The organism is Rhizobium sp. LjRoot258 (assembly GCF_964254185.1).
Taxonomy (GTDB): Bacteria; Pseudomonadota; Alphaproteobacteria; order Rhizobiales; family Rhizobiaceae; genus Rhizobium.
The window spans coordinates 3,131,439-3,245,950 of record NZ_CAXUST020000001.1; the positions used below are offsets into that span (position 1 = coordinate 3,131,439).

At 61.2% G+C, this 114,512-nt stretch carries 104 protein-coding genes, 1 tRNA gene and 1 pseudogene (2 of these 106 cut by a window edge); 53 read left to right on the forward strand and 53 right to left on the reverse strand.

The genetic code is table 11. From position 1 onward, the window contains the following. Together ACSQ9D_RS15415 and ACSQ9D_RS15420 are read left to right on the forward strand one after the other, a co-directional pair. Positions 1–517: the final stretch of an aminodeoxychorismate synthase component I gene (locus ACSQ9D_RS15415; protein ID WP_436282927.1), read on the forward strand. It extends 641 nt beyond the left edge of the window; only the last 517 of its 1,158 coding nucleotides appear in the window; the start codon falls outside the window, past its left edge; it ends in the stop codon at positions 515–517. Continuing rightward, positions 517–1,143 carry an aminotransferase class IV family protein gene (locus ACSQ9D_RS15420; protein WP_436282928.1) on the forward strand — a complete coding sequence of 209 codons (627 nt, stop codon included), beginning with the start codon at positions 517–519 and terminating at the stop codon, positions 1,141–1,143. The genes ACSQ9D_RS15415 and ACSQ9D_RS15420 overlap by 1 nt, the downstream gene beginning before the upstream one ends. Here the strand turns inward: ACSQ9D_RS15420 and ACSQ9D_RS15425 are convergent. Further along, positions 1,140–2,048 carry a diguanylate cyclase domain-containing protein gene (locus ACSQ9D_RS15425; protein WP_436282929.1) on the reverse strand — a complete coding sequence of 303 codons (909 nt, stop codon included), beginning with the start codon at positions 2,046–2,048 and terminating at the stop codon, positions 1,140–1,142. The two genes, ACSQ9D_RS15420 and ACSQ9D_RS15425, sit on opposite strands and share 4 nt — an antisense overlap. 132 nt (positions 2,049–2,180) lie before the next feature. Here ACSQ9D_RS15425 and ACSQ9D_RS15430 point away from each other — a divergent pair, with 132 nt between their 5' ends. From ACSQ9D_RS15430 to hemH, 7 genes are all read left to right on the forward strand, one after another. Next, positions 2,181–2,465 carry a YciI family protein gene (locus ACSQ9D_RS15430; RefSeq protein ID WP_436282930.1) on the forward strand — a complete coding sequence of 95 codons (285 nt, stop codon included), beginning with the start codon at positions 2,181–2,183 and terminating at the stop codon, positions 2,463–2,465. 21 nt (positions 2,466–2,486) lie between these two features. Further along, positions 2,487–2,855 (forward strand): DUF4440 domain-containing protein, encoded by a 369-nt coding sequence (locus tag ACSQ9D_RS15435; RefSeq protein ID WP_436282931.1) that lies wholly within the window; start codon positions 2,487–2,489, stop codon positions 2,853–2,855. A 9-nt stretch (positions 2,856–2,864) separates the two neighbouring features. Then, positions 2,865–3,740, forward strand: a complete 876-nt coding sequence (locus tag ACSQ9D_RS15440) for a heme-dependent oxidative N-demethylase family protein (protein WP_436282932.1) — start codon at positions 2,865–2,867, stop codon at positions 3,738–3,740. 136 nt (positions 3,741–3,876) lie between these two features. Beyond that, complete coding sequence (locus ACSQ9D_RS15445; RefSeq protein ID WP_436282933.1) at positions 3,877–5,328, forward strand: homospermidine synthase; 1,452 nt, start codon at positions 3,877–3,879, stop codon at positions 5,326–5,328. A gap of 169 nt (positions 5,329–5,497) precedes the next feature. Next, positions 5,498–5,866, forward strand: a complete 369-nt coding sequence (omp10, locus tag ACSQ9D_RS15450) for an outer membrane lipoprotein Omp10 (protein WP_436282934.1) — start codon at positions 5,498–5,500, stop codon at positions 5,864–5,866. A gap of 188 nt (positions 5,867–6,054) precedes the next feature. Then, entirely contained in the window at positions 6,055–7,950 is a 1,896-nt protein-coding gene (locus ACSQ9D_RS15455) for a 5'-nucleotidase C-terminal domain-containing protein (RefSeq protein WP_436282935.1), read from the forward strand. A gap of 124 nt (positions 7,951–8,074) precedes the next feature. Further along, positions 8,075–9,109: a ferrochelatase gene (gene hemH / locus ACSQ9D_RS15460; protein ID WP_436282936.1), complete on the forward strand. Its 1,035-nt coding sequence runs from the start codon at positions 8,075–8,077 to the stop codon at positions 9,107–9,109. A gap of 3 nt (positions 9,110–9,112) precedes the next feature. On the opposite strand, the gene queE is transcribed toward hemH, so the two are convergent. From queE to queC, 3 genes are read right to left on the reverse strand one after another with little or no spacing between them, the layout of a single operon-like run. Next, on the reverse strand, positions 9,113–9,850 hold the full coding sequence (gene queE, locus ACSQ9D_RS15465; RefSeq protein WP_436282937.1) for a 7-carboxy-7-deazaguanine synthase QueE: 738 nt from the start codon (positions 9,848–9,850) through the stop codon (positions 9,113–9,115). Continuing rightward, positions 9,847–10,203: a 6-carboxytetrahydropterin synthase QueD gene (gene queD, locus ACSQ9D_RS15470; RefSeq protein ID WP_024318207.1), complete on the reverse strand. Its 357-nt coding sequence runs from the start codon at positions 10,201–10,203 to the stop codon at positions 9,847–9,849. The genes queE and queD overlap by 4 nt, the downstream gene beginning before the upstream one ends. Continuing rightward, positions 10,203–10,913: a 7-cyano-7-deazaguanine synthase QueC gene (gene queC, locus ACSQ9D_RS15475; protein WP_436282938.1), complete on the reverse strand. Its 711-nt coding sequence runs from the start codon at positions 10,911–10,913 to the stop codon at positions 10,203–10,205. The genes queD and queC overlap by 1 nt, the downstream gene beginning before the upstream one ends. Positions 10,914–11,115: 202 nt before the next feature. Here queC and ACSQ9D_RS15480 point away from each other — a divergent pair, with 202 nt between their 5' ends. Together ACSQ9D_RS15480 and ACSQ9D_RS15485 are read left to right on the forward strand one after the other, a co-directional pair. Beyond that, positions 11,116–12,114 (forward strand): SPFH domain-containing protein, encoded by a 999-nt coding sequence (locus ACSQ9D_RS15480; protein WP_436282939.1) that lies wholly within the window; start codon positions 11,116–11,118, stop codon positions 12,112–12,114. 3 nt (positions 12,115–12,117) lie between these two features. Continuing rightward, positions 12,118–12,573 (forward strand): NfeD family protein, encoded by a 456-nt coding sequence (locus ACSQ9D_RS15485; protein ID WP_436282940.1) that lies wholly within the window; start codon positions 12,118–12,120, stop codon positions 12,571–12,573. Here ACSQ9D_RS15485 and ACSQ9D_RS15490 read toward each other — a convergent pair whose 3' ends face one another. Both ACSQ9D_RS15490 and ACSQ9D_RS15495 read right to left on the reverse strand, forming a co-directional pair. Next, positions 12,574–13,569: a KpsF/GutQ family sugar-phosphate isomerase gene (locus ACSQ9D_RS15490; protein ID WP_436282941.1), complete on the reverse strand. Its 996-nt coding sequence runs from the start codon at positions 13,567–13,569 to the stop codon at positions 12,574–12,576. 406 nt (positions 13,570–13,975) lie between these two features. Next, positions 13,976–14,566 carry an ester cyclase gene (locus ACSQ9D_RS15495; RefSeq protein ID WP_436282942.1) on the reverse strand — a complete coding sequence of 197 codons (591 nt, stop codon included), beginning with the start codon at positions 14,564–14,566 and terminating at the stop codon, positions 13,976–13,978. 348 nt (positions 14,567–14,914) lie between these two features. On the opposite strand from ACSQ9D_RS15495, the gene ACSQ9D_RS15500 reads away from it, so the two are divergent. Further along, positions 14,915–16,435 (forward strand): outer membrane beta-barrel protein, encoded by a 1,521-nt coding sequence (locus tag ACSQ9D_RS15500; RefSeq protein WP_436282943.1) that lies wholly within the window; start codon positions 14,915–14,917, stop codon positions 16,433–16,435. Positions 16,436–16,501: 66 nt separating this feature from the next. Here ACSQ9D_RS15500 and galU read toward each other — a convergent pair whose 3' ends face one another. Continuing rightward, positions 16,502–17,389, reverse strand: a complete 888-nt coding sequence (gene galU, locus ACSQ9D_RS15505; protein ID WP_436282944.1) for a UTP--glucose-1-phosphate uridylyltransferase GalU — start codon at positions 17,387–17,389, stop codon at positions 16,502–16,504. 200 nt (positions 17,390–17,589) lie between these two features. Between galU and ACSQ9D_RS15510 the strand changes: the two genes are divergently transcribed. Further along, positions 17,590–18,813 (forward strand): lytic murein transglycosylase, encoded by a 1,224-nt coding sequence (locus ACSQ9D_RS15510; protein ID WP_436282945.1) that lies wholly within the window; start codon positions 17,590–17,592, stop codon positions 18,811–18,813. 61 nt (positions 18,814–18,874) lie between these two features. Further along, positions 18,875–20,104, forward strand: a complete 1,230-nt coding sequence (locus ACSQ9D_RS15515; RefSeq protein ID WP_436283847.1) for an SGNH/GDSL hydrolase family protein — start codon at positions 18,875–18,877, stop codon at positions 20,102–20,104. An 81-nt stretch (positions 20,105–20,185) separates the two neighbouring features. On the opposite strand, the gene ACSQ9D_RS15520 is transcribed toward ACSQ9D_RS15515, so the two are convergent. After that, positions 20,186–21,640 (reverse strand): glutamate synthase subunit beta, encoded by a 1,455-nt coding sequence (locus tag ACSQ9D_RS15520; protein ID WP_436282946.1) that lies wholly within the window; start codon positions 21,638–21,640, stop codon positions 20,186–20,188. A gap of 222 nt (positions 21,641–21,862) precedes the next feature. Further along, entirely contained in the window at positions 21,863–26,587 is a 4,725-nt protein-coding gene (gene gltB, locus ACSQ9D_RS15525; RefSeq protein ID WP_436282947.1) for a glutamate synthase large subunit, read from the reverse strand. Between the two features lie 536 nt (positions 26,588–27,123). Between gltB and ACSQ9D_RS15530 the strand changes: the two genes are divergently transcribed. Continuing rightward, entirely contained in the window at positions 27,124–28,173 is a 1,050-nt protein-coding gene (locus ACSQ9D_RS15530) for a threonine aldolase family protein (protein ID WP_436282948.1), read from the forward strand. Between the two features lie 10 nt (positions 28,174–28,183). Here ACSQ9D_RS15530 and ACSQ9D_RS15535 read toward each other — a convergent pair whose 3' ends face one another. Continuing rightward, positions 28,184–28,312: a hypothetical protein gene (locus ACSQ9D_RS15535; protein WP_259128832.1), complete on the reverse strand. Its 129-nt coding sequence runs from the start codon at positions 28,310–28,312 to the stop codon at positions 28,184–28,186. Positions 28,313–28,584: 272 nt separating this feature from the next. Here ACSQ9D_RS15535 and ACSQ9D_RS15540 point away from each other — a divergent pair, with 272 nt between their 5' ends. Beyond that, positions 28,585–29,082, forward strand: coding sequence for a GNAT family N-acetyltransferase (locus tag ACSQ9D_RS15540; RefSeq protein ID WP_436282949.1), 498 nt, complete (start codon positions 28,585–28,587; stop codon positions 29,080–29,082). 96 nt (positions 29,083–29,178) lie between these two features. On the opposite strand, the gene ACSQ9D_RS15545 is transcribed toward ACSQ9D_RS15540, so the two are convergent. Continuing rightward, on the reverse strand, positions 29,179–30,036 hold the full coding sequence (locus tag ACSQ9D_RS15545) for a LysR family transcriptional regulator (RefSeq protein WP_436282950.1): 858 nt from the start codon (positions 30,034–30,036) through the stop codon (positions 29,179–29,181). 93 nt (positions 30,037–30,129) lie between these two features. On the opposite strand from ACSQ9D_RS15545, the gene ACSQ9D_RS15550 reads away from it, so the two are divergent. Then, positions 30,130–31,134: a bile acid:sodium symporter family protein gene (locus ACSQ9D_RS15550; protein ID WP_436282951.1), complete on the forward strand. Its 1,005-nt coding sequence runs from the start codon at positions 30,130–30,132 to the stop codon at positions 31,132–31,134. A gap of 65 nt (positions 31,135–31,199) precedes the next feature. Here the strand turns inward: ACSQ9D_RS15550 and ACSQ9D_RS15555 are convergent, their stop codons facing one another. Next, positions 31,200–31,667 carry an Hsp20 family protein gene (locus ACSQ9D_RS15555; protein ID WP_072380238.1) on the reverse strand — a complete coding sequence of 156 codons (468 nt, stop codon included), beginning with the start codon at positions 31,665–31,667 and terminating at the stop codon, positions 31,200–31,202. Positions 31,668–32,037: 370 nt separating this feature from the next. After that, the gene (locus tag ACSQ9D_RS15560) at positions 32,038–32,925 is read right to left on the reverse strand and encodes a Hint domain-containing protein (RefSeq protein WP_436282952.1); all 888 of its coding nucleotides are present in this window, start codon (positions 32,923–32,925) and stop codon (positions 32,038–32,040) included. Positions 32,926–33,194: 269 nt separating this feature from the next. On the opposite strand from ACSQ9D_RS15560, the gene ACSQ9D_RS15565 reads away from it, so the two are divergent. Beyond that, on the forward strand, positions 33,195–34,169 hold the full coding sequence (locus tag ACSQ9D_RS15565; RefSeq protein ID WP_436282953.1) for an alpha/beta fold hydrolase: 975 nt from the start codon (positions 33,195–33,197) through the stop codon (positions 34,167–34,169). 42 nt (positions 34,170–34,211) lie between these two features. Here the strand turns inward: ACSQ9D_RS15565 and hisN are convergent, their stop codons facing one another. Next, positions 34,212–34,985: a histidinol-phosphatase gene (hisN, locus tag ACSQ9D_RS15570; protein WP_436282954.1), complete on the reverse strand. Its 774-nt coding sequence runs from the start codon at positions 34,983–34,985 to the stop codon at positions 34,212–34,214. Between the two features lie 244 nt (positions 34,986–35,229). Beyond that, the gene (locus tag ACSQ9D_RS15575; RefSeq protein ID WP_436282955.1) at positions 35,230–36,111 is read right to left on the reverse strand and encodes an N-formylglutamate amidohydrolase; all 882 of its coding nucleotides are present in this window, start codon (positions 36,109–36,111) and stop codon (positions 35,230–35,232) included. 187 nt (positions 36,112–36,298) lie between these two features. On the opposite strand from ACSQ9D_RS15575, the gene cpdR1 reads away from it, so the two are divergent. The 4 genes from cpdR1 to ACSQ9D_RS15595 all read left to right on the forward strand — a co-directional run bounded on the left by cpdR1 (position 36,299) and on the right by ACSQ9D_RS15595 (position 38,583). Continuing rightward, complete coding sequence (cpdR1, locus tag ACSQ9D_RS15580; RefSeq protein ID WP_007527565.1) at positions 36,299–36,661, forward strand: response regulator CpdR1; 363 nt, start codon at positions 36,299–36,301, stop codon at positions 36,659–36,661. Between the two features lie 83 nt (positions 36,662–36,744). Continuing rightward, positions 36,745–36,819, forward strand: a tRNA-Val gene (locus ACSQ9D_RS15585). Between the two features lie 200 nt (positions 36,820–37,019). Continuing rightward, a complete protein-coding gene (locus tag ACSQ9D_RS15590; protein ID WP_436282956.1) occupies positions 37,020–38,246 on the forward strand; it encodes an SLC13 family permease in 1,227 nt (408 codons plus the stop codon). A gap of 205 nt (positions 38,247–38,451) precedes the next feature. Next, entirely contained in the window at positions 38,452–38,583 is a 132-nt protein-coding gene (locus tag ACSQ9D_RS15595; protein ID WP_436282957.1) for a hypothetical protein, read from the forward strand. Between the two features lie 108 nt (positions 38,584–38,691). On the opposite strand, the gene ACSQ9D_RS15600 is transcribed toward ACSQ9D_RS15595, so the two are convergent. Then, positions 38,692–39,012 (reverse strand): hypothetical protein, encoded by a 321-nt coding sequence (locus ACSQ9D_RS15600; protein ID WP_436282958.1) that lies wholly within the window; start codon positions 39,010–39,012, stop codon positions 38,692–38,694. A gap of 201 nt (positions 39,013–39,213) precedes the next feature. Next, complete coding sequence (locus tag ACSQ9D_RS15605; RefSeq protein ID WP_024315900.1) at positions 39,214–39,435, reverse strand: hypothetical protein; 222 nt, start codon at positions 39,433–39,435, stop codon at positions 39,214–39,216. Positions 39,436–39,683: 248 nt separating this feature from the next. Here ACSQ9D_RS15605 and ACSQ9D_RS15610 point away from each other — a divergent pair, with 248 nt between their 5' ends. Next, the gene (locus ACSQ9D_RS15610; protein WP_024315899.1) at positions 39,684–40,163 is read left to right on the forward strand and encodes a hypothetical protein; all 480 of its coding nucleotides are present in this window, start codon (positions 39,684–39,686) and stop codon (positions 40,161–40,163) included. Between the two features lie 27 nt (positions 40,164–40,190). Here the strand turns inward: ACSQ9D_RS15610 and ACSQ9D_RS15615 are convergent, their stop codons facing one another. Continuing rightward, positions 40,191–40,889, reverse strand: coding sequence for a hypothetical protein (locus tag ACSQ9D_RS15615; protein WP_436282959.1), 699 nt, complete (start codon positions 40,887–40,889; stop codon positions 40,191–40,193). 512 nt (positions 40,890–41,401) lie between these two features. Continuing rightward, entirely contained in the window at positions 41,402–41,644 is a 243-nt protein-coding gene (locus tag ACSQ9D_RS15620) for a hypothetical protein (RefSeq protein WP_436282960.1), read from the reverse strand. Positions 41,645–42,006: 362 nt separating this feature from the next. Between ACSQ9D_RS15620 and ACSQ9D_RS15625 the strand changes: the two genes are divergently transcribed. Beyond that, complete coding sequence (locus ACSQ9D_RS15625; protein WP_436282961.1) at positions 42,007–43,098, forward strand: DUF475 domain-containing protein; 1,092 nt, start codon at positions 42,007–42,009, stop codon at positions 43,096–43,098. Positions 43,099–43,229: 131 nt separating this feature from the next. Here ACSQ9D_RS15625 and ACSQ9D_RS15630 read toward each other — a convergent pair whose 3' ends face one another. The 4 genes from ACSQ9D_RS15630 to ACSQ9D_RS15645 form a co-directional block, all read right to left on the reverse strand. Beyond that, positions 43,230–43,397 carry a hypothetical protein gene (locus ACSQ9D_RS15630; RefSeq protein ID WP_093041484.1) on the reverse strand — a complete coding sequence of 56 codons (168 nt, stop codon included), beginning with the start codon at positions 43,395–43,397 and terminating at the stop codon, positions 43,230–43,232. Between the two features lie 235 nt (positions 43,398–43,632). Next, positions 43,633–45,150 (reverse strand): tripartite tricarboxylate transporter permease, encoded by a 1,518-nt coding sequence (locus ACSQ9D_RS15635; RefSeq protein ID WP_436282962.1) that lies wholly within the window; start codon positions 45,148–45,150, stop codon positions 43,633–43,635. Positions 45,151–45,161: 11 nt separating this feature from the next. After that, positions 45,162–45,653 (reverse strand): tripartite tricarboxylate transporter TctB family protein, encoded by a 492-nt coding sequence (locus ACSQ9D_RS15640; RefSeq protein WP_024315893.1) that lies wholly within the window; start codon positions 45,651–45,653, stop codon positions 45,162–45,164. Beyond that, positions 45,650–46,594, reverse strand: coding sequence for a Bug family tripartite tricarboxylate transporter substrate binding protein (locus ACSQ9D_RS15645; RefSeq protein ID WP_436282963.1), 945 nt, complete (start codon positions 46,592–46,594; stop codon positions 45,650–45,652). Before ACSQ9D_RS15645 ends, ACSQ9D_RS15640 begins: the two co-directional genes overlap by 4 nt. Before the next feature lie 316 nt (positions 46,595–46,910). On the opposite strand from ACSQ9D_RS15645, the gene ACSQ9D_RS15650 reads away from it, so the two are divergent. Beyond that, complete coding sequence (locus ACSQ9D_RS15650; protein WP_024315891.1) at positions 46,911–47,099, forward strand: hypothetical protein; 189 nt, start codon at positions 46,911–46,913, stop codon at positions 47,097–47,099. Between the two features lie 20 nt (positions 47,100–47,119). Here the strand turns inward: ACSQ9D_RS15650 and ACSQ9D_RS15655 are convergent, their stop codons facing one another. Together ACSQ9D_RS15655 and ACSQ9D_RS15660 are read right to left on the reverse strand one after the other, a co-directional pair. Continuing rightward, complete coding sequence (locus ACSQ9D_RS15655) at positions 47,120–48,187, reverse strand: ABC transporter substrate-binding protein (protein WP_436282964.1); 1,068 nt, start codon at positions 48,185–48,187, stop codon at positions 47,120–47,122. A 50-nt stretch (positions 48,188–48,237) separates the two neighbouring features. After that, positions 48,238–49,323, reverse strand: coding sequence for a MerR family transcriptional regulator (locus ACSQ9D_RS15660; RefSeq protein ID WP_436282965.1), 1,086 nt, complete (start codon positions 49,321–49,323; stop codon positions 48,238–48,240). A gap of 137 nt (positions 49,324–49,460) precedes the next feature. On the opposite strand from ACSQ9D_RS15660, the gene ACSQ9D_RS15665 reads away from it, so the two are divergent. The 13 genes from ACSQ9D_RS15665 to ACSQ9D_RS15725 all read left to right on the forward strand — a co-directional run bounded on the left by ACSQ9D_RS15665 (position 49,461) and on the right by ACSQ9D_RS15725 (position 71,526). Continuing rightward, entirely contained in the window at positions 49,461–50,138 is a 678-nt protein-coding gene (locus ACSQ9D_RS15665; protein WP_037119510.1) for a response regulator, read from the forward strand. Continuing rightward, positions 50,135–51,517: a sensor histidine kinase gene (locus ACSQ9D_RS15670; protein WP_436282966.1), complete on the forward strand. Its 1,383-nt coding sequence runs from the start codon at positions 50,135–50,137 to the stop codon at positions 51,515–51,517. The genes ACSQ9D_RS15665 and ACSQ9D_RS15670 overlap by 4 nt, the downstream gene beginning before the upstream one ends. 110 nt (positions 51,518–51,627) lie before the next feature. Further along, positions 51,628–54,948 (forward strand): DUF2126 domain-containing protein, encoded by a 3,321-nt coding sequence (locus ACSQ9D_RS15675; RefSeq protein WP_436282967.1) that lies wholly within the window; start codon positions 51,628–51,630, stop codon positions 54,946–54,948. Between the two features lie 13 nt (positions 54,949–54,961). Continuing rightward, on the forward strand, positions 54,962–57,379 hold the full coding sequence (locus ACSQ9D_RS15680; RefSeq protein ID WP_436282968.1) for a circularly permuted type 2 ATP-grasp protein: 2,418 nt from the start codon (positions 54,962–54,964) through the stop codon (positions 57,377–57,379). Next, positions 57,376–58,263, forward strand: coding sequence for a transglutaminase family protein (locus tag ACSQ9D_RS15685; RefSeq protein ID WP_436282969.1), 888 nt, complete (start codon positions 57,376–57,378; stop codon positions 58,261–58,263). The genes ACSQ9D_RS15680 and ACSQ9D_RS15685 overlap by 4 nt, the downstream gene beginning before the upstream one ends. Positions 58,264–58,435: 172 nt before the next feature. Continuing rightward, positions 58,436–59,668 carry a pilus assembly protein TadG-related protein gene (locus ACSQ9D_RS15690; RefSeq protein ID WP_436282970.1) on the forward strand — a complete coding sequence of 411 codons (1,233 nt, stop codon included), beginning with the start codon at positions 58,436–58,438 and terminating at the stop codon, positions 59,666–59,668. Between the two features lie 270 nt (positions 59,669–59,938). Further along, positions 59,939–62,401 (forward strand): glycogen/starch/alpha-glucan phosphorylase, encoded by a 2,463-nt coding sequence (locus ACSQ9D_RS15695; protein ID WP_436282971.1) that lies wholly within the window; start codon positions 59,939–59,941, stop codon positions 62,399–62,401. Further along, entirely contained in the window at positions 62,398–64,605 is a 2,208-nt protein-coding gene (glgB, locus tag ACSQ9D_RS15700; RefSeq protein WP_436282972.1) for a 1,4-alpha-glucan branching protein GlgB, read from the forward strand. The genes ACSQ9D_RS15695 and glgB overlap by 4 nt, the downstream gene beginning before the upstream one ends. A gap of 20 nt (positions 64,606–64,625) precedes the next feature. Beyond that, entirely contained in the window at positions 64,626–65,888 is a 1,263-nt protein-coding gene (gene glgC / locus ACSQ9D_RS15705) for a glucose-1-phosphate adenylyltransferase (protein ID WP_436282973.1), read from the forward strand. A 3-nt stretch (positions 65,889–65,891) separates the two neighbouring features. Continuing rightward, entirely contained in the window at positions 65,892–67,334 is a 1,443-nt protein-coding gene (glgA, locus tag ACSQ9D_RS15710) for a glycogen synthase GlgA (protein WP_436282974.1), read from the forward strand. 6 nt (positions 67,335–67,340) lie between these two features. After that, complete coding sequence (locus ACSQ9D_RS15715) at positions 67,341–68,975, forward strand: alpha-D-glucose phosphate-specific phosphoglucomutase (RefSeq protein ID WP_037119530.1); 1,635 nt, start codon at positions 67,341–67,343, stop codon at positions 68,973–68,975. 10 nt (positions 68,976–68,985) lie between these two features. Then, entirely contained in the window at positions 68,986–70,953 is a 1,968-nt protein-coding gene (gene glgX / locus ACSQ9D_RS15720; RefSeq protein ID WP_436282975.1) for a glycogen debranching protein GlgX, read from the forward strand. 87 nt (positions 70,954–71,040) lie between these two features. Beyond that, entirely contained in the window at positions 71,041–71,526 is a 486-nt protein-coding gene (locus tag ACSQ9D_RS15725) for a MaoC family dehydratase (protein WP_436282976.1), read from the forward strand. Here the strand turns inward: ACSQ9D_RS15725 and ACSQ9D_RS15730 are convergent. The 6 genes from ACSQ9D_RS15730 to ACSQ9D_RS15755 all read right to left on the reverse strand — a co-directional run bounded on the left by ACSQ9D_RS15730 (position 71,523) and on the right by ACSQ9D_RS15755 (position 78,450). Beyond that, positions 71,523–72,656, reverse strand: coding sequence for a zinc-dependent alcohol dehydrogenase family protein (locus ACSQ9D_RS15730; RefSeq protein WP_436282977.1), 1,134 nt, complete (start codon positions 72,654–72,656; stop codon positions 71,523–71,525). The two genes, ACSQ9D_RS15725 and ACSQ9D_RS15730, sit on opposite strands and share 4 nt — an antisense overlap. A 105-nt stretch (positions 72,657–72,761) precedes the next feature. Further along, positions 72,762–73,157 (reverse strand): VOC family protein, encoded by a 396-nt coding sequence (locus ACSQ9D_RS15735; protein WP_368515174.1) that lies wholly within the window; start codon positions 73,155–73,157, stop codon positions 72,762–72,764. A gap of 154 nt (positions 73,158–73,311) precedes the next feature. After that, positions 73,312–73,860 (reverse strand): sarcosine oxidase subunit gamma, encoded by a 549-nt coding sequence (locus tag ACSQ9D_RS15740; protein WP_436282978.1) that lies wholly within the window; start codon positions 73,858–73,860, stop codon positions 73,312–73,314. Further along, on the reverse strand, positions 73,853–76,846 hold the full coding sequence (locus tag ACSQ9D_RS15745) for a sarcosine oxidase subunit alpha (RefSeq protein WP_436282979.1): 2,994 nt from the start codon (positions 76,844–76,846) through the stop codon (positions 73,853–73,855). The genes ACSQ9D_RS15740 and ACSQ9D_RS15745 overlap by 8 nt, the downstream gene beginning before the upstream one ends. After that, positions 76,843–77,184 carry a sarcosine oxidase subunit delta gene (locus ACSQ9D_RS15750; protein WP_436282980.1) on the reverse strand — a complete coding sequence of 114 codons (342 nt, stop codon included), beginning with the start codon at positions 77,182–77,184 and terminating at the stop codon, positions 76,843–76,845. Before ACSQ9D_RS15750 ends, ACSQ9D_RS15745 begins: the two co-directional genes overlap by 4 nt. Before the next feature lie 12 nt (positions 77,185–77,196). Next, complete coding sequence (locus tag ACSQ9D_RS15755; protein WP_436282981.1) at positions 77,197–78,450, reverse strand: sarcosine oxidase subunit beta family protein; 1,254 nt, start codon at positions 78,448–78,450, stop codon at positions 77,197–77,199. A 369-nt stretch (positions 78,451–78,819) separates the two neighbouring features. Between ACSQ9D_RS15755 and ACSQ9D_RS15760 the strand changes: the two are divergent. Then, positions 78,820–79,576, forward strand: a pseudogene (locus ACSQ9D_RS15760) (DUF1254 domain-containing protein); the annotation flags it as partial. Positions 79,577–79,686: 110 nt separating this feature from the next. Here the strand turns inward: ACSQ9D_RS15760 and ACSQ9D_RS15765 are convergent. The 3 genes from ACSQ9D_RS15765 to ACSQ9D_RS15775 all read right to left on the reverse strand — a co-directional run bounded on the left by ACSQ9D_RS15765 (position 79,687) and on the right by ACSQ9D_RS15775 (position 80,861). Beyond that, complete coding sequence (locus ACSQ9D_RS15765) at positions 79,687–79,914, reverse strand: hypothetical protein (protein WP_037119553.1); 228 nt, start codon at positions 79,912–79,914, stop codon at positions 79,687–79,689. Between the two features lie 41 nt (positions 79,915–79,955). Continuing rightward, on the reverse strand, positions 79,956–80,195 hold the full coding sequence (gene rpsU, locus ACSQ9D_RS15770) for a 30S ribosomal protein S21 (protein WP_007527643.1): 240 nt from the start codon (positions 80,193–80,195) through the stop codon (positions 79,956–79,958). Between the two features lie 456 nt (positions 80,196–80,651). Further along, entirely contained in the window at positions 80,652–80,861 is a 210-nt protein-coding gene (locus ACSQ9D_RS15775) for a cold-shock protein (RefSeq protein WP_037119557.1), read from the reverse strand. Between the two features lie 446 nt (positions 80,862–81,307). On the opposite strand from ACSQ9D_RS15775, the gene rpsU (ACSQ9D_RS15780) reads away from it, so the two are divergent. From rpsU (ACSQ9D_RS15780) to ACSQ9D_RS15800, 5 genes are all read left to right on the forward strand, one after another. Further along, the gene (gene rpsU, locus ACSQ9D_RS15780) at positions 81,308–81,520 is read left to right on the forward strand and encodes a 30S ribosomal protein S21 (protein ID WP_003585885.1); all 213 of its coding nucleotides are present in this window, start codon (positions 81,308–81,310) and stop codon (positions 81,518–81,520) included. A 136-nt stretch (positions 81,521–81,656) separates the two neighbouring features. Then, a complete protein-coding gene (locus tag ACSQ9D_RS15785; RefSeq protein WP_436282982.1) occupies positions 81,657–82,520 on the forward strand; it encodes a tetratricopeptide repeat protein in 864 nt (287 codons plus the stop codon). 24 nt (positions 82,521–82,544) lie between these two features. Then, positions 82,545–83,609, forward strand: a complete 1,065-nt coding sequence (locus tag ACSQ9D_RS15790; RefSeq protein ID WP_436282983.1) for an NAD(P)/FAD-dependent oxidoreductase — start codon at positions 82,545–82,547, stop codon at positions 83,607–83,609. A gap of 222 nt (positions 83,610–83,831) precedes the next feature. After that, positions 83,832–85,490, forward strand: coding sequence for a sensor histidine kinase (locus ACSQ9D_RS15795; RefSeq protein ID WP_436282984.1), 1,659 nt, complete (start codon positions 83,832–83,834; stop codon positions 85,488–85,490). 59 nt (positions 85,491–85,549) lie between these two features. Beyond that, positions 85,550–86,032 carry a DUF992 domain-containing protein gene (locus tag ACSQ9D_RS15800; RefSeq protein ID WP_436282985.1) on the forward strand — a complete coding sequence of 161 codons (483 nt, stop codon included), beginning with the start codon at positions 85,550–85,552 and terminating at the stop codon, positions 86,030–86,032. Between the two features lie 158 nt (positions 86,033–86,190). Here ACSQ9D_RS15800 and ACSQ9D_RS15805 read toward each other — a convergent pair whose 3' ends face one another. The 6 genes from ACSQ9D_RS15805 to ACSQ9D_RS15830 all read right to left on the reverse strand — a co-directional run bounded on the left by ACSQ9D_RS15805 (position 86,191) and on the right by ACSQ9D_RS15830 (position 92,848). After that, the gene (locus tag ACSQ9D_RS15805) at positions 86,191–87,585 is read right to left on the reverse strand and encodes an NAD(P)(+) transhydrogenase (Re/Si-specific) subunit beta (protein WP_436282986.1); all 1,395 of its coding nucleotides are present in this window, start codon (positions 87,583–87,585) and stop codon (positions 86,191–86,193) included. A gap of 7 nt (positions 87,586–87,592) precedes the next feature. Then, entirely contained in the window at positions 87,593–87,991 is a 399-nt protein-coding gene (locus ACSQ9D_RS15810) for a proton-translocating transhydrogenase family protein (RefSeq protein WP_024315862.1), read from the reverse strand. After that, positions 87,991–89,139 (reverse strand): Re/Si-specific NAD(P)(+) transhydrogenase subunit alpha, encoded by a 1,149-nt coding sequence (locus tag ACSQ9D_RS15815; RefSeq protein ID WP_436282987.1) that lies wholly within the window; start codon positions 89,137–89,139, stop codon positions 87,991–87,993. Before ACSQ9D_RS15815 ends, ACSQ9D_RS15810 begins: the two co-directional genes overlap by 1 nt. Positions 89,140–89,236: 97 nt before the next feature. Further along, a complete protein-coding gene (locus ACSQ9D_RS15820) occupies positions 89,237–89,461 on the reverse strand; it encodes an aa3-type cytochrome c oxidase subunit IV (RefSeq protein WP_436282988.1) in 225 nt (74 codons plus the stop codon). 180 nt (positions 89,462–89,641) lie between these two features. Then, positions 89,642–90,340, reverse strand: coding sequence for an N-acyl amino acid synthase FeeM domain-containing protein (locus ACSQ9D_RS15825; protein ID WP_436282989.1), 699 nt, complete (start codon positions 90,338–90,340; stop codon positions 89,642–89,644). Between the two features lie 204 nt (positions 90,341–90,544). Further along, the gene (locus tag ACSQ9D_RS15830; protein ID WP_436282990.1) at positions 90,545–92,848 is read right to left on the reverse strand and encodes a putative bifunctional diguanylate cyclase/phosphodiesterase; all 2,304 of its coding nucleotides are present in this window, start codon (positions 92,846–92,848) and stop codon (positions 90,545–90,547) included. Positions 92,849–93,178: 330 nt separating this feature from the next. Here ACSQ9D_RS15830 and ACSQ9D_RS15835 point away from each other — a divergent pair, with 330 nt between their 5' ends. Both ACSQ9D_RS15835 and ACSQ9D_RS15840 read left to right on the forward strand, forming a co-directional pair. Then, complete coding sequence (locus tag ACSQ9D_RS15835) at positions 93,179–93,718, forward strand: TRAP transporter small permease subunit (RefSeq protein ID WP_436282991.1); 540 nt, start codon at positions 93,179–93,181, stop codon at positions 93,716–93,718. Positions 93,719–93,739: 21 nt separating this feature from the next. Beyond that, positions 93,740–95,287 (forward strand): TRAP transporter large permease, encoded by a 1,548-nt coding sequence (locus tag ACSQ9D_RS15840; protein ID WP_436282992.1) that lies wholly within the window; start codon positions 93,740–93,742, stop codon positions 95,285–95,287. Positions 95,288–95,341: 54 nt separating this feature from the next. Here ACSQ9D_RS15840 and ACSQ9D_RS15845 read toward each other — a convergent pair whose 3' ends face one another. Next, on the reverse strand, positions 95,342–96,451 hold the full coding sequence (locus ACSQ9D_RS15845) for a TRAP transporter substrate-binding protein (RefSeq protein WP_037119584.1): 1,110 nt from the start codon (positions 96,449–96,451) through the stop codon (positions 95,342–95,344). Positions 96,452–96,747: 296 nt separating this feature from the next. Between ACSQ9D_RS15845 and ACSQ9D_RS15850 the strand changes: the two genes are divergently transcribed. After that, a complete protein-coding gene (locus ACSQ9D_RS15850) occupies positions 96,748–97,527 on the forward strand; it encodes a gamma-glutamyl-gamma-aminobutyrate hydrolase family protein (RefSeq protein ID WP_436282993.1) in 780 nt (259 codons plus the stop codon). A 564-nt stretch (positions 97,528–98,091) separates the two neighbouring features. Here the strand turns inward: ACSQ9D_RS15850 and ACSQ9D_RS15855 are convergent. The 3 genes from ACSQ9D_RS15855 to ACSQ9D_RS15865 all read right to left on the reverse strand — a co-directional run bounded on the left by ACSQ9D_RS15855 (position 98,092) and on the right by ACSQ9D_RS15865 (position 100,404). Then, positions 98,092–99,132: a fatty acid desaturase gene (locus ACSQ9D_RS15855; RefSeq protein ID WP_436282994.1), complete on the reverse strand. Its 1,041-nt coding sequence runs from the start codon at positions 99,130–99,132 to the stop codon at positions 98,092–98,094. Next, on the reverse strand, positions 99,129–99,266 hold the full coding sequence (locus tag ACSQ9D_RS15860) for a hypothetical protein (protein WP_436282995.1): 138 nt from the start codon (positions 99,264–99,266) through the stop codon (positions 99,129–99,131). The genes ACSQ9D_RS15855 and ACSQ9D_RS15860 overlap by 4 nt, the downstream gene beginning before the upstream one ends. Before the next feature lie 232 nt (positions 99,267–99,498). Beyond that, complete coding sequence (locus ACSQ9D_RS15865; protein ID WP_436282996.1) at positions 99,499–100,404, reverse strand: adenylate/guanylate cyclase domain-containing protein; 906 nt, start codon at positions 100,402–100,404, stop codon at positions 99,499–99,501. A gap of 259 nt (positions 100,405–100,663) precedes the next feature. On the opposite strand from ACSQ9D_RS15865, the gene ACSQ9D_RS15870 reads away from it, so the two are divergent. After that, positions 100,664–101,035, forward strand: coding sequence for a COG4315 family predicted lipoprotein (locus ACSQ9D_RS15870; RefSeq protein ID WP_037119589.1), 372 nt, complete (start codon positions 100,664–100,666; stop codon positions 101,033–101,035). Positions 101,036–101,092: 57 nt separating this feature from the next. Here ACSQ9D_RS15870 and ACSQ9D_RS15875 read toward each other — a convergent pair whose 3' ends face one another. From ACSQ9D_RS15875 to ACSQ9D_RS15885, 3 genes are all read right to left on the reverse strand, one after another. Further along, entirely contained in the window at positions 101,093–102,040 is a 948-nt protein-coding gene (locus ACSQ9D_RS15875; protein ID WP_436282997.1) for a 2-hydroxyacid dehydrogenase, read from the reverse strand. A 20-nt stretch (positions 102,041–102,060) separates the two neighbouring features. Then, positions 102,061–103,083, reverse strand: a complete 1,023-nt coding sequence (locus ACSQ9D_RS15880; protein WP_072375338.1) for a LacI family DNA-binding transcriptional regulator — start codon at positions 103,081–103,083, stop codon at positions 102,061–102,063. A gap of 119 nt (positions 103,084–103,202) precedes the next feature. Further along, positions 103,203–103,715, reverse strand: a complete 513-nt coding sequence (locus ACSQ9D_RS15885) for a MarR family winged helix-turn-helix transcriptional regulator (protein WP_436282998.1) — start codon at positions 103,713–103,715, stop codon at positions 103,203–103,205. 174 nt (positions 103,716–103,889) lie between these two features. Between ACSQ9D_RS15885 and ACSQ9D_RS15890 the strand changes: the two genes are divergently transcribed. From ACSQ9D_RS15890 to ACSQ9D_RS15900, 3 genes are all read left to right on the forward strand, one after another. Beyond that, positions 103,890–104,681, forward strand: a complete 792-nt coding sequence (locus ACSQ9D_RS15890) for a creatininase family protein (RefSeq protein WP_436282999.1) — start codon at positions 103,890–103,892, stop codon at positions 104,679–104,681. Positions 104,682–104,805: 124 nt separating this feature from the next. Continuing rightward, positions 104,806–105,912, forward strand: coding sequence for a CobW family GTP-binding protein (locus ACSQ9D_RS15895; protein WP_436283000.1), 1,107 nt, complete (start codon positions 104,806–104,808; stop codon positions 105,910–105,912). Continuing rightward, entirely contained in the window at positions 105,912–106,901 is a 990-nt protein-coding gene (locus tag ACSQ9D_RS15900; RefSeq protein WP_024315846.1) for a WD40 repeat domain-containing protein, read from the forward strand. The genes ACSQ9D_RS15895 and ACSQ9D_RS15900 overlap by 1 nt, the downstream gene beginning before the upstream one ends. Positions 106,902–107,005: 104 nt before the next feature. Here ACSQ9D_RS15900 and ACSQ9D_RS15905 read toward each other — a convergent pair whose 3' ends face one another. The 6 genes from ACSQ9D_RS15905 to ACSQ9D_RS15930 form a co-directional block, all read right to left on the reverse strand. Further along, a complete protein-coding gene (locus tag ACSQ9D_RS15905) occupies positions 107,006–108,163 on the reverse strand; it encodes a GGDEF domain-containing protein (protein ID WP_436283001.1) in 1,158 nt (385 codons plus the stop codon). 100 nt (positions 108,164–108,263) lie between these two features. Further along, entirely contained in the window at positions 108,264–109,277 is a 1,014-nt protein-coding gene (locus ACSQ9D_RS15910; RefSeq protein ID WP_436283002.1) for a serine hydrolase domain-containing protein, read from the reverse strand. A gap of 86 nt (positions 109,278–109,363) precedes the next feature. Further along, positions 109,364–109,594 carry a DUF6719 family protein gene (locus ACSQ9D_RS15915; protein ID WP_436283003.1) on the reverse strand — a complete coding sequence of 77 codons (231 nt, stop codon included), beginning with the start codon at positions 109,592–109,594 and terminating at the stop codon, positions 109,364–109,366. An 893-nt stretch (positions 109,595–110,487) separates the two neighbouring features. Next, positions 110,488–111,078: a GNAT family N-acetyltransferase gene (locus ACSQ9D_RS15920; RefSeq protein WP_436283004.1), complete on the reverse strand. Its 591-nt coding sequence runs from the start codon at positions 111,076–111,078 to the stop codon at positions 110,488–110,490. Positions 111,079–111,221: 143 nt separating this feature from the next. Next, positions 111,222–112,355 carry an ornithine/lysine decarboxylase gene (odc2, locus tag ACSQ9D_RS15925; RefSeq protein ID WP_024315842.1) on the reverse strand — a complete coding sequence of 378 codons (1,134 nt, stop codon included), beginning with the start codon at positions 112,353–112,355 and terminating at the stop codon, positions 111,222–111,224. A gap of 412 nt (positions 112,356–112,767) precedes the next feature. Further along, positions 112,768–112,926, reverse strand: coding sequence for a hypothetical protein (locus tag ACSQ9D_RS15930; protein ID WP_436283005.1), 159 nt, complete (start codon positions 112,924–112,926; stop codon positions 112,768–112,770). On the opposite strand from ACSQ9D_RS15930, the gene ACSQ9D_RS15935 reads away from it, so the two are divergent. After that, positions 112,925–113,818 carry a LysR family transcriptional regulator gene (locus ACSQ9D_RS15935; protein WP_072375361.1) on the forward strand — a complete coding sequence of 298 codons (894 nt, stop codon included), beginning with the start codon at positions 112,925–112,927 and terminating at the stop codon, positions 113,816–113,818. The two genes, ACSQ9D_RS15930 and ACSQ9D_RS15935, sit on opposite strands and share 2 nt — an antisense overlap. An 88-nt stretch (positions 113,819–113,906) precedes the next feature. Then, positions 113,907–114,512, forward strand: the 5' portion of a protein-coding gene (locus ACSQ9D_RS15940; protein WP_037119613.1) for a DUF1007 family protein. The gene runs 36 nt beyond the window's last position; only the first 606 of its 642 coding nucleotides appear in the window; it begins with the start codon at positions 113,907–113,909; its stop codon lies off the right edge, out of view.

Consider the following 114,512-nt stretch of genomic DNA (forward strand, 5'->3'; position numbering starts at 1 on the left):
CGAGGACGCCGCGATCATTGCCGCGATGCGCGAGGATATCAAAACCCAGGCCGAAAACCGCATGATCGTCGACCTCTTGCGCAACGACATCTCGCGCATCACGCAAGTCGGCACGCTCGACGTTCCCAAGCTCTTCGACATCGAGACCTACCCAACCGTGCACCAGATGGTCAGCCACGTGCAGGCGAGACTTCTTCCTGATCTCGAAATCCGCGATATCTTCGCCGCGCTCTTTCCCTGCGGATCGATCACCGGTGCCCCGAAACTCCGCGCCATGCAGATCCTGCACCAGTTGGAAGACGTGCCGCGCGACGCCTATTGCGGCGCGATCGGCATGATTTCGCCAAGCGGCGCCATGCGCTTCTCCGTCGCGATCCGCACCATCAGCCTGTTTGCCGGCGGCAAGGCCGTCTTCAATGTCGGCGGCGGCATCGTCTTCGATTCGACTGCCGAGGCTGAGTACGAGGAGTGCCTGCTGAAGGCGCGCTTCGCCATCGGTGATCAGGAGATCGCGTGATGACCGATTTCTCGCTGATCGAAACGCTGCGCTGGGAACCGGAAGCCGGCTTCGTACGGCTGCGCCTGCATCTTGCCCGCCTTTCCCGCTCCGCCCGTCGCATCGGCTTTCCCGACACCACGAATGCTGGTGCGAAATTGGAGGAGGCCGTTGCCGGCGCCACGACGGCTCTGCGCGTGCGGCTGACGCTTGATCGCTTGGGGCGCATCGACGTGACCTCGGCTCCCTTCGTGCCGGCCCCGGCAGGCACCGAATGGAAGATTAGGATCGCCGACACCCGTCTCGATTCCACTGACAGATTGCTGCGGCTGAAGACCACGCGCCGTGGTGTCTACGAGGCCGCACGCGCCGAATGCGCGACCTGCGAAGCCGACGAGATGTTGCTTCTGAACGAACGTGGCGAAGTCTGCGAAGGCACGATCACCTCCGTCTTCCTCGACGACGGATCCGGCACGCTACGCACGCCTCCAATTTCTTGCGGCCTGCTGGCCGGCGTGCTGCGCACAGAACTGATCTGCCAGCGCAAGGCACGCGTTGGACGCCTCTCTGTGGAAGATCTGACAGCTGGAAAACTCTATGTGGGCAATTCGTTGCGTGGACTGATCCTGGCCCGGCTCGTCGGCTAGGCCACGATCTTCAGCCGATCGCGGCCGCTCTGCTTGGCGTTATACAAGGCCTCGTCGGCGCGGGCATAGACTTCGCGCGCCGTCTCGCCGGGCCGCAACTCCGCCAGTCCCGCCGAGCATGTGTAACTGAAGGAAGGTACCGTCGGTATGGGGCGGGCGCCGCGCACCATCCTGACAATGCGGTCGACGATCAGCTCAGCCTGCGCCAGCGTGGTATCCGGCAGGATCAGCATGAATTCCTCGCCACCGATCCGCCCGAAGCTGTCGCGTCGGCGGATGACCGGCTGCAGGCGGCGCGAGAAATCGATCAGCACATCATCACCGAACTGGTGGCCATAGATGTCATTGATGCGCTTGAAGAAGTCGAGATCGATGATGCAGATGCAGCCGATGACGCCTGCATTGGCCGAGTCTTGACGTGCTATCAGGCTTTCCAACGCCGCCATCATGAAACGACGGTTGGAAATGCTCGTCAGTTCATCCGTCTGCGAGGCCCGCAGCGCAAAATCACGGTCCTGCCGCACGTCGCGCCCGCTTTGCTTCAGATGCGTAATGTCGCTGGCGATGCAGAGCATCCAGCCGTCCTTCTGCACCGTCTCGGTCATCCAGAACCAGCGGCCGTCGACGACGTCGGTTTCGAATGCCCGGAACGGCAGCTTGCCGCGGCGCGATTGTGCGGAAACGAGCCATGTCTCGAAATCGGCTGTGCGAATGATCGTGCCCTTGCCCGCTCGCGTGTTGCGGCGCATGAGTTCCGACCACAACGGCGTCTCGTCAGGTTCTAAGGCGTAAGTCGAACGAAAGGCCGCGTTTGCATAGCGCAACCGGTCTTCCTCATCGTACACGGCGATCAGGACGGCGCTGTCTTCCTGCAATTCGGCAAGCCGCTCAGATATCTGGTTCATCCGATTGTTCCGGGCGTGCTGAAATTAACGGTTCGCAGTTTGGAGCAGAATTCTAAAAAGAATATGGATGGCTGCACGCCAATTGAATATTCACATGCGTCAGAACGCAACACCCTGAAAGGAAATTCTGCGATGTTCATCCTCGCCCTGACCTATGTGAAGCCGACCGAGGAAGCCGACAAATACATGGAGCGCCATCTGGCCTGGGTGAAGCAAGGTTACGCAAAGGGGTGGTTTCTTGGCTCTGGCCGCAAGGTGCCGCGCACCGGCGGTGTTATCCTTTCGCTCGGTCAGCGCGCCGAAATCGAGGCCTATGTTGCAGAAGACCCCTTCACCATCCATGGCGTAGCCGAATACGATATCACCGAGGTCGCCATCACCACGACGGCGGCGGGATTGGATATTTTGAAAGACTGAACGCACCAACGTGGGAGTGGCATGAGCGACCTCAGCGAACATCTTCAATCTCTGGAACAACGGCTGTTCGAGCCTGAGGTGCTCAATTCGCGTACTGCGCTCGAATCTCTTCTCTCGCCCGACTTTCGGGAGATCGGCGCTTCCGGCGGCCTGTATCTCTATGAGGACATCATCGCCACCCTGCTCACCGAGCCGCCGGATGGTACAACGCGCACGTTGACCGATCTCGAGATGCAATTGCTCTCTCCCGACCTGGCGCTCGTCACCTATAGGGCGGCGCGGTCCACCACGAGCGGTCCACCCGTCAGATCGCTGCGCAGCTCCATCTGGCACCATGATGCCGACGGTCAGTGGCGGATGGTCTTCCATCAGGGGACGTTGACGGCATAGAGTGCGGTCATGACGCTTGCGACCTACACGCCCTATGACGGCTCCGCGCGCCCGTTCACCATCGGCTTGATGCCACTCGATCTTGCCCGCTGGATCGAACCGGATGGCGATTGGGGTCGCTATACCGGTGAAAAGCGACGACTGATCGAGACCCATCGCGACGAGATCTTCGTTGCCGAGGAGGAGACCGCGGAGGCGCAACAGGAGGTCTTCGATCTCCTGCAGGTTCACCTTTCAAAATGCCATCCGGAGCTCGCCCACAGCATTGCCGATGCCGCCGACCAGGACGCCCCTCCCTTGCTGCGCGCCGGTCTGCTGGTGCAGGACGATCTCGTCATCATGCGTCGCGAGGAAGACGGTTGGCATCTCGTCGCCGGCTTCGTTGCCTTCCCGTCTTCCTGGTCGCTTAAGGAAAAGTTCGGCCGCCCGATACAGGCAATCCATGCCGATGTGCCGGGTTTCGGCGAAGGGACGCGCAACGCGGCGCTCATCACCCGCATCTTCGACAATCTGCAGGTCTCGCAGCCGGTCGAGCGGCTGAACTGGTCCGTCAACGTCACCGACGATCTCTTCCTGCCGCTTTCCAAGCACCGTCGCCCGCCGTCTGCCGAACCGTTCACGCTTGCCGAGCGCTTCGCGCGTGTCGAGCGTCAGACACTGCGCAGGCTGCCGGCGTCGGGCGATATCCTCTTCACCATCCGCGTCTATGTCGATCCCATCACGGCCATCGCCCATCATCCGAATGCCGGCAAACTCGCCGCAAGTTTCGCCGCGCAACTGGATGGCCTCGATGAGCAGCAGGCGGCCTACAAGGGCCTGACCTTGCAGAAGGCAGAGCTCGCCGCCAAGCTTCGGGCGCTCGCAGACGCCCTCTTTCCTGCCTGATATTTGTGTTCCCGGCCCGAACGCTCTTTATTGTGACGCGGTTTTATGGTTAGAGCCGGTCACTTTGCATTATCTGCGCCATTTCAGATGAATTCTTAGGGCTCATCGCCTTCGTCGCCTTCCACAGGAGAAAAGAATGACGGAACAGACCCACCCGGTATATGCCGAAATTACCGGCCCGATCGTGATGATCGGCTTTGGCTCCATCGGCCGCGGCACGCTGCCGCTGATCGAGCGCCACTTCAAGTTCGACAAGAGCCGGATGGTAGTCATCGACCCGCGCGACGATGCAGATCACACCGAAATCATGGCAAAGCACGGCGTCAGGCACATCAAGTCGCATGTCACCAAGGACAACTACAAGGAGCTGCTGAAGCCGCTTCTGACCGAAGGCGGCGGCCAAGGCTTCTGCGTCAATCTTTCCGTCGATACCGGGTCAGTCGACCTGATGAAGCTCTGCCGCAAGCTCGGCGCTCTCTACATCGACACCGTCGTCGAACCCTGGCTCGGCTTCTATTTCGACAAGAGCATGAAAAATGCCGACCGCACCAACTACGCGCTGCGCGAAACCCTGCGCAAGGAAAAGGCGAAGAACCCGGGCGGCGCCACTGCCGTTTCGACCTGCGGCGCCAACCCGGGCATGGTCTCGTGGTTCGTCAAGAAGGCACTCGTCAATCTTGCCAACGATATCGGCCTGAAGTTCGAGGAGCCGGATCAGCACGACCGCGAAGGCTGGGCGAAGCTGATGAAGAAGGTCGGCGTCAAGGGCATCCACATCGCCGAACGTGACACGCAGCGCACCAAGCACCCGAAGCCGCTCAACGTCTTCTGGAACACCTGGTCGGTCGAAGGCTTCATCTCCGAAGGCCTGCAGCCGGCCGAACTCGGTTGGGGCACTCACGAAAACTGGATGCCGAAGAACGGCAAGAAGCACAAGAAGGGTTGCAAGGCGGCAATCTACCTCGAGCAGCCGGGCGCCAATACCCGCGTCCGCACCTGGTGCCCGACGCCCGGCCCACAGTACGGCTTCCTTGTCACCCACAACGAGTCGATCTCGATCGCGGATTACTTCACGGTTCGCGACAAGGATGGCGAAGCAACGTTCCGCCCGACCTGCCACTACGCCTATCATCCGGCCAACGACGCCGTGCTGTCGCTACACGAAATGTTCGGCAATGGCGGCACATCGCAGCCCGTTCACCACGTTCTCGATGAGGACGAACTGGAGGACGGCATCGACGAACTCGGCGTCCTGCTCTACGGCCACGAAAAGAACGCCTACTGGTACGGCTCGCGCCTGTCGCTGGAAGAAACCCGCCGTATCGCTCCTTACCAGAACGCCACCGGCCTGCAGGTGACCTCCGCTGTTCTCGCCGGCATGGTCTGGGCGCTCGAAAACCCGGACGCCGGCATCGTTGAAGCCGACGAGATCGACTACAAGCGCTGCCTCGAGGTGCAGACGCAATACCTCGGACCCGTCGAAGGTCACTACACCGACTGGACGCCGCTGGACGGTCGCCCGGGGCTCTTCCCGGAAGAGATCGACACCAAGGATCCGTGGCAGTTCAAGAACATCCTCGTTCGTTGATCTTAGCCCCACCGCATTCGAAGATGCCCGCCGCAAGGCGGGCATTTTTGTAACGCTTGCTGTATAAATGCCGCCGCCTCTGGCTGGAGACTTGCCTTCCCGCCGAGCCCGCGCCATGTCTTTCTACAACCACACGGATAGTTTTCGTTCCGATCGCCGGGAGAAGCTCATGAAAATCAGAACCCTCGTTGCCCTTTTCGGCGCTGCCGCAGCCTTGGCTGCTTGCACCATGTCGTCGCCACGCCCGATGCCGGTCGCCGCAAATCCGGCTCCAACGGGCGTTGAAGGCTCATGGGCGGATCCGAACGGCATCATCTCGACCTTCCAGGCGGGAACGTTCACCACCCGCACGACCGACAGCAACCAGCTTCTCGCTTCTGGCACCTATGTGAACACCTCTCCGTCGCTCGTCGAGATCAACATGACGTCGCTGGTGCGCAAGACGCAGTCCAAGGTCAACTGCGCGCTGGTGACCCAGAGCCAGTTGAACTGCACCTCGGATGCCGGGGCGCAGTTCACCTTGAGCCGCCGCATGTAAAGGTCCACCGGCACCGAACGACGAAAGCTCCCCTTTGTGGGGGCTTTTTTGTTTGCCGCTCTTGGAAAGCGTCGAGGCTGTCACAGCTTTTTCTCTTGCCGCTGCCAGTGCTAGGTGAAAACATCGATCACGTAGGGACGGCGCAGCGCAGGGGTCAAAGGCTTCGCCCAAAAAATCAGGAGAGCAGGATGACGAAATCATTTCAATTCGGTCTGCTGACCGCGTCGATGCTGGCGCTGTCGAGCGGCGCCGCTTTTGCCGATTACGAACTCAATATTCTTCATATCAACGATTTCCATTCGCGCATCGAACCGATCAACAAGTTCGATTCCACCTGCTCGGCCGAGGAAGAGGGCAAGAAGGAATGCTTCGGGGGGGCGGCGCGCTTGAAGACCGCGATCGACCAGCGCCGACAGGCTCTCGATGGCAAGAACGTGCTGCTGCTCAATGCCGGCGACAATTTCCAGGGCTCGCTTTTCTACACGACCTACAAGGGTGCTGCCGAAGCCGAAGTGCTGAACGACATGAAGTTCGACGTGATGACCGTCGGCAACCACGAGTTCGACGACAGCGAGGATGGCCTGGCAACTTTCCTCGACAAGGTGCAATTCCCTGTCATTTCAGCCAATGTGTTGGCCGGCGACGGCTCGAAGCTCGGCGACCGCATCAAGCCTTCGCTGGTGCTCGACGTCGGCGGCCAGAAGATCGGCATCGTCGGCGCCGTGACCAACGACACGGAGGAACTCTCCTCGCCCGGTCCGAAGGTGATGATCGCCGACGACGTGCAGACCATCACGGCAGCCGTCGAAGACCTGAAGAAAGAGGGTGTCAACAAGATCATCGCTCTGACCCATGTCGGCTATCCCCGCGACCTCGCAGCCATCGCCAAGATTCCTGACGTGGATGTCGTCGTTGGCGGCCATTCGCACAGCCTGCTGTCCAATACCGACCCGAAGGCCGAAGGCCCCTACCCGACGATGGTCGACAATCCCGACGGCCACAAGGTGCCGGTGGTCCAGGCCGCGTCCTACAGCAAGTATCTCGGCGATATCGTCGTCACCTTCGATGACAACGGCGTCGTCAAGGGAGCCAAGGGCGACCCGATCCTGATCGATTCTTCCTTCACGCCCGATCCGACGCTGACCGCAAGGATCGCCGAACTTGCCAAGCCGATCGAGGAGCTGCGCAAGAAGGTCATTGGCTCCAGCGAGGCCCCGATCCAAGGCGACCGCACCGTCTGCCGCGTCGAGGAATGCTCGATGGGCAACCTCGTAGCCGACGCCATGCTCGAGCGCGGCAAAAGCCAGGGCATGACCATCGCCATCCAGAACGGCGGTGGGCTGCGTGCCTCGATTGATGCCGGCGACGTCACTCAGGGCGAAGTCATCACCGTGCTGCCGTTCCAGAACACGCTTGCCACCTTCCAGCTGACGGGCGCCGATATCCGCAAGGCGCTGGAAAACGGCCTCGGCAAGATCGAGGAGGGTGCCGGCCGCTTCCCGCAGGTGTCGGGCCTGAAATACACGTTCGACAAAGCCAAGCCCGCTGGCAGCCGTGTAGTATCGGTCGACGTCAAGGAAGGCGATGCCTTCGTGCCGCTCGACGACGCGAAGACCTATGGCGTGGTCACCAACAACTTCATGCGCGCAGGTGGCGACGGCTATTCGATCTTCGAGACGGCCGGTAAGAACGCCTACGACTTCGGACCGGACCTTGCCGACGTGACCGCCGAATACCTGGCTGCGCACTCGCCCTACAAACCCTATACGGACGGCCGCGTGACCGAGGTTGCGGCCTCGGGAACCGAAGCGCCGGCAACCACCGAGGCCGCGCCCGCTGCGCCTGCCTCCCCGGCGACATCGGCACCCGCCACGGCTCCGGCAGCATCGACGGCCGAAGCTCCCGCAGCGCTTGCCCCGAACACGCCGACCAACCACGTCATCGCGGCTGGCGATACGCTCTGGGATCTTGCCGAGCAGTTCTATGGCGACGGTGCGCTCTGGAAGAGGATTTCCGAGGCCAACGGCACGCCGGCGCCACGCCATCTGACGATCGGCAAGGAACTGCAGATACCGTCGAAGTAAGACGATTTGTCTCGATCCTGAAAGCCGGTCCGGGGTTTCCCGGGCCGGCTTTTGTTTCTATAGGGTGAACCATCGAAGCCCGGCCGCATACGAGCCGGCAGACCAGACGAGCACCGGGGTTCAAATGACAGTTGATACTGCGCACCGCCCGGCGGACCATCCGCCGGTGAAATCAGGCAAGGTGGGCGTTTTGCTCGTCAATCTGGGCACGCCCGATGGCACCGACTACGCCTCCATGCGCCGCTACCTGAAGGAGTTCCTGACCGACAAACGCGTCATCGAATGGTCGCCCTGGAAGTGGTATCCGATCCTGTTCGGCATCGTTCTCAACACGCGTCCGCAGAAGGTAGGCAAAGCCTATGAGACGATCTGGAACAAGGACAAGAACGAAAGCTATCTGCGCACCTACACCCGCAACCAGTCAAATCTGATGGCCGAGCGCCTGAAGGATCTGCCCAACGTAAAAGTCGACTGGGCGATGCGCTATGGCACGCCTTCTATCCCGTCCCGCATCCAGGCACTGAAAGACGAAGGCTGCGACCGCATTGTTCTCTTCCCGCTCTACCCGCAATATGCCGCCGCAACGACGGCGACGGTCAACGACAAGGCCTTCCAGCAGCTGCTCAAGATGCGCTGGCAGCCGGCGCTTCGCACCGTCCCCGACTACCACGACGACGAGACCTATATCGAGGCTCTGGCCAATTCGGTAACGAACCATTTGGCGGCGCTGGATTGGCAACCGGACATGGTGCTTGCCTCCTTCCACGGCATCCCGCTCTCCTATTCAGAGCAGGGCGATCCCTATTACTGGCAATGCCAGAAGACCGGCCGGCTGCTGCGCGAACGGCTGGGGCTGCCGGAAGACAAGTTCATGGTGACCTTCCAGTCCCGCTTCGGGCCTGAAGAGTGGCTGCAGCCCTACACCGACAAGACGGTCGAGAAACTTGCGCAGGACGGCGTCAAGAAGATCGCCGTGCTGAACCCCGGCTTCGTCTCCGACTGTCTCGAGACGTTGGAGGAAATCGCCGAACAGGCCGCCCACTCCTTCCATGAGCACGGCGGCCAGAAGTTCACCCACATTCCTTGCCTCAACGACAGCGAGGACGGCATGCGGGTGCTGGAGAAAGTCGTCCGTCGCGAACTGCTCGGCTGGGCTTGATCGTCAGACGCCGCGCTTGTTGCCCCAGAGCAGAACGTGCAGTTGGGGCAGTACCCGTGCCTCGAACCACCGGTCCTCGGTGACCTTGTCGACGAGCCACAGCATCCTGTCCATGATGCCATCGATGTCGACGCGCGCATCGTCGTCATCAGGCGGCGGTGGCGTGTGGTTCCCCGGCTGCAGATAGACGGGCAAATTGGGATAGCGGGTGGCCGCCTCGCGGGCATAGGCGTAGTCGCGATCGTCGAAAACGACGATCTTCAGGGCGATCTCAGGTCCATCGGCGGCCATCCCGAGACAGTTCTCGAAGGCATCGAAGTCGGTTGCCATGCCGCTCGAGGGCGGCTTGGGGCTCAGCACCAAGACATCGAGATCGGCAAACCATTCCTTGGCGACGCTGCCCTGCGTCTCCAGCGCGAACCTGTAGCCTCGCTCATGCCCGTGCGCGATCAGACCGCCAAGCGGCTGGATCGCCGGATTGCCGCCGGAGAGCGACACCATCAGCGGCTTGCCCCCGGAGAGCCTTGTCACCTCTTCCCATATGCCATCGACCGTCATGGGCAGCCACTGTTCGCGATACTGGCTGTCGACCGCATGCAGGCTGTCGCACCACGAACAGCGATAATCGCAGCCGCCGGTGCGAACGAAGACGGTCGGCAGGCCGATCAGAATGCCTTCCCCCTGGATCGTCGGCCCGAAGATCTCGCTGACGCGGATCTGCGTCTCGCGAACCCCGCTCATGGCCGGTATTCCGCCCAGGTCTTCGGCGTTTCACTGACGCGCACGGCCGAGGTTTCCGGTAGCCACTCTTTGCACCAGTCGTAGAAGTGCTTGGCGAGATATTCCGACGTCACGCGGTCATGGCCGAACACCTCATTCAGGTGCCGATGGTCGAAGCGCTCGTCGATGTAGCGCTTCAGCGGCGAAAGCTCGTGATAGTCGCGCACGAAGCCGTTCTCGTCGAGCTCGGCAGCCGCAAGCTCCACGACCACGATGTAGTTGTGTCCGTGCAGCCGCGCGCACTGGTGATCGGCGGGCAAATGGGTCAGCTGATGCGATGCGGAGAAGTGGAACTCCTTGGTGATGCGAAACATCACTTCACCTCCCTGGCCGAATAGCCTGATGTTGCCGCCACCCAGAAATCCGGATCCTCGTATTCCGTGGGATCGGCAACGCCAGCGAGATGAAAGGCCTCACGCCGCTCCACGCAGGTGCCGCAACGCCCGCAATGGCGTGTACCGCCCTTGTAGCAGGACCACGTCTCGGCAAAGGGCGTTCCGTATTTCGCGCCATCGGCAACGATATCGGCCTTCGAGATGTTGACGTAAGGTGCATGCAGCGAGACGCTGGCGTAGCCCTCAAGCGCCTGGTTCTGCATTTCCTGGAAGGCATCGATGAAGCCCGGGCGGCAATCGGGATAGATGAAATGATCCCCGCCATGCACGGCAACGGCCACGGCATCTGCCTTTTGAGCCGCGGCAAGACCGAAGGCGATTGCCAGCATGATTGCGTTCCGGTTCGGCACCACGGTCGCCTTCATCGTCTCTTCGGCATAGTGGCCATCTGGCACATCGACGTCGTCGGTCAGCGCCGATCCCGTCAGGTGCCGCCCGATGGTGCGGATATCGATGATCTGGTGTGGCACGCCGAGCCGCTTGGCGCAGGCTGTCGCAAAGTCCAGTTCCTTGCGGTGTCGCTGTCCGTAATCGAAGGAAAGCAGGCCGATAAGCTGATGCTCCGCCGCCACGCGATGGGCGAGCGAAATGGAGTCCAATCCGCCGGAGCAGATGACGATAGTCTTCATGATGAGGATCCCTTGTTTTGACCGGGTGGGCTGCGACCGGTATTTCCTGCGCGCCTTCTAGGCCAAAGCGGCCCCGTTGTGAATAGCCAACCGACATCCCATATCGAATCCATGACCAAACGGTCTCGCCGGCTGAAGATACTGGCGTTTCAGGTCGGCTCGTCTAAGGTTGTGTCAGTCGATTCTATCGCGGGGGAGTTTTATGGTTCTGGGCGGCTTTGATATCGTCGTTATTGCGCTGGTGGTCTTCGTCATCCTGGTCCTGTTTGCCGGGATCAAGACGGTGCCGCAGGGCTACCGCTACACGATCGAGCGCTTTGGCCGCTACACCCGCACGCTGGAACCCGGCCTCAACCTGATTACCCCCTTCATCGAGCGTATCGGCGCCCGCATGAACGTCATGGAGCAGGTTCTCATCGTGCCGACCCAGGAGGTAATCACCAAGGATAACGCTTCCATTTCGGCCGACGCCGTCGCCTTCTTCCAGGTCCTCAATGCCGCCGAGGCCGCCTATCAGGTCGCGCAGCTCGAGAATGCCATTCTGAACCTGACGATGACGAACATCCGCACCGTGATGGGCTCCCTGGATCTCGACGAGTTGCTGTCGAACCGCGACGTGATCAACGACCGCCTTCTGCGCGTCGTCGACGATGCTGTGCAGCCCTGGGGCATCAAGGTGACGCGCGTCGAGATCAAGGACATTCAACCGCCGCGCGACCTCGTCGACGCCATGGCGCGGCAGATGAAGGCCGAGCGCGAGAAGCGCGCGCAGGTGCTTGAGGCCGAGGGCGCCCGAAATGCCCAGATCCTTCGCGCCGAAGGCGCCAAGCAATCCGCCATCCTCCAGGCCGAGGGCCAACGCGAAGCGGCCTTCCGCAACGCCGAAGCTCGCGAGCGCCTCGCCGAAGCAGAAGCCAAGGCGACGAAGATGGTGTCCGAAGCGATCGCATCAGGCAATGTCCAGGCCATCAACTATTTCGTTGCGCAGAAATATACCGAAGCGCTTGCCTCGATCGGCACCGCCGCCAATTCCAAGGTCGTGTTGATGCCCGTCGAGGCGTCCTCCCTCATCGGATCGCTCGGCGGCATTGGCGCGATTGCCAAGGAGGTCTTTGGCGACAATCCGACTCCGCCGGCGCCGCGCCCAGCGCAGCGCACCACACCGCCCGTCAACCCGTTCCACCCGTCCACGGAGCGCTGAGCCATGATTGCCAGCCTTGTTGCGGAACTCGGACCCTGGAGCTGGTGGATCGCCGGCCTGGTGCTGCTGGCGGCAGAATTGATCGCACCGGGCTTCTTCCTCGTCTGGATCGGCCTTGCTGCCTTGGTCGTCGGCATGCTGTCGCTGCTGTTCTGGGACAGCTTTTTCTGGTTCTGGCAGGTTCAGGCCATCCTGTTTGCGCTGCTTGCCGTCGTGGCAACGTTCATCGGCCGCAAACTGACCCTGCGGCACGGCGAGACGGATCAGCCTTTTTTGAATCAGCGGGCCGAAAGCCTCGTCGGGCGCACCGCAACGCTGGCGGAGCCCATTCGCGAAGGGCGCGGCCGCATTCGCCTCGACGATACGATCTGGCGCGTCAGCGGCCCGGACCTGCCCATCGGCACCAAGGTAAAAGTGGTGGCAAGCAGCGGCCGCGATCTAACCGTGGAAGCGGCCTGATCAGGCCACTCCGATCCGCAGCAGATCATGGAAGTGCACGAGCCCGATCGGGCGGTTGTCGTCGTCGACGACGATCAGTGCGCCGATGCTGTGCTGGTTGAGCATCGCAAGCGCGGCCGTTGCAAGCACCGTCGGCTTCACCGTCTTTGGCGTGCGCGTCATGATGTCGTCAACCAGCAGCTCGGAGAGATTGCGCGTGAGGTTGCGCGCCACGTCGCCTTCGGTAACGATACCACAGAGACGGCCGTCCCCTTCCACGATCCCGACGCAGCCGAAGTGTTTGCGCGAGAGTGTCGAGATGGCTTCCGGCACCGACGTCCCCTTCGCCACCAATGGCACGCGATCACCCGTATGCATGATGTCGGCGACGTGGCTGAGACTCGCACCGAGCTTGCCGCCTGGGTGGAAGACATGAAAATCGCGGGCAGAAAAACCGCGCGCGTCGAGCAGGGCGATTGCCAGCGCATCGCCCATCGCCAGCTGCATCAAAGTCGACGTTGTCGGCGCAAGGCCATGCGGGCACGCCTCCTCCTCGTTCGGCATCAGCAGGATGATGTCGGCGGCAGTCGCGAGTGACGATTTCTCGGAACAAGTGACGGCAATCAGCGGAATCGAAAACCGACGCGTATAGGCGACGATGCTGCGAAGCTCAGCACTTTCTCCGCCCTTGGAAAGGGCAAGAACGACATCCGTCGTGCCGATCATCCCGAGATCGCCATGGTTGGCCTCGGCAGCGTGGACGAAGAACGCCGGCGTTCCGGTTGAAGCCAGTGTCGCCGCGATTTTCACGCCGATATGGCCGCTCTTGCCGACACCGGTAACGATGACGCGACCGGTGATCCCGGTGATCATCTCGACGGCTCGCATGAAAGGCTCGGTGAGGCCGCCGTCAAAAGCTCGCTCCAGGGCTTCAAGCGCCCGCCTCTCGGTGCCGATCGTCCGCTTTGCAGACTCAATAACACCGTTTTCGATGACATTTACCGCTCTTTTGATCATGGCACTGCGTTAGCGGTTTTCACTGGCCGAGTCCATCGGCTGATCCTCAAGGGATGCCGTCGCAACGAATGGTTACACCAGTCGATCCAGATGTGAAGGAGGCTGCAAAGGCCGACACGAAGCGGGATACTCAATGTTCTTGTAGATGTCGCGCTTTATGGAAAGAACGAAACCAGCCGAGTAAACGCGGCGGTGGCCGTGTTGAACCGGGGATGGGGTCGGCCGAAGCAGAGTGTCGATGTAGATTCACCCACAGGCAGGATTGGTCTGCGTTGCTGAACGCGCTCGATGAGCACAACGACAGCGCTAGCAGCGGATCAGCCTATAGTGATCGACGCGCAGCTGATCGAGGTGAGATCCGAGTGAGCGAAAACCTTCACACTCGTGCGGCCGAACTTGAAAACGCCTATTTACCAACCCCGATTTGTGTCATGAGGGTTGCGTTATCCCAGAACAGATACTCTTCGTCCATCGTACCCTCCTTGTTCCAACGCCCTAACGTTGCCATGGGTAGATGGTAGGTTTTACCTGTCGGCTGAATAACAGTTCCATCCGCCAGGGTCATAGGCTTGGTAAAGGTGCCGTCAAGAAATCCCATCACAGCAGTCCACTCGGCGTCGGCTGTGCCAAACCTTACAGGATGTTCGGTAATCCGGTTATCTGGAGCAAATGTCCACATGAACTCCAGCTCCTTGATGTGATCCGGAATGCCCTTGGTGGTGTGACCGTCCGGATAGTGCACGGTGATGTCCTTGGCGTGGCTCTTATGAAGGTCCTCCCACTGCTGGCCGGTGTAGACGCGGAAATCGAGGTCGTCAAAGTTAGCCAGGCGTTTTGCCAACTCGGGCGGCATCCCCTCGACTTTCGGGGTAGGCTCTCCAACTTTGGTGCTGGGCCACGGATCTTGATCGGCAGCCGCCAAAGGTTCAACGAAAAGAAGACAGGCACTCGTGAGGCCAATGCCGATCGCGAGGGACAGGGCGTGTCTGTGCAGCATAATTTCTCTCCCTCTGTTAGTATGCGAAATGAAACCTGCGTGCCATGTCGCTGTGGAATTGTGCACGATACAATCTACCACCGACTTTGCGGATGTTCTTCAGCGGAGAATCTCACAACGCCGCACTGCGTCCCGAGATGGGCGGGCGCTCTCCATCGAAAACACCCGCGCCATATCTTTTTTTACGAACGGTTAACCATAAAATAACGTTTGCCCGGCATAGTTAGCTGCATATATACAGCGTGTATTTTATATTTGTTTTCATACGCTTAGCGGTTTTGCGTTGTGTATGTGAAACAGCAATAGGCGTTACGTTCGGGTAACGCTTCGAAGCATGCCAGGATCGACATGGGCCATTGGAAGGATACGAGCAGTCTAACGCCGCTCCGTGCGGCGGGCTTTGCCGTATCCATGGCTCTGACCGCAGGCGTTCTCCTTGCTTCCCAAGCCGCATTTGCGCAGTCGACGCCGACACCAAACAGCTCGATACGCTCGTCCACTACGCTGCCTGGTGCGGCGACCGAGGATGAAGGCGATATCCCAAAACCGTCTAACGGCACCACGTCAGCGGCCGATAACGCGCAAGGAGCCACCACCGCCGCCATTGCAGCGCCCGATCAGAAGCCGAGCGATGAAACCACCGGGGCGATCCTTGACGAGGACATGATGCGCCTCAACACGCGCGAGGCGCCGCTTGACGAGCGGCTGCCGCCCCGCAAGCCGGAGCCGAACCCGGCAACCGAGGAAACGCCCGGCATCCGCATCGGTACCTTCGTGCTGCGTCCCACCGTTACCCAGAGCATCAACACCGAGACGCAGAACGATGGCGGCGTCAAGCAGACGCGCGCGTTCCTCGAAACGGACATGCACACGACGCTGACGTCCGACTGGGCTTTGCACCAGCTCTTGGTGACCACCGACGGCGCCTGGCAGAAGAACGTCAGCGGCGAAGGCGAAGAACAGCCTAATTTCAGGATCATCGGCGATCTGCGCCTTGATCTTCCGCAGGACACGACGGCACACATTACCGGCGGCTACCATTTCTACCGCGAAGACACCGATGATCCGAATGCCGTGCAGAACGCGGACGAGCAATCGGACGTCCAGGAATTCAGCGCCGGCGCCTCGATCGAGCGCGACTTCGGCATCCTGCGCGGCAGTACCGGCATCGATCTGAGCCGCGCGATCTATTCCGACGCCACCTTATCGGACGGCACCACGATTTCACTGGGCGACCGCAACCAGACCAGCGGCACGATCCGCGGCCGTATCGGCTACGAGCTTTCTCCCGCGCTCATCCCCTTCATCGAGGCCAATGTCGGCACGACGGTCTATGACGAGAGAGTTGATTCGGCTGGCTTCCGGCGGTCGGGGGATAGCTATGGCGCCAAAGTCGGCGTCGAGCTCGATATGGGCGAAAAGCTTCGCGGCGAGGTTGGCCTCGGCTACGAGACGGCCACCTTCGACGATCCGCGCCTTGCGGATATCGACGCGGCCGTGGTGGACGCTCAACTCCTTTGGTCGCCGCTCAGAGGCACCGACGTTAACATCGGCCTGCTGACAAGCATCAACCCGTCGACGACCGCCGGTGAATCCGGCTACGTTTCCCATGCCTTGGCGACGGCCGTCACGCATCAGCTGCGTGACAATCTGACAGGCACTGTCCTTGGCGGCATCACCTACCGCGATTACCCCTCGGATAGCCCGACCAGCGACGAAACGGTCTACGCCACGGGCGCCGGTCTGACCTGGAATATCAACCGCTACCTCGATCTGACCAGCACGATCGGCTACGAACTGACGTCTCGCAAGACGAGCAGCGACTCCGAGCAGTGGCGAGCCGGTGTCGGCCTCAAGCTGAAGCGCTGAAACGAAATCCGCCTCCAAGTGGGAGACTTGAAGGCGGACGCAATTCGTTTAGGCGGCGGGCCTGCTTCAGAGGCCCTTCAGCAGTTCCTTGAAACCGCCCTCGACGGTTGGGCGGATGTCCGCACGCTCTAGTGCGAACGCTACGTTCGCCAGGATGAAGCCGTCCTTGGCGCCGCAGTCATAGGTCGTCCCGCGGAAGTGATAGCCTGCAAAGGCCTGATCCTTCAGCAGCTTCAGCATGCCGTCGGTCAGCTGGATCTCGTTGCCGGCACCGCGTTCCTGCGTCTCGAGGATCTTGAAGACCTCAGGCTGCAGGATGTAGCGGCCGTTGATGAAGTAATTCGACGGCGCTGTACCCTTGGCCGGCTTCTCGACCATGCCGGTGATGCGGAAGCCATCCCCGATCGCCTCGCCGACGCCGACGATGCCGTATTTGTGGGCCTGATCGGGCGCGCACTCTTCGACAGCGACGATGTTGCCACCGCTATGGGCATAAAGATCGATCATGCCCTTCATGCAGCCCTTGCCTTCGCTTTTCATGATCATGTCGGGCAGCAGCAGCGCGAATGGCTCATTGCCAACGATCTCGCGGGCACACCAGACGGCATGGCCGAGACCGAGCGGCTCCTGCTGGCGGGTGAAGCTGACTGTACCGGCCTTGGGAAGTTGGCCGGCAAGCAGCGTCATTTCCGCCTGCTTGCTGCGCTCGCGCAGCGTCTGCTCGAGCTCGAAGTGGATATCGAAGTAGTCTTCGATGATGTGTTTGTTACGGCCGGTGACGAAAACGAAATGCTCGATGCCCGCTTCCAAAGCCTCGTCGACCACATACTGAATGATCGGTTTGTCGACGACAGTCAGCATTTCCTTCGGCACGGCTTTCGTGGCCGGGAGAAAGCGAGTCCCGAGACCCGCAACCGGAAATACAGCTTTGCGAACTTTTTTATGCTCTGCCACACAATCCTCCTGCGATGATTACACCGCTTGAAATAAAAGGCATTCTTGATTGGACTAGATGAGATTTACTACGGTTTTGCAAATGGTGACTGCGTTCCTACGTCATGGTAAAGAATTTGTTGACTTCGTTCAGGTAGTCTCAGGCCTGAGCGGAATTTCGCGCTCTGCTGTGCCTGAAACGAAAGGACGGATGACCGCCGATGACTCAAAATCACAGAAACTCCCTTCGTGGTCTTGCTATCGCACTCATCGTGACCGCGTCCGCCGGTCTGGCTCCCCTCAACGCGAAAGCCGATCAGCGGTTCCAGAAGTGGATCGCGGACTTCTATCAAACTGCCGCTCAAAATGGCATCAGCAAGGCAACATATCGCAAAGCCTTCTCAGGCGTCAGCGATCCGGACCCGACCGTGCTCGAGAAGGCGGCCTATCAGCCTGAATTTACAACGAAAATCTGGGACTACGTGGATTCCCGTGTAAATCCGTACACGGTTCAGATCGGCCGTCAGATGGCTGCCAAGCATGCCTCGACACTGAATGCGATCCAACGCCAATTCGGTGTGGACAAGACGATTCTCCTCGCCATCTGGTCGATGGAGTCCAACTATGGCGCAGTTCTCGACAAGGATGACCGCCTGCATTATGTGCCGCGCGCTTTGGCGACGCTCGCCTACGCCGACGAACGCCGCGCGAAATTCGCCAAGAAGCAGCTGATCGCCGCACTGAAGATCCTGCAGAACGGCGATATCTCCCCGGATGGCATGACCGGCTCCTGGGCCGGCGCCATGGGCCATACCCAGTTCATTCCGACAAGCTACCTGCTCTACGCGGTCGACGCCGACGGCAACGGTCATCGCGACATCTGGAACTCCGTGCCCGATGCCCTGGCGACATCCGCCAACCTGCTGATGAAGAACGGCTGGGACGCGGGCAAGACCTGGGGGTACGAGGTCGTCGTACCGCCGAACGCGCGAAAGCAGGTCGGTAAGACCCACTCGCTGGCGCAGTGGGCCTCCCTCGGCCTGACACGGCCGAGCGGCAAGGGCTTCCGCGAAGGCGGCAGCAACGCCGTCCTCAAGATGCCGGCTGGTCCCGATGGCCCAGGCTTCCTGATGACCAGCAATTTCTTCACCATCAAGAACTACAACGCCTCGGACAGCTATGCGATCGCCGTCGGGCTGCTGGCGGACGAGATCGCCGGCTATGGCGGCATGAAGCAGCGCTGGCCGCGCCCGGGTGGCACGCTCGACGTCAAGGAGAAATTCGAACTGCAGACGCGCCTGAAGACGCTCGGCTATTATGACGGCGAGGTCGACGGCAACTTCGGCAGCGGATCGAAGGCAGCCATTGCGGCGGTCCAGGCCCGTATTGGAATGCAGCAGGACGGCGAGCCATCGCTGCCGCTCTTGAACGCGCTTCGCAAATAAGAAGAATAAATCGACGACATGTATCTTAGGGTGTGGACGCGCCTTCATGCTCCATGCGAGAATGCCGGCAGATGCGAGGCTGCTGACTATGCGTAAACGAGTAAACCGGGCAACGCGCCGCTGGGGTGCGATCGGCACCGCGACACTGGTGCTTGTCTTCAGCGCGCTGCCGGTGCACGTGGCCGATGCGCAGGAGCGCTATTACTATCGCCGCTCCATTCTCGACTTCTTCCTTGGTCGTCGCTACATCCAGGAATATCCGCGACAGGCACCGTCTCAGAACGCGCCGCAGCGACAGCCTGCGCCGAAGAGGAAGGCGGCGCCGAAGGCGGCTGCAGCGCCACGCCCAGCCGCTCCCGTGGTCGTTGAAGAGAAGGTGGTCGAGAAACTTGCCAACGCTCAGAAGATCCTTGTCGTTGGCGATTTTCTCGCCGGCGGTCTTGGCGTCGGCATGGATGCCGCGTTCAAGGATTCTCCCGGCATCGTCATCGAGACGCACAGCAACGTCGCCTCCGGTCTGGTGCGAGACGACTACTATGATTGGCCACAACAGCTGACGAAGTTCATGGACGAGGCGAAGCCCGCCATGGTCATCGTCATGCTTGGCGCGAATGATCGCCAGCAGATGGTAACGGATGTAGGCAAGGAAAAATTCAGGACCGACGGCTGGTATGTCGAATATCAGCGCCGTGTCGTCGACTTCGGCAAGCAGGTCACCGGCCGAAAGATCCCGCTCCTGTGGGTCGGCCTGCCGGCCTTCGATTCGCCTGCGATGACGGCCGATGCAGTGCAGCTCAACCAGCTGTTCCGCAAGCAGATGGAGAGCGTCGGCGGCGAGTTCGTTGACATCTGGGACGGCTTCGTCAGCGAAGGCGGTGAATTCATTGTCACTGGCTCGGATATCAACGGCCAGCAGGTGCGCCTGCGCACGTCAGACGGAATCAACTTGACCGAGGCCGGCCGGCGCAAGCTCGCCTTTTATGTCGAGAAGCCCGTGCGCCGTATCCTCGGCATTCAGGCAAGCCCCGACCTCGTCCGGCTTGACACGGGCAACGCGCCCACGATCGACACTCTTACAACACCGGGCCGGACCGAACCGATCAGCCTCTCCGACCCGAACCTCGATGGCGGCGCGGAGCTTCTCGGCGGCAGAGCCCTACCGGTCAGCGTGACCAAGTCACCGCGCGACATGCTGGTTCAGGACGGCGAGATGGCGCCTCCCCCAGCCGGTCGCGTCGATGACTACCGCATGGCGCCGATGAAGCCCGCGGAGCAGGTTTCTATCAAATAGGCAACGTGAGACGAAAGCCCGTCCTTGGCATGAAAAGGGCCGCATAAAGCGGCCCTAACTCCATTCATCAAACGGCATTGCTTACCGCGGCAGGACCGTCGAGCCCATCAGGGCTTCATCGATGGCGCGGGCGGCCTGGCGGCCTTCGCGGATGGCCCAGACGACCAGCGACTGGCCGCGGCGAACGTCGCCCGCCGTCCAGAACTTGTCGACCGAGGTCTTGTAGTCGCGGTCGTTGGCAACGACGTTGGTCGAGCCGCGACGGTCGGTATTGAGCGTCAGCTTGCCGTCGAGCTCCTTCAACACGCTGTCCTTGAACGGACCGCTGAAGCCGATCGCTATAAAGGCGAGGTCGGCCTTGATGATGAATTCCGTGCCGGCGATCGGCTTGCGACCCTCGTCGACTTCGCAGCACTTCACGCCGGTCAGCACGCCATCTTCGCCGACGAACTCGAGCGTTGCAACCTGGAACTCGCGAATGGCGCCTTCTGCCTGTGAAGACGAGGTGCGCATCTTCGTCGCCCAGAACGGCCAGACGGCGAGCTTGTCTTCCTTCTCCGGCGGCTGCGGGCGAATGTCGAGCTGGGTAACCTTCACGGCACCCTGACGGAACGCCGTGCCGACGCAGTCAGACGCGGTATCGCCACCGCCGACGACGACGACATGCTTGGCGCCTGCAAGGATTGGGTCAGATGCCCAGCCGACGCTGTCGATGTTTTCGCGGCCGACGCGCTTGTTCTGCTGCACAAGGTACGGCATCGCATCGTGGACACCGGCAAGCTCGATGCCCGGAATGCCCGCTTCGCGGGGCGTTTCCGAACCGCCGCAATAGAGCACGGCATCATAATCCGAAAGCAGCTGCTCGACCTTCACGTCGACGCCGACATTGACGCCACAATGGAAGGTGACGCCCTCGCCTTTCATCTGCTCGACGCGGCGATCGATGAAGTTCTTCTCCATCTTGAAATCAGGGATGCCGTAGCGCAGCAAGCCGCCGGGCTTCGACTCGCGCTCATAGAGGTGAACTTCGTGGCCGGCGCGGCCGAGCTGTTGCGCAGCCGCCATGCCGGCAGGGCCGGAACCGATGATCGCCACCTTCTTGCCCGTGTGCACCGTGGCCGGCTGCGGGCGGATGAAACCGAGCTCGTAGGCCTTGTCGGCGATCGCCTGCTCGACCGTCTTGATCGCAACCGGCGTGTCTTCAAGGTTCAGCGTGCACGCTTCCTCGCAAGGGGCGGGGCAGACGCGGCCGGTGAATTCCGGGAAGTTGTTGGTCGAATGCAGGTTCTGGATCGCCGCTTCCCAGTTGTTGTTATAGACGAGGTCGTTCCAGTCAGGAATCTGGTTGTGCACCGGACAACCGGTCGGCCCATGGCAATAGGGGATGCCACAGTCCATGCAGCGCGCTGCCTGTTTCTGTACTTCCTGGTCCGACATCGGGATCGTGAATTCGCGGAAATGCCGGATGCGATCCGAAGCAGGCTGATACTTCGCCACCTGCCGGTCGATTTCAAGAAACCCTGTGACCTTACCCATATTTTCGTCCCTTACACTCATAACCGCCTCGCCTGCGGCCAGTTGTCCATCGTCAGCCTCGACAGCGGAGGCAGGTTGCTTCTTTCGACCGTCATCAAGCATATCCCTTGAGTGCCATCCACGCGTCTGCGCTGCCTGAGGCTGCTGCCGATCTGTGGGTCATTGAGATACTTCGGTCATCCGCCGCGCTGACGTTCACCAGCGCAACGGAAGTAAGCGTAATTACTCGGCCGCAATTCCCATGCGGGCGCGTTCCATTTCTTCCAGGGCACGGCGGTACTCGACCGGCATGACCTTGCGGAACTTCGGACGGTAGTCGACCCAGTTGTCCAGGATCTGCTTGGCGCGGGTCGAACCCGTGTAGTGCAGATGGTTGGAGATCAACTGGTAGAGACGCTCTTCGTCGTGGCGCGTCATGTCACCCGAGACGTCGACGCGTCCCTTGTGCATGAGGTCGCCGCCGTGGTGATGCAGCTTCTCCAGCATGTCGTCCTCTTCCGGAACCGGCTCGAGTTCGACCATCGCCATGTTGCACCTCTTGGCAAAATCGCCGGCTTCATCGAGCACATAAGCCACGCCGCCGGACATGCCGGCCGCAAAGTTGCGGCCCGTTGAGCCGAGTACGACGACGACACCGCCCGTCATGTATTCGCAGCCGTGGTCGCCCACGCCTTCGACGATGGCGATCGCACCGGAGTTGCGGACCGCGAAGCGCTCGCCCGCGACACCGCGGAAGTAGCACTCGCCTTCGGTCGCACCGTAGAGCACGGTGTTGCCGACGATGATGGAGTCTTCCGCGACGATCTTCGAATTCTCCGGCGGTCGGACGATGATCTTGCCGCCCGACAGGCCCTTGCCGACATAGTCGTTGCCGTCACCGATCAGGTTGAAGGTGATGCCGCGCGCTAGGAAGGCGCCGAACGACTGCCCGGCAGTGCCCCTGAGCGTCACGTTGATCGTGTCGTCCTTGAGGCCGCGGTGGTTGTAGCGCTTGGCGACTTCCCCGGAGAGCATCGCACCGGCCGAACGGTCGACGTTCTTGATGTCCACGTCGAAGGCAACCGGCGTCTTCGAGGTCAGCGCCGGCTGCGCCTCTTCGATCAGCTTGCGGTCGAGAATGTCGTCGATCGGGTGCTTCTGGCGGGTCGTCCAGTAGGTTGCATCCTTCGGCGCCTCGACCTTGTGGAAGATGCGGCTGAAGTCGAGACCCTTGGACTTCCAGTGCGCCAGCATCTCGTCCTTCTCGAGCAGCTCCGAAGCGCCGATGATGTCATCGAGCTTGGTGAAGCCGAGCGAGGCGAGGATTTCGCGCACTTCGTTGGCAACGAAGAAGAAGTAGTTGACGACGTGCTCGGGCGTGCCCTTGAAGCGCTTGCGCAGAACCGGGTCCTGCGTGGCAACCCCGACAGGACAGGTGTTCAAATGGCACTTGCGCATCATGATGCAGCCGGCAGCGATCAAAGGTGCCGTCGCGAAGCCGAATTCGTCGGCGCCGAGAAGCGCTCCGATGATGACGTCGCGGCCGGTCTTCAGGCCGCCGTCGACCTGCAGGGCGATGCGCGAGCGCAATCCGTTCAGCACCAGGGTCTGCTGGGTTTCGGCAAGGCCGATTTCCCACGGGCTGCCGGCATGCTTCAGCGAGGTCAGCGGCGATGCGCCGGTGCCGCCATCGAAGCCGGAGACCGTGATGTGGTCGGCGCGCGCCTTGGCAACGCCGGCCGCAACCGTGCCGACGCCGACTTCCGAGACGAGCTTGACCGACACATCCGACGTCGGGTTGACGTTCTTCAGGTCATAGATCAGCTGCGCCAGATCTTCGATCGAATAGATGTCGTGATGCGGCGGCGGCGAGATCAGGCCGACGCCCGGGGTCGAGTGGCGGGTCTTGGCAACCGTCGCGTCAACCTTGTGGCCAGGCAGCTGGCCGCCTTCGCCGGGCTTGGCACCCTGGGCCACCTTGATCTGCAGCATATCGGCATTGACCAGATACTCGGTTGTGACACCGAAGCGTCCCGATGCGATCTGCTTGATCGCAGAGCGTTCCGGGTTCGACGAACCATCCGGCAGCGGCATGTAACGGTCGGATTCTTCACCGCCCTCGCCGGTGTTGGACTTGCCGCCGATCCGGTTCATGGCGATCGCCAGCGTCGTGTGCGCTTCGCGGCTGATCGAGCCGAAGGACATGGCACCCGTCGAGAAGCGCTTGACGATATCGACCGCTGGCTCGACCTCGTCGACCGAGACCGACTTGCGACCGATCTGCTCGGCGCTCTTGATGTTGAAGAGGCCACGGATCGTGTTCATGCGCAGCGCCGAGGTGTTCACCATCTCGGCGAACTCGCGGTAGCGGTCTTCGGCATTGCCGCGAACGGCATGCTGAAGCGTAGCGACCGCATCCGGCGTCCAGGCGTGGCTTTCGCCGCGCATGCGGTAGGCATACTCGCCGCCGATGTCGAGCGTCGTCGCCAGCAGCGGATCCTTGCCGAAGGCGGAGGTGTGACGCGCAACAGTCTCTTCGGCGATCGCGGCGAGATCGACGCCTTCGATCATCGTTGCTGTGCCGAAGAAGTACTTGTCGACCAGCTCCTGCTGCAGGCCGATCGCATCGAAGATCTGGCCGCCGCAATAGGACTGATAGGTAGAGATGCCCATCTTCGACATGACCTTGAGGATGCCTTTGCCGACCGCCTTGATGTAGCGGTAGACGACTTCGCTGGCGTCGACTTCCTTCGGGAACTCGCCCTTGGCATGCATGTCGAGCAACGTGTCGAAGGCAAGGTAAGGGTTGATCGCTTCGGCGCCATAGCCTGCGAGCAGGCAGAAGTGGTGCACTTCGCGCGGCTCGCCGGTTTCGACGACGAGACCGACCGAGGTGCGCAGCCCTTTGCGGATCAGGTGATGGTGCACGGCAGCCGTCGCCAAAAGCGCGGGAATGGCGATGCGGTCCGGCCCGATCTGGCGGTCGGAGAGCACGATGATGTTGTAGCCGCCCTTGACCGCGGCTTCGGCGCGTTCGCAGAGACGGTCGAGCATTTCGGGCATGCCTTCGGCGCCGCGTTCGACATCATAGGTGAAGTCGAGCGTCTTGGTGTCGAAGCGGTCTTCCGTATGACCGATCGAGCGGATCTTTTCCAGATCACCATTGGTCAGGATCGGCTGGCGCACTTCCAGGCGCTTGGCGTTCGCCATGCCCGTATGGTCGAGAATGTTCGGACGCGGCCCGATGAACGAGACGAGGCTCATGACGAGCTCTTCGCGGATCGGGTCGATCGGCGGGTTCGTGACCTGCGCGAAGTTCTGCTTGAAGTAGGTATAGAGCAGCTTCGACTTTTCCGACATCGCCGAAATCGGCGTATCCGTGCCCATCGAACCCACGGCCTCCTGACCCGTGGTCGCCATCGGCGACATCAGGATCTTGGTGTCCTCGGTCGTGTAGCCGAAGGCCTGCTGGCGGTTGAGCAGCGAAACGTCGCGGCGCAGTGCACGCGGCTCGACCGGCTTCAGGTCTTCGAGGATCAGCTGCGTGCGATCCAGCCAGCTGCGATAGGGATGCTTGGTGGCAAGCTCGGACTTCACTTCCTCGTCGGAAACGATCCGGCCCTTTTCCATGTCGATCAGCAGCATCTTGCCCGGCTGCAGGCGCCACTTCTGGACGATGTCCTCCTCCGGGACCGGCAGCGTGCCGGCTTCAGAGGCAAGGATGACGCGGTCGTCATTCGTGACAAGATAGCGGGCCGGACGCAGGCCGTTGCGGTCGAGGGTCGCGCCGATCTGCTTGCCGTCGGTGAAGGCGACAGCCGCCGGTCCGTCCCACGGCTCCATCAGCGCAGCGTGATATTCGTAGAATGCCTTGCGCTCGGCCGCCATCGACTGGTTGCCGGCCCAGGCTTCCGGGATCAGCATCATCACGGCATGCGCCATGGAGTAGCCGCCGCGCACGAGGAACTCGAGCGCGTTGTCAAAACAGGCCGTGTCGGACTGGCCTTCATAGGAGATCGGCCAGAGCTTGGAGATGTCGTCACCGAAGAGCGGCGAAGAAACCGAGGCCTGACGTGCCGCCATCCAGTTGACGTTGGAGCGCAGCGTGTTGATTTCGCCGTTGTGGGCGACCATGCGATAGGGGTGCGCCAGCTTCCACGATGGGAAAGTGTTGGTGGAAAAGCGCTGGTGCACGAGGGCAACCGCCGACTCGAAACGCGGGTCCGACAGGTCCTTATAGTAAGCCCCGACCTGGTAGGCCAGGAACATGCCCTTGTAGACAACGGTCGCCGACGACAGCGACACCGGATAGAAGTTGCTCTCCTCGCCATCAAACTCGTCGTAGATGCGGTTGGAGATCACCTTGCGCAGCGTGAACAGGCGACGCTCGAACTCGTCGTTCGTCGCAGCATCCTTGCCCGCGCCAATGAAGACCTGCACGTGATGCGGCTCGGTCGCGGCAATCTCGGGCGCCTTGGAAAGCGAGGAGTTGTCGACGGGCACATCGCGGAAGCCGAGGAAGACCTGACCTTCCTCGACGATGACGTCCTGGATCACCTTCTTGAAGTGCGCGATCTGCTTTTCGTCGCGCGGCATGAAGATGTGACCCATGCCGTATTCGCCGACCTTCGGCAGGGTGATACCCTGCCTGGCCATTTCCTCGCGGAAGAAGCGGTCCGGGATCTGCACGAGGATGCCAGCGCCGTCGCCCATCAGCGGATCGGCGCCGACGGCACCGCGGTGCGTCAGGTTCTCGAGAATAAAAAGACCGTCCTTGACGATCTGGTGCGACTTCTGACCCTTCATATGGGCGACGAAGCCGACGCCGCAGGCATCATGCTCGTTGCGCGGGTCGTAAAGCCCCTGTTTTCGCGGCAGACCGGAGGCGAATTTACGCGCATTGGCCGTCGCACGCGTCGTTGCCGCTGCGAACTGGTCAAAACCCGTGGATGGCGTCTTCGTCATCATTCCCTCCTGTCAGAGCCCGCAAGCTGGCGGGCGGCTTCTTGTCCCACGTCGCCCCTGATCCTAGGTTCGGCGCGTGACAGCTCTGTTGCATTGTCGAAGATCCGGTCGCCGGCGGCGGGCTCTCCAGGGAAAGCAACCGTTGCGCTCCCGCGCCTGCCATCCGCCTCCGCACGCGGGCTTCTGCCCGCATTTGAAGAACTATAGCGTGAAACCCCACGAGTGTAAGGTTTTTTGGCGCCTCTTCGGCCATCGCGGCCAAAATAGGACAGCAACCCTGTCCTAATTCACTCGATCTATGCCAGAAACATCCCGCCCGCGCAAGAGCGCTGAATCAAAAAAACGTCGATCAACGACAGAATATTACCTTGCGCGTCAGAGAATGAGACATAAAATTACGCATCTCCGCATTATTTTGTCTATTGATTGCTGAAGTCAATTTTTGTGATGGATTCCAGGCCGCCCCTTTGACCCGTGGAGGCGATAGCGTAATGTCGCCGCCCGAACCTGATCCCACCACATCCAAGCGGTCTCCTTTCATGTATTTTGCATCCGACAACTGGGCAGGCGCCCATCGATCCATCGCCGAACGTCTGCTCCGGGAATCCGACGGCTTTGCCGCGGCCTATGGCGCAAGCGATCTCGATCGGCGCGTCGAGCGACGCTTTGCCGAAGTCTTCGAGCGCGAGGTCGCAGTGCTGTTCGTCGCGACAGGCACGGCGGCGAACTCGTTGTCGCTTGCCAGCGTCCAGCGCCCCGGCGGAATTACCTTTTGCCATTCCGACGCGCATGTGATCGCCGACGAATGCGGCGCACCCGACTTCTTCAGCGGCGCCCGCCTGCTCGGCGTTCCCGGTGCAGAAGCAAAGATCGATCCGGCAAAACTCAAGGAGAAGATCGCAGCCTTCCCGCAGACAGCCGTGCAACACGGGCGAGCAACGGCTGTGACGATCACCCAGGCAACGGAGGCCGGTACGGTCTACACGCTGTCGGAAATCGACGCGATCGCCGCAATCGCCCGGAAAGATAAGCTACCCCTCCACATGGACGGTGCACGCTTTGCCAACGCCCTCGTCTCCCTCGCTGCCAGCCCGGCTGAGATGACCTGGAAGCGCGGCGTAGACATGCTGTCCTTCGGTGGCACGAAGAACGGCTGCTGGTGCGCGGAGGCGATCGTCTTCTTCAATCCCGAACAGGCCAAGGAGATGCCGTTCATCCGCAAGCGCGCGGCCCAGCTTTTCTCCAAGTCACGCTTCATCGCCGCCCAGTTCGATGCCTATTTCGAGAACGATCTCTGGCTCGACCTTGCCCGCCATGCAAACGGCATGTCCGACCGCCTGCGCGCCGGCATCAAAGCAAGCAACTTGGCTCGCCTCGCGTGGCCGACCTCGGCCAACGAAGTCTTTGCAGTCATCCCGAAGAGCGCGGCCAAAACCGCCGAGGAGAAGGGTGCGAAATTCTACGAGTGGCCAGTGCCGCCGGCAACGCCCGAGCTCGTCGGCCCGGGTGAGACGCTGGTCCGGTTCGTTACCAGCTTTGCGACGACAGAGGCAGATGTCGATGGTTTCCTGGGCTGCCTTGCGGACTGAGTTGCCGGGCTCAATTCTGATGCCCCGTGACGGCGGATTGCGGCTTGCCGCTGTCCGTCGTTTTCGCGTCGTGTCCGGCCACGACAATCAGCATCACACAGGCAACCAGCCCGGATACGAAGAGTACGCCATACGTCATCGGTCCGTTCTCCTTGCCCCGAAGATCGACCATCAGGCGTGGAGCCTAGACGCCGAACCTAACCAGAGGCCTAAGCGACAGGGTTGAGAGCGTCTTAAGATGGTAAGTAGCCCATTAACTCTTGAGGCAAGAGGCAAACCGAAATTGCCCCAGGATAAAGCGGAAATGCGGGACAGCACATGGTTGATTGCCGATCCGCTGGCCACCCTGCCTTAGCCGCGCTATCAAGGGGGGCACCGGTCTGAAATCGGAAAACAGCGAAGGTGACCCGAATGGAAATCCGTCCTGAACAGCCGAGCGACATTACGGCGATCCGTCAGATAACAAAGGCGGCTTTCGCACCGATGGAATATGGCGGCCAAACAGAAGCAGAGATCGTCGACGCTCTCCGCGAAGCGGGCGCTTTGACGGTCTCGCTCGTCGCGGTCCAGGATGGTGCCGTTGTAGGGCATATCGCGTTTTCGCCTGTTGCGATCGATGGCCAAGACAGGGGCTGGTATGGACTCGGACCGGTCTCGGTCAGGCCGGACCGTCAAAAAGAGGGCATTGGCAGCAAGCTCATTCGCGACGGCTTATCGCGGCTTGCCAATGTCGGAGCCAGAGGCTGCGTCGTTCTCGGCGATCCCGGCTACTACACGCGCTTCGGCTTCCAGAATGAGGCCAATCTGATCTTTGAGGCTGCGCCTGCGGAATATTTCATGCACTTGGCGTTCGACGGCCACACGCCTGCGGGCAAAGTCAGCTATCACGACGGCTTCAATGCCGCTTGATAGGGAAGCTGAGGTCTTGCAGACAAGATCGCCGTCTCGATAGCGCATGCTAGGAAACTGATTTCGCGACTGTTCGTCCGGCGGCTGACAGCCATGTCATGCGTTGGCGCGAAGGCTACGTACCTTGCCAAGAATATCATCCGATAGGGCTGAAACCAGTGCTTGGTCCGCCCCTTTTCGCGGCACCAGCACAAACTCGACATCCTCAAGCATCGGCAGCTTGCCTTTGCCGATCTCCTTCAACCCTGATGGCGCCATGCTGCGTGGCTGCACCAGAACGCCCATCCCCGCCCGCGCTGCCGCCGTCAGTCCGCTGAGGCTGCCGCAGGTGCAGACGATCCGCCAGGCGACCTGGCTGCGCCCCAACGCTTCGAGTGCAATGCTGCGCGTCACGCTCGGCGGCGGGAAGGCGATCAATGATAGCGGCCTACTGCTCAATACATGCTCGGGATCGCGCGCCAGCCAGACGAGTGGCTCGCGATAGACCAGTCGCCCGCGGGCATCGCCAAGCCGGCGCTTCGCCAGCACGAGGTCGATCTCGCCATTGTCCTGCATCTCGTAAAGCGTCCCAGAGAGCGCAACCGTCAATTCGAGATCGACCGACGGGTGCGAGCGGACGAAATCCTCGAGCACTGCCGGCAGCTGGCTGGTCACGAAGTCTTCCGACACGCCGAGCCGGAGATTGCCGCGCAGCTTCTGTCCCCTGAATTGCGACTGAACCTGTGCCTCGATCGCCAGCATCGCCCGCGCATGACTGAGCAGCGCCTCGCCGTCGGTCGTCAGCAGCACCTTGTGGGTGTCGCGCGCCAGCAACCGCCGTCCGACGGCGCTTTCGAGCCGCTGGATGTGCTGGCTGACGGTCGATTGGCCAAGCCCTAGCCTTTCGGCGGCAAGCGTGAAGCTTCCCATCTGTTCGACGGCAACAAAACTGCGCAGTTGCGTAAGATCAAGCATGGCAATCCAGAAATACGATAACTGTTATTCCTTGCATCCTGTATCATAATGGAAGAAAGACAAATGATCTACTGATCTCCATGAGTGTCCGCCATGCGCCGTTTTCTACCCGATAACTTTACGATGCTACTCGTCTGCACCGTCATCCTCGCCTCGCTGCTGCCGGCCAAAGGCGCTTTTGCCGGCTATTTCGGGATCGCGACGAACCTGGCGGTGGCGCTTCTCTTCTTTCTGCACGGCGCACGTCTGTCGCGCGACGTCGTGATCGCCGGCCTGCTGCACTGGCGGCTTCATCTTGTCATCCTGCTGACGACGTTCGGACTTTTCCCGATCCTTGGCCTCGGCCTCGGCTTCGTGCCTGAATGGATACTGCCGAAGCCGCTCTATCTCGGGATCCTGTATCTGAGCGTTCTGCCATCGACGGTGCAGTCGTCGATCGCCTTCACCTCGATGGCGCGCGGCAACGTCCCGGCAGCCATCTGCTCGGCATCGGCGTCGAACATCTTCGGCATGTTCCTGACACCGCTGCTGGTCGGGCTGCTGTTTTCCGTCGGCGGCCATGGCGGCTTTTCGTGGAACGCGCTGCAGCAGATCCTTCTCCAACTGCTGCTGCCCTTCGTCGTCGGCCAGTTGCTTGAGCCGTGGATCGGCGGCTGGATCCGCGCGAAGAAGAGGCTTCTGATGCCTGTCGACCGCGGCTCGATCCTGATGGTCGTCTATCTCGCCTTCAGCTCGGCGGTCGCCGAGGGTCTGTGGCACACCTTCTCGATCGGCGACATCGCCGCGGTCATCGTCGCCGACACAGTGCTGCTCGCCTTCGTGCTATGCTTCACCATGTTTGGCAGCCGTCTCCTCGGCTTCAACAAGGCCGACGAGATCACCATCACCTTCTGCGGCTCGAAGAAGAGCCTTGCCAGCGGCGCGCCGATGGCGAGCGTTATCTTTGCCGGGCAATCGGTCGGCGCGATCGTGCTTCCACTGATGCTGTTCCACCAGATCCAGCTGATGGTCTGCGCCGTGATCGCGCAGAAATATGCAGCCAAGGCAGCGCACCACGTGACCGAAGAGGAAGCCGAGGAAGCGGCAAGCCCGGCCTGACATCGGACGACAAAAAGGCGGCGCTCACACGAGCGCCGCCTGCATGATTGGCCTGGGAGGACCGATTAGTTGGCGACCTGCGCCTCGATGGCCTTCGGCGCGCTGACCGGCTCAGCCGCAATCGCGATCTTGCGCGGCTTCATGGCTTCCGGAATGCTGCGAAGCAGATCGATGTGGAGCAGACCGTTCTTCAACGAAGCGGCGGTGACCTCGACGTGATCGGCAAGCTGGAAGCGGCGCTCAAAGGCGCGCTTGGCAATGCCGCGATAGAGGAACTCGCTACCTTCCGCATTGTCTTCGCTCTTTTCACCCTTGACGGTCAGAGCGTGGGCCTGCGCCTCGATGAAGATTTCGGTCTCATCAAAACCGGCAACGGCCATGGTGATGCGATAGGTGCTCTCGCCGGTACGCTCGATATTGTAGGGCGGATAGGTCTGGCCCTGATCAGGCTGACCGAGACTGTCGAGCATGGTGAAAAGACGGTCGAAACCGACGGTGGAACGATAAAGGGGAGAGAAGTCTACGTGACGCATGATGTCCTCCTGAGGAAGCGACGTGTTGCGATAATTGCCCCTGAAACCCCTTGATCGGCAGCTTCGGGACGGGTGGACAGGCCCGTTTGGCGCCTGCAGGAATGAGATGGGGATGGCTTTTGCGCAGTTCAAGACCCTGGCGCAGGAGCGAACTCACGTTGCGTGAACCGCATATGAATAGCCGGTTCGGAAGCCATTCATGCGTGGAGGATTAGGAATCACGCCATCGGGTGACACTGGCCCGATGGCTGGAGTGTATCGTCCCTTCGTCTTCAGCCCGATCTCCGGCCGGCATCGCGGAACCTCAAGTTCCGCATGCCGGTCTTTTTTTGAACGGTTGAGCTCGAAGACGAGGACGGTCCGTCGCGTGTCAGACCGACGGCTCCTTCGCACGCGCGTTGATCTTCTCGCAGGCATCCTCGAACGGATCGCGCATCGGCACCAAGGGCGAAGCGCCGAGCAGAAGAAGCGCCTGCAAATGTTTCCAGCCGCCTTCCTCGCCGAGCACCGGCGCATAGGAAGTCATCGGGGTGCGCTCCTCACCGGCATAAAGGCGTTCGTACTCCGCAAAATTGGAGAAGTTTTCGTGATCGCTGTCCGAGGGATGGAAAGTCTCGGCCGCAGCGCCCTCAGCAAGGATGACTTCATGCGTGTTGAGCAGGACGGCATAGTATTCGATCGACGTGTCGTCCGCAGGAACGATTGGCGCAATCGTCGTGCCGTTCACGAGATCCTTCACGCGGATCAGAACGCCATTCAGCAACAGCGCATGCCCAGGTGATAGGTAGAGATCAGAATGTGGCGTATGCTCATCCAGTGCATGGCGCGAGACTCGGATCGGCACGACACCGTCATGCCAGCGCGTGCCACTCTTCTTGAACATTTGGCGACCGACCCACCTGATCGACCGGTTACCCCCGTGCGGAAGCGCAACGCGATCGCCGATCCGAAGATCCTCGACCCGCTTTTCACCGCAATCTGTCAGGATCGATGTCCCACGCAAGAAGCAATGCGCCCCGCCGCCACCATTCCCGTTTCCACCGGAGTTGCCGTTCCCGCCGCCACCAGAATTGCCATGCCCGCTTCCGCCAGAACCACCGCGCCCCCAGCGCCGTCCCATGGCACGTGCGGGAGAAGAGGAAACTGCCGTTGCCAATGCGGCGACGCTCGCGAGGCGAGCGCCGGCGGCAGCGGCCACGCCTAGAAAATGCCTGCGCGCGGTATTGCGGGGCAGCTTTGGATCTTCCGTGGATAACATGCTGGCTTCCTTTGGAACGAGTAATACTACTCCATGGTACAATAAGTTGCATTGCATTGAACTTCGCAGAATAGCGCTAACGCCTACTCAAAAGGGAGTATACGAAGCCCGCCACAAGCCACGCCGGCTCAAGAAGTTTGCGCAGTGACGACAGATTCGACTTTTTGCTCTACCGCAGGTTGGCCACGCATCTTTCTTTCATTTGACATGGCGATCGCCTATCCGCTTTACTCGACAGGCGAATCCGCGAAGGACACGATCGATCAGCCATGGAACCAGTCCTTTTCTCGACCCCCGACAATCCGATACCGGAGAACCGCGCGGAAGGCTTCTTCGAGACGCATGATGGCCATCGCCTGCGCTATGCCGTCTTCCGCTCTGATGCGCCGGTAGCGAAGGGCACGGTCGTCCTCCTCCAGGGCCGCAACGAATATATCGAGAAGTATTTCGAGACGATCCGCGACCTGACGGCCAGTGGCCTCTGGGTTGCAACATTCGATCTGCGCGGCCAGGGCGGCTCCGACCGGCTTCTGAAGAATCGTCAATACGGTCACGTCCGCCGCTTCATCGATTACGAGCACGACCTCGACACGTTTCTCGAGAAGATCGTGCTGCCGGATACCCGCCTGCCCTTCTTCATCCTCGCGCATTCGACCGGAGCGTTGATCGCGATGTCCGCCGCCCCCTACCTCTCGACGCGCATCGAGCGCATGGTGCTGACAGCCCCCTTTATCGGCCTCTCGGGCCAGGCAGCATCGGAAGGTACGATCCGAGCGCTCGCTGGGGTCGCCTGTTCGCTCGGTCTCGGCTCGTTTCCGCTGACGCGCAAGCTCAAGGAACAGCCGTTCCGCGACAACCCTCTGACATCGGACCAGACGCGGTTCGAGCGCAACGTTGGTGTTGCCGCGGCCCATCCGGAATTGACGCTCGGGCCCCCGACGGCACGCTGGCTGCACGATTCGTTCCTAACGATCGACCGCGTGACGTCACCGAACCATCTGTTCTCGATCACCATTCCGACGGTCGTCATCGCGCCGACGCGCGACGAGATCGTGCCCTACATCGCGCAGGAGCGTATCTCGCGCTATTTCCGCGCCGCCCAGTTCGTCCCGATCAACGGCGCGCGGCATGAGGTGCTGCAGGAACGCGACGTCTACCGCAAGGCAGCGCTCGCAGCCTTTCACGCCTTCATTCCCGGTAGCGATGCCGAGGCCGTCGAGGAAGTCGAAGATTTTGGCACCTAGCCCGGCCGCCATCCGAGCGACCTCGGCAAGTGCCGATGGCTGCTACCGATTGAGGACAGCCATCGCCTGCTCGTAGACGGCGCGGCTTCCCGCGGCGATGATCGAGCCGCCGTTTTCCGGGCGCCCGCCATCCCAGGTCGTGATGAGCCCTCCGGCATTCTCGATGATGGGGATGATGCCGCCGACATCGTAGGGCTTCAGACTGTTTTCGATAACCAGGTCGACGTGGCCGGCAGCGAGCAAAGCGTAGGCGTAGCAATCCGTGCCGTAGCGGAAGAGCCGCACCTGGCTCTCGATCTCTCTGTACTTGTCCATCTCCGCGCCCGTGAAAAGATGCGGTGAGGTGGTGAAGAGAATGGCGTTCGCCAGCGCACCGCAATCGCGAACCTGCAGCCGGCGCTCTCCCTCCGGACCGTTGTAGATGGAACCATGCGCATCCGCGAAATAACGTTCGCCGGTAAAGGGCTGCTCGATCATCCCCATAATGGCCCGGCCATGTTGCTGCAGGCCGATCAGCGTTCCCCAGACGGGCACGCCGGAAATAAAGGCACGCGTGCCGTCGATCGGGTCGATAACCCACACGTATTCGCGGTCCAGGCCGATGCTGCCGTGCTCTTCACCAAGGATGCCGTGATCCGGGAAATGCTCCTCGATCAGCGCGCGAATGGCGACCTCAGCCGCCCTGTCGCCCTCGGTGACCGGGTCAAAGCCGCCCGACAGCTTGTTGGTCACGTCGAGCCCGGAACGGAAACGCGGCAGTGTCTCGGCCTTGGCGGCCTCCGCCAAGCGGTTGAAGAACGAGCGATCAGGCAACATGGTGAAATCCATCGGTGGCGCGCGAGTGGCGCTTTTCATAGCGGAATTGCGGCCGGTTGCAAACGAGAGCGGCAGCTTTTAGCCGGCTGCACATTATTTTTGCACTGCAAAATTCTGATTGACAATTGTGCACCGCAATAGTAGCGTTTGCTCACAGTCTTCTGACTGTAAATACCCTCCTTGGGTGTTTCCTCCCTAGACTTGGACCGCCGCAAGGCGGTCTTTTTTTGGCAGTCTAGACGGCTCACTCGGCAGCCAGGGCAGAATCTGTCGCGAACTGCGCCACATAGACCGCCAACTGGCGCATGAAGGCGGTGATCGCTCCGACGACCAAGGCGAAGTCGGCACGCTTCTCCAGCGTCATTTCGTCGACATAGATCGACCGGTTCACTTCGATTTGCAGCGCATGCAGCCCGCGTGACGGGCGGCCGTAATGCTCGGTGATGAACCCGCCGGCATAGGGCTTGTTACGGATCGCGGTGAAGCCCATCTCCTCGAAAATGGCGACGGCGGCGCGCGACACCTCTGCCGAGGCACTGGTGCCGTAGCGGTCGCCGATGATGAAATCCGGCCGCGCATTGCTGCCGGCCACGCGAACATTACCCGGCATGGAGTGGCAGTCGATCAGCACGCCGAAGCCGAACTGCACATGCGTGCGGGCAATCAGCCGCCGCAGCGCCGCATGATACGGCTTGTAGACGCTCTCGATACGATCCAGCCCCTCCTGCACCGACAGCCGCCGGGTGTAGATCTCCATGTTCTCCGCAACGATGCGCGGAATAGTGCCAAGCCCGCCCGCCACGCGCAGCGAATTGATGTTTGCGTAAGGCGGCAGCAGACCGTCGAACATGCGCGGATCGAGCTCGTAAGGCTCGCGGTTCACATCCAGATAGGCGCGCGGAAAGTTTGCAAGCAGGAGTGGCGCCCCAAGCGCGCTCGCATCGGCGAACAGCTCATCGACATAGTGGTCTTCGGAGCGACGTATGGAAACGCCTTCGAGACGCGACTGGGCGATGAACTCAGGAGGATAGATGCGCCCGCTGTGCGGCGAGTTGTAGACGAATGGAATGGTGTGCGACAAAGGCTCCCGGACCTCGAAAAGTGCGTATTCGGGGATTTCGTGCACCCTTGTTCCCTCTTTACCATGCCAGGAGGCTATTGCTTCGCCCATGTTGCCAGTTGCCGCACGGCAAGTCCATACTATCTCATGGGGATGACGGCCCGGACGGCCTCTTCACCGGTTGTTTACTGGGCGAACTCTAGTGTAAATGGCTGGAGCCCCACGCATAAATTACTGATCAGCGGTCTGGATAATGACTCAGAAGATACTTCTTGCAGAAGACGACAACGACATGCGCCGCTTCCTTGTGAAGGCGCTTGAAAAGGCAGGCTACAAAGTCCTCTCTTACGACAACGGCGCCAGCGCCTATGACAGGCTTCGCGAAGAACCCTTCTCGCTGCTCCTGACCGATATTGTCATGCCCGAAATGGATGGCATCGAACTGGCGCGCCGCGCGACCGAACTCGATCCGGACCTCAAAGTGATGTTCATCACCGGATTCGCGGCCGTCGCGCTGAACCCCGATTCGAAGGCACCGAAAGACGCCAAGGTTCTTTCCAAGCCCTTCCACCTGCGCGACCTCGTGGAGGAAGTGAACAAAATGCTTGCCGCATAAGGCTTCCGGCAGCGCGTGTCACAAAACCGAAAAAAGCCTATTGACGGCAAAAAAGGTTTGTGGTCTATGCGCCGCCATCGGATGGGCGTGTAGCTCAGCGGGAGAGCACTACGTTGACATCGTAGGGGTCACAGGTTCAATCCCTGTCACGCCCACCATCCAATTACTTGATATTCAAGATGTTTTTGGCTCCTTCGGGAGCCTTTCACATATTTCCCGGTAGGTTCATTGAACCTTGGGAATGTCGGGTTTGCCCGGCCTTTTTTGTTGGCCGTAACTCGTCTGTAGCCAGGCGCAAAGGCCGTTGTGGTAGCGTTCGGATTGCGATTCGCCGTCTTCCCCGGAGCCCTTACTAACAATGACCAATCTCATCTCCGTTCTTTTCGGGATTACCTACCTGGGGATGGCGCTCGGGCGCGTCCCGGGCCTGCGGATCGACCGTGCAGGTATCGCCCTCGTCGTCGCTGTCGTGCTCGTCGCCGTCGGTGCGGTACCAGGCGACGCGATGGGCGAGGCTATTCACTTTCCGACGCTGCTACTGCTCGGCGGCTTGATGATCATGTCCGCACGGGTCGGCGCTAGCGGGTTCTACAGCGCGGTCGCCGTGTGGATCGCCGCGCAGGCGGGACGGCCACATCGCCTGCTTGCCTTGACGATTGCCATCGGCGGCATCCTCTCGGCCTTCCTCGTCAACGACATCGTTGTCTTCGCGATGACCCCGCTATTGTGCGCGGGCCTTTCCGCCCGCAATCTCGATCCCCGCCCCTTCCTTTTTGGGCTTGCTGCGGCAAGCAACGCCGGCTCGGCGGCGACCCTGATCGGCAACCCACAGAACATCCTCATTGGCCAGGCGGGCGCGCTCAGCTTTTGGGGCTATTTCGCCGACGCGGCAATTCCATCGGTTGCGGCACTTTTCATCAGTTACGGGTGCGTGGCGTATGTCTGGCGGGCAAGCCTCGGCACGCCACCCACCGACGCACCGACCGAAACGGTCGCCTTCGATCGTCTTCAGGTCGGCGTATGCGGTTTGGCACTCGCCGTCTTGCTCATTTTGTTTGGGTCCCCGCTCCCACGGGAGATTTCGGCCCTACTGGTCGCCGCTTGCCTGATTATCAGCCGGACGCTCCCGACTAGGCAGCTTCTCGATGAAATCGATGTACCTTTGCTCATCCTGATTGCAGCGCTGTTCGTGATCAACGACGCGTTCGCCCGCACTGGATTTCCGGAGCAGGCCGTACACATACTTGCCGACTATAATCTGTTGCCCGATCGGGTTTCATCGTTGGTGCCGATTTCGCTGCTTCTCAGCAATACGATCGGCAACGTCCCTGCCGTCGTGATGATCCTGAAAGTTTGGCACGGGATTCCGGAAGGCACGCTCGTCGGGCTCGCCATCCTTTCCTCGCTCGCCGGCAACCTGTTTCTCGTCGGCAGCCTCGCAAACCTGATCGTGGCCGAACGTGCGTCGGTGCAAGGCATACACCTGACGTTTCGCGACCATGCGAAAGCCGGTGTGCCGATCACAATTCTTTCCATGCTGGTTGCCGGGCTTTGGCTTTGGATCGGTGGCTACATGCCGATGTAAGTCACGGGTTCAATCCCTGTCACGCCCACCATTCGAATTCAAGGGCTTAGCGGAAAACCGCTAAGCCCTTTTCCGTTTCTGGATGCTGGATTAAGCCCCACTTGCGCGCAGTGCCGCGAGCGCCGCTGCCACGGCAAGAAACGGGTGGGCGGCTTCGGTCTTTGCGCATTTAATGCTCCGATCCCAAGAGCTTTGGAGGCACACCATGTCGCCATTTCTAGCGCTGCACGCCGTTGCCGCTGAACGCGGCGAAGGTCTTCTGCCGGAGCTGCTGGTGGCTTTGCGCCGTCACGAAGAAAATCGTCTGGAAACGACGCCGCGGGGTAGCAGACTCTGACGGCCGGCCATACGAGGATGGCCGTTTGCCTTCCGACATCAATTCGCGGCCTCTCGTTGAGGCGTCGCCTCGATATCAGCCGGGAGAGGCGCGCCTCCGCTTGCGACGCTACGGATTATTGTAAAAGGATCCGCTGTCGTAAACACAGGCGTAGTCGAGCACGCACTGCTTTCCCATCGCATCCCGGACATTGGCGGTGGAGCGCGCATAGCCCAACCCACACTTGGCGGGTGGATAGCGAAAGCTGCTGCCGCCGAAGCCGGAGCGGACGAACACCTTCTTGTTTTGGCGGATAATCTGCGAGATTTGGCTGCAGGTGTGAGCGCGAGCATCGACGTTCAGTGCCCCAGCAGAAAAGGCTGTCGACGGCACCATGAGCGTGGCCGCCAAAATTGCAGCACTGAAGGCAGCACCAGATGCAGCGCCCATTTCGCGCTCCCTCGGAATGAGCATGGCCGGAGGCCGACTATACTCGTTTTTGGCGAACCGACAAATCGGCTGCCATACCCCCGAAGTCCCCGCTTGCGCGATAGACACACCAACCCGTAAACGATGCGCGCTGGTCCTGGCAGAACGCCCGCCAATCAGCGGGCGCTTCGTCCGATTTTCGTGCGCAAGCAGCAGCCCATGCTACATGCACGCAGCCGCCGATTTCATTGCCGCCTCGGCAAGCGCCTTCGTCTTGTGCGAGCTTCCGACAGCCATAGCGGCCTTGCCGTCAGGGCGCTTCGGCACGACGCTGCATTTGTTGCTGTTCGGAGCATGTTCCACATAATAGTGGCTACTTGCGGCGAGCGCCGGAGCGACGCCGAAGGCCAGGATAGCAACACTCAGAGCGATTTTCCTGATCATCGCATTTCCTCCATCTTAGCTTAACCGGCAGTCTCGCTGCCAGGCCAAGAGGTAGCTATCGCGCCCGATGGGTTTCGACCAAGCGTCATTTCACCGCATGTCCCCGTCTGCTTGGCCCGAATGACCGCACGGCAAACGCGGTCGATTGCCAAGATTGAAAGTCGAGCCTATCGACCAATTTCGAACACAGAAGAATGGCAAGTCGCTGCCCATACAACAGCACTGCCGAGATACGACGAGGTAAAGACATGAAACTGGCAACTTTGGCCGCCGCTTCGCTGCTCGCCGCAACACTGACGACAGCAGCGGACGCAGCCCCGCAAAACTTCCCCGGCGCCCCCGGAGCGCTAACGCTTTCCGGCAAATGCGCCAAGCTCGTCGTTGGCAAGGTCGACGCGACGAAGGGTTGCGAAGGCGAACTCGCAAGCGTGACGCTTGTGAATGGCCAAGTCACCTTCATCTTCACCTCGGGAGGCAAGATGCTGGGCTTTCAAGGCGATGGTACGGCCATCAAGCCCGCCTCCAACGGCAATGCTCGCATGCCACTCAACCTGGTGGTGACGGGCGTCGGCCAGAAGATGACCGGTCAAGTGAAAGTTGCCGGCACCTGCACGATGGGGAACCCGTACGGCGGCAAGCCGGTTGCCATCGAATGCACGGCCGAAAGCAAGGACACGGCCTTTGCCGGCAGCTTCCGCACCAATGGCAAGGCGCCGAAGCAGAAGTAGCCCACCGTTTGCTGGTACAGGCCAGGCTCAGGCACACCAGGCGCCATTCGCGCCGGGTTTGCGGGCCAAGCCCTCGTTGATCATCTGCATACCGATCGACAGGCCATCGCGCGACACGACGTGCGGCGCACCGGCCTTGCCAGGCTGCCCGGCCGGGTTCATCGAGAAGGATCCGGAGTTCAGGATGTTCAAGAGCCGCAGCTTGGCAGCAAAGCCAAGCCGCTTCTCGTTGTCGCAACGAGCCGTCTCGATGCCGGGGCTCACGACGTCGGCAATGGCGATCTTCTCGCCCTTGTACCAGAACGTGCCTCCATCGGCGACGCAGTTGATGTGCTCTCCCTGCCCGCAATAACCAAACGCGGCCTTGCCGGTCTGCGCTTGCGCGGGTGAGATGGAGACCGGAATCGCTTTTTCCGGGACGACAGGCGCCTTGGCCGGAATCGGCACGGCGGCAGGTGGTACCATGCGCGGCGCCGCGGTGATCGAGGCGGTCTGCCTCGGGCTGGAATCGCGTGCAGGTTCGCTGCGCACGACCGAGGCCGGCCGGGAAACGATGGACGCCGGCGCGTGCGCGGCCAACATCGGCCTCACGCTCTTCCAGTTGTCGTAAATCGCAATGCCACCAACGGCGATGACACCGATGATTATCCAGGGCAGAGCGCTTCCACCTCCCCTTCCCTTCGATCGTGCCGATGATTTGCGGCGGCGGGTCGCAGTCTTTGCCATCTATCCGATTCCCGTGAACGCACGGATTATCGCCGGGCAATCCTTTCCGAAAGGTTGCTGACATTTTCCCTGAGTTGGGGTTGCGCCATCCGGACCAGCAGGTGGTTTTCCGGCGCAAGCTGCACTCCGCTATTGACCGGTAGCGTTCTTGGCCACCGTTGCTACGACTTGCGGATAATTCATCTTGCAGGAGGTGGAACCGCGGTTCGAGCGATCCCGATCATCAGAGTGACGATCCATGATGCTGCGAAGCGCCTGACGAAGCGGCATCTACAATCGCCGCACCGCAGGGGACGCCGTGTCCGGCCTCAAGCGCGTCGGCGGGTCCCAACGAGAGTCCAGCGAATTCGTGATCTCGATTCTTTTTGGATCGATCTGAATATCAGCGGCCGTGCGAAGCGCTTGCCATTCGATCTCGTGCTTCATGTAAATGTCGTGCGGCACCAAAGTTGTTTTCATCCTTCTCACCGGTTGTCGCGAGTAAAAACGTCAGGGTTGCAAGCACCGATGCGTCAGCGGGCCGGCTTTGCGATCGTGGAATCGTCCTCCACGGCCGGTTTCGGCCCACGCTTCGAAAGATCGCCGCCGGTTACGTGGGCGGGAACGTGGACGTCGTCGAAAACGCCGTGCGGCAGCGTCAGATCGACCTGATGTGGAGGCAGCACTTGCGCCTTCTGCATTCGGTTGGGGCGCGCTCGCTTCATTCGGTCGGATTTTTCCGTCCGTTTGTCGGGAGTGTGGGTCGAGGGGTGCATTCGTCGGCCTCCTTTTTATTGCGCATAACACTGGTGAACGAGGGACTAACGACCGCGATGCCGGATGGTTCCAAAGAAAAGACAAAGCGCATCGCGCCGATCTTGACTGGCGTGGGAAGTTCACTACCTTCGCCTTATCCCGCGGCCTCGGACATCGGCCGACGGGTGAACCTGGTGCCGGGCCCCTCTGGCGAGAGTTATTACGGCGCTCTCGTGATGTCGGTACCGCCTGCAGCTTAAGCCGGCGGATTTTCATTGATGAAAAAGCTCACCATGCCTCACGCGCATGCCCTTTGTGGTATGTCGCGTTTTTCACGCACATATTCCCTGTTCGACAAGGCTCGTGGCTGCGAGGTGCGGCCATGACCAACAATTCCTCGCAGAAATCGACGCTCGGCTATTTCCGCTGGGCCTTCATCGTCACCTTCCTCGGTCTCATCTTGGGCGCAGCCCTCGGCTGGCAGGCCACCGGCACCATCGGCGGCATGGCGACCGTCTTCTTCGTCTGCACGGTGCTCGCCGTGCTGGAGATCTCGCTCTCCTTCGACAACGCCATCGTCAATGCCAACAAGCTGAAGGAGATGACGCCGGCCTGGCAGCATCGCTTCCTCACCTGGGGTATCGTCATCGCCGTCTTCGGCATGCGTATCGTTTTCCCGCTCGCGATCGTCGCCATCGCCGCCAACATCGGCCCCTGGGAAGCCTTGGTGCTCGCAGCCCGCGAGCCGGCCGAATATGCCCGCATCATGAACGACGCGCACCTGCCGATCGCCGCCTTCGGTGGTACCTTCCTGATGATGGTCGGCCTCAACTACTTCTTCAACCATGAGAAGGACGTCCACTGGATCGCCGGGCTTGAAAAGCTCATGGCCCGTTCCGCCACGATCAAAGGCATCGAGATCGCCTTCGTTCTGGCGCTGGTCCTGATCTTCTCGTCCTTCCTTGGCGACGAAGAAGCCAGCACCTTCGTCCATTGCGCCATCTACGGCCTGCTGACCTTTCTCGCGGTCGAGGTGATCGGCGGCCTGCTCGATGCCTCGCAGCAGACGATGAGCGCCGCCGCCAAAGGCGGCCTCGGCGCCTTCATCTATCTCGAAGTGCTGGATGCCAGCTTCTCCTTCGACGGCGTCATCGGCGCCTTCGCGCTGACGCAGAACCTCTTCGTCATCGCCATCGGCCTCGGCATCGGCGCCATGTACGTGCGCTCAATGACGATCATGCTTGTCGAAAAGGGAACGCTTGCCGAATACCGCTATCTCGAGCACGGCGCCTTCTACGCGATCCTGATCCTCTCCGTGATCATGTACGTGCAGACCATGTTCCATATCCCCGAGGTCATCACCGGCCTTGGCGGCGCGGCCCTGATCGGCATCTCGCTGTGGTCTTCCATCCGCTACAACAAGAAGGAGCAGGCAGCAGAGCGCGCCCAGGCGCACAAGGAACTGCACGCCTGAACCTGATGAGCCACACCCGACGGTGCGGCTTCAGCAGGACAAAAATAAAGCCCGCGACCATCCGGTTGCGGGCTGTTTCGTATCTGGCGATCGGCGGACCGCCAAAACCGCGCCGAAGCGCGCAGATGAGTTTAATGGTTGATTCTGCCGAACATGCTCGGGTCGATGCCGAGCTCGCGCAGATCGCGGGCCTTCGGGCGACGGCCAGCTTCGATGGTGGCGCTCACAGCATTTGCAGCACCGATCACCGCAAAGGCGCGGCCAAGGAAACCATCGCGAATGGACTTACGGAAGGACATTTTCTTTCTCGCTTTGCTTTATGATTGACCGCTCACATGTGTGGCTGCGCGCGTCTCGCCACAAGCAACGGAAATTCAGCCCTGCTATGCAAGAACACGCGGTCAGCGGCTCCGCTGGCCCGAAGCAAGAGCTGCTCCTCAAGCCAGGCAGGAGCTGTCTTCCCAGTAGCACGAAAAGGCCGGCGGATGTTTCCATCGCCGGCCGCAAGGGAGGGGTTTGGGCAGTCTTTTTCTTCTAGTCCTCGTTCGCAGCAAGCTGCGACAGAACCTCGCCGCGTCCGCGCAACCGCAGAATCAGCGGAATGATGAAGGCCGCCGCGGCAACGATCAGCAGGCCGGCGGCGATCGGCGACATTACCAGCGTCGTCACGTCGCCCTGGCTGATCGCCAGCGCGCGGCGCAATTGCTGCTCCGCCAGCGGACCAAGGATGAGGCCGACGACGGCAGGCGCGATCGGGTAGCCGAAGAGCCGCATGATGTAGCCGAGAACGCCGAAGGCGAGCAGCATGCCGAGCTCGAACACCGAGGGGTTGGCGCCGATCGTGCCGAGCGTCGCAAACAGCAGGATGCCGGCATAAAGCCAGGGCTTGGGGATCGTCAGCAGACGCACCCACAAGCCGATCAGCGGCAGGTTGAGCACCAGCAGCATCGCATTGGCGATCAGCAGGCTGGCGATCAGGCCCCAGACGATCTGCGGGTTGTTCGCAAACAACAGCGGACCGGGCTGCAGACCATATTGCTGGAAGCCGGCGAGCATAATCGCTGCCGTCGCCGTCGTCGGCAGGCCAAGCGTCAAGAGCGGCACCAGCGTGCCGGCCGCAGACGCATTGTTCGCAGCCTCCGGACCGGCAACGCCTTCGATCGCACCGTGGCCGAATTCCTCCGGGTTCTTCGCCAGACGCTTTTCGGTAGCGTAGGAGAGGAACGTGCCGATCTCGGCGCCGCCGGCCGGCATAGCTCCGATCGGGAAGCCGATCAGCGTGCCGCGCAGCCAAGCCTTCCACGAGCGTGACCAATCCTGCGCCGTCATCCACAACGAGCCCCTGACGGCCTCGACCTTCTCTTCGCCACGATTGCCCTGAGCGGCGATATAGAGCGTCTCGCCGATCGCAAACATCGCGACCGCAAGCGTCGTTACCTCGACGCCATCGAGCAGATCCGGAACGCCGAAGGAAAGGCGTGCCTGTCCTGTCTGCTGGTCGATGCCGACCATGGCAAGGGCAAAGCCGATGAAGAGCGAGGTCAAGCCGCGCAAGGCGGAGTCCCCGAAGGCCGAGGAGACGGTCACGAAGGCGAGGACCATGAGGGCGAAATATTCGCGCGGTCCAAAAATCAGCGCAAGCTTGACGATATAGGGCGCGATGAAAGCAAGGCCGAGCGTTGCGATCAGTCCGGCGACGAACGAACCGATCGCCGCCGTCGCCAGCGCTGGCCCGCCGCGGCCGGCCCGCGCCATCTTGTTGCCCTCCAGCGCAGTGACGATCGAGGCGCTTTCACCGGGCGTGTTGAGAAGAATAGAGGTCGTGGAGCCGCCATACATGCCGCCGTAATAGATGCCCGCGAACATGATCAGCGAACCGGCAGGGTCCAGCTTGTAGGTGACGGGAAGCAGAAGCGCCACAGTCAGCGCCGGGCCGATGCCCGGCAGCACACCGACCGCAGTGCCGAGCGTAACGCCGACGAGCGCATAGACCAGGTTCATCGGCTGCATGGCGACCAGGATACCCTGGAAGAGGAATTCGAAGGTGCTCATCGCATCCAATCCTAGAAGAAGATTCGTTCGAACGGCCCGGCAGGCAGGGTCAGCTGCAAAAGCTTCGCGAAGATCACCCAGACGACGAAGCTGAAGGCGATGCCCGCGGGGATCGAGATCCAGAGTTTGCGACGTCCGAAGCCGGCCGCCGTGAACGCAAAGAGAATGCCGGTTGCGATCGAAAAGCCTGCTGTCTTGAGAAGCAGCATCTGCGCGGCAAGGCCGGCGACAATCCAGATGACGGGAGCAACTTCCTGATGTTCCCGTTCCGGAAACTCGTTGCGCCAGGCTTCGAAGATCGTCCAGATGCCGAGACCAATCAGCCCGAAGGCCACGACCTTGGGTGCGGTTGCTGGGCCGATGCGGTCATACTGGGCGATAGCGCGCATGTGCGATGCGTCCCAGAGCATGACGGCGGCGACGGCGAAAAGACAGATGGCGATGACCAGCGCCGCCCAGTCGGGGCGACGCTTCGTTGCCAAGGGTTCGTTACCCCTGCTCATTGAACAAGTCCGATCTCTTTGAGGATGGTTTCGGTTGCCGAAACGTCCTTGTCGAGCTGCGCCTTGAAGGCGTCGCCGGCGAGGTAGGTGTCGGCCCAGCCCTTGGTCTTCAGGATTTCCTGCCAGCCAGCGGATTTCGAAAGCTTGTCGAAATCGGCCGTGATCGCAGCCGTCTGCTCGGCCGAAAGGCCGGGCGCTGCGGCAACCATGCGCCAGTTCTCGACAGCGACATCGAGGCCCGATTCCTTGAGCGTCGGCGCGTCGACGCCCTCGATGCGCTTGTCGCTGGAAACGGCCAGAAGCCGGAGCTGCCCAGCCTTCACCTGCGATTCAAATTCACCGTAGCCGGAAATGCCTGCGGTCACCTGCCCGCCGAGAATAGCGGCCAGAGCCTCACCACCACCGGAGAAGGCGACATAGTTGATCTTCGTCGGGTCGACGCCGGCAGCCTTGGCGATCAGGCCGACAGCGATATGGTCGGTGCCGCCTGCCGAACCGCCGCCCCAGGAAACCGAGCCCGGATCCTGCTTGAGCTTGGCAACGAGATCGGCCATCGTCTTGATGTCGGACGCGGTCGGAACGACGATCGCCTCATATTCGCCGGTGAGGCGGGCAATCGGCGTGACGTCCTTGAGGGTGACCGGCGACTTGTTGGTCAGGATCGCGCCAACCATGACGTAGCCGCCGACGATCAACGCATTCGGGTTGCCGCTGTTCTGGCCGCTGAACTGGGCGAGACCGATGGTGCCGCCGGCGCCCGGAACGTTTTGAACCTGCACGTTGCCAGAAATGCCTTCCTTCTGCATAACGCTCTGCAGCGAACGGGCCGTCTGGTCCCAACCGCCGCCGGGAGCGGCCGGCGCCATGATGGTGTAGTCGGCGGCATAGGCCGGCAGCGCGACCGCGACTGCGAAAATGGTTGCAAGAAGAGTATGCTTCACGAGTGTGCCCTCCGTGGGCGCGGCTGAGAAACCGCGCATTGTTCTCGATGGAATCGGGAAGGACACTGCAGACGGACGTAGGGTCCGTTATGGCTGGCAAGCTCCTCCCGAAACTTCATCTCTCCGCCTCCACGGAGCTGAAGTTCTGCAAAGCGGACCACAACAAGCTGTCATTTAGCTGACATCGGCTAAGTATCCACCCCATAGTGACACTTTTTTGCCGTAATTGGCACTGGACGGGGGACATCGCAGAATTTCGAACTCGATGGAACTTGTCCGCCGCCCGGGCGTTAAGAACGGCTAGGAGGATTGGCCCATGAGTTCTCACATCGATACCAAGCAAATCGAACATGAGGGCTTACGACAGGTGTGGAGCGTGCGCGACTTCGCGCGCCGTCACCGGTTGGACAAGGAAGAGGAGAAGCGTCTCCTCGCGCTTTTCGGATCCTTCGCGACCAAGCAGGAATTGCTGGCCAACGCCCAGCGGCCCTGCCTGTTCCGGTAGCTCATTCCGCGACGAACTCCCTATTGCGTGCGCAGCACTTCGTTCCAGTGCGCGATCAGTCTCGCACGCTTGACCTGATCCAGATAGACCATCAATCCCGGGCTGACAGGCACGGGGCGCAACTGCGCACCCAGAAGCTCCTGCATCGTGTTGGCCGTATTTTCGCCGGCGACTTCGGGGCTGACGGCAGGAATCTGCAGCTCGCGCGCCATGATCGTCTGCCCCTCCTTGGACATGAAGAAGGTGAGGTAACGTCGCCCGAGTTCCGGGTCGGCCGCCGCCTGCGGCACGAGGCCGATGCGCGACATGACCACCGTATAGTCCTTCGGCAGCACGATCCCGACATCGGGATGGCGCTTGGCCCAATCGGCGGCGTAGGAGCCGAGGATGTTGTAGCCGAGCACAAAGCGTCCGTCGGAAACACGCTCCAGAATGGCAGAGCTCGTGGAATAGAGCTTGACGCCGGCCGCCCCCATGGCGCCGACGACCGACCAGATATCGCCGAACTGCTCCTGGTCGCGCGCCATGAACAGGAAGCCGACGCCGGAGCGCTCGATGTCATAGGTGCCGATCCGGCCGTGGATCGCATCGCCTTTGCGCTTGAGGTAATCGACGAATTCGGCCCGCGAACTCGGCGGCGGCTCACTGGCGAAGCTCGGCTTGTGGTAAACGAAGACCGCCGGCTCGAAAGTCAGCGCGTAGGCGGTATTGCGCCAGTTGGCCCATTTGGGCCAGCGAGCGCTCATCGGCAGGTTGCTCACCTGCGCGTAGCCGTCGTTGGAAAGCTTCACCTGCAGGTCCATCGCCGAGGAGAAAGCGAAATCGGCCGTGCGCTTGCCGGCATCGGTCTCGCGCACGATGCGGTCGTAGATTTCCCCGGTCAACATGTCCTCATACTTGACCGCCACATCGGGGTTCGCCTCTTGAAACCCGTGGATCATCGGCCGCGCCAAGGGCTCGTCGAGCGAGGAGTAAACGACCAGTGTCGGAGCTTCCGCATTGCCGGAACGCGCGGGATAGAACGCCTCGTCGGCCGTCGCCAGACCGGGACAGAGCAGCAGACATGCAAGTAAAGATAGTCTCCTCATTCCCCTAGGATGCATGAGGGTGGAAGGCGACACAAGGCACCGAGGCGATCCTAGGGCAGCGTGCGGATCCACGCGCCGCTGAACCGACCATCGTCGGCGAGAGTGAAGCGCCATTCCATCAGTTCGTTTTCGAAAGCCACCTCGTAGACGTCCCATCCTTCCGGCGATACACCCTTGAAAACATGGCCTTTCAAGGGACCCGCCTTTTCGAGATCGGCCTTGATCTTCTGGGCCTGCTCGCGCGTCGCGGCGGCGAGCGGCTCGGTCATCCGGCTGAGATCGTATTCGCCGCGTGCAGCCTCGGCGATGAGGCTCAGCAACAGGGCGTCGCTGCCGGCGACCGGTCGCTTGCCCCTGATCCTACTTTCAAGTTCAGCGGCGATCTCCTGCGCCAGACCCTCGCCGATGCGCCGTGCCGTCTGCTCGTAGCCGTTCTGATGTAGTATGAGGCTTTCGGCTGGAGCCCCATTCTCGTGGGCGAAGCTTAGCTGCGCCGGCACGACACGATAGAAAAAGACATCCTCCTTTTCAGGATAGATCTCCAACCCGTCCTCACCGGTGAGCTGAGCCGCCAGCCCTCCCTCACGCATTGAGATCGTCATGACGCCGCCGTTCGGAAACCGGTAGGCGCCGACATAGCGGGTGTAGAGGGCCGGATCGAGCGACACTTCGGTGCGCGGGCGGGCCTGCTCGTAGCGCCGCCATGCGACGGCATCAGCGGTATCGTCGCTCATATCTGTCTCTCTTGCTATCTTGATGAGGTCGTGGATGGAGATCGGCTCGCCGCCTGCAATGCGCTGCCGCGATGCCCGAATGAGGGCGAGCCCCTCCTCGGCCCTCTCGCGTAACGCGACGAGGGCGGCCTGCTGCATGGCGAGCGTCCGGTCGAGATCGATCGCACGTCCCGCCAGCAATTGGGTGATGTGGGCGAGACTTAGCCCCATGCGCTTCAGCGCCAGGATTTCATGCAACCGCGCTATATCAGAAAGACCGTATAACCGCCAGTTCTTGCCGGTCCGGCGCGGGTTGATCAAACCGCGCGCCTCGTAGAGCCGCAGCGCCCGCACCGTCAGACCCATCCGCTCGGCGCATTGGGCAGCCGTCAGCCAGAGATTTTCGTTGATTCGTCCGGTCATCGCGCCTCCATTGCCCCCTTATAGGCTATGACCTAAGGGGCGGCTCAAGCACGTTTTTCCTCCATCACTCGACGCGCCCGTCCTCGTGACATCGGCCGCACCAGCCTGTATCCTCTTCAAAAACCAAGGGAACATCCGTGCGCATTCTACTGGTGGAGGACAATATCGCGCTGGCCGACGGGCTTTCGGCCATCCTGCGCGGCACCGGTCATGCCGTCGATGTCGTGCATGACGGCGCCTCTGCCAATGCCGTGACGGCAGCTGAGAACTTCGATCTCGTCGTGCTCGACCTGAACCTGCCGGAGATGGACGGCCTCGATGTTCTGCGCGCCATGCGCGCCCGGCAGAACCAGTCGGCGGTCCTCATCCTGACAGCGCGCGGCGCGCCAGAAGAGCGCGTCAAGGGTCTCGATCTCGGCGCCGACGACTACCTCATCAAGCCCTTCGATGTTTCGGAATTCGAAGCGCGCGTGCGCGTTCTGCTACGCCGGCAGGCCGGTCTGCATTCGGCGACGGTCAGCTTCGGCGGTGTGTCGCTTGATCTCAACTCCCGCGCCTTCTCCGCCGGCTCGACGCCATTGGACATCCCCGCCCGCGAGCTCGGCCTTCTGGAAATCCTCTTCATGCGCGCCGGCAAGGTCGTCGCCAAGGAAGCGATCATCCAGTCGCTGACCGCTTTTGACGACGACATTTCCGCCAATGCCATCGAGCAGTATGTCAGCCGTCTGAGGAAGCGCCTGTCGCCCTACGGCCTGACGGTGAAGACCGCGCGCGGCATCGGCTACTATCTCGACAAGCTGCCCGAGGCCTCATGACAACGGTCTATTCGCTCAGACGAAGGCTCTTGTTCTGGCTGCTGATCTCGACCGCCATCATCGGCATAGTCGCGCTGGTCGACACCTACCGCGAAGCCGTGCAGACCTCCAACATCGTATCGGATCGCGTGCTGGCCGGTTCCGCGCTTGCCATCGCAGAACGCGTCGTCGTTGCGGAAGACGGCACGCTCGAGGTCGATATCCCCTATGTCGCGCTGGAGATGTTGACCTCGGCCGCGCAGGACCGCGTCTTCTACCGCGTCGACGGCCCGCCCGGAAAATTCATCACCGGCTATCAGGCGCTTCCCGTCCTTGTCGAAACCGTGGGCGACAATGCCGCCTTCGCTGACGATACCTTCCGCGGCGAGCCGATCCGCGTCGCAACGCTCAAGCGTTCGGCCTCGACAGGCATCCGCTCAGTGCCCTTCGCCGTTACCGTCGCGGAAACCACGATTGCCCGCCGCCAGCTTGCCCGCGCCATCCTCTTCCGCTCGGCGCTCCGCCTCTCGTTGATGATCGCAGGAGCCGCCGTCATCGTCTGGATCGCCGTCACCGTCGCGCTGCGCCCGCTCTACAAGCTGCGCGACGCGATCGGTGAGCGCAGTCCCGACGACCTCCACCCGATCGAACAGTCGGTACCGAGCGAGGTGCAGCCGCTGGTCGACACGGTAAACGGTTTCATGGTGCGTCTGGAGTCGGCGCTCGATGCGCTTCGCAACTTCACCGGCAACGCCAGCCACCAGCTGCGCACCCCGCTGGCGATCATCCGCACGCAGCTCGCGCTATCGGCCCGCGCCGGCACCTTGGCCGAAGCGCAAGGCTCCGCCCTGAAAGGCGACCAGGCCGTCGCCCACGCCGAACGAATCCTCGCCCAATTGCTGCTGATGGCGAAGATCGATGCGGCGACGGCCAAGGAGGCGCTGACGGCCTCCTCCATCGACCTGACGGCCATCGCGCAGGAGATCACCGGCGAACTCATCCCTGCCGCCGCCGAGGCGGGCATCGATCTCGGATTCGACGGTGACCGCCCTGCTTTCGTCCGCGCCGAGCCGCTGCTGATCGGCGAACTGCTGCGCAACCTCGCCGGAAACGCCATCGCCTATGCCGGCAAGGGCGCAGAGGTGACGGTTCGGATATCCGAGACGGATGATACTGTCCGCCTCGACGTCGAAGACAACGGACCAGGCATCCCGTCCGATAAGCTGGCCGCCGTCCGGCAGCGTTTTTCCCGTGGCAGCGATGCAGGTGCGCCAGGCGCCGGGCTCGGCCTGCCGATCGTCGAGGAGATTGCCGGCCTCTTCAATGCGGCGCTGACGCTGGAGCCCGGCACGGACGGTACGGGCCTCAAAGCCTCCGTGACCTTTGCGAAGGCGACGTAAAGGCTTAGCCGGCTCGCCCTTACCGCCTTGCATTCTTTCGCTGCATTGCACACACTGATGCCCGGGAACAGCAAATGCCGCACGACGAGTGGCAGCGGACAAGGCAACATATGTCGATCAAAGCCAGCATCTATCATCTGACGCATTACAAATACGACAAGCCGGTCCGCCTCGGGCCTCAGATCATCCGCCTGAAACCGGCCTCGCATTCGAAGACGCGGGTGATCAGCCATGCGCTGAAGGTCTCGCCGTCCAACCATTTCGTGAACCTGCAGCAGGATCCCTACGGCAATTATCTCGCTCGCTACGTCTTTCCGGACCCGGTCACCGAGTTCAAGATCGAGGTCGATCTCGTCGCCGACATGACGGTCTACAATCCCTTCGATTTCTTCATCGAAGAGAGCGCCGAGACGTGGCCCTTCTCCTATCCCGAAGACATCAGGGACGACCTGAAGATCTACATGCAGCCGCAGCCGATGGAGCCGGCGCTGGCAGCCTACGTATCAGGTATCGACCGCACGCCGGTCCGCACCATCGATTTCATCGTCGGCCTCAACGCCCGCCTGAAGGAAGACATCGAATACGTCATCCGTATGGCGCCCGGCGTCCAGACGCCGGAGGAAACGCTGAAGCTGGCGCTCGGTTCCTGTCGCGATTCGAGCTGGCTGCTGGTCGAGATCCTGCGCAATCTCGGGCTCGCTGCCCGCTTCGTCTCTGGCTATCTCATCCAGCTGACGCCTGACCTGAAGGCGCTCGACGGCCCCTCGGGCACTGAGGTCGATTTCACCGACCTGCATGCCTGGTGCGAAGTCTACCTGCCCGGCGCCGGCTGGGTCGGCCTCGACCCGACCTCCGGGCTGCTGACCGGCGAGAGCCACATCCCGCTCGCCGCCACCCCGCACTATCGCAATGCCGCCCCGATCTCCGGTGCGCTCTTTGGCGAGGCCAACACCGAGTTCGCCTTCGACATGAAGGTGTCGCGCGTTGCCGAGCATCCGCGCATCACCAAGCCTTTTTCTGAGGACAGCTGGGACGAACTCAACGCACTCGGCGCCAAGGTCGATAGCATCCTTCAAGCCGAGGACGTTCGCCTGACCATGGGCGGCGAGCCGACCTTCGTCTCCATCGACGACTTCGAATCCGAGGAATGGAACACCGCCGCCGTCGGCCCGACCAAGCGCGAGAAGGCCGATATCCTGATCCGCAAACTGCGCGAGCGCTTCGCCCCCGGCGGCTTTCTGCATTACGGCCAGGGCAAGTGGTATCCGGGCGAAAGCCTGCCACGCTGGACCTTCTCGCTCTACTGGCGCAAGGACGGCAAGCCGATCTGGCAGAACCCGGAGCTGATCGCCGGCGAAGGCAAGGACACCGGCGTTAAGGCCGAGGACGCCTCCAACCTGCTGAATGCGATCGCCCGCGAGTTGGCGATCGAGACCGACATGGTGCTGCCCGCCTACGAGGATCCGGCCGAATGGATCATCAAGGAAGGCAGCCTGCCGGAAAATGTCGATCCGTCCAATTCCAAGCTGAAGGACCCGGAAGAGCGCAGCCGCATCGCCCGCGTCTTCGAGCGCGGCCTGACGACGCCGACCGGCTACATTCTGCCGGTTCAGGCCTGGAACGCCAGGGCATCGGGCCAGCGCTGGGTCAGCGAAAGATGGAAGACCCGCCGCGGCAAGATCTTCCTCGTGCCCGGCGACAGCCCCGTCGGCTATCGCCTGCCGCTCGGCACGCTGCCCTATGTGCCTCCGGCTCGCTTCCCCTATATCCACCCAGCCGATCCCTCGATCCCTCGCCAGCCGCTGCCAGAGGTCTTCGTTCCCGCCGGCCGCGCCATGCCGGAAGCGTCCCGCCACAGCGACGACAGCAGCCAGAGCCGCGTCGAGCAGACGATCGGCGAAATCGGCGGTGCGGTGCGTACCGCCATTTCGGTCGAGCCGCGCGACGGAAGGCTCTGCGTCTTCATGCCGCCGGTCGAGCGCATCGAGGATTATCTCGAGCTGATCGCCGCCGCCGAAAATGCCGCCGCCGAGCTCGGTGTGCCCGTCCACATCGAAGGTTACTCGCCGCCGCAGGACGAGCGCATCAACGTCATCCGCGTCGCCCCCGACCCCGGTGTCATCGAGGTCAACATTCATCCCGCCTCCAACTGGCAGGATTGCGTCGACATTACCACGACGGTCTATGAAGAGGCGCGCCAGACCCGACTCGGCGCCGACAAGTTCATGATCGACGGCCGCCACACCGGCACCGGCGGCGGCAACCACGTCGTCGTCGGCGGCGCCAACCCCGGCGACAGCCCGTTCCTGCGCCGCCCGGATTTGTTGAAGAGCCTGGTGCTGCACTGGCAGCGCCATCCCTCGCTCTCCTACATGTTCTCCGGCATGTTCATCGGCCCGACCAGCCAGGCGCCGCGCATCGATGAAGCCCGCCACGACAGCCTCTACGAGCTGGAGACGGCGCTTGCCCAGATCCCCGCGCCCGGCCACGGCGCGGCACCGCTCCCATGGATCACCGACCGCCTGTTCCGCAACACGCTGATCGATGTGACGGGCAACACCCACCGCGCCGAAATCTGCATCGACAAGCTGTTCTCCCCGGATGGCCCGACCGGCCGTCTCGGCCTCGTCGAGTTCCGCGGTTTCGAAATGCCGCCGAACGCCCGCATGTCACTTGCCCAGCAATTGATGGTGCGCGCGCTGATCGCCCGCTTCTGGCAGAACCCGGCCGATGGCATGTTCGTCCGCTGGGGAACGACGCTGCACGACCGCTTCATGCTGCCGCACTTCGTCTGGGCCGATTTCCTCGACGTGCTCGGCGATCTCAAGCAGAACGGCTTCGACGTCAGGCCCGAATGGTTCAAGGCGCAGCTCGAATTCCGCTTCCCCTTCTGCGGCGAGGTCGAATACGAGGGCTCGAAGCTGGAACTACGCCAGGCGCTGGAACCTTGGAATGTGATGGGCGAGGAAGGGGCGATCGGCGGCACCGTGCGCTATGTCGACAGCTCGGTCGAGCGGCTGCAGGTGCGCCTCGAAACCAGCAATGCGTCGCGTTACACCGTCACCTGCAACGGCCGCAGCGTGCCGCTGACGCCGACCGGCACCGCCGGCGTCTCCGTCGCCGGCGTCCGCTTCAAGGCCTGGCAGCCGGCGTCGGGATTGCACCCGCTTCTGCCGGTCAACACGCCGCTGACCTTCGACATTTATGATACGTGGTCGAAGCGTTCGATCGGCGGCTGCATCTATCATGTTGCCCATCCCGGCGGGCGTAGCTATGACACCTTCCCTGTCAATGGTAACGAAGCGGAAGCAAGGCGTCTGGCGCGATTCGAGCCGTGGGGGCATACGGCAGGCGGTTATATCCAGCGCGCTGAAACAGTGTCGCCGGAATTCCCGCTGACGCTGGACCTTCGACGACCGGTTGGGATTTAGACGTTAGGGTGAAATGGGCAAAAAACCGACGGCAGAACTGAGAGAAGAGCCACGGGACCGTACCGGCAACGATGCGGTACTCGGCTATGCTCCCCTGCCTGGTGTCGCCGACGAAATGGTCGACACCAACGGCGCCATCCGCCCGGTCTGGCAGCGCTTCTTCGCGCATCTGAGCAGCATGCCTGAAAAGGATCTGACGGAACGCTTCACCCGCGCCGATCGCTACCTGCGCGATGCCGGCGTTTTTTACCGCGCCTACGGCAGCGCTGGCAGCGCCGAGCGCTCCTGGCCGCTTTCGCATGTGCCTGTCTTGATCGATGCACGCGAATGGGAGGTAGTGTCGGCTGGCCTGGTGCAGCGTGCCGACCTGCTGGAGGCGATTGTTGCCGACATCTACGGCCAGAACCGGCTCGTCGCGCAAGGCGTGCTGCCGCCGGCGCTCATCGCCGCCAATCCGGAGTACCAGCGTCCGCTCGTCGGTGTCACCCCGGCTGGCGGCCACTACCTGCATTTCTGCGCTTTCGAGATCGGCCGCGGGCCCGACGGCAATTGGTGGGTGCTGGCCGACCGCACCCAGGCTCCATCAGGCGCCGGCTTCGCGCTCGAAAACCGCGTCGCGACAACCCGCGCTTTCTCCGATATTTACGCCGAGACGCCGGTGCATCGGCTGGCCTCCTTCTTTGGCGCGTTCCGCGATTCGCTGCAGGGTATGAAGCACAGCGGCGACGACCGCATCGCCGTCCTGACGCCCGGCCCCGCCAATGAAACCTATTACGAACACGCCTATATCGCCCGTTATCTCGGGTTCATGCTGCTCGAGGGCGAAGACCTGACCGTCGTCAACGGCAAGGTCATGGTTCGCACCGTCTCCGGCCTGAAGCCGATCACGGTGCTCTGGCGTCGCCTCGATTCAGCCTATGCCGACCCGCTGGAACTGAACCAGAACTCGCATATCGGCACGCCCGGCCTCGTCGAAGCCCTCCGGGCGGAAAGCGTGACGATCGTCAACGCGCTCGGCAGCGGCATCATCGAAACACGCGCGCTGCTTGCCTTCATGCCGACGATCTGTCGCCGGCTGTTCGGCGAAGAACTGAAGCTCCCGTCGATCGCGACCTGGTGGTGCGGTCAGAAGGATGAGCGCGGGCATGTGGCTGACAACATCGAAAAGATGGTTATCGGCCCGGCCTATTCGCGCGCGCCCTTCTTCGACGACAGCGGCGAATCCGTGCTCGGCTCGACCTTGCGTGCCGCCGCCAAGGACTCGATCGGCGATTGGTTGGATTGCGACGGCGCGAAACTCGTCGGCCAGGAAGTCGTGACGCTGTCGACGACGCCGGCCTGGATTGACGGCAAGCTCACGCCGCGGCCAATGTCCTTGCGTGTCTTTGCCGCCCGCACGGCCAATGGCTGGCAGATCATGCCGGGCGGTTTTGCCCGCATCGGCGGCAGCGACGACGTTTCAGCCATCGCCATGCAATCGGGCGGTGCGGCTGCCGACGTGTGGATCGTCAGCGACAAGCCGGTGGAACGGCATACGCTGCTGCCGGCGGAAGGCAGCTTCACCCGCAACATGCCGGGCAGCCTGCCGAGCCGCGCGGCCGACAACCTCTTCTGGCTTGGCCGCTACATCGAACGCGCGGAAGGCGCGCTGCGCATCCTGCGCGCCTGGCACGCCCGCTTTGCCGAGGCCGCCGACCCGAGCCAGCCGTTGCTGGCCGACGTGACGGCCTATCTGGCCGCCGTCGACATCGACACCGAAGATGCGGTGCCAAACACACTGCTGCGCAACATCGACAGCGCCGTCTATTCCGCCAGCAACATCCGCGACCGCTTCTCGCCGGACGGCTGGTTGGCGCTCACCGATCTCGCCAAAACCGCACGGCGGTTCCACGAGACGATTTCTCCAGGCGACGATGCCAGCCATGCCATGACGATCCTGCTGCGCAAACTCGCGGGCTTCGCCGGTCTGGTGCACGAGAACATGTATCGCTTCACCGGCTGGCGCTTCCTCTCGCTCGGTCGCCATATCGAGCGCGGCCTGCACATGACGCGCCTGCTTGGCCACATGTCGGGTACGGACGCCCCGGACGGCGCGCTCGACATGCTGCTCGAAATCGGCGACAGCGTGATGACCCATCGCCGTCGCTACAACGTCAACACCGCCCGCCTGACGGTGACCGATCTTCTGGCGCTCGATCCGCTCAACCCGCGCTCGATTCTCTTCCAGATGAATGAGATCCACCGCGAGGTCGAACAACTGCCGAATGCGCTCGTTAACGGCCAGATGTCGCCGTTCTACCGCGAAGCGATGCGTCTGCACTCCGGCCTTGCCGTCATGACGCCGGAGACGATGAGCGTCGATGTCTATCGTCGCCTCGAACGCGAGCTGGAACTGCTGTCCGACCTTCTTGCCCGCACATATCTCGGGTGACGCGCGTGCTCTACGATCTCTCGCTACACATGGGCTACATCTACGACACGCCGGCCTCCGGCGCACGCCACATCATGCGGCTGATGCCATTGTCGCTGCCTGACCGCCAGCGGCTGATTGCCGGCTCGATCAAGGTCTCGCCGACGCCTGACGAGCAGGCGCACTTCATCGATTTCTTCGAACATCCGGCAACCTCCTTCATGCTGCGAGCGCCGCATGAGAAGCTGGACATTCGGATGCAGGCCCGGGTCCAGGTGGAGAGCCATTCGATCGCGGCGGATTTCTCCCCCGTACTGGCGAAGCTTCCGGACGAGGTCGCGGGTGTCTGGTCGCTGAAGCCTGACGCGCCGCACCATTTTCTCGGCAACAGTCCCCGCCTGCTGGAAACGCGCGCGATCTCGGACTATGCGAAAGCCTGCGCCGAAGCGTCATTGACCGTGCTGCAGATCGCTACCGCGCTCTGCGCCAAAATCCATCAGGATTTCACCTACGACGCCGACGCGACGACCGTGGACACCACCCCGCTCGAGGCCTTCCTGTTGAGGAGCGGCGTCTGCCAGGACTTCGTCCATGTCATGATCCTTGCGCTGCGCAGCCTCGGCATTCCGGCAGGCTATGTCTCTGGCTTCCTGCGCACCATTCCGCCGCCGGGCAAGGAGCGGCTGGAGGGCGCCGACGCCATGCACGCCTGGGTCAGGGTCTGGTGCGGCGAGACGATCGGCTGGGTCGAGCTCGATCCGACGAACAACATCCCGGCCGGCACCGATCACATCGTCGTTGCCTATGGCCGCGACTACGCCGACGTCGCGCCTGTCATCGGCGTACTGAAAAGCTACGGCGGCCAACGCACCGTCCAGGCGGTGGATGTGATCCCGCTGAGTTGATTGACACCCGATAGGTATATTGGCGCGGCGCATCCCTCAGGAAGGCGTTTTCACCGAGACTGCGCACAAGAAAGTGACATTCCGCTAGAATTTTAACGACTTGGTAAAGGTGAACTCAAGAATTGAGGCGCATGAGTTAAGCATTATTGGGGCACTAACTCAGGTGAACATGATGAGCACCTTTCAAGCGCTGAAGTCGAGCCTGTCTCGGCTGCGGAACGACCGGCATGGCAATTTCGGGATCATAAGCGCAATTCTGCTGCCGGTTACGATTGGAGCGGGCGCACTTGCGGTCGACATCACGAACGCTGCGATGGCGAAGCATCAGTTGCAGGAAGCATCCGATGCAGCGGCGCTTGCCACCGCTGCTGCCCTTGCTGACGGGAAAATCGACACAACGACCGCCTCCGCCTTCGCCAAGGATTTCGTTGCCGGTCAGATGGCGAACTTCATTGGCGACACGACCGCGCTGAGGGATGCTACGACCGCCACGGCGACCAAGACGACCTCCAACGGTGGCACAAGCTACAGCGTGAGCGTCTCATCTTCCTACAGCATGGACCTGAGCGGCCTGGCGAAGGTCATCGGCTTCAAGACCACCAATATTGGCGCGGGAAGCCAGACGGCGAGCGGTTATTCCGAGAAGCAGGGTTCCGTCTCGATCTTTCTCGCACTCGATAAATCAGGGTCGATGGGCGACGACACCACAACCACCAACGCAGATACCCCAACTGAAACATATACGTATAATTGCGACTACCACTGGAACGACAAGGGCAAGTGGACGAACAAGTGCACCGGCACGCGTACAAACTACTACACCAAAATCGAAGCCCTGAAGCTTGCAGTCGGCAACTTGACGACAGAGCTCGACAAGGCTGACCCGACGCACATCTACTCCCGCACGGGTGCGGTCTCCTACGATCTCATTACCTATCCGGAAACCAAGCTCGCCTGGGGAACCAGTGCCGTGACGACCTATGTCAACGCGCTCTCGGCGGCCAATGGCACGAATTCCAGCGGTGCGGTGAGCATGGCCTATAGCTCGCTGATGGCGAAGAACAATGCAGGCAACGACAACGAAAACGCTTTGCACCAGGCGAAAACCGGCCAGACGCCCAAGAAGTACATTGTCTTCATGACGGACGGCGACAACAACAATGATACGTCAGGCGGCCGCTCGTATGACACCTTGACGAAGGCCACGTGCGATAAAGCGAAGGGCGATGGCATTGAGATCTACACGGTCGCCTTCATGGCACCTACGAATGGCCAGGCCCTGTTGAAGTATTGCGCGACAGACGACAATCACTACTTCAAGGCAGAAAGCATGTCCGATCTTCTCGCCGCCTTCAAGGAGATCGGCGCAAAGACCTCCGAACAGAAGACACGCTTGATCAACTGATCTCGTCGCGCAGTTTCCCAACAAATAAGCCGCTCCGGAACCAACCGGAGCGGCTTTTCGTTTCAAAAACGCGCTTATCAAAATCGGAAAACCGATTGAAATCAAGTTCTTTCCGCAGCCGGATACCGAGCTTTGTCAATTTTCTCGTTTGGGTAATTCCCTTGTTGCAAGTGCGTTGTAACGATGCATAAACTGCGTCTTTAGTGCGTGGTAAACCGATTGAAATTGGCATAACGTACTGAAACCAAACAGAATTGGCGAGGACTGACGATGAACACCGTTTCGAAGCCGACCATCCCTTCCCCCGCCCCCCGCAGTTCCAAGCCTGAAATTCTCGCCGAAGAAATCATCGAGCGCCTGACCTATCGCATCGGCAAGGATGCGAAGGTCGCCAAGCCTCATGACTGGCTGACTGCCACGATCCTCGTTCTGCGCGACCGCATCATCGACAAGTGGATGGAATCGACCCGCAAGGTCTATGCGACCGGCGACAAGCGCGTTTATTACCTGTCGCTCGAATTCCTCATTGGCCGCCTGATGCGCGATGCCGTCTCGAACCTCGGCCTCATGGAACAGGTTCGCGACGCGCTCGCCTCGCTCGGTGTCGATGTTTCCGTCATCGCCGGCCTCGAGCCAGATGCAGCCCTCGGCAACGGCGGCCTTGGCCGTCTCGCCGCCTGTTTCATGGAAAGCATGGCGACCGTCGAGGTGCCGGCCTATGGCTATGGCATCCGTTATGTGCATGGTCTCTTCCGCCAGCAGCTTGCCGACGGCTGGCAGGTGGAGCTGCCGGAGAGCTGGCTGGCGCACGGCAATCCCTGGGAATTCGAGCGTCGCGAAAGCGCTTACGAAATCGGCTTCGGCGGCACGGTGGATGTCGTCAACAGCCCCGAGGGCGAGCCGCGCTATGTGTGGAAACCGGCCGAGCGCGTCATTGCAGCGGCCTTCGACACGCCCGTGGTCGGCTGGCGGGGCAAGCGCGTCAACACGCTGCGTCTCTGGTCCGCGCAGCCGATCGACCCGATCCTGCTCGATGCCTTCAACGCCGGCGACCACATCGGCGCGCTGCGCGAAAGCAACAAGGCGGAAAGCTTGACGCGCGTCCTCTATCCGGCCGATGCGACGCCGGCCGGCCAGGAACTGCGCCTGCGCCAGGAATTCTTCTTCTCCTCCGCATCCCTGCAGGACATCCTGCGTCGTCATCTGCAGCAGTATGACGACTTCACCTCGCTGCCCGACAAGGTGGCGATCCAGCTGAACGATACGCATCCGGCCGTCTCCGTCGCCGAACTCATGCGTCTGCTGTGCGACGTGCATGGCCTGGACTTCGACCAGGCCTGGGACATCACCCGCGGCACGATCGGCTACACCAATCACACGCTCCTGCCGGAAGCGCTCGAAAGCTGGCCGATCCCGCTCTTCGAGCGCCTGCTGCCGCGTCACATGCAGATCATCTACGCGATCAACGCCAAGGTGCTGGTCGAAGCGCGCAAGACCAAGACTTTCTCCGAGACGGAAATCCGCTCGATTTCTCTGATCGAGGAAAGCGGCGAGCGCCGTGTGCGCATGGGCAATCTCGCCTTCGTCGGCGCCCATTCGATCAACGGCGTCTCGGCGCTGCACACCGACCTGATGAAGGTCACGGTCTTTGCCGACCTGCACAAGCTTTATCCCGACCGCATCAACAACAAGACGAACGGCATCACGCCGCGCCGCTGGTTGCAGCAGTGCAATCCCGGCCTGACCTCGCTGATCCGCGAGGCGATCGGCGACGACTTCCTTGATGATGCCGAAAAGCTGAAGCCGCTCGACAAGTTCGCGAACGATGCAAGCTTCCAGGAGAAGTTTGCGGCAGTTAAGCGTGCCAACAAGGTGGCCTTGTCCAATCTTGTCGCCAGCCGCATGGGCATCAAGCTCGATCCGTCGGCGATGTTCGATATCCAGATCAAGCGCATCCACGAATACAAGCGCCAACTGCTCAACATCATCGAGGCTGTCGCCCTCTACGACCAGATCCGCTCGCATCCTGAGTTGGATTGGGTACCGCGCGTCAAGCTCTTCGCCGGCAAGGCTGCGCCGAGCTATCACAACGCCAAGCTGATCATCAAACTGATCAACGATGTCGCCCGCACGATCAACAACGACCCGGCCGTCCGCGGCCTGCTGAAAGTCGTGTTCGTACCGAACTACAACGTCTCGCTGGCCGAGGTCATGGTGCCGGCTGCCGACCTTTCCGAGCAGATCTCGACGGCCGGGATGGAGGCATCGGGTACCGGTAACATGAAGTTTGCCCTCAACGGCGCGCTGACAATCGGCACGCTTGATGGCGCCAATGTCGAGATGCGCGATCATGTCGGTGAGGACAACATCATCATCTTCGGCCTGCGCGCCGATGAAGTCGCTGCCGCCCGTGCCGACGGCCACAATCCCCGCGCCATCATCGAGGCCTCTCGCGAACTGTCCCAGGCCCTGCAGGCCATCAGTTCCGGCGTCTTCTCGCACGACGACCGAAACCGATACTCGGCGTTGATCGAGGGCATCTATGCCCATGACTGGTTCATGGTAGCCGCCGACTTCGATGCCTATGCCCAGGCCCAGCGCGATGTCGACCAGCTCTGGACCGATTCATCCACGTGGAATTCGAAGGCGATCTACAACACCGCGCGGATGGGCTGGTTCTCGTCCGACCGCACGATACGCCAATATGCCAAGGAAATCTGGAGAGCCGGATGAAAACGCCGAAAGCCACCCTTGAAGTCAGACTTCCCTGGGAGATTTCGGCAGACGAGATAGCGGCAATCCTCGCAGGGTCGCATTCCAATCCTTTCGCCGTTCTCGGCGTTCACAAATCGGGCGATGCCTATGTCGCCCGCTGCTTCATTCCCGGTGCCGAAGAGGTAACAGCGATGGCGCTCGACGGCAGCGTCATCGGGGAACTGAGCCGGCAGCATCCGGACGGCTTTTTCGCCGGACAGGTTTCGCTGACGAAGCTGCAGCCGGTGCGCTACCGCGCCCGGCGCGGCGACGCCGAATGGGCTGTGACCGACCCCTACAGCTTCGGGCCGGTCCTCGGACCCATGGATGACTATTACGTGCGCGAGGGTTCCCACCTGCGCCTGTTCGACAAGATGGGCGCGCACTGGATCAAGCACGAGGGCGCACAGGGCATCCATTTCGCGGTCTGGGCGCCGAATGCCCAGCGTGTCTCCGTCGTCGGTGATTTCAACGGCTGGGACGGCCGCCGCCATGTGATGCGTTTCCGCTCCAGCGCCGGTATCTGGGAGATCTTCGCCCCTGATGTTGCGACAGACGTCGCCTACAAATTCGAAATTCGCGGCCACGACGGCGTTCTTCTGCCGTTGAAGGCCGATCCGTTTGCCCGTCGCAGCGAGTTGCGCCCGAAGACGGCCTCGGTCGCGGCGTCCGAACTGCTGCAGCAATGGGACGACGAAGCGCATCTGAAGCACTGGAGCGAGACCGACAAGCGTCGTCAGCCGATTTCAATCTACGAGGTTCATGCCGGTTCGTGGCAGCGGCGTGATGACGGCACGTTTCTTTCCTGGGACGAGTTGGCATCCCGGCTGATCCCCTACTGCGTCGACATGGGCTTCACTCACATAGAGTTCCTGCCTATTACCGAGCACCCCTATGATCCGTCCTGGGGATACCAGACGACCGGGCTTTATGCCCCTACCGCCCGCTTCGGCGAGCCTGAGGGTTTCGCCCGCTTCGTCAACGGCTGCCACAAGGTCGGCCTTGGCGTCATCCTCGATTGGGTGCCCGCCCATTTCCCGACCGACGAACACGGTCTCGGCTGGTTCGACGGCACGGCGCTCTACGAGCACGAAGACCCGCGCAAGGGCTTTCATCCCGATTGGAATACCGCGATCTACAATTTCGGTCGAACCGAAGTCATTTCCTACCTCGTCAACAACGCGCTCTATTGGGCCGAGAAGTTCCACCTCGACGGCCTGCGCGTCGATGCCGTTGCCTCGATGCTCTATCTCGACTATTCCCGCAAGCACGGCGAATGGATTCCGAATGAGTATGGCGGCAACGAGAATCTGGAAGCCGTTCGCTTCCTGCAGAACATGAACACCCGCATCTACGCCGAGCATCCCGGCGTGATGACCATCGCCGAGGAGTCGACGTCCTGGCCGAAGGTCTCGCAGCCGGTTCACGAAGGCGGCCTCGGCTTCGGCTTCAAGTGGAACATGGGCTTCATGCACGACACTCTGAGCTACATGAGCCGCGAGCCGATCCACCGCAAACATCATCACAACGAGCTGACCTTCGGCCTGCTCTACGCCTATTCGGAGAACTTCGTGCTGCCGCTCTCCCATGATGAGGTGGTGCATGGAAAGGGCTCGCTGATCGCCAAGATGCCTGGCGACGATTGGCAAAAGTTCGCCAACCTGCGTGCCTATTACGCCTTCATGTGGGGCTATCCGGGCAAGAAGCTGCTGTTCATGGGTCAGGAATTTGCACAGTGGAGCGAGTGGAACGAGGCGACATCGCTCGACTGGAACCTGCTGCAGTATCGTATGCACGAGGGCATGCGCCGGCTGGTGCGTGACCTCAACTTCACCTACCGCAGCAAGCCGGCGCTGCATGCCCGCGATTGCGAGGGCGACGGCTTCGAATGGCTGATCGCCGACGACCACGAGAATTCCGTCTTCGCCTGGCTACGCAAGGCGCCGGGCGAAAAGCCGGTTGCCGTGATCTGCAATCTGACACCGGTTTATCGCGAGAACTACACAGTGCGCCTACCGATCGAGGGGCGGTGGCGCGAGGTTCTGAATACCGATGCCGACATCTACGGCGGCAGCGGCAAGGGCAATGGCGGCCGCGTTCAGGCCGTCAATGCCGGCGGCAACATCGCCGCATCGATCACCTTGCCGCCTCTGGCGACGATCATGCTTGAACCTGAGAACTAAAGACTGGTGGGAGGATAAAAATGGTAGAAAAACGTGTTCAGCCACTTGCCCGCGACGCAATGGCTTATGTTCTCGCAGGCGGTCGGGGAAGCCGCCTCAAGGAGCTCACCGATCGCCGCGCCAAGCCGGCGGTCTACTTCGGCGGCAAGACCCGCATCATCGACTTCGCGTTGTCGAATGCCCTGAATTCGGGCATCCGCCGCATCGGCGTCGCCACCCAGTACAAGGCGCACTCGCTGATCCGCCACATGCAGCGCGGCTGGAACTTCTTCCGCCCCGAGCGAAACGAGAGCTTCGACATTCTGCCGGCCTCCCAGCGCGTCTCCGAGACGCAGTGGTATGAAGGCACGGCCGACGCGGTCTACCAGAACATCGACATCATCGAGGATTATGGCGTCGAATACATGGTTATCCTTGCTGGCGACCATGTCTACAAGATGGACTACGAATACATGCTGCAGCAGCATGTCGATTCCGGCGCCGACGTCACGATCGGCTGCCTGGAAGTGCCGCGCATGGAGGCCGTCGGTTTCGGCGTCATGCATGTCGACCAGAACGACAGGATCATCGACTTCATCGAGAAGCCTGCCGACCCGCCGGGCATTCCCGACAAGCCGGATTTTGCACTGGCCTCCATGGGCATTTACGTGTTCCACACGAAGTTCCTGATCGATGCGTTGCGTCGCGACGCCGCCGACCCGAACTCCAGCAAGGACTTCGGCAAGGACATCATCCCCTACATCGTCAAGAACGGCAAGGCTGTCGCCCACCGCTTCGCGCAATCCTGCGTCCGCTCCGATTTCGAGCACGAGCCCTATTGGCGCGATGTTGGGACGATCGATGCCTATTGGCAGGCCAACATCGACCTCACCGCGATCGTTCCGGAACTGGATATCTACGACAAGTCCTGGCCGATCTGGACCTACGCAGAAATCTCGCCGCCGGCAAAATTCGTCCATGACGACGACGACCGCCGTGGCTCGGCGACCTCGTCCGTCGTGGCGGGCGACTGCATCATATCGGGCGCGACGCTCAACAGGAGCCTTCTGTTCACCGGTGTGCGCGCCAACTCCTATTCCAAGCTGGAAGGAGCGGTCGTCCTGCCGAGCGTGAAGGTCGGCCGGCACGCACAACTCAGGGACGTCGTGATTGATCACGGCGTCGTCATCCCGGAAGGCCTTGTCGTCGGCGAGGACCCGGAACTCGATGCCAAGCGGTTCCGGCGGACCGAGAGCGGAATTTGCCTCATCACGCAGCCGATGATCGACAAGCTGGATCTTTGACAAATGAAAGTTCTTTCGGTTTCGTCCGAGGTCTTCCCGCTCGTCAAGACAGGGGGCCTCGCCGACGTGGCGGGTGCCCTGCCGATCGCCCTCAAGCGTTTCGGCGTCGAAACCAAGACCCTCATGCCCGGCTATCCAGCGGTCATGAAGGCGATCCGCAAGCCCGTCGCCCGGCTTCAGTTCGATGATCTGCTCGGCGAGCCTGCGACGGTCCTGGAAGTGGAGCACGAGGGGATCGATATCCTCGTGCTCGATGCACCCGCCTACTACGACCGCGCGGGCGGTCCCTATCTCGATGCAACCGGCAGGGACTATCCCGACAACTGGCGTCGCTTTGCAGCATTGTCTCTGGCCGGCGCCGAGATTGCCGCAGGATTGATGCCGGGCTGGCGGCCCGACCTCGTGCATACGCATGATTGGCAGTCGGCGATGACCTCGGTCTATATGCGCTACAACCCAACGCCGGAATTGCCGAGCGTGTTGACAATCCACAACATCGCTTTCCAGGGCCAGTTCGGCGCCGATGTCTTCCCCGGCCTTCGCTTGCCGCCGCATGCCTTCGCAACCGAAAGCATCGAATATTACGGCAATATCGGCTTTCTGAAGGGTGGCCTGCAGACCGCCCACGCCATCACCACCGTCAGCCCTTCCTATGCCGGCGAAATCCTGACCCCCGAGTTCGGCATGGGCCTCCAGGGCGTCATCACAAGCCGAATCGATTCGCTCCACGGCATCGTCAATGGCATCGATACCGACGTCTGGAACCCGTCGACCGATCCCGTTGTCCACACCCATTACAACGCCACCACGCTGAAGAGCCGCGTCGAAAACCGCACCTCGATCGCCGAGTTCTTCGGGCTTCACAACGACAACGCGCCGATCTTCTGCATCATCAGCCGCCTCACCTGGCAGAAGGGCATGGACGTCATCGCCGCCACCGCCGATCAGATCGTCGACATGGGCGGCAAGCTTGCCATTCTTGGTTCGGGAGACGCGGCGCTCGAAGGTTCGCTGCTCGCCGCCGCCGCCCGCCACCCCGGGCGGATCGGCGTCTCCATCGGCTACAACGAGCCGATGTCGCACCTCATGCAGGCCGGCTCCGACGCCATCATCATCCCCTCGCGCTTCGAGCCCTGCGGCCTGACGCAGCTTTACGGGCTGCGCTACGGATGCGTGCCGATCGTCGCCCGCACCGGCGGGTTGAACGACACCGTCATCGACGCCAATCATGCCGCTCTTGCAGCGAAAGTGGCAACCGGGATACAATTCTCGCCTGTGACGGTATCGGGCCTGTTGCAAGCCATCCGCCGAGCGCTACATCTTTACGCCGATCAAAAAGTCTGGACCCAATTGCAAAAGCAGGGCATGAAATCGGATGTCTCGTGGGAAAAGAGCGCCGAGCGCTACGCTGCCCTCTATTCAAGCCTCGCCCCCAAAGGCAAGTGAGAGAAAATGATAAAATCCGTATCCACTACGCCCTATCAGGATCAAAAGCCGGGCACGTCGGGCCTGCGAAAGAAGGTCCCCGTATTCCAGCAGCCGAACTATGCCGAGAACTTCATCCAGTCGATCTTCGATTCGCTGGAAGGGTTCCAGGGCAAGTGCCTCGTCATCGGCGGCGACGGACGCTACTACAACAGGGAAGTCATCCAGAAGGCGATCAAGATGGCCGCCGCCAATGGCTTCGGCAAGGTGATCGTCGGCAAAGGCGGCATCCTGTCGACCCCGGCAGCCTCCCACATCATCCGCAAATACAAGGCCTTCGGCGGCATCATTCTGTCGGCCAGCCACAATCCCGGCGGTCCGACCGAAGATTTCGGCATCAAGTACAATATCAGCAACGGCGGGCCGGCGCCGGAGAAAATCACCGACGCGATCTATGCGCGCACGAAGGTGATCGACACCTACAAGATCACCGATTTCCCTGATGTGAACCTCGACCGCATCGGCAAGGACGAATTGCCCGGCGGCATGATTCTCTCGGTGCTCGATTCGGTGGAAGACTATACGGCTCTGATGGAAGAGCTTTTCGATTTCGGCGCCATCCGCAACCTCATCAGCCTTGGCTTCCGCATCGCCTTCGATGCGATGAGCGCGGTCACCGGCCCTTATGCCAAGGAAATCTTCGAAAACCGCCTTGGCGCCCCGTCCGGCTCGGTTCGCAATTTCATGCCGCTGCCCGATTTCGGTGGCCACCATCCCGACCCGAACCCGGTTCACTGCAAGGAACTCTACGACGAGATGATGGGCGGCGACGATGCGCCCGATTTCGGCGCAGCATCCGATGGCGACGGCGACCGCAACCTCATCATCGGCCGCGGCATCTTCGTGACGCCGTCCGATAGCCTTGCGATCCTCGCGGCCAACGCCAATCTCGCGCCCGGTTATTCGGGCGGTCTCGCCGGCATCGCCCGCTCCATGCCGACATCGGGTGCGGCTGATCGCGTCGCCGAGCGCCGTGGCATCGGCATGTACGAGACGCCGACCGGCTGGAAGTTCTTCGGCAACCTGCTCGATGCCGGGATGGCGACGATCTGCGGCGAGGAAAGCGCCGGTACCGGCTCCAGCCACGTGCGCGAGAAGGACGGCCTGTGGGCGGTTCTGCTCTGGCTAAACATTCTGGCCGTCCGCGGCGAAAGCGTTCAGGACATCGTCACCCAGCACTGGCAGACCTATGGCCGCAACTACTATTCGCGCCACGACTACGAAGGCTTGGACACCGACGCGGCAAATGGCCTGATGGCAAACCTGCGCAGCCAGCTTGGTTCGCTGCCGGGCAAAAGCTTCGGCCCGCTGAAGGTCGAGAAGGCCGACGACTTTGCCTATCACGATCCGGTCGACAAGTCGGTCAGCGAGCATCAAGGCATTCGTATCCTGTTCGAAGGCGGCTCGCGCGTGGTCTTCCGTCTCTCTGGTACGGGAACATCGGGGGCAACTCTGCGCGTCTATGTCGAGCGGTACGAGCCGGATTCGAGCCGTCACAACATCGAGACGCAGCAGGCGCTCGCCGATCTCGTCGTTGCCGCCGAGACGATCGCGGATATTCGCAGCCGCACGGGCCGCGACGCTCCCTCCGTGATTACCTGACCGGAGCAGCATGGCGGCGAACAAATCCGGGCAAGGCGGGGCGACGATCTTTGAGACCGGCGTTGATTTTGCCGTCTGGTCGCACAATGCCGGACAGATCGAGTTGTGTCTGTTCGGCGACGACGACAAGGAACTAGCCCGCCTGCCGATGGAACGCGGCGATGACCATGTTCATCGCCTCTTCGTCGACGGATTGAAGGAAGGCGCGCGCTACGGCTACCGCGCCGACGGCGTCTATGCACCCGACAGTGGCCTTTGGTTCGACCCGTCGAAGCTCTTGGTTGATCCCTACGCAAAAGAACTCGATCGCCCCTTCCACCATGATCCTCTACTCGGCGCCTTCGGCGCCGAGACGCAGCATCTCGTGCCGAAGGCGATCGTCACCCGCGACATCAGCGGGAAGCCGGCAAAGCCCCTCTTCAGGCCGGGCGGCTTCATCTACGAGGTCGCGGTTCGGCCCTTCTCGATGCTGCATCCGGATATTCCCGAAGCCCAGCGCGGCACGGTCGCAGCTTTGGCGCATCCCTCGGTGATCGCGCATCTGAAGCGTATCGGCGTCGATGCCATCGAGCTCATGCCGATCACCGCCTGGATCGACGAGCGCCACCTGCCGCCGCTCGGGCTGAGAAACGGCTGGGGCTACAACCCCATTGCTTTCATGGCGCTGGATCCGCGGCTTGTCCCTGGCGGCATGGCGGAACTACGCGACACCGTTGCGAAGCTCCATGCGGAAGGCATCGCCGTCATCCTCGATCTCGTCTTCAATCATACCGGCGAGAGCGACCGCTTCGGCACAACGCTATCGCTGCGTGGCCTCGACAATCTCTCCTTCTATCGCCATCTGCCCGGCCGGCCAGGCGAATTGGTCAACGATACCGGAACGGGCAACACCGTCGCTTGCGATCATCCCTATATCAGGCGGCTGATCATCGACAGCCTACGCCACTTTGTGCTCGGCGCCGGGATCGACGGTTTCCGCTTCGACCTCGCCCCCGTCCTTGGCCGTTCCGCAAACGGCTTCGAGGCACACGGCGAAACGTTGACGGCGATGCTCGCCGATGATGTGCTGGCGGACCGCGTGATGATCGCCGAACCCTGGGACATTGGCCCCGGCGGCTATCAGCTCGGCAATTTCCTGGCACCTTTCCTCGAATGGAACGACCGCGTGCGCGACGATGTCAGGTGCTACTGGCGCGGCGACGACCACAAGACCGGCCCGCTCGCGACTGCCCTTGCCGGCTCCTCCGATATCTTCTCCCGAAACGCAGGGACAGGGACGCGCAGTGTCAACTTCCTCGCCGCCCATGACGGCTTTACGCTGAGGGATGTCGTGTCCTACAGCGGCAAGCACAACGAGGCGAACGGCGAGCAAAACCGCGACGGCCACAACGAGAACCACAGCTGGAACAACGGCGTCGAGGGCGAAACCCGCTACCCCGACATCATTCGCAAGCGCGATGACGACCTGAAGGCGCTGCTCTCCACGCTCTTTGCCACCCGTGGCAGCATCATGCTAACGGCGGGCGACGAAGCTGGCCGCACCCAGCGCGGCAACAACAATGCCTATTGCCAGGACAATGAAATCACCTGGGTCGACTGGGCAGCGCTCGACGACGATCTTATCGCCCATACCGCATTCATCTCCGGCCTGCGCAAGCGCTTCTCGGCCTTCGCGGAGATGGGCTTCCTCAACGGCAACGGCGATGTCGAATGGATATCACCCTCCGGCCAGCCGATGAGCGTAAAGGAGTGGGAGACGCCGAACTTTTCCACGCTCGGAATGGTGCTTTCGACGCGCGACGCTGAAAGCAGCAAGTCGACACGGCTGGCCGTGCTTTTCAATCGCTCGGGCGGCGAGGAAATCTTTGCGTTGCCCGGTTCATCCCCATGGCGACGTCTTGCCCCCGATGCCTCGAAGAAATCCGTGACTTCGGCCATCGTGCCGCGCCGCTCGGTCGCCTTCTATCTCGAAAGTTGATCTGCCGGGCTCCTGCCTGCAATTCCTTGTCGCAATCGTCACAATCCCATTGTAAGGCTTGCGCTGCGGCATTCTCATGAGGAATCAATGGCCAAGGAAATTTCGCTCACGGATGTGCGTGGGCTGGTCGGTACTGAAACCGGCCTCTCGGACTGGATTGTCGTCGATCAGGCCATGATCGATGCGTTTGCGCATGCGACCAACGACCATCAGTTCATCCATGTCGACCCGGAGCGCGCCGCTTCGAGTGCCTTCGGCGGCACCATCGCCCACGGCTTTCTGACCCTGTCGCTGCTCTCGGCGATGAACTACAACAGCCTGCCGAAGGTCCGCGAGCAGACCATGGGCATCAATTACGGCTTCGAGAACGTCCGTTTCCTCTCGCCGGTCAAATCGGGCGCCCGCATCCGCGGCCACTTTGTCCTCGCCGAAGCCCGCTTCCGCGGCGCTGGCATGCTGATGACGAGCTATGACGTCTCGATCGAGATCGAGAACGAGAAGAAACCGGCGCTGACCGCCAAATGGATCACGATCATCCAATTCGACCCAAAGGACCGGCCCGAAAACGTCTAAGCGCCTTCGAAATCGATGACGTGCCGGATAACCTGGCCGGCATGGAGCCGATCGAATGCCTCGTTGATCCCCTCCAGCGGACCGGTCGACGACAGCAAACGGTCTACCGGCAGCCGCCCGCGTCTGTAGAGCCCGATAAAGCGCACAACGTCGCGGCTCGGCACGCAACTGCCGAGATAGCTGCCGAGCACGCGCCGCTCCTCGGCCACCAGGCTGACGGCGGGGATCGCAAACTGGCTGGACGGATTGGCAAGCCCTGCCGTTGCCGTCGTGCCGCCGCGCCGTGTGATGCGGTAAGCGAGATCGAAGGCCTTGACGGCACCGGCCATCTCGAGCGCGTGGTCGACGCCGCCCTTGGTTGCCTCGCGGATCTGCTCCACCACGTCGGGATCACTGGCGAGAAAGACATCGGTAGCGCCGAGCGAAAGGGCAATCCCGAGCTTGTCACGCGCAAGGTCAACCGCAACAACCCGCTCGGCCCCGGACGCCACCGCGCCGAGCACCGCAGCCAATCCGACGCCTCCCAGGCCAACAACGGCGACTGTCTGCCCCGGCTGCACGCGGCAGGTATTCACCACGGCGCCAACGCCCGTCAGTACGGCGCAACCGAACAGCGCGGCGTGGGTGAAAGGAATATCGGGATCGATGCGGATGGCCGAATGGCGCGAGACGACGGCATGGGTGGCAAAACCCGAAACACCGAGATGATGATGGATCGACACTTCCTCGCAACTCAATCGGCGAGCGCCCGATAGCAGCGTGCCTTTTCCGTTGGCATCAGCCCCGGGTATGCACAGCGCCGGGCGTCCCTCCGCGCAGGGCAGGCAGTGGCCGCAGCTCGGCATGAAGCTCATCACGACATGATCATCAGGCGCCAGATCGTGAATGCCTGGCCCGACCGACTCGACCGTGCCCGCCGCTTCATGTCCAAGCGCCATCGGCATCGGCCGCGGCCGGTCGCCATTGATGACGGAGAGATCGGAATGGCAGAGCCCGGCTGCACCGATGCGAACGAGAATTTCATCATTGCCGGGCGGCGCAAGCTCAAGATCCTCGATAGACAGCGGCCTGCTCGCCGCGAATGGCGGCTCGACCGGAGATCGGCGTAAAACCGCGGCGCGTATCTTCATGAGCTCCTCCCGGGGACGGCTTTAAGCAAACTAGCGGCTCACAGAGTCCAACCGCAACAGGACTTTAGGGTGTGCAGCGGTGTCGCTTTCTCGTCCACGATATCCCTATGGAGCACCGTTGATTTCGATGATGTTGCGATCGGGATCGAGGAGGTAAGCTTGTGGAAAGCCGGCCGGCCCATTGCGCCTAAGTCGCAACCGCCACGGATCGCCATCAGGCCCATCCTCCCGAAAACCCTTCGCGATCAGCCCTCGAATACATCCCTCGAAATCATCGGTGCGGAACGCGAAATGCCCGTCGGCCGTGTCTATGGTCGCCGCACGCCGGAAGGTCCCGGCCGGATTGATGATGATGTGGACCTGCAGCGCGCCGCAGGCAAACCACGCTCCGTCCGTGCTGAAGGGCGGCCTCTCGATTTGCTCCAGACCGAAGACATTGCGATAGAAGGCGACCGATCGGGCCAGATCCGTGGCAACGATAGAAACGTGATGCAGCATCATCGAAGACACCCCCGCAACCGTTGCGACGACGCTCCAACACGGGCCGCACGCGATGGTGGATGATGACACGAATGACGGCGGCCTTGCAACTTGAAGCCACGCGAGGACGGCACAATATCACCGTCCCCGATCGGGAGTTCCAAATTGGTGGCGCTTAGTGGGCGGCGTCTTCCGCACCCTCGGCCAGCAGGCCGAATACGAAGTCCGCAAACGAACGCCAGCACTCCACCCGGAATGTGTCGTCCTCGGTGCGCAAGAGCACGATCTCGGCCTTTCCGAACAGCGTGCGCGAGCAGGCGCCTACGGGGAAGATCTCGAGCGACAGATCCTGGGGGCAGCCCGCGGAGATCGTCGCCTCCGCCCCGGGGCCGGAGACGATGATCGCAACGTTGCGATGCGACACGTCGGTGGCCGAATGCAGCGCGCCCGACTTGGCGAGCGCACCCATCAGGTCGGCGCCGGACTCGTCGATAACAAGCCATTCATCCGGGCCGAGCCAGAGGGCGGCACGACCACCCTTGCGGCCAGAGGTCTTCGGCGCAGCCGGGATCGTGACGCCAAGGGCGGAAGAAAGTGCTTTGAGCGATTCCGCCGGGGCGCGAAGCGCCACGCGGCTTGCCGCGGGCGCCGGCGTCAGCCGTACTGTGGCCGAGCCGCCATGACGACCAGAAAGCACCGACTTGCGAACTGCCGTATCAGCCATTGATGCGGCCTCCTTCCTTGTCAAAGAACACCAAATCAGTCACCTCGACGGCGATCGTCTTGTCCGGCATCGGCACGTAGAGCGTCTCGCCCATCCGTGCGCGGCCACCTGCGACCAGCGCGAAAGCGATCGACTTGCCGAGATTTTCGGACCAATAGGACGAGGTGACGTGGCCGAGCATCGTCATCGGCTTCGGCTCGTTCGGATTGGCGACGATCTGCGCGCCCTCTTCGAGCACGAGCTTCGGATCCTTGGTGACGAGACCGACCAGCTGCTTGCGGCCTTCCTTCACCAGATCCGGCCGCTTCAGCCCGCGAATGCCGACGAAATCCGTCTTCTTTTTGGAGACGGCCCAGGAAAGACCGGCATCGTCGGGCGTCACGGTTCCGTCCGTGTCCTGGCCGACGATGATGTAGCCCTTCTCGGCGCGCAGAACATGCATCGTCTCGGTGCCGTAGACGCAGGCGCCGAGCGGCTCGGCATTGGCCCAGACCGCTTCCAGCACCGACTGGCCGTAATCGGCCGGCACGTTGATTTCGAAGCCGACCTCGCCGGTGAACGACACGCGGAACAGGCGCGCCGGCACACCCATGACCGTGCACTCGGCAACGCTCATATGCGGGAAGGCTTCGTTCGAAATATCGACGCCTTCCACCAGTGGCGCGATGATCTCACGGGCCTTCGGACCCTGCACGGCGATGACGGCCCACTGTTCCGTCACCGAGGTCAGCCACACCTTGAGGTGCGGGAATTCCGTCTGCAGATAGTCTTCCATGTGGTGGAGGACGCGCGGCGCACCGCCCGTCGTCGTCGTTACATGAAAACGATCGTCGGCCAGACGCCCGACGACACCGTCGTCATAAACAAAGCCGTCTTCGCGCGTCATGATGCCGTAGCGGCACTTGCCGGGCTTCAGCGTATCCCAGGCATTGGTGTACATCAGGTTCATGAACGCGGCGGCGTCGGGGCCGACGATCTCGATCTTGCCGAGCGTCGAGGCATCGAACACGCCGGCGACATCGCGCGCCGTCTTGCATTCGCGGGCAACCGCCTGATGCATCGTCTCGCCGGCACGCGGATAAAACCACGCACGCTTCCAGTTGCCGACATCCTCGAACACCGCGCCATGGGATTCTTCCCACTCGTGCAGCGGCGTCTTGCGCGTCGGGTCGAACAGCTCGCCGCGCGAATGGGCGATCAGCGTGCCGTAGGTGACAGGCGTATAGGGCGCGCGGAACGTCGTGAGGCCGACCTGCGGGATCTCCTTGCCGAGCATTTCGGCGGCGATCGCCAGGCCGTGCATGTTGGAGAGCTTGCCTTGATCCGACGCCATGCCGTTCGTGGTGAAGCGCTTGATATGCTCGATCGAGTGCATGCCCTCTCGCACGGCAAGGCGGATATCCTTGGCACAGACGTCGTGCTGGAAATCGATGAACGCCTTGGCGCTGGTCTCCGGGCCCGCACCTTCGGCAGCGCCGATCATGCCGCCGGTCCACTGATGCGCCTGGCGCGACGACAGGCTGATCTTGCCGCCCGACGACTTGCCTGCGGCCTGCGCCATCAGTTCGCCGGCGGCAAGCGACTCTTCGATCGTCTGCTGCAAATCGTCGGTGCCGTTGCAGGCGCCGACGGAGAGGCAATCCTGTGCATAGGTCCCGGGCAGGAAACGCTGGGTTTCCGGTTCGAAAGCCACCTTGCCGCGCGACTGCGAGAACAGATGCACCGATGGCGTCCAGCCGGCAGACACCAGCAGCGCATCGACCGCGATCTTGCGCGGTGAGCCGCCGCCGTTGCGGGCAACGGTCATCGAGGAGATGCGCAGCTTGCCCGAGGTGTTGACCACGGACTGGCCGGCGAGAACGTCGATGCCGAGCGAACGCGCTTCGGCAAGTACCTCGGCACCTGGCGTCTGCCTGACATCGACGATCGCGGCGATCTCGACACCGGCGCGCTTCAAGTCGAACGCAGCCTCGTAGGCAGAGTCGTGCGCAGTGTAGACGCCGACCTTCTGGCCGACAGCAACGCCGTACTGATTGAGATACATGCGCGCGGCCGAGGCCAGCATGATGCCCGGACGATCGTTGTTCGGGAATACCATGTGGCGCTCGATCGCGCCGTTGGCGAGGATGACGCGCTTGGCGCGCAGCTGCCACAGACGCTCGCGCGGCAGGTGGCGGCCCGGGTTTGCGACATGGTCGGTGACGCGTTCGGCAAGGCCGACGAAGTTGTGGTTGTAGTAGCCGAAAGCGGTGGTGCGGGTGAGAACCTGCACATTGTCCATCGCCTTCAGGCTGGCAACCGTTTTCTGCGCCCACTCATAGCCGTCGAGACCGTCGATCTTGACGCCACTGTCGAAGCGCAGCGCACCGCCGGCTTCGGCCTGCTCGTCACAGAGAATGACCTTGGCACCGGCATGAGCCGCAGCAAGGGCAGCCGAAAGACCGGCAACGCCGGCACCCACCACCAGCACGTCGCAATGCGCGTAGCGGCTGGCATAGTGATCAGGATCCGCTTCCTTCGGGGCGACGCCGAGACCGGCGGCACGGCGGATGATCGGCTCGTAGACATGCTTCCATGCCGCCTTCGGCCACATGAAGGTCTTGTAGTAGAAGCCGGCCGCGAAGAAGGGCGACATCAGGTTGTTGATGCCGCCGATATCGAAGGACAGCGACGGGAAGCGGTTCTGCGATTCGACGATCATGCCGTCGAAGACTTCCTGCACCGTGGCACGCACGTTCGGCTGCTTGCGGGCGCTGTCGCGCGCAACGTCGATCAGCGCGTTCGGCTCTTCGGCACCGGCAGAGAGAATGCCGCGCGGGCGGTGATACTTGAACGAGCGGCCGACCAGATGGATGTTGTTGGCGATCAGCGCCGAGGCGACAGTATCACCCTCCAGCGCCGTGTAGCTCTTGCCGTCGAAGGTGAAGCGCGCGGTTCTGGCAGGCGTCAGGCGACCCTTGCCTGCAATACGGTTCGTGCCGCTCATTGTGCCTCTCCTTCGAGCGCTTCATAGGTCTCGACGGGAGCATGCGGAACGGCGGCCGCGCCGATCTCCGGCTTCGGCTCGCCTGCCTTGTACGTCTTGATGAACTTGTCGCTGATCGTGTCACGCGCCGCGTTGAAGAAACGGCCGCATCCGTGCTGGTGACGCCAGCGTTCGAAGATCAGGCCCTTCGGGTTGTCGCGCAGGAAGAAATATTCCTCGAAGGCCTCGTCGGAGATCGAGGCGATGTCGGCCGGGCGGGCGATGTGAGCATCGCCGGCGCCGCGGAATTCGAGCTCGGAGCGCTCTTCCTGACAGTATGGGCAATAGATAAGAAGCATGATGTCCTCGTGTCAGTGCGCGACGGCAGCAGCGGCGGCTTCGTCGATCAGACGGCCGGTGCGGAAACGGTCCAGCGTCAGGCCGGCATTGAACTTGTGCACCTCGTCGCGAGCGATCAGATGCGCGAAGAGATTGGCCGAGCCAGGGGTCGCCTTGAAGCCGCCGGTCCCCCAGCCGCAGTTGACGTAGAGCCCCGGAACCGGCGTCTTCGACTGGATCGCCGAACGGTCCGGCGTGTTGTCGACGATACCACCCCACTGGCGCATCATCTTGACACGGCGGAACATCGGGAACAGCTCGCAAATGGCATCGAGCGTATGCGTGATGATCTGCAACCCGCCGGTCTGGCTGTAGGAATTGTACTGGTCGGTGCCGGCGCCGATGACGAGCTCGCCCTTGTCGGACTGCGAGATATAGGCATGTACTGTGTTCGACATGACCACGCAGGGGAAGATCGGCTTCAGCGGCTCGGAGACCAGCGCCTGCAGCGGGCTCGATTGCAGCGGCACGCGCACGTCGGCCATCTTCATGACCGTCGTGGTGTGGCCGGCCGCCGAAACGCCGACCTTCTTGGCGCCGATGAAGCCGCGGCTCGTCTCGACGCCGGTGACGCGCCCGTCCGGGCTGCGGCGGATGCCGGTCACTTCGCAGTTCTGGATGATGTGGACGCCGCGATCGGAGGCGGCACGGGCATAGCCCCAGGCGACCGCATCATGACGCGCCGTGCCGCCGCGGCGCTGCAGCGCAGCGCCGTTGATCGGGTAGCGGGCGCTGGCGGAGATATCGAGCGGCGGACAGTAGGCCTTGGCCTGCTCCGGCGTCAGCCACTCGTTGTCGATGCCGTAGAGGCGGTTGGCATGGATATGCCGCTTGAAGGATTGCTGGTCGTGCACATTGTGCGACAGCATCATCACGCCGCGCGGCGAATACATCACATTGTAGTTGAGATCCTGCGACAGGTTCTCCCAGAGCTTCATCGAATGCTCGTAGATGTGCATGCTCTCTTCGTAGAGATAGTTCGAGCGGATGATGGTCGTGTTGCGACCCGTGTTACCGCCGCCGAGCCAGCCCTTTTCGAGCACCGCGACATTGGTGATGCCGTGCTCCTTGGCGAGATAATAAGCCGCACCCAGGCCATGTCCGCCACCGCCGATGATGATGACGTCGTATTCGGCGCGCGGCTCGGGCGAAGTCCATTGCTTTTCCCAGCCCTTGTGGCCTCTCAGGGCCTCCCGTGCCACGGCAAAAACCGAGTATCTGCGCATCCGCCTTCATCTCCTTCGGGGAAAGGTCCCTTCTCGTCGGCCATACAAATCGCAAATCCAAAAGCGGCACAACGTTTCTTTTGCGACGCGAAGCGGCTTTTGTTTTGACACACAGCAAGAATGAATGAGATCGCGTGCTCTCTTCCAAGCAGAGCACACCGGCAAAAAAAGCCGAACCGGCCTGTCGCGGCTACTTCCCTCGCCATTCCTCTTATTTTAGTGCATTTGCACTTACAATTTTTGACCGCATAATTCACGCACTGCGCAAGCGCACTTTGCGCGCTGAGGGTCCCGCGTCCGCAGCAGTGGCAACATTCATAAGCCAGACGTCGGCACGCCTATAGGAAGACTCCACGTCCGACTTGGCATCAAACGCGGCCAAAAAAGACAGTGGACGGGATGGCGGCAGAGGACTTCTTCGCCTACGCAACGGAACTGCTGAAGGTCAATCCGCCGCACGCCACCGACCAGCCGATCATAAGCCAGATGAAGCGGATCGGGATAGAGCCGGGCAAAAGCTTCGATAAAAGCAAGGTCGCGCCCGACGTCGCCGAAGCTTTGAAAGACGTCTCGGCCGAAGCTCAAAACGTGATGGACTGGAAAATCGCAACGCGTGCTCGCGTGGCCAACAACTGGTCGATGAACACCGACACCATGGGCGTCTATGGCAACTACTACTTGAAGCGGGCGATCGTGGCGCAGCTCGGGCTTGGCGCAAACCTGCCGGAGGACGCGATCTACCCGCTCAACCTCGGCGACGAGAAGGGAAACCCGCTAAACGGAATGAGCTATAAGATCCACCTCGACAAGGAGAGCCTACCACCGGTCAAAGCGTTCTGGTCTGTCACGCTTTACGATCCGGAGGGATTTCAAGTCGCCAACAGCATGAACCGGTTTGCCGTGAGCAGCTGGATGCCGTTCGAACAATGCGGACGGGTCGCTTGATCTCTACTTCCAGAGCAAGAGCCCGGGCGAGGCAGAGGAAGCGAACTGGCTACCCGCACCAGCAGGACCGTTCAACCTGACGATGCGTCTTTGCGGGCCGAAAGCAGAAGCCTTGACAGGAAAATGGAACCCGCCCGCAGTCGAAATGGTGCCTGGGCTCCAACAGGTCACAGCGCAGTGATGCTTCCACCGACCTGCCTCGACCAGTCCGAGCGAACATGGCCATTGAAGCCTAAGCAGGCTCTATTCCGTCAAGCAAAGAGGCCTCGCGCCCATAGGCGCGGGGGCTTTTCAGGAGGACGAAGCCGACTTGCGCGCAGTCCGTCGCTTCTTGACAGCGGCGGCGGCCGGTGGTGCATCGGCTTCCTGCTGCAAGCGCAACGCCCTCAGCTTTTCCGTCTTCTTTTCGCGAGCGGCGGCTTCCGCCGTAACGATTGCCCTCGCCGTCGTATCGGTGACGGCCGCCTTATCGCGCGATGAGAGCTTAGCCGGATTGAAGAGTTCGTCTTTTGAAGTCATCTGCTCTCTCTCTATCTAGAAGGAGTCTGCCAGATGGCAGTTCAGCGGGCCGGACGGACTGCCTTCTTCGGAGCCGGAAGGAGACCTTCACGCTGAAGCTTCTTGCGCGCAAGCTTACGCTGGCGGCGAACCGCCTCGGCCTTTTCGCGGACACGCTTCTCGGACGGCTTTTCATAGGCGCTGCGCGCCTTGAACTCGCGGAACAGACCTTCGCGCTGCATCTTCTTCTTCAGGACGCGGAGCGCCTGGTCGACATTGTTGTCTCGAACGAGAACCTGCAAATTCTTTCCTTTCATGCGGCAAACTCGTTTGCCGGTTGGTCAGAGTGGAAACTACTTCCGCACCCTGATGCTTGAAGTTTTCAACCAGGATCCGCCCCGGATATCGGCAGCGGCGTCAACTCTCGGCGTCGGGGATGCCGACTGGTTCACGTCGATATCGCTCTCAAGAATCCGCCGATCGAAGTTTTCGGTCTCGAATCGAACACGATACTGCGGGCGACTGCCGTCAGACGGAAGAATCGCCGCAATTATACAGGTCCTGCTCGCCTCTTCGGTACGGACGAAACCGTCTTTCAGAACGATACTGTCGCCGACAGCGTATCTTGGCATTCGTACCATTTGGTTTCACCGAACTGTCTTGATCGTCAAAAGCATAAAAGGCCGGGTTTAACCCCGACCTTCGCCATCAGGCTCTCAACTGCCAGTACATCCGTGGTCAGCCGGGCCGAATGAGAATTAAGCTACGCGCAGGTTGTCCGCAGAATTCTTGCCGGACTTCTTGTCGCGAACGAGATCGTAGGTGATCTTCTGCCCGTCGGAAAGATTGCCCAAACCAGCGCGTTCAACGGCGGAAATGTGAACGAAAACGTCCGTGCTGCCGTCGTCCGGCTGAATGAAGCCGAAGCCCTTGGTGCTGTTGAACCACTTAACGGTACCTGAATTCATAACGATCTCCTTTCAATAGTCGTTACTGCCATGCGTTTATTCACAAGGCTAAGATCGATTTTGAGAGGAAATCTGACGGAGCTTCGCGCTCTTTGACAAAGGTCACAACCAACAGTCGATGGGCTACATATATCGCAAACGGCGGAATAAACAAGGGAAAGAAGCAGGCTATTTGGGTTCGGGCGGATCGCGCAACGCTGATCGGCGGTGCTTCAGGGATACCCAGCTGTGCCGAATGTCAGCCTTTTGAGGGCTCAACAAACCGGCGCCGATGGGGACAAGACACGGTTTTTTACCGCAAGAACCGCCAGAGCATATGGACTTCCACCCGCCATTCTGCTATCCGCAACCTCAATCGCAAGGCTCCGGCCGCGCGAACCGTATATTTTTTGCCTCTGGCGCCTTGCCGACGCCGGGACCAACCAAACCAAAGGAACGTGATTCTCGTGCAGGTACTTGTCCGCGATAACAATGTCGATCAGGCTCTCCGCGCTCTCAAGAAGAAGATGCAGCGCGAAGGTATTTTCCGCGAAATGAAGATGCGCGACTACTACGAAAAGCCGTCGCAGAAGCGCGCTCGCGAAAAGGCCGAAGCCGTTCGTCGTGTTCGCAAGCTGGCTCGCAAGCGGGCGCAGCGCGAAGGTCTTGTCGCACGCTAAGCGTAGCTGTCGTTATTTCGACGTTTTCAAATGCATGTTGGCGGGGGCGATCTGTTCGCCACCGCCTTTTTAATTTGCTGCTGAAGCCTGCCCGTCCTTGAAACGGAGCGGCTACACTGGGGGAAAACGAGCCCGCATGGCTGACATCACCAAGACCCGCTCTCTGCGTTCGCCGAAAATCGCTGTTCTACCGGTTTTCGCAATCGTCACCGCGCTAGGCCTTGCTGGCTGCACGACAAGCAACACGTCCGATGCTGTCATTCGCATCGACAAAGCGCAGGGTTCACAGGAAAACATCGCCTCGCTGACATCAGTCATCAATGCCAATCCGAAGGATCCGGAAGGCTACAACGTCCGTGGCTCCGCCTATGGCCGTGGCGGCGATTTCCGCCAGGGGCTGAACGACTTCAATACGGCGCTGCAGCTCAACCCGCGTTTCTATCAGGCCTACGCCAACCGCGCGCTGGTCTACCGCAACATGGGCCAGCAACAGCAGGCGATTCAGGACTACAACGCCGCCCTGCAGATCAATCCGAACTACGACGTGGCGCTGATCGGCCGCGGCAACGTCTACCGCGCCGCCGGTCAGGACAATGCCGCCTTCAACGATTTCGACAAGGCGATCCAGAACGGCACGACCGATGGCCGCGCCTATCACAATCGCGGTCTGATCTATCAGAAGCGCAATCAGCAGGACAAGGCGATCGACGACTTCTCGAAGGCGATCTCGCTTTCGCCGAACGCGCCGGAACCCTATAACGGCCGCGGCATCTCCTACATCGCGCTGAACGACGACGACAATGCGTTTGCCGACTTCAACCACGCGATCGAGCTCAACGGCAACATTGCCGAATCCTGGGCCAACCAGGCGCTGGTCTATGAGCGCCGCGGCGAAAAAGACAAGGCTGCGCGCTCCTACCGTCACGCGATCGGCCTGGATGCGAAGTACCAGCCGGCAAAGGACGGTCTTGCCCGCGTGGGCGCAGCGACAACCGGCTAAGGCATTGCAGGCAGGAGACCGACGATGGCAGCGAAACAGCATGTGGTCGTCGTCGGCTCCGGCATTGTCGGTGCCTCGATCGCCTGGCACCTGACGCGTGACGGCGCCGCCGTTACCGTGATAGCCGAGGACATCGGCGGTGTGGCGACACCCAATTCTTTTGCCTGGATCAATGCGAGCTGGGGCAACCCGGAATTCTATTTTCACTTTCGCCGCCGTTCCATGGCCGAATGGAAGCGCTTGGGCCGCGAGCTCCCCGGACTGCCGCTTTCCTGGTGTGGCGGCATCTGCTTTGACCTGCCGCCCGATCGGCTTGAGGCGTTTGCCGTCGAGCACCGTTCGTGGGGCTATGACATTGAACGGCTCGACAGCGCAGCAATTGCAGCGCGCGAGCCTTACCTGGCACATGCTCCCGATTTCGCGCTGTCGGTCGCAGAAGAAGGTGCGGTCGAGCCGGCCGCAGCCGCGCGGCTTTTGCTTGCCGACGCGGAAACCAGGGGCGCCAAGTTCGTCAACGCCGCTGTCGACGGCCTTATTCGCAGCGGCGAGCGGATTGCCGGCGTCGTCTCATCGGCAGGCATGATCGAGGCCGATCACATTGTCCTGGCCGCCGGCGCAGGCAGCACGCCGCTTGCCGCCGCTGTTGGCGTCACACTCCCCTTGGAAGCTCCGCCCGGGCTGATCGTTCACTCGCGTCCTTTCGAAAGGCGGCTGAACGGCCTGGTCATGGCAGCCGATCTGCATATGCGCCAGACGGCCGACGGCCGCATCATCGCCGGCTCCGATTTCGGCGGCACCGATCCCGGCGCCGACCAGCACGCCACTGCCGCGGTACTCTTTGCGACGATGAAGGAAAGCCTGACGGAGAGCGACCGGCTGAGCATGGAGTTCTTCACCGTCGGCTACCGTCCGACACCCAAGGACGGCTTCCCGATCATCGGCAATTGCGGCCAGAGCGGCCTTTATATTGCCGTGATGCACTCCGGGGTAACGCTCGCGCCGCTCGTCGGCCTACTCGCGTCTAACGAGATTCTTTCGGGCGATGCGGATGCATCCCTCGCTTCCTTCCGCCTCGGAAGATTCGGCTGACACCACAGTCGAACAAAAATTTGCGAATTGCCGGGCGACATGTTTTAGTGTGTTGCAAGCAGCAACACCTGTCCCTAACATACAATCGTTTCGATAGCAGGCTATCAGGAGAGCCGGGGGCGCGTTGAAGGCAATTGCGGTGGTCCAGTTTTTTGCTTTCATGCCTGTAAGCGGCCGGCGCACCGGCAGTTTCGGCTGCGTAACGCAACAAAGTATAGGCTCATGAGAGGCCGCTTCCGCTTCTTTCCGAAGGCGTCGATCGGGACTTACCTGATCGCGATGGCAGTTGCGACGGCCTTGCCGATTTTCGCCCTTGTGGCACTTCTGCTGGCACAGCTGGAAGATAACCAGCGCTCGATTCTGAAGCGGGAAACAGCCCAGGATGCCACCGCTCTCGCCCGGTCCATCGATCGCCAGCTTCAGGACATGGCTACAACTTTAAGGCTGCTTTCCAACTCGCCGGAATTGGAGAGCAACGACTTCGCGTCGTTCCACGCCCGCACTGAAACATCTCTGCGGGCAGATAACCTTTATGTCATTGCGGTCGACGAGAGCGGCCAGCAGCTCCTGAACACCCGCCGGAACTACGGCGAGCTCCTCGGGAAAGCGGGGAACCTGCCGGCTGTCGAAGCGGCCATTAAGTCGGGCCGAATCGAAGCCTCGGATGTGTTCATGGGGCGAACGAGCGGTGAATTCGTCTACAACGTTACCATGCCGCTGCAGGCGGGCGAGGTCAGGGCGCTGATCATAACGCAGAACGCCAGGGACCTTGCGAAACTTGTCACGACTGAAGGCCTGCCGACCGATTGGTCTGCAGCTGTCATCGATCAGAGCGGCCATGTGGTCGCCTCCGCCGGCGCTACGAACATCGGCTTCGGCCAACCTTTCAATCCGAGCATTCTACCCTCACTGGTCGATTCCAGCGGGGTGTACGAGGATAGACAGGTCCTGCCGAAGGCAATGCTGGGCTATGCGCAGATTCCGGGCTGGTCCTGGAAGGCTGTCATATGGGGACCAGTCGCCACGGCGCAGGCTTCTATCTTGACGACATGGCGCTTTCTGGTCATCGGCGGCTTGGCGCTGATGCTTCTCGCGATTCTGGCCGCCTATGTGGTGGCGCGCCAGGTTCGCACGACAATCCGCTCGATCGCCGACATGGCCATTCGCCTGGGCGAAGGCCACATCGTGGCGCCGATCGAGACCAGCGTCATCGAAGCCAACCAGGTTGCGGTCGCGCTCTCCAACGCATCCTTCGACCGGAGCCAGACCGAAGATCGCCTGCACTTCGTGATGAACGAACTGGTGCACCGCACCAAGAACCTGCTGACCCTGGTACAGGCGATGATGCGCCAGGTCGCCAAGCGCGCCGACAGCGTCGAGGCATACCAGGCAGCGGTGGCCGATCGCCTCGAGGGCCTCTCCCGCTCGATCGATCTGCTCACCAGCGAGCAGTGGGCGGGCGCATCGCTGCGACGGGTGATCGACATCCACTTCAAGAGCTTTCCACAAGCTGCCGAGCAGGCCGATATATCGGGCAAGGATTTCACGCTGAGGCCCGAGGTGGTGCAAAACCTCGGCCTCGTTCTGCATGAGCTGGCAACAAACTCGGTGAAATACGGCGCCCTTTCCGTGCCGCACGGCCGTGTTCTGCTGAGCTGGCAGGACGCGCGAGACGAAGAGCGTAGCGAACCCATGCTTCGTTTCACCTGGGAGGAGCGTGACGGTCCGCCCGCCCACCCGCCAGAGAACTCAGGCTTTGGTACGACCATCATCAAGAACCACGCCGCCGCCGCTTTTGGTGGCACCGTCGAAATCGACTTCCGGCCGGAAGGGTTTTATTGGGCGTTGACGGCCCCTCGCCGCACCTTGGAGCGCGCATAGGTCACGGAACAATCCCGCTGAACGTTCGTTTCGGACAGGCTACTCGAAAGGAGAAGACCATGTTCAGGGAAACGATGATTGCCGCGGCGGTGGCCGCAGTAGCCGCCATCGCAAACCCGGCAAGTGCCGCAAGTTACATCACGCTCGGTCAGCTCGTCTGCGGATCACAGGGCGGTCAGGGACTGATCGTCACCTCGCAGAAGAACCTACTCTGCACCTACACGCCGGCGGAAGGAGGCCCGAAGGTCGTCTATGCCGGAACAATCCGGAAATTCGGACTGGATGTCGGCCAGACGGGCAAGACTGTCATGATATGGCAGGTCCTGGCCAAGACCGGAACCGATATTCCAGAATACGCGCTGGCGGGTGAGTATTACGGCGTAGGGGCCGATGCGAGCTTCGGCGCGGGTGCGGGTGCCAAGGTCATCGCCGGTGGTACAAACCAATCCTTCATGCTCCAGCCACTGAACGTGCAGGCTCAGGAAGGCCTGAACCTCGCGCTCGGCGTGGAGAAACTGACGCTGGCGCCGGCTGCCACCTGATCGCAGGTCGCGCCGAGGAGGAGAGAGGCAAGCGGCCTCTCTCCTTTCCATATCAGGCGGAGTGATCCCTCAGGCCGAAAATCATCATCATCATCATCGTCCCGCTGATGCGATTGACCCTTCGAACGTCCGGGAAGATCAAGCAACCTGGCGACGCCTCAGTGATTGATCGCCTTGTTGATCTCTTCGGTGACCTTCTTGGCATCGCCAAGCAGCATCATCGTGCCGTCCTTGTAGAACAGCGTGTTGTCGATGCCGGCATAGCCGGAGCCGAGCGAACGCTTCACGAAGAGGCAGGTCTTCGCCTTGTCGACGTCGAGGATTGGCATGCCGTAGATCGGCGAGGTCTTGTCGTCGCGCGCCGCCGGATTGGTGACGTCATTGGCGCCGATGACATAGGCGACATCCGCCTGCGCGAATTCCGAATTGATGTCCTCGAGCTCGAAAACCTCATCGTAGGGCACGTTCGCTTCGGCAAGCAGCACGTTCATGTGACCTGGCATGCGGCCGGCGACCGGATGGATCGCGTATTTTACCTCGACACCGTTCTTCTTCAGATTGTCGGCCATTTCGCGAAGTGCATGCTGCGCCTGTGCCACCGCCATGCCGTAGCCTGGCACGATGATGACCTTCGAGGCGTTCGCCATCAGATAGGCTGCATCCTCTGCCGAACCGAGCTTGACGGTCTTGTCCGAATTGTCCGCGCCGCCCGCAACCGTCTCGCCGCCGAAGCCGCCGAGAATGACCGAGATGAACGAGCGGTTCATGCCCTTGCACATGATGTAGGACAGGATCGCACCGGATGAGCCGACGAGCGCACCGGTGATGATCAGCGCCAGGTTGCCGAGCGTGAAGCCGATGCCGGCCGCCGCCCATCCCGAATAGGAATTCAGCATCGACACGACAACCGGCATGTCGGCGCCGCCGATTGGCACGATCAGCAGTACGCCGAGCGCCAGCGACAGGGCAACGACTGCCCAGAAGTCGAAATGGCTTTCCGTTGCGGCGAGGCCGGTGATGAACAGCACGATCAACACCAGCAGGGCAATGTTGATCAGATGCCGGAAGGGCAGCATGATCGGCTTGCCGGACATGCGCCCGTCAAGCTTCAGGAAGGCGATGATCGAGCCGGTGAAGGTCAGCGCACCGATGGCGACGCCAAGCGCCATTTCGATCCGCGCCTCGGTGTGGATCTCGCCGATATTGCCGATGCCGAAGGAAGACGGCGTGTAGAGCGCCGAGGCCGCCACCAGCACGGCCGCAAGGCCGACCAGAGAGTGGAAACCGGCAACAAGTTGCGGCATCGAGGTCATCGGGATCACGCGGGCGATATAGGCGCCCGCACCGCCGCCGATGGCAAGACCGAGGACGATCAACACCAGGCCGCCGAACGAGGGCGTTGCCAGCGTCAGCGTGGTGAGGATGGCTAATCCCATGCCGATCATGCCGTAGAGATTGCCCTTCCGGCTGCTGGCCGGGTGGGAAAGGCCGCGCAATGCCAGGATGAAGAGCACGCCGGAGACGAGGTAGAGGAAGGCTGCGATACTGGTCATGCGGTCCTCACTTGTCCTTCTTCTTGTACATCGCCAGCATGCGCTGGGTGACAAGGAAGCCGCCAAAGATGTTCACGGAGACGAGGACCAGAGCGATGAAGCCGAAACCGGTCGCAAGCCCGCTGGTCGAGATGCCGACTGCCAGAAGCGCGCCGACGACGATGACCGAGGAGATCGCGTTGGTGACGGCCATCAGCGGCGTGTGCAGCGCCGGCGTTACCGACCAGACGACGTAGTAGCCGACAAAGATCGCCAGCACGAAGATCGCGAACTGGAACACGAAGGGATCGATCGCCCCGCCGGTTGCAGCACTTGCCGCCTCGGGCGCATGCGCGGCAGCGGCCGCCACGGCATTCACGGCCTGGTTCAGCTGCTCCAGCGCCTTGTCCATTGCTTCACCAGCCATCAGTTATCCCCCTTCTTCGCACCGCCAAATGCCGGATGCACGACATTGCCCGCATGCGTCAGCATCGTCGCCTTGATCAGCTCGTCCTCGAGATTGAGGGCGATCGTCTTCGTTTCCTTGTTGACCATGGTCTCAAGGAAGGTGACGAGGTTCTTGGCGTAGAGCTGGGAGGCACTGGCAGCGATCCTGCCGGCCATATTCGGGAAGCCGATGACGCGCACGCCGTCGACGTCGGCCACCTTGCCGGGCTTGACGCCCTCGATATTGCCGCCGCGCTCGACCGCAAGGTCGACGGCAACCGCACCCGGCTTCATCGACTTCAGCATTTCGCGCGAGACGAGCTTCGGTGCCGGGCGCCCGGGGATCAGGGCCGTGGTGATGACGATGTCCTGCTTGGCGATATGCTCAGCCACGAGGGCTGCCTGCTTTGCCTGATACTCCTTGGACATTTCCTTGGCGTAGCCGCCGGCGGTCTCCGCCGCCTTGAACTCGTCATCCTCGACGGCGATGAACTTCGCGCCCAAGGACGCGACCTGCTCCTTGGCCGCCGGACGAACGTCGGTCGCCGAAACGGCAGCGCCGAGACGACGGGCCGTGGCGATCGCCTGCAACCCGGCAACACCTGCGCCCATGACGAAGACCTTGGCTGCCGGAACGGTGCCGGCTGCCGTCATCATCATCGGCATGGCACGGTCATAGACCGCCGCTGCTTCGATGACGGCCTGGTAGCCTGCCAGGTTTGCCTGCGAGGAAAGAACGTCCATCGACTGCGCGCGGGTGATGCGCGGCATCAGCTCCATGGCGAAGGTGGAGAGCCCGGCTTTGGCCATGGCGGCGAGCGCCTCGTCATTGCCGTAGGGATCCATGACCGCAATGACGATCGCACCGCTCTTGTAGCCGCCGATATCTTCTTGCGTCGGGCGGCGGACTTTTAGGACGACATCAGCTGTCGCCGCCGCGCCGAGCGAACCGATGCTTGCGCCGACCGCTTCGAACTCCGCATCCGGAATTTTCGACTTGGCCCCCGCTCCCGCCTCGACGACGACGTCGAGCCCAAGCCCTATCATCTTCTTTACGGTTTCGACGGACGCAGCGACACGCGTCTCATCCCCCGTGATTTCCTTCGCCACAAAAACAACGTTGCCCAACCGCCCCTCCTCCGGGTCAGCCAGCCTGCCGCAGGTCCTCCCTGCTCAGCCCGAACATTCAGTCAAAGCTTTGGAAAAGCCGCACCCCGCGCCGCGCTTAGCGCAGCAGGACGAGGCCAGCGATAAAGACGATCAGCAGGACGACGAGGCCGCCAAGGAAACCGGCACCAGTGAAGAAGCCAGCGGTCATGCCAAGCAGGAGAGCGACAAGGAACAGTGTGCCGTACTTCGCCGCGGCGAGGAACATGCTGTAGGTCTGCTCATGCTCCTTATAGTCCATCGGCGCGCCTACTTCGGTAGGTCCGGTGTGATGCTCAGCCATGAATATCGTCTCCCTCAAACTTCCCGGCCGATAAAGCAATGCGGCCGTTCGACTGCCGTGATTCCCTCGATCCCGCGAGGAAATTTCCCTGCAGAGGGATTACACAAAGCTTTGATAAAGCGCAATGCAAGAGAATGCCGCAGGCAGGCGGCATTCTCAGCCAAATTCAAGTGGATGGGCTCACAGCGGAAGATCGGTTCCGAGATTGCCTTCAGCCATGAAACGTGCCGTCGGTATGATGGTGAGCGGCGGCAACGTGTCATTGGGAGTGCGCGAGAACATCATGCGCTGTTCGCTGGCGCTGGAGATGAAGAAGGGATAGCGCGTCAGGAGCTTTCGGCCAACCTCGATGACATTGGTCGCCATCAGCGTCAGATCGAAGCCGTAGGTCTCCGTCATGCGGCTTGCGACGACGGTGTCGGCGTAGAAGACCCGCTTGTAGAAGGCTGCATGCGCCGGGCGCACGTGCTGCATCACACGGTCCGCGCGAAAATGCGCGGCGGCGACGATGTTTGGACGCAGCGTCAGATAAGGGATCCACGGCATTTCCGTGCTGAGTTCCGGATCCGCGGCAAAGCGCGCCGGATCGATTAGGCTGAGCCCGGCATCCAGAAACGCGTCCATTTCGGCCGGAAAGATACCGCCCGATTGTGAGACACGATGGTCCGGCGTCACGTGATGGATGCGAATCGTGCTGACCAGCTGTTCATAATAGTACAGTCCGAAAACATAGGCCTGACTGTCGAAATCGGCCTCGTCGATCATGCTTTTGGCGGCAACCGGAAGCACTTCACGGGCCTTGTAGGCCTTGTAGCGCAGGCGCTCCACCTCTTCCATATCCTCGCCGCTTTCGACGCGGCGGTATTCGACGTGGTCCATTATTTCGAGAAGTTTGCTGCTGAAATCACTCGTCTTTAAAGGGTTGTCTACCATAGTTACCCGGTCCGCCTGTTAACGAAGCATTAATCATATGGAACCGGCGGAAGGGCAAGAATGATACGAGAACTTACGTTATATTTGAATTGTTAAGGTTAACGGCGCGGCGCTTGCGTGAAGGGCCTTCAGCCGAGAAAACGGTCGAGCTTATGCAACTTTCGGGCGACGACGCGGCGCCGCACGCCGGCTGAGGCTTTGGGAGAGGATGGCGATGTTCTGTGCCGGAACTGCCGGCGAGAAAACGTAGCCCTGCACGAGATCGGTGGCGCGATACTTGTTGAGCAAGGCCAGTTGCTCGGTGGTCTCGACACCTTCTGTGACGATCTTCAGACCGAGTTCGCGCGCCAGGTTGACGGTGCCGCGCAGCAGCTTGAGCCGACGCCCGTCCTCGACGATGTTGCGCAGGAACGAGCGGTCGATCTTCACGATGTCGAGCGGCAGCGTGTCGAGATAGCTGAGGCTGGAGAAGCCGGTGCCGAAGTCATCGATGGCGATCGTGATCCCGCGTGCCCTAAGTTCGGCGAGGATCGCGCGCACCGCGGCCGGCTCATCGATCAGGCAGCTTTCGGTAATTTCGAGATGCAGCCGCGCGGGTTCGAGACGCGACGTCTCGAGCGCCTCGGAAACGACGGCAAGAATATCCGCGTCGCGCAGATCGCGCGCCGACAGGTTGACCGAAACGGCGATATGATCCGGCCAGCTCATGCAGTCCTTGCATGCCTTCATGAGGATGAAGCGCGTGATCTCGGAGATGATGCCCATCTCTTCGGCAATGCGAATGAAGACATCCGGCGGGATTGCGCCCTTTTCTGGATGGACCCAACGCGCCAGCGCCTCGGCGCATTCGATGCGCGTTCCGTCCGCCTTGAACATCGGCTGGTAGGCGACGCTGAGACCCTGGTTACCGATCGCTTCGCGCAGATCCGCCTTGAGCTTTTGCTGCTCGATATAGCGCCCGTCCATCTCGCGTTCGAAGCCGGCAATTCCGCCGCGCTGCTTCGACTTGCTTTCGAAGAGCGCGAGATCGGCCTTGATGCTCCACTCCTCCATCGCGAAGGCATCGCTTTCGAGGATCGCAAACCCAGCGCTCAGCGAAACGAGGAAAGTGACGTCGTCGGCCTCGTAGTTGCCCTGAATGCTCTCATGGAAGCGGTGGATCTCCGCGTCGAGCGCGGCCATGTCCTTCGCGTGCGGGAAGAAGACAATGAACTGGTCGCCCATCAAGCGGCCGACGATGGCCTTGCCCGCCTGCTTGGCGATGCGGCTTGCGATGGCGCAGAGCAAGCGGTCGCCGGTAATGTGGCCGCGCATGTCGTTGACGTGCTTGAACTCATCGATATCGAGAACCATGAAGGCGACAGGGCCGCGCTTCTTCTGGTACTTGGTCAGGTAGTCCTGCACGAGGTGGCTGAAGTATTCGCGGTTCGGCAGACCGGTCAGCGCATCGAAGCGAACCATGTGCAGGATCTTCTGCTCAGCCTTCACGCGGCTCGACACGTCTTCGAAAATCAAGACGGCGCCGCCATCGGCGCGGCGGCTTGCCGAAAACTCCAGGGACAGATCTTCTGGAAAGTGAATCAGCGTGCGCGAAAGCTTGCCCTCGGCGACATGCGTCATCTGCCGCAGGATCAGCTCCGGCTGGGTGGAATCCATGAAGCTGTAGCGGGCACCGTAGCGCAACACCGCGCCGAGGTCGCGTTCCTTCAGCCGCTCCGGATCGCCAATCTTCAGAAGATCGCAGGCCTTGCGGTTGATGACCTGGATGCGGTTTTCCGGATCGACCATCACCAGACCGTGCGGCATGTTGTTGAGTGCCGTGTCGAAGCGGTCGGCGATCATCGAGATCTGGCGGCGCGCAATGACGTTCTCATACAGGAACTCGCGCACGCCATTCGCCATTGCCCGCGTGGTCAGGCCGAACGGAATGAGGAAGGCCGACAGGATCGCGCGATAGAAGTCGAGCGCCATCAGGCTGCAGATGATCATCGGCAGACAGCAGGCCAGCGTCTGCAGGTCGATCGCCTTTTGCGATCCGTAATTTCGGCCGACGACGGAGACCATCGACGCCATGGTGACGGCGATGCAGGCGAGCTCGGCGAACGGATCCTGCAGGATGAAGATGGCATAGCCGCTGCCGATGCCGAGGATCGCCGCCGTGGAGGCAGCACCGATGACATAGACGGTTTCCCAATGTTCGATCTGCTCGCGCGATAGCGTCCGCTTGTCGACTTTGTCGAACATGCGGAAGGTCACCATCCGGCCGGCGAAAACGGCAAGGAAACCCACCGAAAGGGCGACATAGAACGGTGAACTGGTTTTCAGGGCTACGGCGAGGAAGGCAACCACATGCACGATGACACCCGCGACGAGTGTCATGCGATTCCCGAAGAGGGAACTGACAAACGACAGATAAACGTCGGTAGGGACCCTGTTCGGGTTATGTGGCTTCATCCATACTTTCCCTGTGCGGCGAAACCTTAACCGCAACCCTTTAAAAATTGATTTCGGGTAATCGATACATTTTGTCGAATTTTCCAAAACCCTGGGATGAATTTTAGCGTTTGCAATGACTTATGCATCCATTCGGTGAAGTTTTCGCTGGCATCACGCCTATCCTGAGGTTGTCTGTGCGCCCCACCATTGACGCCAAGCGTGTCTCATGCGGCTTATACGACTATATTCCAACACGCCCCCTTTAATCTTTCAATTTGAAAAACCGTGGTCTAAACCGGTGGAAAGATAAAAGGCGCATAAAAACGCGCGACAAAACAGGGGGAAGGCATGCCGGCGTTGTTGACCGTCAGCCGGCTGATCGACGCGGTCAGCCAATTCATGGGCAAACTGTCCGAATACATGGTGCTGCTCTGCTGTCTGATCAGCGCCGCCAATGCACTGATCCGCTATTCTTTCAATTACAGCTCAAATGGCTGGCTCGAGATCCAATGGTATCTCTTCGCCTTCATCGTCGTGCTGGGTGCAGCCCATACGCTGCGCATGAACGAGCACGTGCGCGTGGACCTGATCTATGGCGCGGTCTCCGATAGGGCGAGGATCTGGATCGACGTCATCGGCCTTGTCGTTTTCCTGATCCCGGCCTGCCTCTTCCTGACCTGGCTCTGCTGGCCCTTCTTCCTGTCCTCCTACCTGCAGCATGAGGTCTCGGCCAATGCCGGCGGCCTGATCCGCTGGCCGGTCAAGCTCGTTCTCTTCCTCGGCTTCGGGCTGCTGACCCTTCAAGGTCTCTCGGAGTTGATCAAGAGGATTGCTGCCCTCACCGGCTACATCCTGATCGATACGAAATACGAAAAGCCGCTGCAGTAGGCCGGGCCCGGAGGAACACCAATGTTTGATTTCGGCATCATTCCGCCGGCCATGTTCGTGGGCATGATTCTCTTCATGCTCTACGGCTTTCCGGTCGCCTTTTCGCTGGCCGCCGTCGGCCTGTTCTTCGGCATTATTGGCATCGCCACGGGCCATTTCAGCGAAGCGTTCCTGCAGGCCCTGCCGCTGCGCTTCTTCGGGATCGTCTCCAACGACCTGCTGCTCGCCATCCCCTTCTTCACCTTCATGGGCGCCATTCTGGAGCGCTGCGGCCTGGCGGAAGATCTGCTGGAGGGAACGGGCAAGCTGTTCGGCCGCATTCCGGGCGGCCTTGCCTATGCCGTGATCCTGGTCGGCGCCGTGCTCGGCGCCATCACCGGCACGGTGGCCGCCTCCGTCATCACCATGGGCGTCATCTCGCTGCCCATCATGCTGCGTTACGGCTACAGCCCGAGGCTCGCCACCGGCGTGATCGCCGCCTCCGGCACCATAACCCAGGTCATTCCGCCATCGCTCGTGCTGGTCGTGCTTGCCGACCAGCTCGGCAAATCGGTCGGCGACATGTATCTCGGCGCCATCGGCCCCTCGATCCTGCAGGTGGCGATCTTCATGGGTTACATCCTGATCCTGTCGATCTTGAAGCCGGCCGCCATGCCGCCGCTGCCGAAGGAAGTCCGCGGCGATTTCAACTGGGCGCTGCTCATGCGGGTCCTGTCAGGGATGGTGCCGTCGATCGTGCTGATCTTCCTTGTCCTCGGCACGATCTTCATGGGGCTCGCCACGCCCACCGAAGCCGGCGCGCTTGGCGTCGTCGGCGCCATGATGCTTGCCGCCATGCATCGCCGTCTCACCTGGCCGCTGATGCAGGAAGCGATGCGTTCCACCATGCACATCACCTCGATGGTGGTGATGATCCTGATCGGCTCGACCTGCTTCAGCCTTGTCTTCCAGGGCATGGACGGCTCACGCTGGATCGAGCACATGCTGTCGGGCATCCCCGGGGGCCCGGTCGGCTTCCTGATCTTCGCCAACATCTTCATCTTCGTGCTGGCCTTCTTCCTCGATTTCTTCGAGATCGCCTTCATCGTCATTCCGATGCTGGCGCCAGTGGCTTCGGCACTCGGCATCGACCTGATCTGGTTCGGCGTGCTGATCTGCGTGAACATGCAGACGAGCTTCATGCATCCTCCCTTCGGCTTCGCGCTCTTCTACCTGCGTTCGATTGCCGATCGCAGCGTCAAGACGTCGGATATCTACATGGGCGCCCTGCCCTGGGTGTGTATGCAGCTGATCCTCGTCGCGATCGTGATCTTCTGGCCGCAATCGGTGACCTACTGGCTGGACAAGGGACCGAAGGTCGATCCGAATTCGATCAAGATCGAAGTGCCGGGCTTCGGCGGCAATGGCTTCTCGCTGCCACCATTGGGCGCGCCGGGCGGCGGCTCACCGCAAATGCCCGGACTGACCTTGCCGCCGATGAATGGCCTGCCCGGCCAGCCGCCCGCAGCGGCACCCGCAACGCCTGCGCCGCCGGCAACGGATCTCAGCCAGCCACCGAAGATCAACTGACAAAAAAGCCCCGGATCGAATCCGGGGCTTCTTCTGGTTGAGGCTGGCTAACGATCAGATTTTGCCGGCGCGCTGCTGGATCATCATGAACGTATCGAACGTGTATTCCGACAGCTGCGCCCAGAGGTAGGCATCGCGCTTGAACGCGGTCTGATCCTCGTAGATCCTCTTGAAATACGGGTTCGATGCGGAAATCTCGGCATAGATGCCGAGGGCGGCCTGGAAGCAGGCTTCCAGGATGTCCTGGCTGAAGGGACGCAGTGTCGCGCCCTCCGATACCAGCTGCTTCAGCGCCGGCGGGTTCTTCACGTCGTACTTTGCCATCATGTTGGTGTTGGCAAAGGCGCAGGCATCGGTCAGCGCCGCCTGATAGTGCTTCGGCAGGCTGTTCCACTTTTCCAGGTTGAAGAAGGCGTGAACCGTCGGACCGCCTTCCCACCAGCCAGGATAGTAATAGTACTTCGCAACCTTGTGCAGGCCGAGCTTCAGGTCGTCATAGGGGCCGACGAACTCGGAGGCATCGATCGTGCCCTTTTCGAGGGCCGGATAGATGTCGCCCCCGGCAATCTGCTGCGGAATAACACCGACCTTGCTGATGACCTGGCCGGCAAGACCGGCAATACGCATCTTGACGCCTTTCAGGTCATCAAGCGTATTGATTTCCTTGCGGAACCAGCCGCCCATCTGGGCACCCGTATTACCCGCCGGCAGGCCGTAAATGCCCTGCGTGGCGTAGAACTCATTCATCAGCTTGTTGCCATTGCCTTCGTAGAACCAGGCATTGGTGAGGCGTCCGTTGAGACCGAACGGAATTGCCGTACCGATCGCGTAGGTCGGATCCTTGCCGACGAAATAATAGGAGCAGGTGTGCGCTGCCTCGACCGTGCCGGCACTGACGGCATCGGCGGCCTGCAGACCCGGAATGATTTCGCCTGCCGCAAACGGCTGGATGGTGAAATTGCCGTCGGTCGCCGCGGCAAGGTGCTTGGAGATATCGTCTGCCGCGCCATAGATCGTATCGAGGCTCTTCGGGAATGACGACGTCATGCGCCAGGAAATCTTAGGGTTCTCTTGTGCAATGGCGGGCGCCGCCAGCGCACCGGCAGCAGCGACCGCACCGGCGCCTGCAGTTCCTGCCTTCTTCATGAATGAACGACGATCCATCAAAAACCTCCCGTATAGATGGTACTGCGAGGCGAACCCTCATCTCTGCCCGCAGCAATAGCTGGAAGCTAAGCACGGTGGCAACCCTGTTTCAAGCACTGTGCCATTAGTCTTTGGCATCACGACGGCAATTTGGCGCCAAGCGCATTTGCATCAAAATCAGCGAGTTAGGCAAGACAGGCCGGAGCCACGAGCCGACAATGCCGCAATTGCGCCGGTGATTGCGCCGAGACGTTGACTTCCAAGCCGTTCTCGGCTCTCACAATAATGAACTGCATCTTCCGACCGGGGTTAAAATGACGAAGCCGATCGTCGCCGTTCCTGCCGATATCCGCACCTTCGACGGCGCCAGCTGGCACGCCGTCCAGCATCAATATGTGCGCGCTGCGTTGAACGCAGCCGGGGTCATGGCCTTCATCATTCCGGCCTTCGAGGAAGGCTACGGCACGGACGCGGTTCTGGACCGCGTCGACGGTGTTCTCGTCTCGGGCTCGGCCAGCAACGTCCATCCGTCTTACTACGGCGCAACGGCGACCGACGCCGACGGGCCCTTCGATATCGCGCGCGACGCCACGAGCCTGCCGCTGATCCGCCGCGCCATCGACCGCGCCATTCCGCTGCTGGCAATCTGCCGCGGCATCCAGGAGCTCAACGTCGCACTGGGCGGCACACTCGCCAGCGAGATCCAGGACCAGCCGGGCATATGGGACCACCGCAAGCCGGCGGATGTCGACCGCGACGGTATGTATGCGATCCGCCAGAGCGTCTTCGTCAAAGAAGGCTCCTGCATTGCCGGCATCGTCGGCCCAGGCGAGATCAAGGTGAACTCTTTGCATCGCCAGGCCATCGCCAAGACGGCTCCGCGCCTGCAGGTGGAGGCGGTCGCCGAGGATGGCACGATCGAGGCAGTCTCGGTGATCGATGCTCCAGCCTTTGCGGTTGGCGTCCAATGGCACCCGGAATACTGGGCCGAGACGGACAAGCCTTCGAGCCAGATCTTCACGGCCTTCGGCGATGCGGTGAGAGCCTACGCGGCCGGCAAGCTGTCAAAGGCCGAGAATGCGGCGCTTGCCTGAAGGGTAGTCCTGAACGAATGTCGCTTGGCCCGAACGGGCGACTGCTGTCGGCCGATAGTGTTGAAAAGTCCGTTTTCTGCAAACCCTGGTTTTTTTAAGGGCCGTAGAGGCCGACACAGGAAATTGAGCTCGGGGACCCGCCGATTTTGCGTTCAAGCAGCGTTTGGGCCGTCTAGCGGAAGTGGAGCAGCATCGAGCGGCAACATTCGCTCAAATCGCGAATTGGCCGACTTTTCGGCAAGCCGGTATTTTCGACTTTTTCAACACTATCGGCCGCCCAAAACGTACATCCGACCCAACGCACCGACAGCCGCCGGAGCATGCGTCAGTGTGTCCGGCAAATCGGCTGGTAGGGAGGCCGGCGCCGTGTCCCGTTCAAGCGGAATCAACAGGTTCTGGCACGTTCATTAGTGAGAGCAGCTACCGAGGACGCAGGCGCCAACGGTCGAAGCCTGCGTAGTAGAGATGCGATGGTACCTGCGATGTCGTCCACAGTCGTATCACCTTCAACCATCCAAAGGCCGATCCGCTCCGGACGGCACATTGCGGTTTTGACTGACAAGGCTACTGTGCGTGCCGCAGCTTCGCGGCATCGCGAAACGAGATCAGGCGTCGGCTTTGCTCATCCCACAGAACCAGTTTTACACAGCGCAGGCTCTCCATCATGGTGATGCGGCCAATACCGGCCAATGCTGGGTGGTCCCTCAACACTTCCGGAAGCCTGTAATAGGGTACCCTGCTCGACAGGTGATGAACGTGATGGATACCGATGTTGCCAGTGATCCAGCGAAGGGCCAGCGGCAGGTCGTAATGCGATGCACCATGAAGAGCCGCATGTGGAAATTGCCATTCCGGTTCTCTTGACCAATGGGTTTCCTCAAACTGATGTTGCACGTAGAAGAGCCAGATGCCCGCGGTTGCCGCCAGTAGGGCGATGGGCAGATGCACCAGCAGGAAGGGCAGGATTCCGATTGCCCACATCAATGTCGCGGAGATAATCGCGATCGCCAGATTTGTCGCCATGGTGGATATCCAGGGCAAGGAACCGGATCGCATCATGCCAAAGGGTAGCCGCTGCTTGAACAGGAACAGCCATGCCGGGCCGATACCGAACATGACTGCCGGATGCCTGTACAGGCGGTAGTTAAGCCGACCGGGCCAGGAGCGGCCGTTATATTCCGACACCGTCAGCGTCGTTATATCGCCAACGCCGCGCCCCTCGAGATTTCCCGCCAAGGCATGATGCTCCGCATGGGCCCGGCGCCAGTAGTCATAGGGGGTCAGCGTCAGGACACCGATCACGCGGCCCGTCCAATCGTCGATGCGCCGACGCGCAAAGAAAGAGCCGTGGCCGCAATCGTGCTGGATCATAAACAAGCGAAGCAGAAAAGCGGCTGCGGGAACAATCAGTATCAGCCCGGCCCAGAAGCCGTAGTGAACCGCTGCCAAGGCGCCAGCCCAGCAAAACGCAAATGGAATGGCCGTTACCGCAAGTTCGAAAACACTGCGTCTGAGATGCGGCTGGCGATATTTGGCGAGGATCTTCAGCCAAGCCTTTTCGTCGGAAAGGGCTGGGCTTGGGTCGCGCTGAAGGGCATCAATCAAAGAACAATTCCGCGAATGGCAATGAATTCCGAGAAGGCGAGGGCTATTGCGACGGCGGAAATCCTACCCTTGTATTGGGTGTCATTTTCGCCGCACCGGATGACGACGCGGTCGCGAAGCGAGGGGTATGTCATGGGGATCTTTCTGCGGCGCAGCGCGTAATGCGGCCTAGATAGCAGCGATTGCCCTCGGTTGATAGAAGCGCCCAGAAATATTCTCTGGAGATAAAAATCACAGAAACCAATCATTGCCGTCTACGACACTCGGGAGAATGCGCTCGAAAAAAGATGGAATTCTCGTTCGTGGATGAACTGGAAGATATATTGCAGCAGCCGCTATTGGCACTCAAAGCGCCCATCGCCGGTGCTAGCTGCGCATTGCCCATCGAATACCGGCCGCAACAGCGATGCCGAGGAGCGGCCATATCGCCCAGAATGTTCCATGCCACGACAGAAGGTTGATGGCGACAATGCCCAGTCCGACAACGGCAACAGCAGCGATGCGTCGGTCGATGCGGTTCTGGCTTCGAACCCAGATCATCGCCGCTAGAAAGGCAAAAGCAAGAATCGGCCAGACCGCCCAGAAAACGCCTTGCCATGATAGAAGGTTGATCACCACCAATGCGGCCGAAGCCACTGCGTAGAGAGCACCCATCTTTCGTGCTTTCGTGCTCCGCGGGCCTGCGTCTGGCGTCGAGACAGCCCTCGCCGACACGGCGCTCACGGGCGGCTGCGATGTACTATCCGCGCCTGCGCCGATCCTGACCGCATAGCTCGGCACAGCCTCGGCGACGTTCTTGACCGCGAGCGGTCCCAGGAAATCGAAGCCGACGGCGACCTTGTTGCGGACCTGGTCGTAGACCGTATTGGAAATTACGATGCCGCCGGCGACAGCAGAGGCCTGAAGCCTGGCGGCGATGTTGACACCATCGCCATAGATGTCATCGCCTTCGGCGATCACATCGCCGAGATTAATGCCGATCCGAAACAGCATCCGCCCGTCCGCAGGCCGGGCTGTATTCATCCCTGCAAGTTCGTTCTGAACATCGACGGCAGCGCGCACCGCCTCGACCACGCTCGGGAATTCGGCAATCAGACCGTCACCCCAGGTATTGATCACCCGGCCGCCATGCGCGACGATCAGGCCCGACATTGCCTCCCGCGAGCGTTTCAGCATCGCAAGCGTGCCTTCCTCGTCGGTCCCCATCAGCCGCGTGTAGTCCTGCACGTCAGCGGAGAAGATGGTCGTCAGCTTGCGCCGCGTCTCGTTCATGATGTCTCGCTTTTACCCAATCAACGTAAGGCCGTCCGAGAAGCGAAATGAATATGCGCGATTGTGATTGATGTAAATTGACGCGACCAAACGTTGCCGAAAAACCTCCCGCTCCCGTCCCTTGATCGGTGTCGCCCACCGGTCGCGACATTCTGCCGCGGCTGGAAGACCGCGGAACAGCTTTGCCGATAGAACGTTTCCATGAGGCATATCGGGCACTACCGGCATTTCGCCGGCACTCCCGAGTGGGAGGAAAATCATGAAAACGCTGCTGGTCTCATTAGGCGTGCTGGCCGCGACCGCGCTCTCGGCATTTGCGGCCGAGCCGGCCAAAATGGTCGATACGAAGATGGGCAAGATCCTGGCGACTGAAAAGGGCATGACCCTTTATACCTTCGACAAGGATGCCAAGGACAAATCGAACTGCGACAAGGCCTGCCTGAAGAAATGGCCAGCCTTCCATGCCGCCGCCAAGGCCAAGGCGGAAGGCGAGTGGACACTGGTCAAGGCTGCGGACGGCAAGGAAATGTGGGCCTATGAAGGCAAGCCGCTCTACATGTTTGTCGACGACAAGATGGCAGGCGACATGAAAGGCGACGGCGTGGGTGGCGTGTGGCATGTCGCCAAATAACTGAGCGGCGAATTTGGATGGGCGCGCGTTCGCATTCGTGCGCCCGTTCCGGCGCTGTTACGCCTTGACCGGCGTTTCCGGCACCGGCGTCAGCGGCTTGCCATTTCGGAACCACCCGATCAGGTTGTCGACCACCAGGTCCGCCATCGCGTTGCGTGTCGGCACCGAGCCCGATGCAAGATGCGGCAGAAGCACTGCGTTCGGCAGATCGAGCAGGGAGGCCGGCACATTAGGCTCGTCGTAGAAGACGTCGAGGCCGGCAGCACCGATTGTTCCAGACTTCAGGGCCGCCGCAATGGCATCCTCGTCGACCGTCCAGCCGCGTCCGACATTGATGAAGACCCCGTCCGGCCCCAACGCCGACAGGATATCCGCGTTGATCGTCTTGTGCGTTTGCGGCGTTCTCGGAACAATGGAAATCAGCGTATCGACCGCCTCGGCAAGGTCCTTCAGCGAAGGGTAGTAGCCATATGGCGCATCGGCATGGCGCGTGCGGGTGTGGTAGCTGATCTTCACCTTGAACGGCTCCAGGCGCTTGGCGATCTCCTGGCCGATGCGGCCAAGACCATAGATGCCCACATGCCGGCCCTTCAGGGAAAAGCGCGACAGCGGATAGTTCTGTCCGGGTTTCCAGTTGCCGGCACGCAGCCAGTTCTCGGCGCGCGGAAGCTCGCGAATCGTGTTGAGCAGCAGTCCGATCGCCGTATCGGCGACTTCGTCATTCAGCACATCGGGCGTGTTCGTGACGATGACGCCCTTGGTGGCCGCGTGCTTGGCATTGACGCCGTCATAGCCGACGCCGAAGCTTGAGATGAGCTCGACATTCGGAAGGCTGTCGATCGCGGTCGCGTTGAAGGTGCCCGAAACGGCAACGCCGCGAATTCTCCCTGCAGCCTCCGCATCGAGCGCCACCGGATCGGCTTCGATGACATCGAAGCTCTCCCGCAGGCGCGTCAGGACGCGTTCGTGTATCTTCCCGGGAACGAGAACAGCGATGCGGGACATGGCATTTCCTCTTGGCTTGCTTACGGGCGCGGTCGGTAGGGGCTTGTCGACTGGCGGATCCGCATCTCGGGCTTGATCAGATGGAGCCCGTCAGGCTCGTGGCTGCCGGCCAGGCGATCGAGAAGCGCGCGGGCGGCAAGGCGTCCGACTTCGGCCTGGCCATTCCAGACAGTCGTCAGCGCCGGCATCGATATCGACGCTTCCTCGAGATCGTCATAGCCGGTGACGGAGATATCCTTGCCCGGGACGAGACCCGCGCGGGCGATGCCGTTCATCAGGCCGATCGCGACGAGATCGTTCCAGCAGACGGCAGCGGTCGGCTTTTGCGGCAGCGACAGGAAATGCACCGCCGCTTCGAAGCCGCCCTGCATCGAGCGCGGACCGGGAATGCGCAGGCCCGGATCGACATCGATGCCGGCCTTGCGCAGTGCGTTGACGTAACCCTGGTAGCGATCGCGTCCCGTCGAGGTCTGGTCGGTGCCGCCGATCATGGCGATCGAGCGATGGCCAAGCCCGATCAGGTGGTTGGTGGCAAGCGAAATGCCATAGCTGTCGTCACCGCGATAGGTCGGAAGGTCCAATCCGTCCAACGAGCGGGCAACCAGGATCGCCGGCATACCATTGTCTTCGGCAAGCTGCATGTCCTCTTGCGGCGTGCCGATCGCCGGCGACATGATGACGCCGTCGCCGCCAAGCTGCAGCAGCGTTTCGATGAAGGTGCGCTGCTTTTCGACCGAATCGTAGTGATTCGACAGAATGAAAGTGTGCCGGCTGCGATCGAGCTCGCTTTCGATTGCCTTCAGGATTTCACCGTAGAACGGGTTCATGATGTCGTGCACGACGACGCCGATGATGCCGGAGCGGGACGTGCGCAGGCTGGCGGCACGGCGGTTGTAGATATAGCCGAGCGCGCGCGCCTGTTCCTTGATTTTGTCGCGGGTGGCGCCAGCCACCAGCGGGCTGTCGCGTAAGGCAAGAGATACGGTTGCTGTTGAAATGCCGAGCGTTTCGGCGATCGTCGAAAGCTTGATCTTCTGAGCCACGTGTCCTCCCCAGCAACGCGCGGTTTCTACGCGCCCGACAATTGGAAGAATCGAGCGTTATTAAAATGTTTAATTAAAAGATTAAACGCAGCGAGGCAATTCGTAATTTCACAAATCTGTCAGATTTCCTCAGGCTCATCGAGAGGAATGGCGGCGGACTGCAAGTTGCCGTCGATTGCCTTCAACAGACGGACAAGATTGCGAATTTCCTTCTCGGAAAACTCCTGGGTTGCCATCCGGTCGCAGGCCGAAGAGGCCATCTCGATCGCCTTGACGCTGCCGCGGCCGAGTTCGGTCAGATAGACTTTCGTCAGGCGTGCATCTTCGGCGTCCGCCTTACGCTCGAGGAAGCCTTGCGCTTCCATGCGCCCGATCGTGCGCGTCATGGTCGGCGCCTTGACCCCGAGCTTCTGCGCCAGCCCGCCGGCGGTCATGCCGTCACTTTCCGCAAGCAAGAGGATCACGCCGTCTTGGCCGGCATAGAGGCCGCTTTCGAGGAGGTTGCGCGACAAGACGGTGCGCATCGACCGGGCCGCCTGCGTCAAAGCCGGCGAAAGATCGACGACCGTATATTCGGTCTGGTCCTTCTTCTTGGATTTCTGCCTCTTTCCGTCCTTGTGCTTCTTCCCCATCGCCATCCCTTTGACTTTGCTGCGTTGCGCATCCCTCGCCCTGCAAGCGAGCCGGAGCATTCATAGTCATCTCCCCTAAATCGATTTCGGTTTAAGGGCTTATGCGCTAAGCATTGAGAACGCTGCGTTATGACATTGCGCATCATTTCGTCATAAACAAGAGGTCTTAGCCGGATGACGGAGCCTTCTCGCGACTTCGAGGATAACGATCCGAACCTGACGCCTGCGGACCGCCGCCAGTGGATCGCTGTTCTGCCACTTGGCGCGCATGAGCAGCACGGGCCTCACCTGCCCTTCGAGACCGACACGCTGATCGCCAAGGGTATCGTTGCCCGGCTTAAGGCCACCCTTCCCGCCGCCCTGCCGGTGACCTTCCTGCCGACGGAGGAGATCGGCTACTCGATCGAGCATATGGACGCGAGCGGTACGCAAACGCTGACATACGGCGAGGCCATCGAGCACTGGCTGGGCATTGCCCGAAAGCTCTCCGACCTAGGCATTCGCAAGCTGGTGATGCTGAACGCCCATGGCGGCAACTCGCCGCTGATGACGATCGTTGCAACGGAGGCCCGCATCCGTTTCAACATGCTTGCCGTCGCGACCAGCTGGACACGCTTCGGTGTTCCGCCGGACACCATTTCGCCCGAGGCGAAGGCGATCGACATCCACGGCGGCGACGTCGAGACCTCCGTCATGCTGGCGCTTCACCCTGACAAGGTCGATATGAGCAAGGCCGCTGACTTCCCTTCCCGCCAGTCTGATTTTGCTGCCCGCTTCAAACATCTGCGCGCCTACGGCCCGCATGCCTTCGGATGGAAGATGCCCGACCTGAGCCCGTCAGGCGTCGCGGGCAACGCAGCACTCGCAACCGCGGAGAAAGGCGAGGCACTGGTCCAACATTCCGTAAAAGGCCTGGTGGAACTGCTCGAGGACGTCGACGCGTTCGATGCAACACAGCTTGGCTGAAACCATCGCCCTTGCGATGTGATCTTATAACATACAAAACCCTTTGAACTGCCGCTCGCAACTCCTTATATGAGACCGACGAATTTTTAGCCCCGCCCCCCGGGCGCCATCTCTCGAGGTTCTCATGACCGACGCGATCTCCACCCAGCAGAAGCCAATCCCCGTTACCGTTCTCACCGGCTACCTCGGCGCCGGCAAGACGACCTTGCTCAACCGTATTCTGTCGGAGAACCACGGCAAAAAATATGCGGTCATCGTCAACGAATTCGGCGAGATCGGCATCGACAACGACCTCATCGTCGAATCCGACGAAGAGATCTATGAAATGAACAATGGCTGCGTCTGCTGCACGGTGCGCGGCGACCTGATCCGCGTCGTCGAAGGCCTGATGCGCCGCCCCGGCCGCTTCGACGGCATCATCGTCGAAACGACGGGCCTTGCGGATCCGGTGCCGGTCGCCCAGACCTTCTTCATGGATGACGATGTGCGCGCCAAGACGGAACTCGACGCCGTCGTCGCCCTCGTCGACGCCAAGCACCTGCCGCTGCGCCTGAAGGATAGCCGCGAGGCGGAAGACCAGATCGCCTTTGCCGACGTCGTTCTGATCAACAAGACCGACCTCGTGACGCCGGAAGAGCTGGCGCAGATCGAAGACATCGTGCAGGCCATCAACCCGTCGGCTCGCGTCTACAAGACCAGCCGCTCCGGCGTCGATCTCGCCCGCGTTCTCGATCAGGGTGCCTTCAATCTGGAGCGCGCGTTGGAGAACGATCCGCACTTCCTCGATCATGACCACGACGATCACGTCTGTGGTCCAGATTGCGATCACGACCACCATCACCACGCGCATGATCACGACCACGATCACGATCATGATCATGATCATGGACACGACCACCATCATCATGGCGCCATGTCGCCGATCCATGACGTGACGGTGCAGTCGGTCTCGCTGCGCGGCGGCGAAATGAACCCCGAGCGCTTCTTCCCCTGGATCCAGAAGGTCACGCAGACGCAGGGGCCGAACATCCTGCGCCTCAAGGGCATCATCGCCTTCAAGGACGATGCCGAACGCTATGTCGTGCAGGGCGTCCACATGATCGTCGAAGGCGATCACCAGCGCCCGTGGAGGGACGGTGAGAAGCATGAGACCCGCCTCGTCTTCATCGGCCGCGAACTCGACCGCGAAAAGCTCGAAGCCTCCTTTAAGGCGTGCGAGGCGGCAGCCTGATGCCGACAGTTGCCCCGTTTGATCTCGACGGTCATATCCTGGCCGTCGAATTTTTAGGTGACACCCCTTTCTTCGCCAATGCCGCCGGCACCTTCCACCGCCTCGATGGTGGAGAGAAGGTCACGGAAGCCCATCAGGGCATGCTGAGCTGCATCAGAGATCCCTACAGCGAGAGCCTCATATCCGGCGGCGAGGACGGCAAGGTGCTGCGCATGGCGGCTGACGCCGGCGTGACCGAGCTTGCCAGCGCGCCGCGCAAGTGGATTTCGCAGCTTGCCGCCGGTCCTCAGGGTGCCGTCGCCTATTCCTACGGCAAGAGTGCTTTCGTCCGTCTCGCAGATGGCATGACCAAGGAATTTACCGAAGAGCGCACCGTCGAAGGCCTCGCCTTTGCCCCGAAGGGCATGCGCATCGCCGCTGCGCGCTATAATGGCGTGTCGCTGCATTGGGTCGGCACGGCTGCCAAACCGGTCGATCTCGAATGGAAGGGCGCCCACACCGGCGTGACTTTCTCGCCGGATGGCAACTTCCTCGTCACCATGATGCAGGAGAATGCGCTGCACGGCTGGAAGCTCGACAGCAAGGCCGGCGCCGAGGCCCGGCACATGCGCATGACCGGCTATCCCGCAAAGGTGAAATCGCTCTCCTGGTCGGCGAAGGGCAAGTGGCTTGCCTCCTCAGGCGCGCCGGCCGCGATCGTCTGGCCGTTCCAGGGCAAGGACGGCCCGATGGGCAAGGCGCCGCTCGAACTCGGTACCCGCGCCAACATCATGGCGACGTCGGTGAAGTTCCACCCCGTCGAAGACATTCTCGCCATCGGCTTCATCGACGGCATGATCCTCGCCGTCCGCGTCGCCGACAGCAAGGAAGCGCTGCTGCGCCGTCCCGGCAAAGGCGCGATCACCTCAATGAGCTGGAGCAAGAACGGCAAGCTGTTGGCCTTCGCGTCTGAAGCCGGCGATTGCGGCGTGGTCGATATCGCGGCTTAGGCAGCAAGAGCGCGCCGTCCAAAATACCGGGCTTGAGATTAGGCACCGCAATGCAGTGATGCCTCGTCCCCTTTTGCGACGAGGCCCTTGCCACCGCACCCTGCTCATGCGGCCTGCTCGCCCTTTGCCGACGCTTCGACGCGATTCCGACCCCGGCGTTTGGAGGCATATAGCGCCTCATCTGCCTTTCGCAGCAGTTGCTCGAAATCGACATCTGTCTCGCCGGAGGCGGCAACGCCGATACTGAGGGTCGGAAAGACTGCCAGCCCCGGCACCTGCGTGACGGCAGCTGAAAAGGCCAGCCTTATCATTTCGGCGGTCTGCACCGCCTCGGCATCAGGCATGTCCTTCAGAACGGCCAAAAACTCGTCGCCGCCTTGACGGGACAGCAGATCGCCGGGCCGCAGCACCGCCTGCGCCACTCGGGCAAAGAGCCGCAAGATATCGTCGCCCAGCACATGGCCGTGTTGGTCGTTCAACTGCTTGAAATTGTCGATATCGATGGCGAGCAGTGCAAACGACTGCGCTCGGCTGAATGGCAGACGTTGCGCCAGACCGCCGCGATTGAGCGCGCCGGTCAGCGGATCACGATGGGCCAGATCGATGAGCTCGTTCCTGCTGCGCTCGGCGGCCATCAGGACGATGACCATGCTGCGCAGGGTGAGGAACACCACGGCGGTGGCCGCCATCCAGCCATGAACGGGATTGTCGCCGAAGGCGCTTGGTCCGGCGATCTGGCCCGATGCCGCAAGCAGACTGCGAACCAGGAAGATCGCCGCCGTGGGCATATAAAGCCAAGCCAGCAACCCGGCCGAGAACAGCTTCTCGCGCCGGTGAATGGCAACGCCCTGCCGCAGGATTGCAAGATCGCAGAGGCAGCATACGGTTGAAACATAGAGGATGCGGGCCGATACCGCGGCAGGATCTACCGTGAACATCAGAACGGGCAAGCTGATGCAGGCGATGGCAAGCACACAGTAGCGCTTGCCGACCGGCCGCTCGGCGAAGACACGAACGGCAAAGAACGTCAGGACGTAGCCTGCGATCGTCAAGACGTTGCCGGCGTCGAGGGAGACGAACGAAGGAACGAAATCGCGCAGGGAGACGCAGAAGGAGCCGATACCGATGAGGAGATTACTGACACCCCACCAGGCCGGCCAGCGTCCAAAGCGGCCGGTCCGATGCGCCGCGAGATGCACGCTGCCCAGCACCAGACATGTCATGGCCGAAACGACGTAGATCGTTCTCAGGTCCAGCATCATTTCCGGCACTCTCCAACCTATGGCTGGCGCAGCTTATAACCCGCGCTATTGAATTTTAATTTTACGGTTCGCTCGTTTTTTAATGATGTGCCGAAATCGCTCATCGGGTTGGGCGACTGGCTGCAATAATATCGGCCAGAAGCCCATGCAGCGCATCGCGATAGCCGGTGCGCGCGGATGGGCCGCTCTCGTCCGATGTCATCACGACCGTCATGCCGAATGAGGGCACGATGTAGAGCATCTGGCCGCCGTAACCCCAGGCGAAGTGGACCTCTTCGCCGCCGATTTGCCGCGAGAACCAGCCATAGCCATAGTCGTCGCCGGAGAAGCGGGAATTGGTGCGGTGCTGCCACGACTTCGCAATCCAGTCCGCCGGCACCACTTGCGTGCCGTCGGCCGTCCGGCCGCCGTTGCGGTAGAGTTCGCCGAAAGCCAGCAGCGAGCGAGCCGTCATCGCCATCTGGTTGCCGCCGAGATAGATGCCCTGCGGGTCGCGCTCCCAGGCGCCGATTCGGAAACCGTCGACAGGCCCGAGCCATTCGCGAGCCAGAGCCAACGTCGATTTCCCGCCGACCTTTGTCAGGATCGCCGAGAGAAGGTGAGTGGAAGCGGTCGAGTAGAGCATCTGACCGCCCGGCTCGTCGGCGAAGGGCTGAGCAAGCGCGAAACGCACCCAGTTGCGGGAGGAGATCCAGCGGCCGTAGTTGGGCCCAGACAGCCGACCAAGTCCTGCCTGCATGGAGAGCAGGTCGCCGATGGTCACCTCGTTGAGCCGCGGATCGGGATTGGCGGGCAGATCGAACCTCAGGATGGGAGCGATCTTCTGCTCCGGCCCTTCGAGCAATTTCCTTTCGATGGCAATACCGACGAGGCTCGAGATGATCGATTTGGATGCGGACTTGATGTTGACGGATTCGGTCGCTGTGTGGCCGCGATAGCCTTGCTCCGCCACAGTCCGCCCATCCCTGGCGACGATCACCGTCTTAAGCGGTTTTAAATCCTCGCGTGAAGACAAGCTCTCCAGGAGAGCTGTCGTCCGCCCGTTCTCCTGCTGGGCGGTGGCAGCGAACGGGGACACGAGAAGAACGACGAAGAAAGCGAGGCGCGTGATCATCCCGCTGAGCTAGCGTAGGCGCACCGCGAAGTCATCGCCCGCCGGCGCGGCTCACGTGGACGTGAAAGTTTATGATCGCCGTGCCGTCACTGATGAACGCAGCTACGCTTCATGGAGGTTCGTTTCTGCGCCTTGGTGAACTTGGCGATCATACCGCTCGGGCACTTCTTGTCGTCAAAGAGTACTGATTGGCCGGGCGCTAGCGAACCCACGGTTGGCTTGGATGTGACGGTCTGGATCTCGGCGCTTGCCGGTGCAACACTGGAAATCGCGAAAAGCGACGAAATGGACACTAGGATCAAAGTTGAACGTGTCATTTGCGCACCTTCATATATCGCATTGCTAATTTACAATCTTACAGAATGAAGGTCGACGCAACGAATCCGAAAGGCGTAAGCCGGCATCGCGCAGGCACGCCAAAGCGCCGCGCGAAGCCTTGCTTCGCGACGGTTTGCCTCATGGGAATGGGCAGGCGATTGGGTGTTGGAGTGGGACGTCAGGCTGCATCGCCTGCCCGATCGCACCGGCTTTCCGGCTTTTCAAGATCGGCAGGAGCGTCTCCCGACCCCGATTCCCCGATGGATCTTCAACTCTGACGGCATCCGACCCAGCCTTTACAACCATCACCGAGCGCCGAAATATGAACGGAAGGCGGCCCGGTTCATGAACCCGGCTCCCTGCCCGATGACCAGGCAAGCGTATAACAACCCGCGTCAGGAGTGGAAAGCGCCTGCCTAAACTTTCATCTATATGATTGAAATAATTGCATATTTATAAGAACAAACCAAGAATTCCATTCTCCCCAGGGCGAAACTCAGGTGTTGCTAAAATATCATTAATTTTTGCTCTCACAGTTTTTTGTTCATCTGGCGTTCAGAAAACTCTTGGGAAAGCCACTTTTTGAGCCCACATTGAACTCCTGAGAATAGGAGTGCATGAATGATTCTAAGGGCCACTGCCGCAGCGACTATATTCGCGGTTTATGCTTTCACGATGTTCTTCATCGCCGCTATACCTGAAAATGTCGTTCAGACTGCCGGAACTCAATTCATCGACGCAAGCGTCGTCAAGTGATTGAAGCCTAAGGGGGCAAGCAGTCGTAAAAGTTTAGGCTACGCGTTCGCCGGGTCTTCCGGCGCTCCTAAACTTGATTTCCGGAAAAACGGGACCACAAAAAAGCCCCTCCCCTTGCGGGGAGAGGCCGTGCCGATTACGCCGCCCTGCGGACCGGCGCGGTGGTCAGCATGCGTCCCGAGGGGACGATCATGCCGGCCGCGCCATCAAGCCAGCCCTCGATCAACGCCAGCGCCAGGAAGCGCGAGCGTTCGAAAGGCCCCGGCATGACGAGGTGTTGAGCCTTCTCGGCAAAGAAGCCGAAACGTTCATAGTAAGGGGCATCGCCGACAAGCAGGATCGCCCCGTGCCCGCGGTTCTTGGCTTCCAAAACGGCAGCCCGCATCAATGCCGAGCCGACGCCCTTGCCTTCGAAGCAGGAATCGACCGCCAGCGGTCCGAGCAGCAGCGCATTGATCGGCGTGCCCTCAGCATTGACGCCGGCCTCGACATTCCACAGACGCACGGTGCCGATCACATGGCCATCGCGATCGCGCGCAACCAGCGCCAGACCTTCTGCCGGAACGCGGCCGCGGCGGATCTTCTCCGACGACTTTTTGCGGCGGTTCGGACCCATGGCGCGATCGAGCAAATTCTCGCGAGCCACGACATCGCCGGGATTCTCGGCGTCGATGGTGAAGACAGACGGCGCAAAGTATGCGCGGACAGAATCAAGAACAGCGGCCATCGCGGCCTCCCGTACCCAAAACCGTTATGAGCGGCGATTGATATGAATTGTGAGGGTGCCGCCCCGGCTGGCTACGGGGCAGGCAAAGTCGATTCTTGGCCCATGAGCCTTTCCTCAGATCAGAAGATCTGAGGGGTCATGTGCTAGATAACGTAGGCCTTCAGCGGCTCGAAGCCATTGAACGCGACCGCCGAATAGGTGGTCGTGTAGGCGCCGGTGCCTTCGATCAGGATCTCGTCGCCGATCGAAAGGGAGATCGGCAGCGGATAGAGATTCTTTTCGTACAGCACGTCGGCCGAATCGCAGGTCGGGCCGGCAATCACGCAAGGCTCCATTTCGTCGCCGTCACGCTCGGTGCGGATCGGGTAACGAATGGCTTCGTCCATCGTTTCGGCGAGCCCGCCGAACTTGCCGATGTCGAGGAACACCCAGCGGGCAGCGTCGTTGTCCGACTTCTTCGAAATCAGCACGACCTCCGTCTTGATGACACCGGCATTGCCGACCATGCCGCGGCCCGGCTCGATGATCGTCTTCGGAAGCTGGTTGCCGAAGTGATTGCGCAGGCTCTGGTAGATCGCACGACCGTAAGCTTCCGCCGATGGAACGTCGCGCAGATACTTGGTCGGGAAGCCGCCGCCCATGTTGACCATCTGCAGGTGGATGCCCTGCTTGGCCAGTTGGACGAAGACGCGCTTGGCATCGGCAAGAGCCGAATCCCAGGCATCGACCTTGGTCATCTGCGAACCAACGTGGAACGACACGCCGTAGGACTCAAGACCGAGCTGATGAGCGTAGACGAGAACGTCGACAGCCATCTGCGGCACGCAGCCGAACTTGCGCGACAGCGGCCACTCAGCGCCTTCGCCATCCGTCAGAACGCGGCAGAACACGCGCGCGCCGGGAGCGGCACGCGAGATCTTCTCGACTTCCTCGTGGCTGTCGACCGCAAAGAGGCTGACGCCGAGCGCATGCGCGCGGGCAACGTCGCGTTCCTTCTTGATCGTGTTGCCGTAGGAAATACGGGCAGCCGTCGCACCGGCGTTGAGCGCCATTTCGATTTCAGCGACAGACGCGCAATCGAAGTTGGAACCCATGTTGGCGAGCAGCTTCAGGACTTCAGGAGCCGGGTTCGCCTTGACGGCATAGTAGATCGCACTGTCCGGCATCGCATGACGGAAAGCAGAGAAGTTGTCGCGCACGACATCGAGGTCGACCACGAGGCAGGGACCATCGGGACGTCGGGTTGCGAGAAAGTCGCGGATGCGCTGAGTGGTCATATCAATCCCTCTTCCAATTCCAGAGCTCCGGGAAAACCCGGAGGACAAAGGGCAACCAATCACTCGCACAGGAACCAGCCGGTGGAGACCCCGGAACCTTAGCAAGCGCTTGGATCGCGCAAATGATGAATCAACGCCGCATAAGCGACATGGATCCGGCTTTGTCTGCCATGGATTGGAGGGAAAATCCCAACCGCACTTCCGGCAATGAAGGTGTGCCTCTTCAGTAACCCCCGCTGATGGAAAGCAGGGAGAGAACAAAAAGGCCCGCACCGTCGTTGCTTCAGGCGTCCTCGCATTTTCCGGTTGGCCGGAATAGCGACTGGAGGGGTTAATTCCAGGTACCTTACCGATTTCCTCACCAATTCGAGGGTTCGGCGGACACCCATGGGCACGTGCGACTTTGGGCTGATCACGAGATAGGAATATTCGCCGTCATAATCAAGCGGTTTTTTCGCATCTCCCGGCAGAAAATATTTGAACAATACACCGCAATTTGTTCAACGTGGTGAAACGGCAGGCAAGCAATTGATTTGACGTCCGGTTCGACGCGCTCGGAGACAACAGCCATGGACACCCTCACCCGCATCCGCGCCTTCATCGATGTCGTTGAAGCAGAAGGCTTTTCGGCCGCGGCGCGGCGCACCGGCCGTTCCAAGGCGCTGCTGTCCAAGTATGTGCGTGAATTGGAGGACGAACTCGGCGCCTTGCTTTTGAACCGTACGACCCGCCAGTTCTCCATGACCGAAGCCGGGCACACCTATTATCGTACCGCTTCCGACATCCTCAAAGAAATCGACAACCTTGCCGATCTCGTGCGCGAGAACAACGCGCAGCTGAAGGGCCGGCTGAAGGTCTCGGTGCCGCGCACCTTCGTCGATGCCGATGTCGGGCAATCGCTGATCGATTTCGCGAAGGAAAACCCCGATCTCGCCCTCGATATCGCGGCCGACGACAGGTTCGTCGACCTCATCGAGGAAGGCTTCGACGTCGCGATCCGCGTGACCAAGCTCGAGGACTCCGGCATGATCGCCCGCAAGATTTCGGATTTCCGTGTCCATCTTTGCGCAACGCCCGACTTCGTCGAACGCCATCCCGAGCTAGCCCACCCCTCTGATCTCGCGAACGTCCCCTTCATCATCGACACCAACGCGCGCAGCCAGGGCAGCATCCGCTTCTACAATCCGGACAATAGCTCCTTCGCGGTTGCCGTCACCGGCCCAATGGAAGTCAACAGCCCCCATGCGACGCTGCGCGCCGCCCTTGCCGGCATCGGCGTTGCGCTGATCCCTGATTTCATCGCCCGCAAGCCGATCGAAGACGGAGAGCTGGTGACCCTCTTCAACGATTACATTCCGACCGATCGCGGCATCTATGCCGTCTACCCGCACCGCCGCTATCTGCCGGCCAAGGTGCGAATCTTCGTCGACTATCTTCACAATTGGTTCAGGAAGCACCCCTGACCACCTTGTCGATGCAGCCGGTCCCAATTCCGTCCCATTTACTGGCAAGGACTCAGCTGAACAACGGGATCCCGCAGTAAGAGCACGCATGAAGAAATCGACATTCCTGATGGCGTCGCTCCTGTCGCTTCTGCCAGCCGCCGCCTTTGCGCACCCGCACGTGTTCGTCGAGGCACGGCTGGAGGTCGTCGCCGACGATGACGGCAATGTTGCCGAACTGCGCAACGTCTGGCGCTTCGACGAGGTCTTCTCTTCATCCGTCGTGTTGGATTTCGACAAGAACACCGACCTGAAGCTCGATCCGAACGAGCTGGCCGAGGTCGGTAAGACGGTGCGGGATTCGCTGGTCGACTACGACTACTACATGAACCTCACGATGAACGGTAAGAACATCAAGGTCGAGAAGCCCGATCTGATCCATGTGGACTACAAGCAGGGCCAGCTCCTGATGTTCTTCGCGGTCAAGCCGGCGGAAAAAATGCCGCTCAAGGGCCGCCTGACTTTCGGCGTCTACGACCCGACACTCTACACGTCGATCGACTTTCCGAGCGATAACGAGCTGGTCCTGGTCGGAGACAGCTTCAAGAGCTGCAAGCACCAGGTCGTCCGCCCCGATGCGGACCAGGTGATCGCCGAGAACAAGCAGTCCTTGACCGACGCCTTCTTCAACGACCCGACGGGGACGAACATGTCG

Coding starts and splice junctions, on each gene's coding strand:
- glgA (WP_436282974.1), top strand. CDS start 65,892: ATGAAAGTTCTTTCGGTTTCGTCCGAGGTCTTCCCGCTCGTCAAGACA.
- ACSQ9D_RS15535 (WP_259128832.1), bottom strand. CDS start 28,312: ATGACGTATGGCGTACTCTTCGTATCCGGGCTGGTTGCCTGTGTGATG.
- ACSQ9D_RS15715 (WP_037119530.1), top strand. CDS start 67,341: ATGATAAAATCCGTATCCACTACGCCCTATCAGGATCAAAAGCCGGGC.
- ACSQ9D_RS15795 (WP_436282984.1), top strand. CDS start 83,832: ATGAGAGGCCGCTTCCGCTTCTTTCCGAAGGCGTCGATCGGGACTTAC.
- ACSQ9D_RS15735 (WP_368515174.1), bottom strand. CDS start 73,157: ATGATGCTGCATCACGTTTCTATCGTTGCCACGGATCTGGCCCGATCG.
- ACSQ9D_RS15730 (WP_436282977.1), bottom strand. CDS start 72,656: ATGAAGATACGCGCCGCGGTTTTACGCCGATCTCCGGTCGAGCCGCCA.
- ACSQ9D_RS15675 (WP_436282967.1), top strand. CDS start 51,628: ATGTCGATCAAAGCCAGCATCTATCATCTGACGCATTACAAATACGAC.
- ACSQ9D_RS15865 (WP_436282996.1), bottom strand. CDS start 100,404: ATGAACGAGACGCGGCGCAAGCTGACGACCATCTTCTCCGCTGACGTG.
- ACSQ9D_RS15610 (WP_024315899.1), top strand. CDS start 39,684: ATGAAACTGGCAACTTTGGCCGCCGCTTCGCTGCTCGCCGCAACACTG.
- ACSQ9D_RS15490 (WP_436282941.1), bottom strand. CDS start 13,569: ATGATCAAAAGAGCGGTAAATGTCATCGAAAACGGTGTTATTGAGTCT.
- ACSQ9D_RS15635 (WP_436282962.1), bottom strand. CDS start 45,150: ATGAGCACCTTCGAATTCCTCTTCCAGGGTATCCTGGTCGCCATGCAG.
- ACSQ9D_RS15750 (WP_436282980.1), bottom strand. CDS start 77,184: ATGCTTCTTATCTATTGCCCATACTGTCAGGAAGAGCGCTCCGAGCTC.
- ACSQ9D_RS15660 (WP_436282965.1), bottom strand. CDS start 49,323: ATGACCGGACGAATCAACGAAAATCTCTGGCTGACGGCTGCCCAATGC.
- ACSQ9D_RS15550 (WP_436282951.1), top strand. CDS start 30,130: ATGCGCCGTTTTCTACCCGATAACTTTACGATGCTACTCGTCTGCACC.
- ACSQ9D_RS15870 (WP_037119589.1), top strand. CDS start 100,664: ATGAAAACGCTGCTGGTCTCATTAGGCGTGCTGGCCGCGACCGCGCTC.
- ACSQ9D_RS15790 (WP_436282983.1), top strand. CDS start 82,545: ATGGCAGCGAAACAGCATGTGGTCGTCGTCGGCTCCGGCATTGTCGGT.
- ACSQ9D_RS15435 (WP_436282931.1), top strand. CDS start 2,487: ATGAGCGACCTCAGCGAACATCTTCAATCTCTGGAACAACGGCTGTTC.
- glgB (WP_436282972.1), top strand. CDS start 62,398: ATGAAAACGCCGAAAGCCACCCTTGAAGTCAGACTTCCCTGGGAGATT.
- ACSQ9D_RS15595 (WP_436282957.1), top strand. CDS start 38,452: ATGTCGCCATTTCTAGCGCTGCACGCCGTTGCCGCTGAACGCGGCGAA.
- ACSQ9D_RS15530 (WP_436282948.1), top strand. CDS start 27,124: ATGTATTTTGCATCCGACAACTGGGCAGGCGCCCATCGATCCATCGCC.
- ACSQ9D_RS15540 (WP_436282949.1), top strand. CDS start 28,585: ATGGAAATCCGTCCTGAACAGCCGAGCGACATTACGGCGATCCGTCAG.
- ACSQ9D_RS15605 (WP_024315900.1), bottom strand. CDS start 39,435: ATGATCAGGAAAATCGCTCTGAGTGTTGCTATCCTGGCCTTCGGCGTC.
- ACSQ9D_RS15425 (WP_436282929.1), bottom strand. CDS start 2,048: ATGAACCAGATATCTGAGCGGCTTGCCGAATTGCAGGAAGACAGCGCC.
- ACSQ9D_RS15740 (WP_436282978.1), bottom strand. CDS start 73,860: ATGGCTGATACGGCAGTTCGCAAGTCGGTGCTTTCTGGTCGTCATGGC.
- ACSQ9D_RS15835 (WP_436282991.1), top strand. CDS start 93,179: ATGCCGGCGTTGTTGACCGTCAGCCGGCTGATCGACGCGGTCAGCCAA.
- ACSQ9D_RS15545 (WP_436282950.1), bottom strand. CDS start 30,036: ATGCTTGATCTTACGCAACTGCGCAGTTTTGTTGCCGTCGAACAGATG.
- hisN (WP_436282954.1), bottom strand. CDS start 34,985: ATGTTGCCTGATCGCTCGTTCTTCAACCGCTTGGCGGAGGCCGCCAAG.
- ACSQ9D_RS15680 (WP_436282968.1), top strand. CDS start 54,962: ATGGGCAAAAAACCGACGGCAGAACTGAGAGAAGAGCCACGGGACCGT.
- ACSQ9D_RS15495 (WP_436282942.1), bottom strand. CDS start 14,566: ATGCTGCACAGACACGCCCTGTCCCTCGCGATCGGCATTGGCCTCACG.
- ACSQ9D_RS15915 (WP_436283003.1), bottom strand. CDS start 109,594: ATGACACGTTCAACTTTGATCCTAGTGTCCATTTCGTCGCTTTTCGCG.
- ACSQ9D_RS15690 (WP_436282970.1), top strand. CDS start 58,436: ATGAGCACCTTTCAAGCGCTGAAGTCGAGCCTGTCTCGGCTGCGGAAC.
- ACSQ9D_RS15905 (WP_436283001.1), bottom strand. CDS start 108,163: ATGATGCTGGACCTGAGAACGATCTACGTCGTTTCGGCCATGACATGT.
- ACSQ9D_RS15800 (WP_436282985.1), top strand. CDS start 85,550: ATGTTCAGGGAAACGATGATTGCCGCGGCGGTGGCCGCAGTAGCCGCC.
- gltB (WP_436282947.1), bottom strand. CDS start 26,587: ATGATGACGAAGACGCCATCCACGGGTTTTGACCAGTTCGCAGCGGCA.
- queE (WP_436282937.1), bottom strand. CDS start 9,850: ATGAGCGGGGTTCGCGAGACGCAGATCCGCGTCAGCGAGATCTTCGGG.
- ACSQ9D_RS15775 (WP_037119557.1), bottom strand. CDS start 80,861: ATGAATTCAGGTACCGTTAAGTGGTTCAACAGCACCAAGGGCTTCGGC.
- ACSQ9D_RS15920 (WP_436283004.1), bottom strand. CDS start 111,078: ATGGCCGCTGTTCTTGATTCTGTCCGCGCATACTTTGCGCCGTCTGTC.
- hemH (WP_436282936.1), top strand. CDS start 8,075: ATGACAGTTGATACTGCGCACCGCCCGGCGGACCATCCGCCGGTGAAA.
- ACSQ9D_RS15860 (WP_436282995.1), bottom strand. CDS start 99,266: ATGACATACCCCTCGCTTCGCGACCGCGTCGTCATCCGGTGCGGCGAA.
- ACSQ9D_RS15895 (WP_436283000.1), top strand. CDS start 104,806: ATGACCGACGCGATCTCCACCCAGCAGAAGCCAATCCCCGTTACCGTT.
- ACSQ9D_RS15890 (WP_436282999.1), top strand. CDS start 103,890: ATGACGGAGCCTTCTCGCGACTTCGAGGATAACGATCCGAACCTGACG.
- ACSQ9D_RS15725 (WP_436282976.1), top strand. CDS start 71,041: ATGGCCAAGGAAATTTCGCTCACGGATGTGCGTGGGCTGGTCGGTACT.
- ACSQ9D_RS15560 (WP_436282952.1), bottom strand. CDS start 32,925: ATGTTATCCACGGAAGATCCAAAGCTGCCCCGCAATACCGCGCGCAGG.
- cpdR1 (WP_007527565.1), top strand. CDS start 36,299: ATGACTCAGAAGATACTTCTTGCAGAAGACGACAACGACATGCGCCGC.
- odc2 (WP_024315842.1), bottom strand. CDS start 112,355: ATGACCACTCAGCGCATCCGCGACTTTCTCGCAACCCGACGTCCCGAT.
- ACSQ9D_RS15625 (WP_436282961.1), top strand. CDS start 42,007: ATGACCAACAATTCCTCGCAGAAATCGACGCTCGGCTATTTCCGCTGG.
- queD (WP_024318207.1), bottom strand. CDS start 10,203: ATGTTTCGCATCACCAAGGAGTTCCACTTCTCCGCATCGCATCAGCTG.
- ACSQ9D_RS15600 (WP_436282958.1), bottom strand. CDS start 39,012: ATGGGCGCTGCATCTGGTGCTGCCTTCAGTGCTGCAATTTTGGCGGCC.
- ACSQ9D_RS15655 (WP_436282964.1), bottom strand. CDS start 48,187: ATGAGGAGACTATCTTTACTTGCATGTCTGCTGCTCTGTCCCGGTCTG.
- glgX (WP_436282975.1), top strand. CDS start 68,986: ATGGCGGCGAACAAATCCGGGCAAGGCGGGGCGACGATCTTTGAGACC.
- ACSQ9D_RS15555 (WP_072380238.1), bottom strand. CDS start 31,667: ATGCGTCACGTAGACTTCTCTCCCCTTTATCGTTCCACCGTCGGTTTC.
- ACSQ9D_RS15785 (WP_436282982.1), top strand. CDS start 81,657: ATGGCTGACATCACCAAGACCCGCTCTCTGCGTTCGCCGAAAATCGCT.
- ACSQ9D_RS15520 (WP_436282946.1), bottom strand. CDS start 21,640: ATGGGTAAGGTCACAGGGTTTCTTGAAATCGACCGGCAGGTGGCGAAG.
- ACSQ9D_RS15500 (WP_436282943.1), top strand. CDS start 14,915: ATGGGCCATTGGAAGGATACGAGCAGTCTAACGCCGCTCCGTGCGGCG.
- ACSQ9D_RS15755 (WP_436282981.1), bottom strand. CDS start 78,450: ATGCGCAGATACTCGGTTTTTGCCGTGGCACGGGAGGCCCTGAGAGGC.
- ACSQ9D_RS15565 (WP_436282953.1), top strand. CDS start 33,195: ATGGAACCAGTCCTTTTCTCGACCCCCGACAATCCGATACCGGAGAAC.
- ACSQ9D_RS15515 (WP_436283847.1), top strand. CDS start 18,875: ATGCCGGCAGATGCGAGGCTGCTGACTATGCGTAAACGAGTAAACCGG.
- ACSQ9D_RS15455 (WP_436282935.1), top strand. CDS start 6,055: ATGACGAAATCATTTCAATTCGGTCTGCTGACCGCGTCGATGCTGGCG.
- ACSQ9D_RS15430 (WP_436282930.1), top strand. CDS start 2,181: ATGTTCATCCTCGCCCTGACCTATGTGAAGCCGACCGAGGAAGCCGAC.
- ACSQ9D_RS15840 (WP_436282992.1), top strand. CDS start 93,740: ATGTTTGATTTCGGCATCATTCCGCCGGCCATGTTCGTGGGCATGATT.
- ACSQ9D_RS15805 (WP_436282986.1), bottom strand. CDS start 87,585: ATGACCAGTATCGCAGCCTTCCTCTACCTCGTCTCCGGCGTGCTCTTC.
- ACSQ9D_RS15640 (WP_024315893.1), bottom strand. CDS start 45,653: ATGAGCAGGGGTAACGAACCCTTGGCAACGAAGCGTCGCCCCGACTGG.
- ACSQ9D_RS15620 (WP_436282960.1), bottom strand. CDS start 41,644: ATGCACCCCTCGACCCACACTCCCGACAAACGGACGGAAAAATCCGAC.
- ACSQ9D_RS15650 (WP_024315891.1), top strand. CDS start 46,911: ATGAGTTCTCACATCGATACCAAGCAAATCGAACATGAGGGCTTACGA.
- ACSQ9D_RS15485 (WP_436282940.1), top strand. CDS start 12,118: ATGATTGCCAGCCTTGTTGCGGAACTCGGACCCTGGAGCTGGTGGATC.
- ACSQ9D_RS15480 (WP_436282939.1), top strand. CDS start 11,116: ATGGTTCTGGGCGGCTTTGATATCGTCGTTATTGCGCTGGTGGTCTTC.
- ACSQ9D_RS15850 (WP_436282993.1), top strand. CDS start 96,748: ATGACGAAGCCGATCGTCGCCGTTCCTGCCGATATCCGCACCTTCGAC.
- ACSQ9D_RS15885 (WP_436282998.1), bottom strand. CDS start 103,715: ATGGGGAAGAAGCACAAGGACGGAAAGAGGCAGAAATCCAAGAAGAAG.
- ACSQ9D_RS15670 (WP_436282966.1), top strand. CDS start 50,135: ATGACAACGGTCTATTCGCTCAGACGAAGGCTCTTGTTCTGGCTGCTG.
- ACSQ9D_RS15765 (WP_037119553.1), bottom strand. CDS start 79,914: ATGACTTCAAAAGACGAACTCTTCAATCCGGCTAAGCTCTCATCGCGC.
- ACSQ9D_RS15910 (WP_436283002.1), bottom strand. CDS start 109,277: ATGATCACGCGCCTCGCTTTCTTCGTCGTTCTTCTCGTGTCCCCGTTC.
- ACSQ9D_RS15830 (WP_436282990.1), bottom strand. CDS start 92,848: ATGAAGCCACATAACCCGAACAGGGTCCCTACCGACGTTTATCTGTCG.
- ACSQ9D_RS15445 (WP_436282933.1), top strand. CDS start 3,877: ATGACGGAACAGACCCACCCGGTATATGCCGAAATTACCGGCCCGATC.
- ACSQ9D_RS15420 (WP_436282928.1), top strand. CDS start 517: ATGACCGATTTCTCGCTGATCGAAACGCTGCGCTGGGAACCGGAAGCC.
- ACSQ9D_RS15510 (WP_436282945.1), top strand. CDS start 17,590: ATGACTCAAAATCACAGAAACTCCCTTCGTGGTCTTGCTATCGCACTC.
- ACSQ9D_RS15615 (WP_436282959.1), bottom strand. CDS start 40,889: ATGGCAAAGACTGCGACCCGCCGCCGCAAATCATCGGCACGATCGAAG.
- ACSQ9D_RS15930 (WP_436283005.1), bottom strand. CDS start 112,926: ATGGCTGTTGTCTCCGAGCGCGTCGAACCGGACGTCAAATCAATTGCT.
- ACSQ9D_RS15810 (WP_024315862.1), bottom strand. CDS start 87,991: ATGGCTGGTGAAGCAATGGACAAGGCGCTGGAGCAGCTGAACCAGGCC.
- ACSQ9D_RS15745 (WP_436282979.1), bottom strand. CDS start 76,846: ATGAGCGGCACGAACCGTATTGCAGGCAAGGGTCGCCTGACGCCTGCC.
- ACSQ9D_RS15935 (WP_072375361.1), top strand. CDS start 112,925: ATGGACACCCTCACCCGCATCCGCGCCTTCATCGATGTCGTTGAAGCA.
- ACSQ9D_RS15440 (WP_436282932.1), top strand. CDS start 2,865: ATGACGCTTGCGACCTACACGCCCTATGACGGCTCCGCGCGCCCGTTC.
- ACSQ9D_RS15900 (WP_024315846.1), top strand. CDS start 105,912: ATGCCGACAGTTGCCCCGTTTGATCTCGACGGTCATATCCTGGCCGTC.
- omp10 (WP_436282934.1), top strand. CDS start 5,498: ATGAAAATCAGAACCCTCGTTGCCCTTTTCGGCGCTGCCGCAGCCTTG.
- ACSQ9D_RS15590 (WP_436282956.1), top strand. CDS start 37,020: ATGACCAATCTCATCTCCGTTCTTTTCGGGATTACCTACCTGGGGATG.
- ACSQ9D_RS15845 (WP_037119584.1), bottom strand. CDS start 96,451: ATGGATCGTCGTTCATTCATGAAGAAGGCAGGAACTGCAGGCGCCGGT.
- glgC (WP_436282973.1), top strand. CDS start 64,626: ATGGTAGAAAAACGTGTTCAGCCACTTGCCCGCGACGCAATGGCTTAT.
- ACSQ9D_RS15875 (WP_436282997.1), bottom strand. CDS start 102,040: ATGTCCCGCATCGCTGTTCTCGTTCCCGGGAAGATACACGAACGCGTC.
- ACSQ9D_RS15695 (WP_436282971.1), top strand. CDS start 59,939: ATGAACACCGTTTCGAAGCCGACCATCCCTTCCCCCGCCCCCCGCAGT.
- ACSQ9D_RS15820 (WP_436282988.1), bottom strand. CDS start 89,461: ATGGCTGAGCATCACACCGGACCTACCGAAGTAGGCGCGCCGATGGAC.
- ACSQ9D_RS15825 (WP_436282989.1), bottom strand. CDS start 90,340: ATGGACCACGTCGAATACCGCCGCGTCGAAAGCGGCGAGGATATGGAA.
- ACSQ9D_RS15630 (WP_093041484.1), bottom strand. CDS start 43,397: ATGTCCTTCCGTAAGTCCATTCGCGATGGTTTCCTTGGCCGCGCCTTT.
- queC (WP_436282938.1), bottom strand. CDS start 10,913: ATGAAGACTATCGTCATCTGCTCCGGCGGATTGGACTCCATTTCGCTC.